This window comes from Williamsia sp. D3, from assembly GCF_000506245.1.
Taxonomy (GTDB): Bacteria; Actinomycetota; Actinomycetes; order Mycobacteriales; family Mycobacteriaceae; genus Williamsia; species Williamsia muralis.
In genome coordinates, this window is record NZ_AYTE01000018.1 from 57,672 (window position 1) to 173,014 (window position 115,343).

Consider the following 115,343-nt stretch of genomic DNA (forward strand, 5'->3'; position numbering starts at 1 on the left):
GCATGAGTTTGTCGAGACGCAACAGCTTGGCGAGATCCTCACCGCGGCTGAGGAAGATCTGGGCCTCGTGCCCTCCGATGCTCACCACCGGGACGATGGGCACCCCGGCTTCGAGAGCGGTCCGCACGTACCCCGTACGGCCGTTGAAGTCGATGCGATTGGCTGAGGTCGACGGCCGGAACACGTCGTAGTCGCCACCGGGGAAGACGATGGTGACACCGCCGCTGCGGAGGAGCTGGTCGGCGTTGCGGCGATTGGCCGGAACGAAACCCGCGCGAGCGAACAGTTGTTTTCCCTGGCCGATGAACAGCATGTCGTGCGCCAGCACGTACAGGGGGCGCTCACTGCCGAAGTGATCGAAGAACTCCACCGCGATCACCGGCACGTCCATCGCGAGTAGGCCTCCGGAGTGATTGGACACCAGCAGCGCTCCACCATCGGGCACGTTCGCCATGCCCTTCACCTCGGACCGGAACCAGCCTTTGACCGCCAATCGCAGCATCGGTATCAACCGGGTCACCCAGGCCCCGTCACGCAATTCCCACAGTTCTTCGTCCGACTCTGCGCCTGGGGGCTCGTTGCCGGACTTGCCGGCCGTCTTGTCGGTGCTCATGCGGTCTTTTTCAACGTCGGGGCGCTCACCGATGGACCGAGGAGGGTATGACGAACACACCGCGCCCAGTCGAAAGGTTGTGGCGCAAGCGGGTTCTGGGCCAGTCGATCGGCGAGCACGCTCAGGGCCAGTGGATTGGAGACCAGCCCGATGTGGCTGCTGAGAACGGCGATGTTCTCGCAGTTGTCGTCCTCGTCGAGTGCACAACTGCGCCAGTTGAGTATCCCGTCGGTCTTGGAATAGATCGCCGTACACCGGACGGGCAGCGGTCCTCGGAGAGTGTCGACGATCTCCCGCGCGTTGTCGACCAGGCCGTACTTGCGCGCGGCGTGCTCGAACATCGTCGTCGTCCTGGTCACCTCACCCTCAGGCCGCCACGGGGACCCCAGGCAGATGACCTGCCGTACCGCGTCGGGACGTTCGTGGCCCAGCCACCGGGCCAGCAGGCCGCCGAAACTCCAGCCGACAACACTGACGGGCACGCCATAACGTTGGTGAAGTCGGTCCAGTCGGTCGGGTAGCCCCTCGACGATGTGGTCGGTCAATCCGAAGTTACGGCCGAGGTGCCATCCGTGGGCTCGGTAACCGAGACCGCGCAGATGGGAGCGCATCCTGTTGGTGAGGCCATCGGTTGCGTAGAAACCGGGGATCACCAGCACCGGACGTCCCTCGCCCACACCATGGCTCGGGAGGATGGCGTCCACCACCGCCGATGTGGGGTACTCGACCATCACGCGAGCCAGTTCGAGCGCGGTCAGCGCGAGGGGCGGTTTGGGAAACCGCTCTGATGACAGGGCGGAGCCATCGTCACGTCGTTCTTCGAAGTCGTACATGCACCATCCCCGAGCCGTGTGTGGATGGTCCCATACTAGAACGTGTTCTCATTATTCGTTGCCATATCGCCGGGCAGTGGTCGGACTACGCAGGTGGGGGCGCTTTCTTACCTCCGGCGTAATCGTTTTCGACCACCGATGCGGCGACCCTGAAGGCATGGATATCAATCGACAAGACGCAATCACAACCACTTTGCCCGGGGCGCCGCGCTGGCTACGGGCGGTCCTGATCATGGATCGGGCAGGCTCGTCCTGGTACATCGGACTCGGGTTCCTGTTCGCCCCGCTGTTGGTGGTGCTCGATCCGTGGCCACCACTGGTCACCGCGGCCTGGATTGCCATCGGGGTGTTCGGCCTGTGGCTGGGCATCCTCGGCATCTTCATGGCGACCGGCCTGGCGCTGATCCTCAAGTCCGGCCACACCGTTCCCGAGGAGTACTGGCGATCGGTCTTCGAGGACTTGCCGCCCGCGCGGTGACCGGCGACTAGTTCATCGGAAGAGGTTGCGCCCCACGGGGTTCGAGCATCTTCGCCATCGTGTCCGACTCCGATTGCTGGACATTGACCATCTGCTGGGCGAGCTGCCGGACGAAGTCTTCCTGGACGTGATCGCGCTCGGTGGCAAACTCCATCATCTCGGACCCGCCCTGATGATGGCGCAACATCAACTGCAGGAAGTAGGTGTCCAATTCGGCGCCCTGCAGCGTGCGCAGCTTTGTCATCTCCTCGGTGGTGGCCATGCCCGGCATCGGGGGTGAACCGGGCGCCCTCGGCCCCATCGACATGCTCGACTCGGTGCTGCCCCCGTGACCGTGCCCGTCACTGTGACCCTGCATCCAGGCCATCGCCTCGTCGGGATTGTCGAGCGGATAGTCCCAGCGGGTCAGCCACGACTGCATCTGGCCGATCTGGTTGGTCTGCGAGGTGAGGATGTCGTAGGCAAGCGACTGCACCTGGGGGTCGCTTCCGCCGTACAACTCGATGGTCGCCATCTCCACAGCCTGCTGGTGGTGACGGATCATGTCCTGCGCGAAGCCCACCGCAGCCGAGTCTTCGGCGGGCCTGTTGTTGTCGTCGCCTTCGAAGCTGATGCGAAGCAAAAGACCGACGACCACACCGAGCAGCAGCATTGCGACCGCGCCGAGCACCAGCATCGCCGGCAACTGCCGGCGTTGTGCGCCAGAAGCGGGGGTCCGCTCGGCCTCAGCCGGTCCGCTCCCGATATCCGAGCCGGGCTCGGCCTGTTGGGGCGTGTTCGAGTCGGTACTGGACTCCGAGTCGTCCATCAGCCCGCAGGTGTGGCCGGGACGGGCTGCGCCGGGGCGGGAGCAGTGGTCATCGGCTGTTCCGGTGCGACCAGCCCCTCCTCGGTGGCGGGGGTGGTGCCGGTGCCGTCCATGGGGATGGCGTCAGCGGGGATCGGGCCGACGTCCGCCGGCGGCGGGCTGTTCGGGTCGAACGCACCGGGCGTCGCCGCGCAGGAGGCCCCGATCTCGGGATACGCGGTGGCGTCGGGCTGGCCGGGGTACACGCCGCTGTTCGAGTTCTGCCGCAGTGCCTCGATGAACTGGTCGACGCGTTCGTCGCCTGCGGAGTCGAGCTTGAGCTGATGGCCCCACGACTGCAGCGAGATCGGCGTGTCCAGGCCCGGGTAGGGCGACATCAGCATGTACGGCTCGCCCTCGACCTTGTCCTGCAGGATGTCGAGGTCGCCGGGCGCGATGGTGTCCGGGTTGTAGGCGATCCAGACCGCACCGTGTTCGAGCGCGTGGACGGCGTTCTCGGTCCGCAACTGGTTCGGGTAGACGATGCCGGTACACGCGGCCCAGACCGCGTCGTGAGGTCCGCCGAACGGAGGTGACTGGTCGTAGGCCACGCGCTGCGTCGGCTGCACGTGCTGACCGGCCGGGTAATAGATCTTGGTGACGCCGTCGATCTTGTCCGAAGGGTCGGGATTGGACGCCGACGGTGTGAACTTCGCGACTTCGCGCTGATCGAGATACTTGGGTACCAGGTACGCGGCGAGTCCGCCGACGAGCGCGATGATCACCACCACCGCGCCGATGGTCATCCACGGGATCTGCCGTCCGACGCCCCCCGCCTTCACCACGGGGACCTGCCCGGCCTTCTTCTTGCCGGACTTACCTGCGGTGGACGGTTTCTTGGGAATCTTGTTGCCCTTTTTATCGGCGTCGGCCATGGATCTCTTTCGGTGCAAAAACTGGGGTGAGCGAACGAGTGCGTGCCGGCATGTGAACCGGCGACCGACAGTGTACTTGTGCGCGTCGACGGCAATCGCTGTGCAGGGAGACGGCGATTGTCAATGATGAGGTGCGGGCCAATAGGATGGTGCATCGTGACCCCCGCCGACCTCGCGGTGCTGCTGCATGCCGCCACCTCAACCGTCCTCACCGACCACGGACTCGACCCGTCCGCGCTGCCGGAGAGTGTTGTCGTGGAACGGCCGCGCAATCCCGAGCACGGCGACTACGCCACCAACATCGCGCTGCAACTCGGTAAGAAGGTCGGCGTCAACCCGCGTGAGCTGGCCGGATGGCTTGCTGCCGAGCTCTCCAGCCGTCAGGGCATCGCCACCGCCGAGATCGCCGGACCCGGGTTCGTGAACATCCGACTCGCCGCCGACGCGCAGAACGTGGTGGTCGCCGGAGTGATCGAAAGTGGTGCGGCCTACGGGACCGGAAAGACTCTCGACGGGCTCCGGGTGAACCTCGAGTTCGTCTCGGCCAACCCGACCGGTCCGATCCACCTCGGTGGCACGCGGTGGGCTGCCGTGGGCGACGCGCTGGGCCGGGTCCTCTCGGCCGAAGGTGCCGCGGTCACCCGCGAGTACTACTTCAACGACCACGGCGCACAGATCGACCGGTTCGCGCGGTCGCTGGTTGCCGCCGCACTCGGTGAACCCACTCCCGAGGACGGGTATGCCGGCGCCTACATCGGTGAGATCGCGGCACAGGTGCTCGACGCCGCGCCCGGCGCTCTGGACCTCCCGGAGGCAGAGCGGCTCGAGACATTCCGTGCCCGGGGCGTCGACCTCATGTTCGCGCAGATCAAGGCGAATCTGCACGAGTTCGGCACCGACTTCGACGTCTACACGCACGAGAACAAGATGTTCGAGAGCGGCCAGGTCGACAAGGCCATCGCCGAACTGAAGGCAAACGGCAACCTCTACGAGAACGACGGCGCCTGGTGGCTGCGGTCGACCGCGTTCGGTGACGACAAAGACCGCGTGGTCATCAAGAGTGACGGCGAGGCGGCGTACATCGCAGGCGACATCGCGTACTTCAAGGACAAGCGTGACCGCGGGTTCGATCTCTGTATCTACATGCTCGGCGCCGACCATCACGGTTACGTCGTCCGGCTCAAGGCTGCGGCCGCGGCGCTCGGCGACGACCCCGACCGTCTGGAGGTACTGATCGGGCAGATGGTCAATCTCGTCCGCGACGGGCAGCCGGTGCGGATGAGCAAGCGGGCGGGCACGGTCATCACCCTCGACGATCTGGTGGACGCGGTCGGTGTGGACGCCGCCCGCTACTCACTCATCCGGTCGTCGGTGGACGTGAACATCGACATCGACCTCGACCTCCTCGTCAGCCAGTCGAACGAAAACCCGGTCTACTACGTGCAATACGCGCACGCCCGCCTCGCGGCGATCGGCCGCAATGCCGAGGCCCTGGGTCTCACCGCCGCCACCGACCACCTCGAGCTGCTGGTGGATCGGGCCGAGGGTGACCTGATCCGTACGCTGGGAGACTTCCCCGCAGTGGTCGCTGCAGCCGCGCAATTGCGTGAGCCGCACCGTGTCTGCCGGTATCTCGAAGCGCTGGCGAGCACGTACCACAAGTTCTATGACCGGTGCCGGGTCCTGCCTCAGGGCGACGAGGAACCCACCGATCTCCACGCCGCACGGTTGGCTCTGTGCGGCGCCACCCAGCAGGTCATCGCCAACGGTTTGGCGATGGTCGGCGTGAGCGCACCGGAGCGAATGTGAACGCACACCCCGCCGGACCACGGCACGCGGAGGTCGTGGCGGCACCGCACCTGGCCGAAAGGCCCAACTCTCCAGAGGAACTCGCGCAGTTGCCGGAGGCGATCTACCCGCAGGGCACCGGTCGCGATGAGAACGGTGTGGCGCAGATCGGCGGCATCGCGGTCACCGAGCTGGCCGAGAAATACGGCACCCCACTGTTTGTCATCAACGAAGAGGACTTCCGGGCGCGATGCGCCGAGATGGCAAAGGCATTCGGATCGGCGCAGCACGTTCACTATGCGTCCAAGGCGTTCCTGTCCACCGAGGTCGCGCGCTGGGTGCACTCAGAGGGTCTGTCTCTCGATGTGTGTTCGGCCGGCGAGCTGACGGTGGCGTTGCATGCGGGTTTCCCGGCCGATCGGATCGCCCTGCACGGCAACAACAAATCGCCGTACGAGCTCGAACTCGCGGTCACCTCGGGCGTCGAGCACGTGGTGCTCGACTCCATGATCGAGATCGAACGTCTCGATGAGATCGCCGGCCGCCTCGGCGTGGTCCAGGACGTCCTCATCCGGATCACCGTGGGTGTGGAGGCGCACACCCACGAGTTCATCTCCACGGCACACGAAGACCAGAAGTTCGGCTTTTCGCTGGCCGGTGGTACGGCGATGGACGCGGTCCGACGCGTCTTCGCTACCGACAACCTGCGACTGGTGGGGCTGCACAGCCACATCGGTTCGCAGATCTTCGACGTGGGTGGTTTCGAGCTGGCCGCCCACCGTGTCCTGTCCTTGCTGCGGGACGTGGTCTCGGAGTTCGGCGTGGACAAGACCGCCCAACTCTCGATCCTGGATCTCGGTGGGGGACTGGGTATCTCATACCTGCCCTCCGACGACCCGCCTCCGGTGCAGGAAGTCGCCGACAAACTCGCCGCCATCGTCGAACGTGAATCGGCCGCACTGGGCCTACCCACCCCGACCATCGCGGTGGAACCGGGCCGTGCGATCGCCGGTCCGGCCGGTGTCACGTTGTACACCGTCGGCACGGTCAAAGACGTCCAGCTCGGTCCGGGCGGAGCTCATCGCCGCTACGTGTCCGTCGACGGCGGTATGAGCGACAACATCCGCACCTCGCTGTACCAGGCCGAGTACGACGTCCGGCTGGCGTCGCGGGTCTCCACTGCGAACGCGGTGGTCAGTCGGGTGGTCGGAAAGCACTGCGAGAGCGGCGACATCGTCATCCGCGACTGCTGGCTTCCCGACGATGTCGGCCCCGGCGACGTGCTGATGGTGGGCGCCACCGGCGCCTACTGTTACTCGATGTCGAGTCGCTACAACATGGTCACCCGACCCGCCGTGGTCGCCACGCGGGGAGGCGACGCGCGAGTGATCCTGCGTCGTGAAACTGTCGAAGATCTACTGAGCTTGGAGGTGAACGAGTGACGGACAGCCGAATCAACGACAACGGGGCCCGCGCCATCGGCGTTGCGGTACTCGGAATGGGAAATGTCGGTACCGAGGTGGTTCGCATCCTCACCGACAACGCCGCTGATCTGCAGGCACGGGTCGGCGCCCCACTGGAACTGCGCGGGGTCGCCGTCCGGAACCTGAATGTTCCTCGTGACGGGGTGGACCCGGCCCTGCTCACCGACAAACCCGAAGACCTCGTCGCCCGCGACGACGTGGACATCGTCGTCGAACTCATCGGCGGCATCGACCCGCCGCGGATGTTGATCCGCGAATCGCTGCAGAGCGGCAAGTCCGTGGTCACCGCCAACAAGGCGCTCCTCGCCGATTACACCGGCGAACTCGCGACTGCCGCAGCCGGGGCGAAGGTAGATCTGTATTTCGAGGCGGCCGTGGCCGGCGCCATCCCGGTGATCCGCCCGCTGATGCAGTCACTCGCCGGTGACACCGTCAACCGTGTTGCCGGAATCGTCAACGGCACAACCAACTTCATCCTGTCCGCGATGGACGCCGACGGCAGTGACTACGAGGAGACGCTCGCAGAGGCAGGCCGACTCGGCTACGCCGAGGCCGACCCGACGGCCGATGTCGAGGGCTATGACGCGGCGGCGAAAGCAGCCATCTTGGCCTCGATCTCCTTCCATTCGAGGGTCACCGCGCTCAACGTCTACCGCGAGGGCATCTCCAAGATCACCGCTGCCGACCTCGTCTCGGCACAAGCACTCGACTGCACGGTGAAGCTGCTGTCGATTTGCGAGCGGATTGTCGGTGAAGATGGGCAGCAACGCATTTCGGCCCGCGTCTATCCGGCGCTGGTACCCCTCGAACATCCTCTCGCGGCGGTCAACGGCGCTTTCAACGCGGTGGTCGTCGAAGCCGAGAACGCCGGTCGGCTGATGTTCTACGGACAAGGTGCCGGTGGCGCACCCACCGCATCGGCGGTGTTGGGAGACCTGGTGATGGCTGCGCGCAACAAAGTGCACGGTGGTCGTGGCCCACTGGAGTCCACGTACGCGTCGCTGCCGATCGCCCCCATGGGTGACGTGCGAACCCGGTACTACGTGTCGATGCGGGTGGCGGACCGCGCCGGGGTGCTCGCAACAGTCGCCGGAGAGTTCTCCTCACGAGGCATCAGCATCTCGACCGTTCGCCAGGAAGGCGCCGGCGACGACGCCCGGCTCGTGGTGGTCACCCATCGCGCACCTGATGCGGCATTGTCCGAAACCGTTGCGGCACTGGAGAAGCTGGAGGCCGTCCTGAGCGTGTCCAGCGTTCTCCGACTGGAGGGAACCAATGAGTGAGTCTGTCGCCGTGCACCGCGCATGGCCGGGATTGATCGAGGCGTACCGCGACCGATTGCCTGTCAAGGACGACTGGAAGGTCGTCACCCTGCTCGAGGGTGGCACACCGTTGATCGCCGCACCGCACCTGTCCGAGATCACCGGGTGCGAGGTGTACCTCAAGGTGGAGGGCCTCAACCCGACCGGCTCGTTCAAGGACCGCGGGATGACGATGGCCGTGAGCAACGCCGTCAACAACGGGAAGACCGCGGTGCTGTGCGCGTCCACCGGGAACACCTCGGCCTCGGCTGCCGCGTACGCGACCCGCGCCGGCATCACGTGCGCCGTCCTCATCCCTGAGGGCAAGATCGCAATGGGCAAACTCGCCCAGGCCGTGATGCACGGCGCGAAGATCATCCAGGTGCAGGGCAACTTCGACGACTGCCTCGAACTGGCTCGCAAGGCCACCGCCGAGTGGACCGAGATCGAGCTGGTCAACTCGGTGAACCCCGCCCGCATCGAAGGTCAGAAAACTGCCGCCTTCGAGATCATGGATGTGCTCGGCAGGGCTCCTGACGTGCATGCGTTGCCGGTGGGAAACGCGGGCAACATCACCGCGTACTGGAAGGGCTACACCGAGTACCACCGCGACGGTGTTGTCGGGTCGACCCCTCGCATGCTCGGCGTGCAGGCGGCGGGCGCGGCCCCTCTGGTCACCGGCAAACCGGTCAAGGATCCCGAGACGATCGCCACCGCCATCCGGATCGGCTCACCCGCCAGCTGGAACCAGGCAGTGGCCGCCAAGGACGAATCGGGTGGTCAATTCCGGGCTGCCACCGACGAGAAACTCCTCGAGGCCTACCGGCTGATCGCAGGCCACGAAGGTGTCTTCGTCGAGCCGGCGTCGGCCGCCAGTGTCGCCGGACTTCTTGCCGCCCGTGAAGAGGGCTGGGTGTCTGCGGGCGAGCTCGTCGTCTGCACCGTCACCGGCAACGGCCTCAAGGATCCCGACACCGCGTTGGCCGGCATCCCGCCGGTAGAGGCAATCCCGGTTGATCCGGTGGCTGTCGCACGCGCGCTGAATGTGGGCTGATGGGAACCGATCATGACGGTGTGGGCAACGCGGACTGATGAATCCTCTGGCGATGACTCGCACGTGGCTGGGCTCCGTCGCGAAGGTGTGGACGTGAATCCCGTTCTGCCTGCGGGGGTCCAGGCGCAAGCGCGCGTTCCCGCGTCGAGTGCCAATCTGGGCCCCGGGTTCGATTGTCTGGGTATCGCTCTGGGCATCTACGACGACATCTCCGTCACCGTCGGTGGCGATGCACTGCGCATCACCGTCAGCGGTGAAGGCGCCGAGGGAGTACCGCTCGACGAGCGACACCTGGTTGTTCGGGCGATCAATCGGGGGCTGGCGGCGGCCGGCGTCACGGCCCCGGGCCTGGACGTCAAGTGCCGCAACAGCATTCCCCATGCCCGTGGTCTGGGGTCCTCGGCGTCCGCAGTCGTCGGCGGGCTGGCGGTCGCCGCCGGCCTGGTCCGCGCAGCCGGCCTGGGAACACAACTGTCCACCGAGGCGTTGATCCAGCTGTCGTCGGAGTTCGAAGGCCACCCGGACAATGCCTCGGCGAGTGTCCTCGGTTCGGCCGTCGTCTCCTGGTCCGAACCCACCGCGGGCGTCCACACCTCCGACGTCGCGGGGGACTCGCCGGCACTCAATTACTTCGCGAGGTCGCTGGAGCTGCATCCAGGTATCCGCGCCTACGCCATGATTCCGCAGGTCGAGTCGTCGACCGCGGTCACCCGTGGGTTGTTGCCGGACGCGGTGTCCCGGGCGGATGCGGTCTTCAATGTCAGCCGCGCGGCCCTGGCCGTGGTGGCGTTGACGACCGAACCCCAGTTGCTGATGGCTGCGACCGAGGATCGACTGCACCAGGACTACCGGGCCCCGGTGATGCCGGCGACGGCCGCTCTGGTGCGATGGTTGCGTGAGCGGCAGGTACCGGCCACAGTGTCGGGCGCCGGGCCCACCGTGCTGGCGCTGACGGCGTCGGAACTACCACCTCAGACCCGCGACAAGGCAGCTGAGCTGGGATTTGCTCTGCAGGAAGTAGAGATTGCACCCGGAGTAGTCGTACACTGACCACGGCGGGTGCAACTTTGATTGATTCGCAGTTTGTGAACACGCCGCATTCTGTGGGTGTTGCCCGAACTACTGATCCTGGTTAGCATGTACCCGTCCAGCCGCGGATGTTTTCACCCGAGCGTGCTTCTCATCGGATGTCAAATTCGAATCACAGCCCGCGGGCGCCAGTCCGTGAAATATAAAGCGCGGCAAACGACACACGCCTCATAAGACCGCTGAAAAACTAGCGGCACCTCTCACCTGGGCTCCGGGTGCGAGAACTTTGGCCCTCGCGAATCTACCGGCGGGGGAAGGAAAGGATATCCGTTGACGGATACGGACCTGATCACTGCACCGGGCTCGGAGAACACGCTCGACCTCGGTGGAGTTGACACTCCGAAAGCCGAACGTCGTCGTGGGACCGGGCTCTCGGGAATGGTTCTGACTGAACTTCGTGGCCTGGCGGGAGAGCTGGGCATCAAGGGCACGTCGGGTATGCGCAAGAGCGACCTGATCGCGGCCATCAAGGAACGCCAGAGCGGCGGGGCGTCCAGCGCACCTGCCATCAAGGGCAAGGCCGCCTCCAGCAAGGCGCCCGCAGACAAGACCTCGGCAGGAACGGCGCCGTCGGAGGACGCGCCGACTGCCACTGCCGAGAAGCCGCAGGTCAGAAGCGCCTCCGCCCCTGCGGAACCCGCCGCCGAAGCAGCGACGAAGACCACCGAAACCACAAAGGTCGAACCCGAGCAGGCTGCCACTGCGGCGCCTGCCGAGGAGAAGGCTGCGCCGAAGACCGACGAGTCTTCCCAAGACGGTGACCAGGCAGACGGCAACGACCAGCGGCGGCAGCGTCGTCGTGGTCGCGACGGGCAGGCCGCAGGTCGGGACAACCAGGGCCGTGAAAGCCAGGGTCGCGAGGGTCAGGGCCGCGACAATCAGACCCGAGAGGGTCAGACTCGCGACAACCAGGGCCGCGACAACCAGGGCAGCAGCGGCTCCAGCCGCGAAGGCCAGGGCCGTGACAACCGCAACCGCGACGACCGCAACCGCGACGACCAGGGCAACCGTTCGGAGCAGGGAAACCGCTCCGAGCAGGGCAACAGGAACCGCAACCGCAACGATCAGGGAAGTGGCCAGAACAGCGGCCCCCGTGACAACCGCGACAACGGTCCCCGTGACGACGACGAGGACGGCGACGGCCGCGGCGGTCGGCGGGGACGCCGTTTCCGTGAGCGTCGACGGGGACGTGACCGCGGCGAAGGCGGCGGTGGCGGCAACGAGCGCGAGCCACAGATCTCCGACGACGACGTGTTGCAGCCGGTCGCGGGAATCCTCGATGTGCTGGACAACTACGCGTTCGTTCGTACTTCGGGCTACCTCGCCGGACCGAACGACGTCTACGTGTCGATGAACCTCATCCGCAAGAACGGGCTACGTCGCGGTGACGCGATCACCGGGGCGGTCAAGGTCCCGCGCGATGGTGAGCAGTCGAACCAGCGTCAGAAGTTCAATCCGCTGGTCCGGCTCGATTCGGTGAACGGCGCTGACGTCGAGACCGCCAAGCGCCGGCCGGAGTTCAACAAGCTGACGCCGCTGTATCCGAATCAGCGTCTTCGCTTGGAGACCACCAGCGAGCGCATCTCCACCCGCGTCATCGACCTGGTCATGCCGATCGGCAAGGGACAGCGTGCACTGATCGTGTCCCCGCCCAAGGCCGGTAAGACGACGATTCTGCAGAACATCGCCAATGCCATCTCGATCAACAACCCCGAGTGCTACCTCATGGTTGTGCTCGTGGACGAGCGGCCCGAAGAGGTCACCGACATGCAGCGGTCGGTGAAGGGTGAGGTCATCGCCTCCACCTTCGACCGCCCGCCGTCAGACCACACCTCGGTGGCCGAGCTGGCGATCGAGCGGGCCAAGCGTCTGGTCGAAGACGGCAAAGACGTTGTGGTGCTGCTCGATTCGATTACCCGGCTGGGTCGCGCGTACAACAATGCGTCGCCGGCTTCGGGCCGGATCCTGTCCGGTGGTGTCGACTCCACGGCGCTGTACCCACCCAAGCGTTTCCTCGGTGCTGCCCGCAACATCGAGAACGGCGGCTCGCTCACCATCATCGCCTCGGCTCTGGTCGAGACCGGTTCCACCGGCGACACGGTGATCTTCGAGGAGTTCAAGGGCACCGGCAACGCCGAGCTCAAACTTGACCGCAAGATCTCCGAGCGCAGGGTGTTCCCGGCCGTCGACGTCAACATGTCCAGCACGCGTAAGGACGAGTTGCTGCTCTCGCCCGAGGAGTTCTCGATCGTGCACAAGCTGCGGCGCGTGCTTGCCGGCCTCGACTCGCAGCAGGCGATCGATCTCCTGGTGAGTCAGCTGAAGAAGACCAAGAGCAACATCGAGTTCCTCATGCAGGTCCAGAAGACCGCGCCGGGAGCCATGGGCGACGACTAGTCGCCGGCTCGCAGCCACCGAACCCACCTGATCCCGTGGGCCCACCCGTCACAGGGCGGGCCGAACGGGATGGGTGGGTTCGTGCGTGGTGGCAGTGCTCAGTTCTCTGGCAGGGTGCCGGGGCGTGGATCGAACGGTGGGGGATCGAGCTGATCAAACGCGCCGGAGGCAGCGCACGTGGCCCCCGGTTCGGGGTAACCGGTCTCTTCGGGGGCTTCCGGGTAGACACCGCTCTGGGTGTTCTGTTTCGTCGCGGTGATGAATTGATCGATACGTGGGTCGTCGGCATCGTCGACCTTGAGCTGATGCCCCCACGATTGCACCGACACCGGCCGGTCGAGACCGGGGTAGGGCGACAGCATCGTGTAGTCGACTCCGTCGACGCGCTCGGCCAGCGATTCCACGGCCTCGGCGTCGAGATCTTCCGGGTTGTAGGTGAGCCAGACCGCTCCGTGTTCGAGCGAGTGCACGGCGTTTTCCGAACGGATGCCCGCGTTGTAGACCACCCCGGTGCAGGCGGCCCAAACAGCATCGTGTCGGCCACCGATGGGCGGGCTGAACGAGTAACGGACGCGATCGGTGGGAACCACATGAAGAGCAGCGGGGAAGTACTGCCTCTCGACGCCTTCGATGTCGTCGGTCGGATCCGGATTGTCGGCAGACGGGCGGAAGCTCGCGGACGCCTCGGAGTCCGCTGACGCGGCGACCGGATCGCCGGACCGCTCGAATGTGCAGGCTGCCAGGCCGAAGACCAGCACAGTTGCTGCAGTCGCGAGGTGTGTTGCCCGTGTCATGGATCTGCCTGCCGTAGAGGATGTCGCGGAATGAAAACGATTGTCAGGTCGTTCCACTGATCGTGCCGAGGATGTATGCCCGCCCTCGATCGCTTGAATATTAGCGATTCGCTGACGTGGTGGAGGCTCTGGCATACTGAACGGTCGAGTCCGGTTCCGGTTCACACCTTCGATCCGCGAAGGTGACCCGGCGACCATTGAAAGGGACACCAGAATGAAGCAAGGAATCCACCCCGAGTACGTCGAGACCACTGTGGTCTGCGGCTGCGGGAACACCTTCCAGACCCGTTCCACCAAGGACAACGGTCGGATCAACGTCGAGGTCTGCTCGCAGTGCCACCCGTTCTACACGGGCAAGCAGAAGATTCTCGACACCGGTGGCCGCGTCGCACGCTTCGAGAAGCGCTACGGCAAGCGTCCGGCGAAGAAAGACGCTGCAGCCGAGAAGTAGCTTTATCGTCCGGCGTCTGGTCTGCCTTCACGGCAGGTCAGACGCCGTTTTCGTCGAATCACCCGGTTGAGGTCACACCCGCCGGTCACAACTTCTCGAGTAGGAACAGGTCATGAGCAGCCCCGAGCCGTCCGCGATCGACGACATTCTCGCCGAGCATGCGGGCTTGCAGTCGCAGCTCTCCGACCCTTCGCTGCACGACGACCCCGCTGCAGCGCGCCGCGTGGGCAAGCGCTTCTCCGAACTCGCGCCGATCATGGCCACGTACACCAAACTTCAAGTAGCACAGGACGATCTGCAGGCCGCACGGGAACTCGCCGCGGACGACCCGGCATTCGCCGCCGAGATACCCGAGCTGGAGAAGACCGCCGCCGATCTCGACGCCACCCTCACCGACCTGTTGTCGCCACGCGATCCCCACGACGGAGACGACGTTGTGCTGGAGATCAAATCGGGCGCAGGCGGCGAGGAGTCGGCCCTGTTCGCCTCGGATCTGGCCCGTATGTACCTCAAATACTGCGAACGGCACGGCTGGAAGGCCCAGACCCTCGGGCTCACCGAGTCCGATCTCGGCGGGTACAAGGACGTCACCATCTCGATCAAGTCGAAAGGCGACGGTCCGGACGGTGTGTGGGCGCGACTGAAATTCGAGGGTGGCGTACACCGTGTCCAGCGTGTGCCGGTCACGGAGTCGCAGGGGCGTATCCACACCTCGGCTGCCGGCGTGCTGATCTATCCCGAACCCGATGAGGTCGAGCAGGTGCAGATCGACGATTCGGATCTCCGCATCGACGTGTACCGCAGTTCGGGCAAGGGCGGACAGGGCGTGAACACCACCGACTCCGCGGTCCGGATCACCCACTTGCCCACCGGGATCGTCGTGACCTGTCAGAACGAACGATCGCAGTTGCAGAACAAGGCCCGCGCGATGCAGGTTCTCGCTGCACGCCTGCAGGCGGCGGCCGAGGAGGCAGCCAACTCGGAGGCGTCGGAAGGACGGGCGGCGCAGGTGCGGACAGTTGATCGTTCTGAGCGGATCCGCACCTACAACTTTCCGGAGAATCGCATCACCGACCACCGGATCGGTTACAAGGCCAGCAACCTCGACGCCGTTCTCGCAGGCGACATGGACGCACTCCTCGACGCCCTCCGAGCCGCCGATCGCCAGGCCCGCCTCGAGGCGGAGTGAACGCGCGCGAACATCGCAGGGCCGCGACGGCCGAACTGGCCGCCGCAGGCGTCCCCAGCCCAGACGTGGACGCAGCGCTTCTGCTGGCGCACGTGGCGGGCACATCCGTGGGCGGCATCGTCACGGTCGACGAGCTGACGCAGGAGCAGGCCGACACCTACCGCGCGATGATCGACCGGCGGCGCGCGCGTGAGCCGTTGCAGCACATCATCGGTCACGTCCAGTTCGGCATGGTCGATCTGGAGGTCGGCCCCGGTGTGTTCGTACCCCGGATGGAAACCGAGGCGCTGCTGTCGTGGGCACTGGAGGCAATTGCCGACGTTGCCGAACCGGTGGTGGTCGATTTGTGCAGCGGAAGCGGTGCACTCGCGTTGTCCATCGCGGATGCTCGGCGCAACGCCGTGGTGCACGCCGTAGAGATCGCCGACGAGCCACTCCGATGGCTTCACCGGAACCTCTCGCGGATGTCCGATCAGGTTGCGGATCGAGTCGAGGTGCATCAGGGCGACGTTCGGGACCCGGCCGTTCTGACCGGGATCAGAGCTGATGTCGTGGTCGCCAACCCGCCCTACATACCCGAGACAGCCGAATTGCCGGTCGAGGTGATCGACCACGATCCGCCCCTCGCACTGTTCGGGGGAGCGGACGGGATGTCGGTCATCGGTCCGATGATCGCCACCGTCGCCCAGCTCCTCGAGGCGGGTGGCGAAGTGGCCATCGAGCACGACGACAGCACGGGGCAGGCGGTGATCGAGGTGCTGGCCGCCGATGGCCGGTTCGATTCGATCGTCCAGAACCACGATTTGGCTGGACGGCCGCGTTTTGTCACCGCCACCAGAACGACGACGTCCCGCCGCATCTGACCGGCGGGTACGTCGCGGATGTGGGCCGGGGGGACCATGCAAGGATGGGACCCGTGAGCACCACGTTCGACTGCAACGATCCCCATTCTCGAACGGCCGGTATCCGGGCCGCCGTCGGCGCCGCCAAAGGTGGCCGCCTGATCGTCCTGCCCACCGACACGTTGTACGGGTTGGGTTGCGACGCTTTCGATTCCGAATCGGTCAACAACCTCCTGGCCGCCAAAGGGCGAGGCAGGGACATGCCCGTGCCCGTGCTGGTCGGTTCGTGGAGCACCATCGACGGCCTGGTGTTGTCCGTGTCGTCGACGGCGAGGGAACTGACCCGGGCGTTCTGGCCCGGCGGCCTGAGTCTGGTGGTCCACCAGGCTCCCTCGCTGGCCTGGGATCTGGGTGACACGCGGGGCACGGTGATGCTGCGGATGCCGCTGCACCCGGTGGCCATCGAGATCCTTCGGGAGGTCGGGCCCATGGCCGTCTCCAGCGCGAACATCTCCGGCCGACCGCCGGCGACCACCGCCGCCGAGGCCCGGGAGCAACTGGGGGAGTCGGTTGCCGTCTACCTCGATGGTGGGCCGGCCGAGAAGGCGATGCCGTCGACCATCGTCGACCTCACGGACGTCAGCCCCAAGATTCTGCGCGAGGGTGCGATCAGTGCCGAGCAGATCGCCGAGGTGCTGGGCACCGGAGTCGAGAGCCTGCGGAGCTGAGTCAGCTCGATCCCGCTGGCGGGTCAGGTCGACCGCTTGCGTGCTTTTCGAGCGCGCGCTAGTAGCGTTGACCCGTGTTCGCGGCCTATTCGAGTTCTCTTGAGAGCAGTGGTGTGCTGATCGCAGCGCAGTCCGGCCTCACGAGCAGTGGTGCAGGCGTCCCGCTGCGGGAGCTGATGCTCGTCGGGCTCGCCGCCGCCGTCATCACTTATCTCGCCACCGGTGTCGTGCGGGTCATCGCCACGCGTACCGGCGCGGTGGCCGTTCCGCGGACCCGGGATGTCCACGCGATTCCCACGCCGCGTCTGGGCGGTGTCGGCATGTACATCGGCGTGCTCGCCGGGATGGCTCTGGCCGGCGAGTTACCGGCTCTGACAAGGGGTTTCGCATACACCGACGACATGAACGCCGTTGTCGTCGCCGGTGGGGTCATCGTGCTTGTCGGAATCATCGACGACCGCTGGGGGATCGACGCCTTGACCAAGTTCGTCGGCCAGCTGACCGCTGCCGGTGTCCTGGTGATCATGGGTGTGAGCTGGTATCTGCTGTACGTCCCGTTCGGCGACATCGGCACCGTGGTGCTGGACCCACTACAGGCGGGATTGCTCACGATCGCGGTCACCGTCGCGACGGTCAACGCGATGAACTTCGTCGACGGCCTCGACGGACTCGCCGCCGGCCTGGCGCTCATTGCGTCGTTGGCGATCTGCGTCTTCTCGCTGGGTCTGCTCCGAGACCAGGGCGGCGACGTCAGTTACTACCCACCGGCCCTCATTTCGGCCATTCTCGCCGGCGCATGCCTCGGTTTCCTGCCGCACAACTTCCAGCCCGCCCGCATCTTCATGGGCGATTCCGGCTCGATGCTCATCGGGCTGATGCTGGCCACGGCCTCGACCAGCGCATCGGGCAGGGTGGCCACCAATGCCTACGGCCCCGCCGACGTGTTCACGTTGTTGTCGCCGATCATTCTGGTGGCGGCCGTCATGTTCATCCCGATGCTCGACATGCTGATGGCGGTTGTACGGAGGACCAGGGCGGGCGTCGGCTTCTACACACCGGACAAGATGCACCTGCACCATCGACTGCTGGAGATCGGTCACTCGCACAGGCGCGTGGTGCTGCTCATCTACCTCTGGGTCGGACTCCTGGCCTTCGGGGCGGCTGCGAGCACGTTCTTCTCGGTGTCGGTGGTGGTACCGGTCCTGGCAGCCGGACTGGTCCTCGCGATGGTCGCCACCATAGTCCCGCGCCTTCGTCGACGACACCGCCAGGGCGCATCTGCCTGACCGGGTGGCGGCCGGTGGAACCGTGTCCAGTAATCTGTGACGAAGTGCAACCTAACCCGGACATTTCGGGTATGCGATGCGACGTAGTACTATCGTCTGTAGTAGCCGAATCACCAAGGTGAGAGCCGCAATCGCGGTCAATGCACCCCCTGGTGGCAGGCCACGACAGTGTTGATATGGTCACAGGGATCGATGAGCTGTCGCCCCGATCATGTTCCAGATCGACGGGCACGGCTCTACCAGGCTGCCCCCAGAGCTAGCGAACCCGCTGGACCCTTGAGGAGAGGTGCATGACGACGTCAAGCTCCGACTCGGCGCCGGTATTCCCGGATGTCCCGCTGAGTTTGGTGCGCCCCGCAATCCTGAGTGGATTGCTGGTCGTCGTCGCAGTGGCCGCAAGCGCCTACTTGGGCCACGTCATGTTCGGTATCTGGATGTTCGTCGGATTGGCCCTGAGTCTGGCCAATGCCAAGCTCGTGCAGTTGTATGTGCAAGGAATCACCGCTGAAGAGAATCCGCGCAAGCGGCCGATCGCGATCAACTCCGCCCTGCGTCTGGCGCTCCTGACGATCGTCGCCCTCGTGGTGGCGTTCCTCGCCAGGCCGGACGGTCTGGGCGTGATGTTCGGACTCGCGCTATGTCAGGTGATCCTGGTTCTCAACACGGTTATTCCAGTGATGAAAGGACTTCGTACCCAGTCATGACAGATACGTCGTATCTCGCCGAGGCAGAGATCGAGGTCGGGCACCACACCCACGTCGATCTGTTCGGGATGACCTTCAACCTGGACACCATCATCGGGACCGCTTTTGCGGCCCTGGTCGTGCTCGGCTTGGCCTTCTACGTGCGGGCCAAGATGACGTCGGGTGTTCCCAACCCGGTACAGCTGTTCTTCGAAACCCTCACCTCCCAGATGCGCGGCCAGGTCGAGAGCTCGATCGGCATGCGCGTCGCGCCGTTCCTGCTGCCACTGGCCGTGACGCTGTTCATCTTCATCCTGGTCGCCAACTGGATCTCGGTGCTGCCGGTCCAGTACGGCAAGGAAGGTGGAGGCACCGGGGAGTGGCTCAAACCGCCGGCCTCCGATGCGAACTTCGTCTACGCGCTCGCTTTGTTCGTCTTCGTCGCGTACCACGCGGCCGGCGTCAAGCGTCGCGGCTTCCTCGGCCATCCCAAGGCCCTGATCAAGGGTCACGCCATCGGCCTGGCCCCGATCAACATCATCGAAGAGATCGCGAAGCCCGTCTCACTCTCACTCCGTCTTTTCGGCAACATGTTCGCCGGCGGCGTGATGGTTTCACTGATCGCGATCTTCCCCGCCTACATCATGTGGGCGCCCAACTCGATCTGGAAGATGTTCGACCTCTTCGTCGGCCTCATTCAGGCGTTCATCTTCACCCTGCTGACCATCTTGTACTTCAGCCAGTCAATGGAGCTGGAGGACGAGCACCACTAGCACGACCCCTTGCCGGTGCGATGCCGGCGGGGCCATAAGACCTGGCAATCCGATTGTCAGTACCACCGAAAGGGAAAAGTAAATGGATCCAATGATTGGCATGGGCGCACTGATCGGCGGCGGTCTGATCATGGCCGGCGGCGCTATTGGCGCCGGTATCGGTGACGGTCTGGCCGGTGCGCAGCTGATCGCAGGCATCGCGCGTCAGCCAGAAGCGCAGAGCCGCCTGTTCACTCCGTTCTTCATCACCGTCGGTCTGGTCGAGGCTGCGTACTTCATCAACCTGGCCTTCATGGCGTTGTTCGTCTTCGCCACCCCGATCAGCGCCGAATAATTTCGGGAAACAGGTAAAACGACACCATGGATCTCGCCGCAGAGAATTTCCTCATACCCAACGGCACGTTCTTCGTTGTCCTCTTGATCTTCATCATCGTGCTGGTGGTGCTCGGCAAGTTCATCGTTCCGCCGATCCGCCAGGTCCTCGAAGAACGTGAGGCTCTGGTCTCGAAGACCAACGAGGACAACAAGGCCGCGGCCAAGAGTTTCGAGGATGCCGAATCGGAATACCGATCCGCCATGAAGGGCGCCCGCGTCGAGGCGACCGGCATCCGCGACGAGGCTCGTGCCAAGGGCAACGAGAACCTCGAGGAGATGAGGCGGCGGGCAACCGAGGAGTCGGACGCGGTTCAGCGCGACACCTCCGAACAGTTGGCCGCCGAAGGGCAGCGGGCTGCGGCGGAGGCCCGCGCGGAACTGGGCAGGCTGTCCTCCGGGCTGGCCAGCCGAGTACTCGGATTCGACGTCTCGTCGGACCCGAAGTTGTCGGCATCCCTCGATCGTGTCTCCGCGACCGAGGGCGAAAAGACCGGGACGGTGAACTGACCAGTGGATATTTTCATCGGACAACTCGTCGGCTTTGCCGTCGTTGTCTTCGTTTTCATCCGATACGTTCTTCCGCCGCTGCGTAAATCCGTTGCGGCGCAGAAGGAAACGATCGCCACGCAGGTCGCCGAGAGCGAGCAGGCCAAGGCCCGGCTCGCCGAGGCGAAAGATGCTCACGCCACAGCACTCGAGCAGGCCAGGGCAGAGGCGAGCCAGATCCGTGAAGAGGCACGCGGTGACGCTCAGGCGATCGCGGAACAGATGCGTAATCAAGCCGACTCCGAGGTCAAGCGCATCACCGAGCACGGCAAGGCGCAGGTCGCCCTCAACCGCCAGGCACTGATCCGTCAGCTGCGTGGCGAACTGGGGCTGGCCTCACTCGACGTCGCCGGAAACCTGGTGCGTGAGCACCTCGAGGACCCGAAGGCCAAGCAGGATTCCTTTGACAGGGTTCTGGCAGAGCTGGAGCAGATGGCCGCCGAAGGCGGTGTCGCTCCGGAGTCCACATCCACCGGTGAGGCAATCGGCACCCACTCGATGCGGGCGGCGAGCCGTGACTCGGTACGCACCCTGGCACGCACGTTCGACGAGAAGACCGGCTCGGCGGATGTCGAGCAGCTACGAACGATCGGTGACGAACTCGGTTCGGTCGCAATCCTTCTCGCGGCCAACCCGGTTCTGCGCAAGCACCTGGCTGAGTCCACCGACGAGGCGCAGCACAAGGCTTCGCTGGTCGATTCGATCCTGTCGGGGAAGGTGTCCGACACCACCCTCGACATCGTCAAGTCCGCTGTCGATGCGAAATGGTCGGCCACCGCTGACTTCCTCACCGCACTCGAGCGGCTCGCCCGGCTCGCGCTGCTGACGGTCGCCGACCGCAGCGGCAAGATCGGCGAGGTCGAGGACGAACTGTTCCGGCTGGGTCGGTTGCTGCTGGCAGAACCTGATCTGTCGCGACTGCTGTCCGACTCGAATGCACCTGCCGAGGGCCGGTTGCAGTTGCTCGACAGGGTCATCGGCGGAAAGGTCACGGACGAGACCGGAGCGTTGGTCCGACAGGCTGTGCAGTTGCAGCGCGGACATCAGCCGATCGACGTCACCGTGTCAGGCATCGCCGAACTGGCTGCTGCTCGACGCGGAGAGTCGGTTGCACACGTCATCGCGGCGGCACTGCCGACCGATGCGCAGATCGAGCGGCTCAGCACAGTGCTGGGGCGGATCTACGGACGCGACATGTCGGTGCAGATCGAGATCGACGAGCAGTTGCTCGGCGGTTTCAAGGTCATCGTTGCCGACGAAGTCATCGAGGGTGACGTGGCCAGCCGACTGGCCAAGGCGAGCGAGACCTTGCCGAGTTAGCCCGACGGGCGCGACACCCGACCGGACACACTCCGGCGCGGGCACACTTAGACCACAAGCGAAAACGAAAGCAAGGAACGAGTACTCATGGCGGAGTTGACGATCTCATCCGACGAGATCAAGGGAGCGATCGAGCAGTACGTCTCGTCATTCCAGGCCGAGGCATCGCGCGAAGAAGTCGGCGTAGTCGCCGACACCTCGGACGGTATCGCCCACGTGAGCGGCCTGCCGGGCGCGATGGCGAACGAACTGCTCGAGTTCTCGGGCGGGGTTCTGGGCGTGGCCCTCAACCTCGACGAGGACGAGGTCGGTGCTGTCATCCTCGGTGCATACGACGAGATCGAAGAAGGCCAGCAGGTCAGCCGCACCGGCGACGTGCTGTCTGTCCCGGTCGGCGACAACTTCCTCGGCCGTGTGGTGAACCCGCTGGGTCAGCCCATCGACGGCCAGGGCGAGATCGAATCGGACGAGAAGCGCGTGCTGGAGCTCCAGGCGGCATCGGTCCTCGAGCGTCAGCCCGTCGAGGAGTCGCTCGCGACCGGCATCAAGGCCATCGACGCGATGACCGCCATCGGCCGCGGCCAGCGTCAGCTGATCATCGGCGACCGCAAGACCGGCAAAACCGCTGTTTGCATCGACGCGATCCTGAACCAGAAGGCGAACTGGGAGACCGGTGACCCGACCAAGCAGGTGCGTTGCATCTACGTGGCGATCGGCCAGAAGGGTTCGACCATCGCGGGCGTCAAGTCCGCGCTCGACGAGGCCGGCGCGATGGAGTACACCACCATCGTCGCGGCTCCCGCATCTGACTCGGCCGGATTCAAGTGGCTGGCCCCGTACACCGGTTCGGCCATCGGCCAGCACTGGATGTACCAGGGCAAGCACGTCCTCATCGTGTTCGATGATCTCTCCAAGCAGGCCGAGGCCTACCGCGCCATCTCGCTGCTGCTGCGTCGCCCGCCGGGCCGCGAGGCATACCCGGGTGACGTCTTCTACTTGCACTCCCGTCTGCTCGAACGTTGCGCAAAGCTGTCCGACGAGCTCGGTGGCGGATCGATGACCGGTCTCCCGATCATCGAGACCAAGGCCAACGACGTCTCGGCGTTCATCCCGACCAACGTCATCTCGATCACCGACGGTCAGGTCTTCCTCGAGTCGGACCTCTTCAACAAGGGCGTCCGCCCCGCGATCAACGTGGGAACCTCGGTGTCTCGTGTCGGTGGTGCAGCGCAGACGAAGGGCCTGAAGAAGGTCTCGGGTTCGCTCCGTCTGGAGCTTGCGCAGTTCCGTGAGCTGGAGGCCTTCTCGGCTTTCGCCTCGGACCTCGACGACGCATCCAAGGCCCAGCTGGCCCGCGGTGCTCGTTGGGTGGAGCTGCTCAAGCAGGACCAGTACTCCCCGGTGTCCGTCGAGGACCAGATCGTCTCGATCTACCTCGCGGGTGAGGGCCACTACGACTCGGTTGCCGTCGACGACGTGCGCCGGTACGAGGGCGAGCTCCTCAATCACCTGCACCACGGTGCCAAGGGCGTCTACGACTCGATCGCGGGCGGTAAGGCTCTGTCCGACGATCAGGCAGAGGCACTCAAGGCCGCGGCCGACAAGTACAAGAAGTCGTTCCTCGCCAGCGACGGCCCCGGATCGGTCAATGAGGAAGATCCGGGCGCTCTCGCGGCCGACGAAGTCAACAACGAAGAAATCAAGGTCCGGAAGTCCTAGGGCAGATGATTCGACAATCCATGACCAAACCGAAAGGAGTGTGAGACACGCCCATGGCAAGTATTCGTGATCTGCGCTCACGCATCCGGTCAGTCCAGTCGACGAAGAAGATCACCAAAGCCCAGGAACTCATCGCGACCTCGCGCATCGTCAAGGCGCAGTCGCGGGTGGCGGCCGCCAAGCCGTACTCGCAGGAGATGACCGCGGTGCTCTCGGAGCTCGCTTCCGGAGCCGGCACGCTCGACCATCCGTTGCTCGTCGCCCGGGAGAACCCGAAACGCGCAGCGGTGTTGGTGGTGACCAGTGACCGCGGTATGTGCGGTGCGTACAACTCCAACGTCTTGCGTGAAACCCGGCAACTGCTGGAGTTGCTCGAGGACGAGGGCAAAGAGACGGTTTTGTTCATCACCGGACAGAAGGGCCTCGGCTACTTCTCCTTCCGCGGGGTCAACGTCGCCGGCTCGTGGACGGGGTTCTCGCAGCAGCCTGAGTATCACAACGCGGCGGAAGCCACCGACCATTTGGTGGACCTGTTCGCTGCCGGCTCGGGCACGGAGATAGACGGGCTCGACGGCGGCAAGATCGAAGGCGTCGACGAACTGCACCTGGTGTACACCAAGTTCGTGAGCATGCTCAACCAGTCGCCCGAGGTCCGCAGGATCGCACCGCTTGTGGTGTCGGAGAGCGACGACGACGAGTCGTCCACGCCGGCGCGCAACTACACGTTCGAGCCCGGTGCGGACACGTTGCTCTCGGCACTGCTGCCGAAGTATGTGGCAACGCGCGTGTACGCGGCCCTGCTCGATTCGTCGGCATCGGAGTCGGCCGCCCGTCGTACCGCGATGAAGGCCGCCACCGACAACGCCGAAGAGTTGGTGACCAACCTGTCGCGCGAGGCAAACCAGCTGCGGCAGGCACAGATCACCCAGGAGATCAGCGAGATCGTCGGCGGCGCAAACGCGCTCGCGAACTAGCAGCAACAAGCCAAAGGCGGTCGCGGATCACCACCCGCGCACCGACAAAGAGGAAGAGACAACATGACCACAGCTGTAACCGAATCCGTCTCGGGTTCGACCGCAGACTCGGTGACCGGCCGGGTCGTACGAGTCATCGGACCTGTCGTCGACGTGGAGTTCCCGCGTGGCGCAGTGCCCGAGCTTTTCAATGCTCTACATGCCGAGATCACGCTGCCCTCGGTGGCCAAGAAGTTGACGCTCGAGGTCGCTCAGCACCTCGGTGACAATCTTGTCCGCACCATCTCGATGCAGCCGACCGACGGCTTGACCCGGGGTACCGAGGTCTCCGACACCACCAAGCCGATCTCGGTGCCTGTTGGTGACGTGGTCAAGGGACACGTCTTCAACGCTCTCGGCGACTGCCTCGACACACCGGGGCTCGGTCGCGACGGCGAGCAGTGGGGCATTCACCGTAAGCCACCAGCCTTCGATCAGCTCGAGGGCAAGACCGAGATCCTGGAAACGGGCATCAAGGTCATCGACCTTCTCACCCCGTACGTCAAGGGCGGAAAGATCGGTCTGTTCGGTGGTGCCGGTGTCGGCAAGACCGTCCTCATCCAGGAGATGATCACCCGTATCGCTCGCGAGTTCTCCGGCACCTCGGTGTTCGCCGGCGTCGGTGAGCGCACCCGTGAGGGCACCGACCTCCACCTCGAGATGGAGGAGATGGGCGTTCTCCAGGACACCGCCTTGGTGTTCGGCCAGATGGACGAGCCGCCGGGCACGCGTATGCGCGTGGCCCTGTCCGCGCTGACGATGGCGGAGTACTTCCGCGACGTCAAGAACCAGGACGTGTTGCTCTTCATCGACAACATCTTCCGGTTCACGCAGGCCGGTTCCGAGGTCTCCACGCTGCTCGGCCGCATGCCGTCTGCCGTTGGTTACCAGCCGACCCTGGCCGACGAGATGGGTGAGCTCCAGGAGCGCATCACATCGACGCGTGGTAACTCGATCACCTCGCTGCAGGCGATCTACGTGCCCGCCGACGACTACACCGACCCGGCGCCGGCCACCACCTTCGCGCACCTCGACGCCACCACCGAGTTGTCCCGTCCGATCTCGCAGCTGGGTATCTACCCGGCGGTGGATCCGCTGACGTCGACCTCGCGGATCCTGGAGGCCTCGATCGTCGGAGACGAGCACTTCCGCGTCGCCAACGAGGTCAAACGGATCCTCCAGAAGTACAAGGAACTGCAGGACATTATCGCCATCCTCGGTATGGACGAGCTGTCCGAAGAGGACAAGGTCACCGTCCAGCGCGCGCGTCGTATCCAGAAGTTCCTCGGACAGAACTTCCTGGTCGCCGAGAAGTTCACCGGTCAGAAGGGTTCGGTTGTCTCACTTGCCGACACGATCGAGGCATTCGACCGGGTTGCCAAGGGTGAGTTCGATCACCTGCCCGAGCAGGCGTTCAACAGCTGTGGTGGTCTCGATGACGTCGAGGCTGCTGCCGCACGAATCTCCGGGAAGTGACCGAAATCCATGGCTGACACCGCATTTCACATCGAGGTCGTCTCGGCGGACACGCGGCTGTACTCGGGTGAGGCGACCTTCGTGATCGCTCAGACCACCGAAGGTGAGCTGGGTGTCCTCGCCAATCACGAGCCGTTGCTGGGACAATTGGTCGAAGGCGGTTTCGTGTTGATCGAGGAAGAGGGCGGTCAACGCAAAGTCGCGGCCGTGCAGGGTGGTTTTCTGTCGGTCACCGGTGAGACCGTCACCGTCCTCGCCGAGTCTGCCGAGTGGGCAGACGAGGTCGACGCCGACGCAGAACGTTCCGTTCTGGAGTCGGAAGAAGAGGGCAGCGAGCGTTACATCCGTGCGCAGTCTCGGCTGCGTGCGGTCGAAGAGCTGGGCCACGTGAAGTAGATCGTCGATCGGATGGCATCCTGGTGACCAGGGGACCATCTGGACGGCTAGCCGTTTCCCCGGTCCCCGCGAACTTCGAGGAGTTTGCGGGGACCGGTGGTGTTTTCTAGCGGGGGCAGAAGGAGGTGTCGGTTGTGCACTGGAATCTGATTGCCCTTGCGGTGTTGGTACTGGTCACCTTGGCGATGTTCTACGTTTTTTATCGCATCAATCAGCTGCGCGGCGCGGGTACTTCTGCACTGTTGCGCGAACTACCCGCTGATGACGGTCGAGCGTGGCGGCATGGCGTGGTGCGTTATGACGACAACGCGATGGAGTACTTCCGGCTCCGCAGCATGCGTCCCGGCCCCAACCGCCTGGTTCTCCGTCAGGTTGTCGTGTCCAAAGGGCGCCGCGGGCCCACGCCGTCCGAGGCCGATGTGATGGACGACGACATGGTGATCCTCGAACTGGCCGACCGGGACGGTGCGTTCGAGCTTGCGCTCGACGGCGGCGCCGTCACAGCCTTTCAATCCTGGCTCGAATCCCGCCCGTCTCAGCGTGCCGAACGCACGGGTCGCGAGCGCCGCCGCTGATCTGCGACCTACTGGTCGTTTCCCGTTCCAGATTTGGCGCGGGTTCGCTGCTCGCCCGGCTGCCAGAGCACGTCTCCGCCCGGGTTGGCGACTCTCGACAAGATGAAGAGCAAGTCGGACAACCTGTTCAGGTACTTGGCCGGCAACGCGCTCGTGTCGTCGGGATGAGCGTCGATGGCAGCCCACGCAGACCTCTCCGCCCGTCGTGTGACGGTCCGGGCCACATGCAACAGCGCGCTCAGCGGACTGCCCCCCGGCAAAATGAACGAATTGAGGGGTTCCAGCTTGTCGGTGTAGTGGTCGCACCACACCTCGAGATCGTCGATGTAGCTCTGTAGCAGCCGCAGCGGGGGGTACTTCGGATCCGGGACGACCGGTGTCGAGAGGTCGGCGCCGGCATCGAACAGATCGTTCTGCACGCGCGTGAGGATCTCGGCGATCTCCGGGGTCGGGTTGCCGAGAGCCAGAGCCGCCCCGATCGCGGCATTTGCCTCGTCACAGTCTGCGTAGGCGATCACCCTCGGGTCGTTCTTCGACACTCGGGAGAAGTCGCTCAACCCGGTTTCGCCGTTGTCTCCGGTTCGGGTGTAGATGCGGGTCAGGTGTACAGCCATGGATGAAATCTACCCGTCGGCGCGGTCGATGACGGTATGGGCAACGGACACGGTGACCTTTGTCCTGATGTATCTGCTGGTGCAGAGGGAGCGATCGTTCGGTGTTCCGAGTGGGGAAAACTGCGACCGCGCAACGAAATTCGCGATTTCGGTCTCGACGGAGATACTTCCGGGTGTCTATTTCGGGGAGGGCTTGGACAAGTGGCGGGCCGTCGGGGTCGCGCTGCGACCGGTCGCTTAGGCTACGTGTCGTGGATGATCGTTTTCTGGTGACGGGGGGCGCGCGGCTGACCGGTGAGGTCGAGGTCGTGGGCGCCAAGAACAGCGTGCTGAAGCTGATGGCAGCTGCCCTGTTGGCGGAAGGCACCACAACCATCACCAACTGCCCGCAGATCCTCGATGTCCCTCTGATGGCCGAGGTCCTGCGCGGACTCGGAGCGTCGGTGAGCCATTCGGGCGACACCGTGGTCATCGACACCCCGGCCGAGCCCAAGTTCCACGCGGACTTCGACGCGGTGAAGCAGTTCCGGGCCTCGGTGTGTGTTCTCGGGCCCCTGATCGCAAGATGCCGTCGAGCTGTGGTCGCGTTGCCGGGCGGCGACGCGATCGGTTCCCGGCCGCTCGACATGCACCAGAACGGGCTACGCCTTCTCGGTGCGCGCAGTGTCATCGAGCACGGTTGTGTGGTCGCCGAGGCCGACACGTTGATCGGCGCGCCGATCGCACTCGAGTTCCCCTCTGTCGGAGCCACGGAGAACATCCTCATGGCAGCGGTGCTGGCCGAGGGCGTGACGACGATCGACAACGCCGCGCGTGAACCCGAGATCGTCGATCTGTGCGTCATGCTGCAGCAGATGGGTGCCAAGATCTCCGGGGCGGGCACGTCAACCCTGACCGTAGAGGGGGTGGACCGTCTCCAACCGGTCACCCACCGGGTCATCGGAGACCGCATCGTGGCCGCCACGTGGGCGATCGCGGCCGTGATGACCCGCGGCGACATCGCGGTCAGGGGTGTCGACCCTCAACATCTCCAGCTCGTTCTCACAAAGCTGTCCGGGGCAGGCGCGACGGTCACCCAATACGAGAATGGCTTCAGGGTCGCCCAGTCCGGCCGGCCCGTTGCCGTGAACTACTCGACTCTGCCGTTCCCCGGATTTCCGACCGACCTGCAGCCGATGGCCATCGCCCTCGCGTCGATCAGCGACGGGATGTCGGTGATCACCGAGAACGTCTTCGAGGCTCGCTTTCGTTTCGTCGAGGAAATGGTCCGGCTGGGGGCAGACGCCCGGACCGATGGCCATCACGCGGTGATCCGCGGTATCGAACGACTGTCGAGCGCGCCGGTCTGGAGTTCGGACATCCGTGCCGGAGCCGGCCTGGTCCTGGCCGGCCTGGTGGCCGATGGCGTCACGGAGGTTCACGATGTCTCCCACATCGACCGCGGCTATCCGGACTTCGTCGAGATCATGCGGAGCCTCGGCGCGCAGATCGAACGGGTCGAGCCGCTTCCGCAGTAGTGACCGAAGCGGTGGACCTGTCCTGATGGCCAGGTGGCCGTGCTGACGTGATGGACATGAAGGCCCACTGCGCGGGTCAGGTGACCTTGTTTCCGGTGTGAGCTGGGCAACATCCTTGTGAGGCAACAGTTTCCGCCCAGCACAAGGAGATATACGCCATGGCCATCGAGCTCAACCAGATCTGGGAATTCCCGATCAAGGAGTTTCACCCGTTCCCCAAGGCGAAACTGGGGGTCGGCGCTCACGACATGATCGGTGTCGAGGCCAAGGAACTGGGTATGTCGCGGGTCCTGCTGATGACAACCGGGCTCCGCGGCTCGGGCATCATCGAAGAACTCACCGGCAAGATCGAGTACCAGGGCGTGGACGTGGTGCTGTTCGATCAGGTGGAGTCCAATCCCAAGGACTACAACTGCATGGATGCGGCCGCCCTCTATCAGTCGGAGAAATGCGACGGGATCATCTCCGTGGGTGGCGGTTCGAGCCACGACGCCGCAAAGGGTGCCCGGATGGTCATCGCCCATGACGGGCGCAACATCAACGAGTTCGAGGGATTCTCCAAGGCGACCAACAAGGAGAACCCCAAACACATCGCGGTGTCCACCACGGCGGGTACCGGCTCGGAGACCTCGTGGGCTTACGTCATCACCGACACCTCCGACATGGCGAATCCACACAAATGGGTGGCCTTCGACGACACCTGCCTCGTCGACCTCGCGATGGATGATCCGCTGTTGTACTACACATGCCCGCAGCACTTCACCGCATTCTGCGGGTTCGATGTCTTGGCCCACGCCAGCGAGCCCTACGTGTCGCGGCTCGACTTCGCCCCGTCGCTGGGCAACGCCAAGTACTCGATCGAGCTCATTCGCGACCATCTACGGACCGCGGTCTACGATCCGAAGAATCTGGAAGCGCGGACCGGCATGATGCATGCGCAGTACATTGCGGCACAGGCCTTCAACTCCGGCGGACTGGGCCTGGTGCATTCGCTGTCGCACGCGGTCAGCGCCTTCTACGACAGTCATCACGGCTTGAACAACGCCATCGCATTGCCCCGGGTGTGGGAATACAACCTGCCCTCCCGTTTCGAGCGCTATGCCGAGATCGCCAAGTTGATGGGCGTCGACACGTCCAAGATGACCACGGTTCAGGCAGCGGATGCCGCGGTCGAAGAGGCCATCCGATTGTCGAAGGATCTGGGCATCCCTGACAACTTCGGTCAGCTGCGGATCGACAGCTACGACAAGAACCGGATGAACACGGGCAAGTACGAAGGTCGTGGCGACAAGATGGACACCTCGGACAAGCAGGTCCAGGCGATCGCCGAACATATGATGGGGGACTGGTGCACGCCGGGCAACCCGCGCGAGTCGACTGTCGAATCCCTGATCCCGATGGTGTCGCACGCTTTCAGCGGTTCGTACTGACACCGGATTCGGGCAAGAGAGGACACCATGACGGAGTTGGCGTACGAATCCCGGATCGACTCGGACGCAGCATCATTCGGCAGCCCGGAAGCTCTGGCAGAGGCGTTGCGCGGCAACGGTTATGTCATCGACCACGACCTCTCGGTGGTGGTTCATCTCGCTACCGTGCTCGGCAGACCGCTGTTGCTGGAAGGTCCGGCCGGCGTCGGCAAGACCGAACTCGCCAAATCGCTGGCCGCAGCGTCGGGACGCCGACTGGTCCGCCTGCAGTGTTACGAGGGTCTCGACGATTCCCGGGCGCTGTACGAATGGGACTACGCACGTCAACTCCTTCATGTACAGATGCTCCGGGACCGCATCACGACCGAGTTGGCAGGGTATGCCGACCTGGCCGCGGCGTCGGCAGCGCTTGCCCGCGAAGATGTCGGGGTGTTCACCGAGGATTTCTTGGTGGCCCGGCCCTTGCTGGAGGCGATCCTGTCGCCTGAGCCCGTTGTGTTGCTGATCGACGAGGTCGACCGCACGGACGAGGCCATGGAGGCGGTGATGCTGGAGGTCCTGGCCGAACAGCAGGTGACCGTGCCGGAATTGGGGAGCTTCACCGCCCGCTCGCAGCCGTGGATCGTTCTGACCTCGAACGATACCCGCGAGCTGTCGGCGGCACTCAAGCGTCGGTGCGTTCACTTCTCGGTCGACTACCCGGATGCCGCACGGGAGCGTGAGATCGTGGCGTCGCGTGCGCCCGAGGTCGAGGAGTCTGCGGTCGCGGACGCGTGGCGCTCGCCGGGCGGCTCCGGGCGATGCCGTTACGCAAGAGTCCATCGATCGCTGAGGTGGTGGATGCGGCGCGGGCGGCTTCGGTGCTCGGCGGGGTGTCGGGTGAGAACACCCGGGCGCTGCTGTCCTTGCTCGTCAAGTTCGGCGCAGACGTCGAGACCGTCCAGGCGCAGTTGTCGGGTGACGATGCCCGAGACGGCGCCAGTACTGGTGGGGCTCCCGCCGCCGCGGGCGGCGGAACGCGGGGGTCGGTCACGGCAGCGGCCTTCGGAGCCGGCCGGGCACGGGCGTCGGGCCGACGATGATCACGGGTCGCGATCCCGTACTCGACGTGCTTGCGGGCGTGCTCGGACGGATGTTGCGGCACCGAGGGGTGCGGGTGTCGCCGGCCGAGACGATCGAGGCCCGCCGTGTCCTGGCCCTCTACGGATCAGAGCTGTCGGTGTTGCGCCCTGCGCTGCAGGCGGTCACCGTCAAGTACGACTACGAGCGACCGGCCTTCGACGCGGTGTTCGACGCACTGTTCGTGACCGGGCCCGCATCGGTCGATGACCCTGGAGCCCTGCCGACCGTGCGGGGGACCCCCGGCGGATTGCCAGATGAGTTCGAATGGGATGACGAACTGCAGGGCGCCGCCCGGATGGTCGGGGCCGACGAACACACCGAAGAGGTCGGCGATCTTTTCGGCTCGGATCCCGAACGAAGTGAACGCCATGGTGAGTCGGCGCACCGCGAGGAGAACGATTTCACGGTCTCGGCGGGCGCGGAAGCTCTTGCGGTTAACCCGGATTCGGGTTCGACACAGGGTGGTATCACGTACACGATCGAGGTGGACAACGCCGGCTCGGCCACAGCCGGTGACCTCTCGTCGGCGCCGATGCGAGTGCGATCGGGCATCCTCTCGCTCGTGGACGCGCAAGCCGTGTTGGACCGGCTCGATGACTACGACGCACGGCGCGTCTACGGGACCGCCGGCGCCGACGACCTCGATCCGGCTCAGCTCGAACACCTGATGGCCGCGATCGAGTCTTTCGTCGAGGCGCACACCCGGGACGCGCCGGCCGCCGACGACGAACCCCGTCCCGGGGACGCAACGACGCCGACGATCAGCCGAGCAGACATCGATCAGGCGTGCCACCGGATCGTCCGACGCATGCGAGGTGCCCCGCGTACTCGCGCACGGACTCAGGGCCGTGGCCGGCTGGCGATCCGGCACACCCTCCGGGCGGCGCTGCGTACCGATGGAGACCCTGTCGACCTCTATCGGCGCACGCGGGCGGCGGGGCGGGTTCGGTTGGTCATCGTCGTGGACGTGTCCTTGTCGGTACGCCCGGTCACCGGCTTCATCCTGCGGCTCGCACAGTCCCTGCATCACATCGCCGACCGGTGCACGGTCCTGGCCTTCGTCGACAATCCGATCGATGTCACGACTCCACTGCTCGTCGGCACCGGGGATGATGCGCTGGCGCGGATCTTGTCTGCTCCTGGCCTCGATCTTGCGGCCACGAGCGACTATGGCAGCGTCCTGGACGGATTGCTGACAACACACGGTGGTGTGCTCGACGCTCGTACGAGTGTTTTGTTTGTCGGCGATGCCCGCGGTAACGGGTTGCTGCGCGGGCCGACCTACTCGGCGAAGTGCGCCGCCGCACGCACCGACTCGCCTGGGTCACTCCTGAGCCACGCCGATACTGGAGCCAGACCGGTTGCGGGATGGGCGAGTACGCCGAGTATTGCGACGCCGTGGTGGTGGCGCGCGATGCAGAGGAACTTCTCGACCGGGCCGACGAGATCGGTACGGCATTGTCGTGACGGAGAGCGGGACCAGGAAAGCGACCTTGAGGTGACGACACGACACCAGTTGACAGAAACCGTGTTGAGCGGGCCACGTGGTCACTAGGGTCGAGAGTGGGTGCGGCGCGCGCGACCGAGACACCGGCTGCCACCCACGGACAGGAATCGGATCATGATGCGCAGCATGCCGTCCCCACGGATCGTGAAGTTCCATGCTCCCGAGATGATCATCGGCGACGGTGCACTGGCCGAGGCCGCTCTTGCTGCTTCCCGACTGGGGATGCGCCGGCCGCTGGTGGTCTCCGATCGAAAGATCCGTGCGACGCCGTGGTTCGACGAGTTGTCCGGCAGGATCGTGTCGGTCGGATTGCATTCGGATTGTTTCACCGGTATCTCGCCCAATCCTCGTGCCCAGGAGGTCGCAGCGGCGTTCGAGCAGTACAAACGACACGGGGGCGACGGGATCATCGCGCTCGGAGGCGGGTCGGTGATCGACGCGGCCAAGGGCGTGGCAATCTTGGCGTCGAACGGCGGCCACATCCTCGAATACGAAGGCATCGACCGGGCAACGCGTCCGTTGCCTCCGGTGGTGGCCATTCCGACCACCGCCGGCAGTGGCTCGGATGTGTCCCAGTTCTGCATCGTCAACGACCCAGCACGACATACCAAGATCACGATCATCGGTCGGGGCCTGGTCCCCGACGTCACCGTCGTGGACCCACGGGTGCTGGCCACGGTTCCACCCGAGGTCACTGCCCAATGCGGAATGGATGTGCTGACCCATTGCATCGAGGCCTACGTTTCCATCGCCCATAGCCGGATGACGGATACATTTGCGCTGCAGGCTCTTTCGACCACCTGGCGTCATCTCGAACGACTGGTCGACAACCCTGCCGATCCCGAGGCGTCGGTGGCCATGGCCCACGCTTCACTCGAAGCGGGCATGGCGTTCACCAATGCGATCCTCGGGGCGGCGCACGCCATGAGCCACCCAGTCGGCGGGCATTGCGATGCTGCACACGGCGCCATCAACTCGGTGCTGCTGCCGCACGTCATCCGCTACAACGCCCACGTGTGTGCCGACGGTTTCGTCGATCTGGCGGAGGCAGTGGGGCTGTCCACTCACGGAACACCGATGAGTGTGGCCGATCGGCTCGCCGATCAGGTCTCGAGGTTCGCCCTTCGGATCGGCATGCCGGCAAGTCTGTCGCCACTCGGGGTGAACAGCACGGACATCGAGATGCTCTCCGCGCACGCGCTGGCCGACTCGTGCATGACCACCAATCCGCGCCAGCCGGACGCGGCCACCGTCGCCGATCTGTACCGGGAGGCGCTGTGACGGGCCGGCCGTCGGGTCCTGGGCCCAGCGACCTGGAGTCACTGGTCGGCCTACGTTCGGTCAAAGGCAGTCACTATGCGCAGTTCAGGGGTGTCGAGCAACGCCTGACGCGCGTGGTGGGCGCGCTGGAACGGATCTCCCGAGCGCTCGTGCGCACGGCGGAGGGACCCGAGACCCTGGTGTTGTCGGTGCTCGACGCAGCGCGCGAGCATCTCGGGGCCCAATGGGTCCTTTTTGCGTTGAGCGATGGTCGACTCGAACGTACGGGGCCGCGCCACCTCATGATGGATGCGGACGGTGATGTGTACGCCTTCGAAGGCGCGGGTTCGGCGGGCAAACCGGTGGGCTTACCCGACGAAGTGCTCAACCGGCTCAACGACGTCCTCCGTGGGCAGATGACGAGATTGGGCCGGCCGGTCATCGAAGCCCACCACATCCACGTACCGGTCGAGTTGAACGGAGAGGTCGTCGGAGGACTGTCCGCGTGGATCTCGCAGACGCACACCGTCGATCCGACCGACGTGGTGGTTCTTCGGATTCTCGCAGGTCAGGCCACAGTGGCGCTTCTGAACGCGGCCCTGTTCGAGGAGAGCCGGCACCTGCTGGTGCGCGCCGAGCAGGCGTACGAGGAGAGCCGTCGTCACGCCGCACACCTCGCCGAGCGCAACGCCGAACTCGAACGCACTCAGCGCGAACTCTCGGCGGCCATGCGCCAAGAGGTCCTCAACACCGAGCGCGCACGTATCGCGCGGGAGCTCCACGACTCGGTTGCACAGTCGGTGTTGTCGGCCGGCGTCCAGATCGAGGTGTGCCGCATCGATGCCGACCCGGCGATCGCGGATCGGCTCGCCGTGGCGGGGAAGTTGACCAAAGATGCCGTCGAGCAGGTGCGATCGGTCATCTACACGCTCAATCACGCTCCCTCCGATCGTGCCGGTGACCTGGCCGCCATCCTGGACGAACTCTGTTCGATGCACATGCCGGATGATCTCCGGACCGACGTCAGGGTGATCGGCCGTCAGCGAGACCTGGCCCACGACATCCAGCACGCGATCTTGCGGATAGCAGGAGAGGCGTTGTTCAACACCGCGGTGCACGCCCAGGCAACCAATGCTCGAGTTGTGCTCCTCTACTCCGAGAGCGACGTCCGTCTGACCGTCGACGACGACGGCTCCGGTGACCCCGACTACATGCGCCGGGTGATGCGCGCCGCGACCGTGGGTGACCTGGCCGGACGGCATCACGGGCTCGCGAACATGCGATCCCGGGCCGCAGAGCTCAGTGGCGATCTGAGGATTCGCCGCTCCCGGCTCGGCGGCGTACGCATCGTGGTGGAGATCCCGACAACTGACAGGGTGGACAGATGATGGACGTGACCGACCGCGCACCTGCCGGGGGCAAACGACCGATCCGGACCATGCTGGTGGACGACCATGCGCTGCTGCGCGAGGGGATGCGCTCTCTCCTGGAACGCGAGAGCTCCATTTCGGTTGTGGGAGAGGCCGATACCGTCGGCGAGGCGCTCGAAGGCGCAGCCAGGTTCGCGCCCGACGTGATGGTTGTCGACCTCAAGCTCACAGCCGGTACCGACTATGAGGGCCTGCGTCTGATCAGCGAGTTGACACGGCGGCATCCAGCGGTCGCGGCACTGGTTCTCACCACGTTCCTCGACGACGACCTGGTGGTCCGTGCCGTTCGCAGCGGCGCGAAGGGCTACGTGGTGAAAGACATCGACACCACCGAGTTGGTGCGGGCGATCAAGTCCGTGTCGAGGGGAGAAAGCGCCTTCGACTCGCGCAGCGCAGCTGTGGTGCTACGCGCGGTCACCGGGCAAGGACACTCCGAGACACTGACCGAACGGGAGCGCCAGGTCTTGCGGTTGCTCGCCGACGGCAGCTCCAACAAGAGCATCGGCGAGACGCTGTTCATCTCCGCGTCAACCGTTAAGTTCCACATTCGCAACATCATTCGGAAACTGGGCGTCTCCAAGCGCACGGAGGCGGTGTACGCGGCCAGTAAGCGTGGCCTGATCTAGCGACCGTTGTGATCAGCCGCCAGGACGAGCCAGCCACCGTGGTCGGAGAACGTCAGGGCGTCCGGCTGTCCGGCGGTCTCGGCCCACCGGGCCAACGTCTGCGGGGTGAGTGTGTGGTGATGGCCGAAGTGTGCGCTCGCGACCTGCTCATAAGGAACGGCGATCACAACCCGCCGGCGAGCCACGCGTAGTGCCTCGGCGATGGCGATGTCCGCACCACCGGGCAAATGCTCGAGCAGGTGGATCAGGGTGACCGTGTCGACGAAGTCATCCGGGTAGGGGAGCGCGAGGGCGTCACCGCACGCGACCTGCACATCCGATGTGCGCTGCCGCGCGGCCTCGTCGAGCAGTCGCACCGCCCCGGCTGAGATGTCGCACGCGTACACGTCGGCGCAGTGGCCCGCCGCGGCTTGCAACGCGAGGAATCCGAAACAGCAACCGACCTCCAAGAGGCTCGATCCGCTGATGAGGGAGAGCGCTCGCCTGTGGATGGGTGCAAATGGCGATCGGCCAGCCGACAACTCACGCAGAGAATTGGCGTAGAAAGCGCGCCAACAGTCGCCTGCGTCATCGGCGCAGGTGAGAATCACGCCGGTCGCCGCGTCTTCGAACTGCTGCCGGCCCTCGAGGACACCACGCTGCACCAGCCCTTCGAGCTCAGCGACCATGCGAGCGTCGGACACAGTGGCGAGGTCGAGGTCATGACCGATTTCGAGGCGACCCGTGCGGCCGTGCCTCCATTGCAGGGCCCCCACCCGTCGCGCACCCGAGCCCGGTGAGCCTTGTTGCACCACAACGCAATCGGTGACATAGCGAGTGTGGGACAGGAGCGCGGTGGTCATTCTCCGACGCTATGGGGGAGGGGAACGGAGGGTAACTGTCCAAATGGTGGGGACCGCTCGACAAATGGGCAGTATTGCGGACCGTCCGGGATGGCCCGGTGTCAATACGACACGCTCACTCACCGCGCGTGTTGGTGATCACAGCAGGTCGAATTGGCGAAAGTGCTCCCCAGGCCTGGAATGCGGAGCCATAAGCGCAGCGCTGACCTGCACCGATGCACGCGTAAGCAGCTGTTGTCCAGGCGATTTGACGTTGCATGTCCGACCCGCGTAACTTTCTTCAAGTCAGCGAGTGAGGCGCCGGAGAGCGAGAGTCCGGAGCGGCCAAGAACACCGACGGGATGTTTTCCTGAAGGAACAACGCTGACCGCCCAAGTTCGAAACGAGTCCACTGAAAAGTGGAGCGTATCGACGCGGGTGGCCCAAGGTCCTGTGACCTTCGGGAGCCACGAACGGCCTCAAAACCGGGAGTTGCGCCGAGATTGCAGAGCTGGTAGGCTGGTAGAGTTGCCTCGGAGACGGAGACGGAGACGGGGACAACAACAGCTAGACAACAATATCCTTACCGGGATGGCACCACATATAACGGTGTCGAAGTCGGTACGGGGTGTGTTCTTTGAGAACTCGATAGTGTGTCGATGGATTGTTAGTGCCAATTTAGGTGCTGCATTTCTGTCATTGATGAGGCCCTTTGGGGGTTTGGTTGGTGATGGTGTGTGGTGCCGGCATTAGTTAGATATTATTTTGATCCCATCGCAGGTTTTGAGTCCTGTGGTGGTGTCAGTTTTTGTTTGGTTGGGATTGTGAAATCTCTTCAGGACATATTTTTTTGAAGATCACCTTTATTGGTGTTCTTTTGGAAGGTTTTCATGGAGAGTTTGATCCTGGCTCAGGACGAACGCTGGCGGCGTGCTTAACACATGCAAGTCGAACGATGAAGCCAGCTTGCTGGTGGATTAGTGGCGAACGGGTGAGTAACACGTGGGTGATCTGCCCCAAACTTTGGGATAAGCCTGGGAAACTGGGTCTAATACCGAATATGACCGATACTCGCATGGGTGTTGGTGGAAAGCTCCGGCGGTTTGGGATGGGCCCGCGGCCTATCAGCTTGTTGGTGGGGTAATGGCCTACCAAGGCGACGACGGGTAGCCGGCCTGAGAGGGCGACCGGCCACACTGGGACTGAGACACGGCCCAGACTCCTACGGGAGGCAGCAGTGGGGAATATTGCACAATGGGCGCAAGCCTGATGCAGCGACGCCGCGTGAGGGATGACGGCCTTCGGGTTGTAAACCTCTTTCACCAGGGACGAAGCGAAAGTGACGGTACCTGGAGAAGAAGCACCGGCCAACTACGTGCCAGCAGCCGCGGTAATACGTAGGGTGCGAGCGTTGTCCGGAATTACTGGGCGTAAAGAGCTCGTAGGCGGTTTGTCGCGTCGTTCGTGAAAACTTGGGGCTTAACTCCAAGCGTGCGGGCGATACGGGCAGACTTGAGTACTACAGGGGAGACTGGAATTCCTGGTGTAGCGGTGAAATGCGCAGATATCAGGAGGAACACCGGTGGCGAAGGCGGGTCTCTGGGTAGTAACTGACGCTGAGGAGCGAAAGCGTGGGTAGCGAACAGGATTAGATACCCTGGTAGTCCACGCCGTAAACGGTGGGTACTAGGTGTGGGTTCCTTTTCACGGGATCCGTGCCGTAGCTAACGCATTAAGTACCCCGCCTGGGGAGTACGGCCGCAAGGCTAAAACTCAAAGGAATTGACGGGGGCCCGCACAAGCGGCGGAGCATGTGGATTAATTCGATGCAACGCGAAGAACCTTACCTGGGTTTGACATACACCAGAAAGCCATAGAGATATGGCCCCCCCTTGTGGTTGGTGTACAGGTGGTGCATGGCTGTCGTCAGCTCGTGTCGTGAGATGTTGGGTTAAGTCCCGCAACGAGCGCAACCCTTGTCCTGTGTTGCCAGCACGTAATGGTGGGGACTCGCAGGAGACTGCCGGGGTCAACTCGGAGGAAGGTGGGGATGACGTCAAGTCATCATGCCCCTTATGTCCAGGGCTTCACACATGCTACAATGGCCGGTACAGAGGGCTGCGATACCGTGAGGTGGAGCGAATCCCTTAAAGCCGGTCTCAGTTCGGATCGGGGTCTGCAACTCGACCCCGTGAAGTCGGAGTCGCTAGTAATCGCAGATCAGCAACGCTGCGGTGAATACGTTCCCGGGCCTTGTACACACCGCCCGTCACGTCATGAAAGTTGGTAACACCCGAAGCCGGTGGCCCAACCCCTTGTGGGAGGGAGCCGTCGAAGGTGGGATTGGCGATTGGGACGAAGTCGTAACAAGGTAGCCGTACCGGAAGGTGCGGCTGGATCACCTCCTTTCTAAGGAGCAACATAAACTGCGGTCGATGGGTTGCTTTGTACCAGCCCCGCTTGCTGCTTCGGCAGTGGGTGTGATCGTGGTGGCCCCGCTGCACAGGCGAATGTTCTGTGGTGGGAGCTCATGGGTGAAACGCTAACAATGTCGGGGTCTTCGCTTTGGCGAGGTTCTGATGCTCATGTCTGCGAGGACGTGGGGCATTGACACACTATTGGGTCCTGAGGGAACACACTGTGAGGTGGGTTTGCTCTGGATTTAACGATGATGCCGGCTGATGCGGGTGCCTGTTATCGCGGAGGGGTGAAGATTCTTCTGCGGGGTGCCGGTTGGTGGGTGTGTGTTGTTTGAGAATTGCACAGTGGATGCGAGCATCTTTATTTTGTTTTGATAATGTTTGTAAGTGTGTAAGAGCGTACGGTGGATGCCTTGGCACCAGGAGCCGATGAAGGACGTAGGAGGCTGCGATAAGCCTCGGGGAGCTGTCAACCGAGCTGTGATCCGAGGGTGTCCGAATGGGGAAACCCAGCACGAGTGATGTCGTGTTACCCGCATCTGAATATATAGGGTGTGTGGAGGGAACGTAGGGAAGTGAAACATCTCAGTACCTACAGGAAGAGAAAACAACATGTGATTCCGTGAGTAGTGGCGAGCGAAAGCGGATGAGGCTAAACCATGGATGTGTGATAGCCGGCGGGCGTTGCATTCGTGGGGTTGTGGGATCCATTGTGTCAATTCTGCCGGGTTGGCCAACAGTGAGAAATCGTTGTGTTAGGCGAAGTGGTCTGGAACGGCCTGTCGTAGAGGGTGAGAATCCCGTAGCCGAAAATGTGACGACTGTTGATATGGACACCCAAGTAGCAGCGGGCCCGTGAAATCTGCTGTGAATCTGTCGGGACCACCCGATAAGCCTGAATACTCCCTGGTGACCGATAGCGGACTAGTACCGTGAGGGAAAGGTGAAAAGTACCCCGGGAGGGGAGTGAAATAGTACCTGAAACCGTGCGCTTACAATCCGTCAAAGCTGATGCAGTCTTTAGTGGCTGGTTGGTGATGGCGTGCCTTTTGAAGAATGAGCCTGCGAGTTAGTGCTCGGTGGCGAGGTTAACCCGTGTGGGGTAGCCGTAGCGAAAGCGAGTCCGAATAGGGCGTTAGAGTCGCCGGGTCTAGACCCGAAGCGGAGTGATCTACCCATGGCCAGGTTGAAGCGACGGTAAGACGTCGTGGAGGACCGAACCCACTTCAGTTGAAAATGGAGGGGATGAGCTGTGGGTAGGGGTGAAAGGCCAATCAAACTCCGTGATAGCTGGTTCTCCCCGAAATGCATTTAGGTGCAGCGTCGCATGTTTCTCGCTGGAGGTAGAGCTACTGGATGGCCGATGGGCCCTACAAGGTTACTGACGTCAGCCAAACTCCGAATGCCAGTGAGTGAGAGTGCGGCAGTGAGACTGCGGGCGATAAGGTTCGTAGTCGAGAGGGAAACAGCCCAGATCGCCGGCTAAGGCCCCTAAGCGTGTACTAAGTGGAAAAGGATGTGGGGTCGCGAAGACAACCAGGAGGTTGGCTTAGAAGCAGCCACCCTTGAAAGAGTGCGTAATAGCTCACTGGTCAAGTGATCCTGCGCCGACAATGTAGCGGGGCTCAAGTACACCGCCGAAGCCGCGGCACTCACACGTTAGCCCGTCTTTCTCCTGCGGGAGTTGGACTAGGTGTGTGGGTGGGTAGGGGAGCGTCCTGCATCCATGGAAGCATCGGAGTGATCCAGGTGTGGAGGGTGTGGGAGTGAGAATGCAGGCATGAGTAGCGAAAGCGAAGTGAGAAACTTCGCCGCCGAATGACCAAGGGTTCCTGGGCCAGGCTAATCCGCCCAGGGTGAGTCGGGACCTAAGGCGAGGCCGACAGGCGTAGTCGATGGACAACGGGTTGATATTCCCGTACCCGTGTAGTCGCGTCCGTGATGAATCAGCAGTACTAACCATCCTGAAGATCAAGGGTTACCTTCGGGTTTCGTTTGGTTGGATGCATGGGACCTTTGCTGGTAGTAGTCAAGCGATGGGGTGACGCAGGAAGGTAGTGGGGCCAGTCAGTGGTTGTACTGGTGTAAGCCTGTAGGGAGAGACATAGGCAAATCCGTGTCTCACATATCCTGAGAGGTGATGCGTAGCCGAATGAGGCGAATTCCATGATCCTATGCTGCCGAGAAAAGCCTCTAGCGAGTGGCGACACGGCCCGTACCCCAAACCAACACAGGTGGTCAGGTAGAGAATACTAAGGCGATCGAGAGAACTGTGGTTAAGGAACTCGGCAAAATGCCCCCGTAACTTCGGGAGAAGGGGGACCACGTCTGGTGATCAACTTTTCGTTGTGAGCTGGGTGTGGTCGCAGAGACCAGAGAGAAGCGACTGTTTACTAAAAACACAGGTCCGTGCGAAGTCGTAAGACGATGTATACGGACTGACGCCTGCCCGGTGCTGGAAGGTTAAGAGGACCGGTTAACACTTCGGTGTGAAGCTGAGAATTTAAGCCCCAGTAAACGGCGGTGGTAACTATAACCATCCTAAGGTAGCGAAATTCCTTGTCGGGTAAGTTCCGACCTGCACGAATGGCGTAACGACTTCTCTGCTGTCTCAACCACAGACTCGGCGAAATTGCATTACGAGTAAAGATGCTCGTTACGCGCGGCAGGACGAAAAAGACCCCGGGACCTTCACTATAGCTTGGTATTGGTGTTCGGTTCGGTTTGTGTAGGATAGGTGGGAGACTGTGAAGCATGCACGCCAGTGTGTGTGGAGTCGTTGTTGAAATACCACTCTGATCGTATTGGATATCTAACCTCGGACCATGATCTGGTTCAGGGACAGTGCCTGGTGGGTAGTTTAACTGGGGCGGTTGCCTCCTAAAATGTAACGGAGGCGCCCAAAGGTTCCCTCAGCCTGGTTGGCAATCAGGTGTTGAGTGTAAGTGCACAAGGGAGCTTGACTGTGAGACGTACATGTCGAGCAGGGACGAAAGTCGGGACTAGTGATCCGGCACCGGCAAGTGGAAGCGGTGTCGCTCAACGGATAAAAGGTACCCCGGGGATAACAGGCTGATCTTCCCCAAGAGTCCATATCGACGGGATGGTTTGGCACCTCGATGTCGGCTCGTCGCATCCTGGGGCTGGAGTAGGTCCCAAGGGTTGGGCTGTTCGCCCATTAAAGCGGCACGCGAGCTGGGTTTAGAACGTCGTGAGACAGTTCGGTCTCTATCCGCCGCGCGCGTAAGAAACTTGAGGAAACCTGTCCCTAGTACGAGAGGACCGGGACGGACGAACCTCTGGTGTGCCAGTTGTCCTACCAAGGGCACCGCTGGTTAGCTACGTTCGGAAGGGATAACCGCTGAAAGCATCTAAGCGGGAAGCCTGTTCCAAGATGAGGTTTCTCACCCTCTTAGCAGGGGTAAGGCCCCCCACAGACCATGGGGTAGATAGGCCAGAACTGGAAGCCCGGTAACGGGTGCAGGTGACTGGTACTAATCGGCCGAGGACTTACAACCAAAACAAATAACACTTGTTTCGCATCCACTGTGCAATATCTGAAACAACACACACATCTCAAAAAATAGGCCAGAAGATGTGTGTACTGGTTTCATAAAGTTACGGCGGCTATAGCGGAGGGGAAACGCCCGGCCCCATTCCGAACCCGGAAGCTAAGCCCTCCAGCGCCAATGGTACTGCACCCTAATCAGTGTGGGAGAGTAGGACACCGCCGAACACAACTCGCGAACGCCTCGTGCCTGACATCGAAAGATGTTGGACACGGGGCGTTTTTGCTATGTCCGAACACATCCGCGATGGGTGAGATGACGCCTTAAGTCGGACTTGCGCCTGGCTGCCTACATCAAAACTGGGTCAAACGACCCACTGCCGGATTCGGCGTCCTACACTTCTGGCCATGTCCTACACCGAAGATTTGCGCCCTGACCTGAGTGTTGCAGGGATGACCCGCAGACAGTTGTTGGGCGCGGCGGTGGCAGGGGCGATCTGTGTCTCCGTCGGAGCCACTGTTCTCGGAGCCGGGACATCCAACGCGGGAATGAACCCCGATGAGCTTCTCGACGTTGTCATCGTCGGGGGCGGTCTGTCGGGTCTTGCTGCTGCGAGATCTGTTGCAAGAGCCGGAAAGTCGGTGCGGGTTCTCGAGGCCCGCGAACGCGCCGGCGGACGTGTCCACAACATCACGACACCGAATCTAGGTGTCACTCTCGATGCCGGAGCGGAGTTCGTGGGTCCGACACAGACCCATATTGCCGCGTTGGCACGTGAGTACGGTGTTCTTTCAGTGCCCACCTACAACGAGGGCGTCAGCGTCTTCTGGAACAGCGGCCGGCGTTCCACCATGCCGAGTGCGCTGGGAGTGCCGATCGACCCGGCCAGCCCTGAGGCGGCGTTCGCACTCGCTCAGCTCGAGGTGCAAGGTCTGCTTCGATTCCCTGTGGGTGAACCATGGAAGCACCCTGACGCGTCCTACCTGGACTCGATCACCTGGAAGCAATGGCTGGAAGCCCGGTCGATGTCTCCGACCGCGAGGATGTTGCTCTCCCTTGCCTGTTCTGCAACCTTGTCGGTCGAACCAGACGAGGTGTCGGCGCTGTACTTCTTCAATTATGTTGCCGCGGCAGGAGACGAGGCCAACCCCGGTAGCCTCATCCGACTACTGAGTACCTCCGGTGGCGCCCAGGAGCGGCTCTTTGTAGGCGGTGCTGCGCTGATTCCGCTTCGAATGGCTGCAGCTCTGGGTGATCGCATGCTGTACAACGCCGCAGTCCGTCACATCTCGTGGGGCGGTGGGTTCGCGACCGTACAGAGTGATGCGGGGGCGTTGCGGGCTAGGAAGGTCATCGTTGCCATGTCGCCCGCGATCACCGGTCGAATCCAGTTCAGCCCTGGGCTGCCGGCAGGGCGCACCGGCTTACAGGACGGCTACCGGATGGGTGCCATCAGCAAGTTCGCAGCCGTGTACGCCGAGCCGTTCTGGCGTGCGAAGGGATTGTCGGGTCAGGTCATCGGAAACGGCGACCCGATCGACGTTTGCTTCGAGAACTATGCCGAAGGCAATCACGTCCTGATGGGGTTCATCTCGGCCGACGCGATGCGGCGGTTGGACAACGCGCCGCAGGAACAGCTGGTCGACGAGTGCATCAAGAACTTCGTCGACTATTTCGGTCCGGAGGCCCGCAACCACTTAGATCACGGCGTTTTTTCAAGTGGGATCTCGAACCGTGGTCGCAAGGTGGCCCGGTGGCCGTCAGCAGACCCGGAACGCTGACACGGTATGGCAGTTCCTTGCGAGCGCCCGTGGGCCCGGTCCACTGGGCTGGTACGGAGACTTCCGACTACTGGACCGGGTACATGGACGGCGCAGTGAGGTCCGGGGAACGTGCCGCTCGTGAGGTCATCGCTGCTTTGTAGAGGGCGCGTCACCGGCAATTCGTCGTGGAGGGCCCCCAGCGACTACCCTGGCGTGCGGCCAATCGGCCATCAACAGGCAACTACATAGCGTGAATCCATCGATTCGGCGGCCCGTCCGCTGCGGTGAGATCGTGACGAAGAGGCAGACGTGAACGACAGAATGAACCGTGGCAGTGGCGGAAATACCGGCGGCAGTGGACGTGGCAATCAACCCGGTGGCCGGTCATCCGACCGTCAGGGGGGATCGAACCGCTCGGGCGCAGACCGCGGACGCAACTTCCGCAACGACTCGGATGCACGCCGCGGAACCGGCTCGGCCAATCGGCCGCCCGAACCGCTCATCCCCGAAGACGTTGTGCCGCAGGATCTCGATACCGCTGTCCGCCGTGACCTCTTGAGTCTCGACCGCACCAACGCCGACACCGTGTCGCGGCACCTCATCATGACTTTCCGGCTGCTCGACGAGGATCCTCAGCTCGCCCTGGAACACGCACGCGCTGCGCGTCGTCGCGCCGGCCGGATCGCGATGGTCAGGGAGGCCGCCGGGCTCGCGGCCTACAACGCCCAGGAGTGGGCGGAGGCGCTGTCCGAACTGCGCGCAGCCCGCCGGATGTCAGGTGGGAACGCCCTACTGCCCATGATCGCCGACTGTGAGCGTGGACTGGGCCGGCCCGAGCGCGCAATCGATGTCGCCCGAAGCGAAGAAGCCCGGGCACTCACGGGCGAAGAGGCTGCCGAGATGCGCATCGTGGAGTCGGGCGCACGCCTCGATCTCGGCGACTTCGACAAGGCCATCGTCACCCTGCAGACCAAAGACCTCGACCCATCTCGGGTCGGTACCGAGGCCGCGCGCTACTTCTACGCCTATGCTGCGGCATTGCTGGCCGCCGGCCGTCGTGACGAGGCGATCACCTGGTTCATGAACGCCGCTGCCGCCGACGACGACGATGCGACCGACGCCGAGGAACGGCTCATGGAGCTGAGCAACCCCGAGGGCGTCGACACCGAGCTCGAAGAAAGTGGCTTGGCCGGCGAGGACGAGACCTCCACACCGACAACACTTGCCCAGTCCGCTCCGACAACCCGGTCGGTTCCTGTGGTTGCCGAGCCTGTTCAGGTGCCCGCTCCCGTTGTCCCGAAACTCATCCCGGCTGAGCCCGCCGAGCCGGGTGCGCGCCTGCGCGATGGCTACGACGTCCTGCTCCTGGATCTCGACGGCACCGTCTACGCCGGAAAAGACGAGATCCCCGGCGCAAGAGAAGCATTGGACGCCGGCGACCAGCGCAACTTCTACGTCACGAACAACGCCAGCCGTTCTCCCGACGATGTCGCCGCGCACCTGCGCGATCTCGGTTTCGCCGCCGAACCCGATGAGGTCGTCACCAGCGCTCAGACTGCCGCTCGGCTGGTCGCCGAACAGTTGCCGATGGGTTCGCGGGTCCTGGTCGTGGGAACCGACGCACTCGTCCACGAGGTCCGATCTGCAGGCCTCGGGGTGACACGAAGCGCCGACGATCGTCCGGCCGCTGTTGTGCAAGGACATTCGCCGGACACCGACTGGTCCAATCTCTCCGAGGCTGCCCTGGCGATCCGGGCCGCGCCCGCTGGGTTGCCTGCAACGTCGACGCCACGCTTCCGACCGACCGCGGACTCCTCGTCGGCAACGGTTCGATGGTGGCCGCCGTGGCAAACGCAACCGGGCAGCAACCGCAGGTCGCCGGAAAGCCTGCGGCACCGCTGATGATCGACGCGGTCAACCGCAGCGGTTCCAAGACGCCGCTGGTGGTCGGCGACCGACTCGACACCGATATCGAAGGCGCCAACGCCATCGAGGCGGACAGCTTGCTTGTCCTCACCGGGGTCAGCACCGCCGTTGATGCGCTGAATGCTCCGGAGGCGCAGCGCCCTACGTTCGTGTCGGCGGATCTCAGCGGACTCAACGCCGCGGCGGACGATGTTGTCGTCGGCCCGCGCCCCGGATGGCACGTCAGTGTCCTGGACGGCACGTTGACCGTGGTCGCTCAAGACGGTGCGGACGCGAGCGCGGTTCTCTACGCGGTGCTCCATGCCGCGTGGTCACAGGAGTCGCGTGCTCGCTGGACCGTCGAGGCCGCCGAAGAAGAAGCGCAAGCCGCTCTGATGGGTGCCGGTCTCCTGAGCTGAGTGCGGACCGGTCAGCTCCGAGAGAACTCGGATGCGGCCGCGATCTGTTCGTCGGTCGGGCGCACACCGGTGTACAGCACGAATTGCTCGGCCGCCTGCAGGGCGATCACCTGTGCGCCGGTGATGGTGGGTCGGTTCTCGAACGCCGCGATGAGTGGGGTGCGCGACGGCATCGCGACCACATCGAACGCGGCCTGTGCTGCCTCGACAACCTCGGTGGGGAAGGGCAGGCCGTGAGCGTCGGGGCCGCCTGCCATGCCGATCGGGGTCGCATTGACCAGTAGGTGTGGGCGGTCCGCGCCGAGGTCGGGTTGCCAGGTGAAGCCATATTGTTCTGCCAGCGCGGAACCGGCGTCACGGTTGCGGGCCACCACGACGGTGTTCTGGTATCCCTCATCGCGGAGAGCGGCGACCACCGCTTTGGCCATCCCTCCGCTACCGGCGATCGCTACTGAATAGTCTTTCGGTATCGCGCTGTCGCGCAACAGATTTGCTGCTGCCTGATAGTCGGTGTTGTAGGCATGGAGGACACCGTCCTCGTTGACGATCGTGTTCACCGAAGCGATTGCGGCGGCCGAATCATGCATCACGTCGACCAACTCGATGACTTCCTCCTTGAAGGGCATCGAGATTCCGGCACCGCGGATGCCGAGGGCTCGTAGACCTCCGATGGCAGTGGGCAGATCTGTTGTCGTGAACGCCTTGTAGACGTAGTCGAGCCCGATTTCGTTGTACAGATAGTTGTGAAACTTGGTGCCGATGTTGCTCGGCCGCCCCGACAGGGAGATACACAATTGCGTCTCACGGCGGAGGACACGGGCATCAGGTGCGTGGGACGGCGATCCGTCAGTGGTGGACGTCATCACTCGACGCTAACAATCGACTAGCCTTGGCAGGCGATGAACCATCCCCGCCCCGGCCCCATCCCAGGTCCCAGGCCCGGCCCCAGACCCGGGCCGGCTCCTGTCGAACCTGCATCCAACGTCGACCTCGGTGAGATCCGGGAGCGGGTGGCAGACCTGCTCGAGCAGGCCGATCAAGTCGCGGCCAGTGACGACGCCGAAGGCATGGGTCTGAACCAGCTCGCCCGGCAGGCCGAGCTGCTGGACAGAGCGCACACGGTACTCACCGAGGCCCTCGAAAAGGTCGATCGTGTCTGAGTGCCGTTCTCATGGCGCGTAGAGCCCGGCTGGACGCCGAGCTGGTCAGGCGAGGTGAAGCGCGGTCTCGTGACCACGCCCGAGCACTCATCGAAGCCGGCCGCGTCAAGGTCAACGGAACGGTCGCCTCCAAGCCGGCCACCAATGTCGACCTCGGTGCCCCGATCGTCGTAGCCGACTCCGACGACGAAGGCTGGGCCTCACGGGGCGCCCACAAGCTCCTTGGTGCACTTGACGCCTTCGAACCGCTCGGACTATCGGTAGCGGGCAAACGTTGCCTGGATGCCGGTGCGTCCACCGGCGGCTTCACCGACGTGTTGCTGCGCCGTGGAGTTACCGAAGTGGTCGCGGTCGACGTCGGGTACGGCCAGCTCATCTGGCGGATACAGAACGATCCGCGCGTCGACGTCCGTGACCGCACCAACGTTCGGAGCCTGTCTGCCGAGCAGATCGGCGGTCCGGTGGAGGTTGTCGTCGCCGACTTGTCGTTCATCTCCCTTAACCTGGTGCTCGCAGCGTTCGCCGACTGCGCTCAGGAGGGAGCGGACCTGCTTCCGATGGTCAAACCGCAGTTCGAGGTCGGCAAAGACCGGGTGGGATCAGGGGGAGTCGTGCGAGATCGGGCTCTACGTACAGAAGCGGTGACTGCCGTGGCCCAGACAGCAGCGGGGCATGGGCTTCGCACGCTCGGTGCGGTTGCCAGCCCGCTGCCAGGACCGTCGGGCAATGTTGAATACTTCCTGTGGCTGCGAAAAGAGTCGACTGCAGCGAGCGAGTCGGAACCGGTGACGGTGGACGACGAGGTACGCGCGGCGATAGCCCAGGCAATCGAGGAAGGGCCCCAGTGACAGACCACAACGACGCCGCACCGGCGGCATCGGGACGTGAGTTCTTGGTGGTCGCCCACACCGGACGCGACAACGTCCACGAGACCATGGCCGTGATCGCCAAACGATGCGCCGAGGCGGGCGTCGGACTGCGGGTGATCGACCACGACACCATGCCCAGCCATCCTGGCCCCCAATATCTCGGCACGGTCTATCCACTCGATCCCGCCGAGCTCCGCGAGATCGGCGCCGACGTCGCGGTGACCGCGGGCAACGAGCAGTCCGCGGCGGGTTGCGAGGTGGTCATCGTGCTCGGCGGCGACGGCACGTTCCTGCGAGCTGCCGAACTCGCCCACCCCGTCGGGGCGCCGGTACTCGGAATCAATCTCGGGCACATCGGTTTCCTGGCCGAGGCGGAGGCCAACCGGGTCGATGAAGTGATCGGCAAACTGATTCGCCGCGACTATGAGATCGAAGACCGGATGACGTTGGACGTCTGCGTCCACGTCGACGGTGAAGTGATCGCGAAGAGCTGGGCACTGAACGAGGCGAGCATCCAGAACCTCTCGCGGCAAGGGGTTTTGGAATTGATCACCGAGGTCGACGGACGACCGGTCTCGGCGTTCGGGGCGGACGGCATCTTGGTGTCCACGCCGACCGGATCGACCGCCTACGCGTTCTCGGCGGGCGGACCCGTGATGTGGCCGGACCTCGAGGCGATCCTGCTGGTGCCGTCCAATGCGCACGCACTCTTCGCCCGGCCGATGATCACCAGCCCTCAGTCGCGGGTCGCGGTGGAGGTACTGGCCCGTGGGCAGGATGCGCTCTTGTCGTGCGACGGTCGCCGCAACATCGACGTGCCGGCTGGAGGTCGGATCGAGGTCGTTCGTGGTGAGCGACCGGTGCATTGGGTGCGCATCGATTCGGACCCGTTCGCCGATCGTCTGGTCCGTAAGTTCCAGCTACCGGTCACCGGGTGGCGGGGGAGGCAGCTGTAGTGCTCGAAGAGATCTCGATCAGTGGCCTCGGTGTCATCGACAAGGCCGGTGCCGAGTTCCACGAGGGTTTGACGGTGCTGACCGGTGAGACGGGTGCAGGCAAGACGATGGTTGTCACCAGCCTGCATCTGTTGTCGGGTGCCAGGGCCGATGCGGGGCGCGTGCGATCGGGGCAAGCACGTGCGGTTGTCGAAGGCCGGTTCCGGGCGACGGGCCCGGACGCAGCGGAGGTGCTCGACTCGTCAGGGGCAGAACTCGACGAGGATGGCACCGTCATCGCCGTCCGTACCGTCAACGCCGACGGCCGCTCGCGGGCACATCTGGGTGGACGGTCGGTCCCGGTCGGGCTGCTGGGGCAGTTCACCAGCGGACAGCTTGCCATTCACGGGCAGAACGACCAGTTGCGGCTCCTGCGGGCCGAGCACCAGCGCGACGCACTCGATCGGTTCGCGGCCGAGGCGGTCACCAAACCGCTCAAGGCCTATCGCGAGGCGCGCGAACGGTGGATCACCCTCGCCGACCAGCTACGCGATCGACAGGCCAATTCGCGAGAGATTGCCCAGGAAGCAGACCGATTGCGGTTCGGACTCGACGAGATCGACAAGGTCGCTCCGCAACCGCGGGAAGACGAAGAGATCGCCACGACCGTCCGTCAGCTCAGTGATCTGGAGACCATCCGCAACGCTGCGGTGACGGCGCTGGACGTGGTGACGGGCGCAGGTTCGGAGATCGACGCGGGGACCGGATCGTCGGTACTCGACGGGTTGGGTGCAGTCCGGACGACGCTGGCAGCGATCAACGACGACACACTGCGGACCCTGCTGCCGCGCGTCGAAGAAGCGTTGACCGTGGTCGGTGACATCGGGGAAGAGCTCAGTTCGTTCGTCTCCGGTCTGCCCACAGACGCTGCCGAACTCGAGCAGTTGCTCCAACGGCAGGCCGAACTCAAGTCGCTGGTCCGCAAGTACGCACCGGATATCGACGGCGTCATCGGATGGGCCGAGGCCGCCCGGTCGCGGCTGGCCGAGATCGGCGACTCCTCGGAGTCGCTCGACGAGCTCGCCGCCCGGGTGTCCGCCGCGAGAGACGACGTCGCCGCTGCGGCGGTCAAGTTGACCAAGGTGAGGGTGAAGGCGGCCAAATCGCTTGCCAGCAAGGTCAGTTCAGAGCTGTCCGGGTTGGCGATGGGGGATGCGCAACTAGAGGTCTCGGTGGGATCCGACGTGGCCACCGACGGCGATCGCCGGTCCATCGAGGTCTCCGGACAGCAGGTGCATGCCGGATCACATGGTGTGGACAGAGTGGAGTTCGGCCTGAGTGCACACGCGGGCGCGCCTGCTCGTCCCATCGCGAAGTCGGCATCTGGCGGTGAACTGTCGCGGGTGATGCTGGCACTCGAAGTGGTGCTGGCAGGTCAGGGCAGAGGATCGACGATGGTGTTCGACGAGGTCGATGCCGGCGTCGGTGGGCGGGCAGCGGTGGAGATCGGCCGCAGGCTGGCGCGACTTGCCCGAGCCCATCAAGTCATCGTCGTCACGCATCTCCCGCAGGTCGCGGCTTTCGCCGACAACCATCTGCTGATCGGCAAGCAGACCAGTGCGCAATCGCGCGGCGGAAAGGCCGGCCGGGTCACCAGCTCGGTCGAGGTGCTGGACCGCGACGAACGCATCGCCGAACTGGCTCGCATGCTTGCCGGCCTGGGTGACTCGGACACCGGCCGTGCTCATGCCGAGGAGCTTCTCGGGACCGCCGAGCAGGAGAAGACCGCATTCGCGGAATGACACCGTTGTTACTCGTGTGACAAAAGTGGCGTGTGTTACGGCGCGCCTCCGCCAAAACTGTCGAGTAGTGGTTCAGTGTTTCTCGCATGAAGATGCCTGCCCTGCTGTCACGCACAACCGAAACTCTGCCTGGGATCAGCGGTATCGCCAGGATCGACAAGAACACCAAACGACTGCTCTCGAGAGTCGGCCCCGGGGACATCGTGATCCTCGACGAGGTCGACCTCGATCGCGTCACCGCGGACGCGCTGGTGGCCGCCGACGTGGTGGCGGTGGTCAATGCCTCGCCGTCCATCTCCGGTCGGTTCCCCAACCTCGGTCCCGAGCTGCTGGCGGCTTCCGGCATCACCCTGATCGACGACGTGGGTGTCGAGGTGTTCAAACGCATCAAGGATGGCGCGAAGATCCGGATCGACGAAGGCGGGCTCTACAGCGGTGAGCGTCGGCTCGCCAAGGGCACCGAACTGGGCGAGCGCGAGATCGCGGATCTGATGATCGATGCCAAGACAGGCCTGGTCGATCATCTGGAGGCGTTCTCCGGCAACACGATCGAGTTCATCCGCAGCGAGTCACCGTTGATCATCGACGGAGTGGGCGTGCCGGATGTCGACATCCGCATCGAGGGCCGCCACGTAGTGGTGGTCGCGGACGGGCCCGACCACGTCGCGGACCTCAAGCGCCTCAAGCCGTTCATCAAGGAATACCAGCCGCTCATGGTTGGTGTCGAAGGTGGCGCCGACACGTTGATGGAGATGGGTTACCGTCCTGATCTGGTGGTCGGCGACCCCGAAGGTATGAAGTCCGCAACGCTCAAATCGGGCGCGCAGGTGGTGCTTCCGGCCGACCCCGACGGACATGCCCCCGGGCTTGAGCGCATTCAGGACCTCGGTATCGGGGCCATGACCTTCCCTGCGGCGGGCTCGGCCGCTGACTTGGCGCTTCTGCTTGTCAACCATCACGAAGCGGCTCTCATCGTCACCGTCGGCCACGCGGCATCCATCGACGAGTTCTTCGACCGCAGCCTGCGGGAATCGAACCCGTCCACGTTCCTGACGCGGCTCAAGGTCGGTCCCAAGTTGGTCGACTCGAAAGCTGTTGCCACCCTGTACCGCTCACGGGTTTCGGGTGCGGCGGTGGCCCTGCTGATCCTGGCCGCACTGACCGCGTTGATCGTTGCGGTTCTGATGTCGAGCGCCGGCACCGAGGTGATCGACTGGGCAGCAGATCAGTGGGACCGGCTGGCCGATTGGGTCACCCGGGTCTGGAATGAGTGACACCTCACCTCGGTCCAGTGCCTGCAAGGCCACGTCGAACCCGCTGCCGGCGATGATTGACACGATGTGTCCGCGGTACCGCCCCGTACTCGGGTGCGGCACCTCGGGGAGAAAGAGGGATCTGTGATTTCGCTTCGCCAGCATGCCATTTCGCTGGTCGCGGTGTTCCTGGCGCTGGCTGTGGGTGTGGTGTTGGGCTCCGGTTTCGTCGCCGACACCTTCGGGTCGTCCAGCGATGCGCAGGATGAACGTGAGCAGCAACTGCGAGACGAGAATCAGCAACTCAGCAGTAATCTCAACGCGGCGAACAATTTCGACGCCGCCATCGCGGGCCGGTTGCTCGGCGGGAGCCTCAAGGACCGCCCTGTGCTCATCATCACCACTCCGAACGCCGATGAGGGTGACATCGCGGCCGTCAAAGACAACCTGAACAAGTCCGGTGCGATCTTCAACGGCCAGCTGGCTCTGACAGAGGCGTTCATCAGTGACCAGAATGCCGAGAAGATGCGGTCGATCATCGACCAGTCCATTCCGCCCGGCAGTGAACTCCGGACCGAACTGACAGACTCCGGCGGGCGCGCAGGTGATCTACTCGGGCTGCTGCTGAACCTGTCGCCGGAGGACGCCGAACCGCAGGTCTCGTCGAGCGACACCACCGCCGGTCTGGCAGCGCTCAAGCAGGGAGGTTTCGTCGACTACGCCAACGGCGCGGTGAAGCCCGCCCAGTTGTCGATTGTTGTGACAGGCAACAAGTTCGCGGACGACTCCGGAGCGCGCGGACAAGTGATCGGGCGCTTCGCCGTGGCGTTCGCCCAGCGGGGATCGGGCACCGTCCTGGTCGGACGAACGGGGTCGGCGGAAGGCTCCTCGCCCATCGCTGTGGTCCGGGCCGATCCATCGCTCAACTCGAAGATCTCGACCGTCGACAACGTCGATCAGGCCACTGGACGCATCACCACGGTGCTGGCCCTCACCGACGAGCTCGGCAACAAGCAGGGAGCATTCGGCACCGGCCCAGGGGCCACCGCCATCGCCCCGGAATGACAGACGCTCTACGGGCGCTCGCCACCACGGTCGGGATACCGATGGTGGCGAGCGTGCGGTCCGTGTCGCGGCGGTGAAGAAAAGTGCGCATTGGTGTTACCGTGGAGTCCCGTAGGTAGGCAAGGTTTTCTTGCCGCCTAGCCGATGGTCAAGCCCCGCCCTCGGCTTCGTCTCCAGCCGAACGGAAGAAGCGTTGCGACCACTACGCCATGCGCGCTCAGGCACAAAGCACATCTTTGTCACCGGGGGCGTCGCGTCGTCACTCGGCAAGGGCCTGACGGCTTCGAGCCTCGGCCAGTTGCTCACAGCTCGCGGCCTTCGCGTCACGATGCAGAAGCTCGATCCTTACCTGAACGTGGATCCGGGCACGATGAATCCTTTTCAGCACGGTGAGGTGTTCGTCACAGAAGACGGCGCCGAGACCGACCTCGACGTCGGTCACTACGAACGATTCCTCGACCGCGATCTCTCGGGTTTCGCGAATGTGACCACCGGACAGGTTTATTCGACTGTCATCGCGAAAGAACGTCGCGGTGAATACCTCGGCGACACGGTTCAGGTGATCCCGCACATCACCGACGAGATCAAGAACCGCGTCCGGGCGATGAGCCAGGCCGACGCCGACGGTGAGATCCCCGATGTCGTCATCACCGAGATCGGGGGCACCGTCGGTGACATCGAGTCGCAGCCTTTCATCGAGGCCGCTCGCCAGATCCGCCACGATGTCGGCCGCGACAACGTGTTCTTCCTGCACGTGTCCCTGGTGCCGTACCTGGCGCCGTCGGGTGAGCTCAAGACCAAACCCACCCAGCACTCGGTGGCCGCCCTGCGCAACATCGGTATCCAGCCCGACGCGTTGATCCTGCGCTGCGACCGCGACGTGCCCGAGCCCCTCAAGAACAAGATCGCCCTCATGTGCGACGTGGAGGTCGAAGGCGTCATCTCGACACCGGACGCCCCGTCCATCTACGACATCCCCAAGGTGCTCCACTCCGAGCAGCTCGATGCGTACGTGGTGCGCAAGCTCGGTCTGCCGTTCCGCGACGTCGACTGGACCGTGTGGGGTGAACTCCTCAAGCGGGTTCACGAGCCGCGCGAGGAGGTGACGATCGCGCTGGTGGGTAAGTATGTCGAGCTGCCCGACGCCTACCTGTCGGTGACCGAGGCCATCCGGGCCGGCGGATTCGCCCACCGTGCGAAGGTCAACCTCGTCTGGGTGCAATCGGACGAATGTGCCGAGGATGACGGCGCGAAGACGGCGCTGGCCCGCGCGGACGGCATCCTCATCCCCGGAGGGTTCGGGATCCGGGGCATCGAGGGCAAGGTGGGCGCTGTGCGGTTCGCGCGCACCCACGGCGTCCCGTTGCTGGGTCTGTGCCTCGGTCTGCAGTGCATCGTGATCGAGGCCGCACGAGCCGCCGGGCTCGATGAGGCCAGTTCCACCGAGTTCGACCCCGAGACTCCGTTCCCCGTGATCTCGACGATGGCTGACCAGGAGCAGGCTGTCGCCGGCGAAGCCGACCTCGGCGGAACCATGCGGCTGGGCGCTATCCCGCCAAGCTGGATCGCGGTTCCGTGGTGGCCACCGCCTACAACGCAGTCGAGGTCTCCGAACGCCATCGCCACCGGTTCGAGGTGAACAATTCCTACCGGGACAAGATCGCAGAGAGTGGCCTCGTGTTCTCGGGTACCTCACCGGACGGGCACCTGGTGGAGTTCGTCGAGTACCCGCGCGAGGTGCACCCGTTCATGGTGGGCACGCAGGCGCACCCGGAGCTCAAGAGCCGCCCCACTCGCCCCCATCCATTGTTCAGTGCATTCGTGCGGGCATCGCTGCGGTACAAGGCAGCCGAACGACTGCCGGTGAACATCCATCCCGATGACGACGTGGATCCCGCCGATCTCGATGACGTCACCGCTGCCGAGGCCGGTGTGCTGGAGGCCGGGGCTTGAGCCAGTCGCCACATGAGTTCGGCACCGTTGGAAGCGAATTGCAGTACAGCGGCGCCATCGTGGCCCTTCGGCTCGACGTGGTCCAGATGCCGGGAGGCCGCACAGCGAAGCGGGAGGTGGTCGAACACCACGGTGCGGTCGCCATCGCCGCGGTGAACGACAAAGACGAGATCGCATTGGTCTTGCAGTACCGGCATCCACTCGGTCGTCGGCTGCTCGAACTGCCCGCAGGTCTGCTCGACGCCGGGCCGAACGAGTCACCGTTGGAAGCGGCCAAGCGGGAACTGGTCGAAGAGACCGGCTTGGCTGCCGACAACTGGAACGTGTTGGTCGATGTGGCGGTCTCACCGGGATTCACCGATGAGGCGTTGCGCGTATATCTTGCGACGGGGATCCGGGAGGTCCCGCGGCCAGACCCCGAAGACGAAGAAGCCGACATGAAGATGCAGTGGGTCGGCCTCGACGATGCAGTGGACAAAGTGCTCTCGGGCGAAATAGTCAACTCGACGGCGGTGAGCGGCATCCTGTCACTGGTTGCGGCCCGGGCGCGGTCTGTTTCGCTGCGCGGCACCGACGCGCCCTGGGCTGACCGGCCTGTCGCGTTCGCTCAACGCAAGGCTGCACAAGCATGACCGCCGGTCGGGCCTTCGACGTTCTCGAGACTCATGAGCCCGGCCGCGCCATGACCCTCGCCGACCAGGTGCAGATGTATCTGGATCACCTGGAGGTCGAGCGCGGCTCGGCCGCCAACACCTTGCAGTCGTATGCCAGAGATCTGCGGCGTTACCAGGAGTATCTGGCCGAGCGGGGGATCGATTCGCTCGCCGAGGTCACCGAATCCGACATCCGGGAGTTCCTGGTTGCGTTGCGTCGTGGCGATCCGGACAAGGAACGACCGCCACTCGCGGACAGCTCGATCGCTCGAACCCTGGTGGCCACCAGAGGATTTCACAAGTTCGCCGCCGGCGAAGGGCTTGTGCAGGCCAACGTCGCGCATGCCGTCGCGCCACCCAAGGCGCCGCGCCGACTGCCCAAAAGCCTGCCGGTGGACGAAGTGCTGGCGATCCTCGCCGCCAGCGGGGGAGACGACGTCTCCGACGGGCCGCGACCGCTGCGTGACCGGGCACTGCTGGAGCTCTTGTACAGCTGCGGGGCCCGGATCTCCGAGGCCGTCACTCTGGATGTGGACGACATCGATACCGAGTCCCGGTCCGTTCTGCTCCGCGGCAAAGGTGGCAAGGAGCGGGTGGTACCGGTCGGGAGGCCGGCCATCGCCGCACTCGACGCTTACTTGGTGCGGGGGCGACCCGCGCTGGTCTCGCGGTTCAACCCGGCGTTGTTCCTCAACACACGCGGGGGTCGGTTGAGTCGGCAGAGTGCGTGGCAGGTGCTCGTCGACGCGGCGGCGCGTGCAGGATTGGACAAATCGGTCTCACCACACACGTTGCGACACAGTTTCGCGACCCACCTGCTGGACGGCGGCGCCGACGTACGCGTCGTGCAGGAACTCTTGGGTCACGCATCGGTGACCACCACGCAGGTGTACACGCTGGTCACGGTCGGAACCATGCGTGAGGTGTATGCCTTGGCTCATCCGCGGGCCCGGTGAGGACGTCCCGCTGTGCCCGCGACGGTGAGCCTCCACAGCCGTGTCGCGCCGACCCACTAGGCTCGTGATGTGACAACGCCACAGCCACCAGATCGAGGCCACGGGCGTGACGCGCATCAATTGATGATCTCCACGCCTTCGCGCGGCGACAACGACGACGAGACGACGCCGAGCGGCTGGGATCACGATCGCGAGAAGCCCAGCCCAACGAGTGAATTGGGTCCGACCGGACGCCCCGTGCGTGAGGTGCCCGAACCGGCGCCGCTCGACCATCACGGCCCGGCGACGGTGGTTGCCGTCTGCAACCAGAAGGGTGGGGTCGGCAAGACCACCTCCACCATCAACCTGGGCGCCGCTCTCGCCGAGTGCGGGCGTCGCGTGTTGCTCGTGGACCTGGACCCTCAGGGCGCGTTGTCGGCGGGGCTCGGCGTACCCCATCACGAACTCGACCTGACCGTCCACAACATGCTGGTCCCGCCGCAGGTGTCGGCGGACGAGGTGCTCATGCGCACGCGGGTCGAGAACCTCGACCTGCTCCCGTCGAACATCGATCTGTCCGCGGCCGAGATCCAGTTGGTCACCGAAGTCGGCCGTGAACACACGCTGGGCCGCGCTTTGCACCCCCTGCTCGACCGCTACGACTACGTGCTCATCGACTGCCAGCCGTCACTCGGTTTGCTCACCGTCAATGCGCTCTCGTGCGCCGATACCGTGATCATCCCGATGGAATGCGAGTACTTCAGTCTTCGTGGGCTGGCGCTGCTCAACGACACCATCGAGAAAGTGCGTGATCGGCTCAACCCGCGCCTCAAGCTCGGCGGCATCCTGGTGACCATGTTCGATGCGCGCACCCTGCATTCCCGTGAGGTGATGGCCCGCGTTGTCGAGGTGTTCGGGGACAAGGTGTACGACACCGTGATCGCGCGCACCGTGCGCTTCCCCGAGACCAGCGTTGCGGGCGAACCCATCACGTCATGGGCACCGAAGTCCGCGGGTGCGCGCGCATACCGAGCGCTGGCCCGCGAAGTCATCGCCCGCACCCGCTAGTCGTGATGACAGAAGCACCACCGGAGAAAACGGGTTTCCAGGTCAAACTGACCAACTTCGAGGGCCCATTCGACCTGCTCCTCAACCTCATCGGCCAGCACCGGATGGATGTCACCGAGGTGGCGCTCCACGAGGTCACAGACGACTTCATCGCCTACACCAAGCAGCTCGGTACCGAGATGGGCTTGGATCAGACCACCCAGTTCCTCGTGGTGGCTGCCACCTTGCTCGATCTCAAGGCGGCACGACTGCTGCCGTCTGGTGAGGTGGAGAACGACGAAGACCTCGCACTGCTCGAAGCCCGTGATCTACTTTTCGCGCGCTTGCTGCAGTATCGGGCTTACAAACAAGTGGCTGCACTTTTTGCCGAGCTGGAAGCTGCTGCGCTGCAACGTTATCCGCGCGCGGTATCGCTGGAGCCGCAGTTCGAGTCGTTGCTGCCCGAGGTGGCGATCGGCGTCAGCCCGGCGGTGTTCGCCGAGGTGGCCGTTGCGGCCATGACCCCCAAACCGGTGCCCCAGGTCGGTCTCGGGCATCTACACGTCTCACAGATCTCGGTTCCCGAACAGGCCGCCCGAGTCGGTGAGATCTTGCGCAATGCCGGCGCGGGGGCGTGGGTGAGTTTCACCGATCTGGTGGCCGAGTGTGACTCAGGGCTCGGAGTTGTGGCCCGTTTCCTGGCCCTGCTCGAATTGTTCCGGGAACGTGCAGTCGCATTCGAACAACCTGAGGCGCTCGGTACTTTGCGGGTCAGTTGGACCGGGGAGATCTCAGATCCTGCGGCGATCGTGGTGAAGGCGGAAGACTATGGATGAGCCAGACGGCGGCGTTTCGGCCGTGGAATCGGACGCACTCTTTGAGGCGGAGACCCTCGACGAACCCGAGATGCGGGCGGCGCTCGAAGCCATGTTGCTTGTGGTCGACACACCCGCCACGAGTGAGCAGCTGGCATCGGCGCTAGATGAGACCAGCGCTCGGGTGGATGCCCTTCTTCGTCAGATGAGCCGAGAGCTGACCGAGCGACGCAGTGGCATGGACCTGCGGTTTGCCGGGGACGGCTGGCGGTACTACACCCGCAACGACTTCGCGCCGTACGTTGAACGGCTCCTCCTCGATGGCGCACGTTCAAAACTGACCCGGGCGGCGTTGGAGACGCTTGCCGTCATCGCCTATCGACAGCCGGTCACACGATCTCGTGTCAGTGCTGTTCGTGGTGTCAACGTCGACGGGGTCATCCGTACCTTGATCGCTCGTGGTCTGATCTGTGAGGCGGGGACCGACGTCGATTCGGGCGCGGTGATGTATCGCACCACGGAGCTGTTCCTGGAGCGTCTGGGTCTCGCTTCGCTCGGTGAGCTGCCGGATCTGGCGCCGCTGCTGCCCGATGTGGACGTGATCGACGCCCTCGGTGACGAGATCAACAGCGACCCGAGATTCGCCAAATTGGCAGGTGGCAGGGCAGACTTGAAGGACAAGACCAACAACATCACCGTTGACGACGACTGACGACAACGGGAATTAGGGACAAAAGCATGGCACCCGCTAGCCGAGACGGCAGACCGGACAGAAACAAAGACAAGGGCAAGAGGCGCGCTTCGAGGTTCGAGGACTCGGTCGAGCCCGACCGCGGAGGACGCTCGTCATCCGAGCGTGGCGGTAAACCCGCAGCCGAGCGCGGCGCGCGCCCATCGAGAGATCGTCGAGAGCGCCCCGCAGGTGAACGAGGCGGCAGGCCGACGGCCGATCGTGGCGGCAGGCCGGCCGGAGAGCGTGGCGGCAGGCCGTCCGGAGAACGTGGCGAGCGAGGCGGACGCCCCGGTGCCGACCGTGCCGGCAGGCAGTCAGACGAACGCGGTGGACGGCCCACGGGAGAACGTGGCCGTTCCACCGGCGAGCGCGCGGGTAGGCCCGGCGCTGAGCGCAGTGGGAAGCCCGCGGGGGAGCGCGGCGGTAAGCCCGCACATCGCGGACAGGGTGCGGCCGTCGAACGATTCCGGAAGAGCCATCGCAAAGGTGCTGGGCCCGAGGGCAAACCGCGGTCGGCACCCGATGTGAAGAGCGGCCAGGTGCGGCTCAACAACGCAAAGCCGGCGCGCGAGCAGAACCCGTTGGATGTCGGCGGCGATGGTGCGACGTACGTCGAAGGCGGCATGCGGCTGCAAAAGGTCCTCGCGCAGTCCGGGGTCGCCTCGCGACGCGGTGCCGAAGAGCTGATTGCCGCCGGTCGGGTCGAGGTCGACGGTGAAATCGTCCTGGAGCAGGGCCTTCGCATCGATCCCAAGACAGCCGTCGTGCGAGTGGATGGCGCGCGCGTGGTCGTCAACGAAGAACACCAGTACCTGGCGCTGAACAAGCCCAAGGGCTGGCAGTCGACGATGGCAGATGACTTCGGTCGTCCCTGCATCGGTGATCTGGTTGCCGAGCGAGTCATGGCCGGGCAGAGGCTTTTTCACGTGGGCCGTCTGGACGCGGACACCGAGGGTCTCATCTTGCTGACCAACGACGGTGAACTCGCCCATCGGTTGATGCACCCGTCCTTCGAGGTGCCGAAGACGTACATGGCCACCGTTCGCGGTGAGGCGCACCGCACGCTGGGCAGGATCCTCCGCGACGGTATCGAGCTCGATGACGGCCCGGCCAAGGTCGACAAGTTCTCGCTGCTCGACGTGAACGAGGGAATCTCCTTGCTGCAGCTGACCCTGCACGAAGGGCGCAAGCGGATTGTGCGCCGCCTCCTCGATGAAGCCGGTTACCCGGTGATCCGCTTGGTACGCACCGACATCGGCGCAGTCAACGTCGGAGAGCAGCGTCCGGGAACGTTGCGGGTGCTGGGCAACAACGAGATCGGTGCCCTGTACAAGGCGGTGGGGATGTGACCGGAACCGAACGAGCCGTGATAGCGATCGACGGTCCCGCCGGAACCGGCAAGTCGAGCGTCTCCCGTCGAGTGGCAACAGCGCTGGGCGGCAACTACATCGACACTGGGGCCATGTACCGGGTGGCAACGCTCAAGGCCCTTCGCGCCGGCGCGTCGCTGGATGACCCGGAATCGATCGACAAGGCCACCGACGACCTCGCCATCTCCGTCACCAACGATCCGCAAGCGCAGATCGTCATGATGGACGGCGAGGATGTGACCGACGAGATCCGGAGCGACGCGGTGACGCGTGCAGTGTCTGCGGTGTCGGCGGTACCCGCAGTACGCACGCGGCTGGTCCAGGCACAACGCGACCTCGCGCAGAGTGGGCTCAGCGTTCTGGAAGGCCGCGACATCGGCACCGTGGTGTTTCCGGACGCCACGTTGAAGATCTTTCTCACGGCGTCGCCGGAGGCGCGGGCGCAGCGCCGACATGATCAGAACACCGCCGCGGGAATGAAAAGCGACTACCAAACGGTTCTTGACGACGTGATCCGTCGGGATCATCTGGATTCCACACGAGCGACGTCGCCGTTGCGGCCCGCGGACGATGCGGTCCAGGTCGACACCACCGATCTGGGCATCGAAGAGGTTATCGCCAAGCTGGTCGAGTTGGCGCGTAACCGGATTGAGGTAAAAGCATGAGTGACACTTTTGATGGGGCCGCGCCGTCGTCTGACGGCATATGGACAGATGAAGCCGAATGGGACCTGAGTGAGTTCGCCGATGTGGACGACGACGGCGCCCCACTTGCCGTTCCGACGGTCGCCATCGTCGGACGCCCGAACGTGGGTAAGTCTTCGCTCGTCAACCGCATCCTCGGTCGCCGCGAGGCGGTTGTGGAGGATGTGCCCGGGGTGACACGCGACCGCGTGTCGTACGACGCCTCCTGGGCCGGTCGCCGGTTCCTGGTGCAGGACACCGGCGGTTGGGAACCGGACGCCAAAGGGATGGCGCAGTCGGTGGCCCGCCAGGCCGAGGTCGCGATGAAGACGGCCGACGCGATCGTTCTCGTCGTGGATGCCACGGTCGGTGCCACCACCACCGACGAAGCGGTTGCCAAGGTGCTGCGGCGGTCGAAGACCCCAGTGCTGCTGGCAGCCAACAAGGTTGATGACGAACGCCTCGTATCGGAAGCCGCGTCGTTGTGGTCGCTGGGTCTGGGGGAGCCGTTCACGGTGTCCGCAGCTCACGGTCGTGGCACCGGCGATCTGCTCGACCGGATCCTGGAGGCGCTGCCCGAGACCCCCCGAGAATCCGTTCTCACCGGTGGTCCGCGCCGAGTTGCGTTGGTGGGCAAGCCCAACGTGGGCAAGAGCTCTCTCATGAACAAACTGACCGGGGAAGATCGGGCGGTTGTCGACAACGTTGCCGGAACCACCGTCGACCCGGTCGACGAGTTGGTCGAGCTGGGCGGCAAGATCTGGAACTTCGTCGACACTGCCGGCCTGCGCAAAAAGGTGCAGCAGTCGAGCGGACACGAGTTCTACGCCTCGCTGCGTACCCGTTCGGCCATCGAGGCAGCAGAAGTCGCCGTGCTGCTCATCGACGCGTCCGAACCGATCACCGAGCAAGACCAGCGTGTCCTCACGATGATCATCGAGGCCGGCCGTGCTCTGGTGATCGCCTTCAACAAGTGGGACCTGGTCGACGAGGATCGCCGGACGCAGTTGGAGAAGGAGATCGACCGCGACCTGTCGCGCGTGCCCTGGGCGCGGACGGTCAACATCTCCGCGCACACGGGACGCGCCGTCCAAAAGCTTGTGCCGGCGCTGGAGACCGCGCTGGAGTCATGGGACAAGCGAGTATCCACCGGGCAGCTCAACACGTGGCTCAAGGCCGTGATCGCCGAGACACCGCCGCCCATGCGCGGAGGCCGGCTACCCAGGGTCATGTTCGCCACCCAGGCGGCCACCAGGCCGCCGACGTTTGTGTTCTTCACCACGGGGTTCCTGGAGGCCGGTTATCGCCGGTTCCTGGAGCGCAAGCTGCGGGAAGCCTTCAACTTCGACGGCTCACCTGTCCGGGTGAACGTGCGCGTTCGCGAGAAGCGAGAGCGCAAGAAGTAGCTGATGGGCGGCACTCCGGGAACCGATTGGCATCGGAGGCCGCCCGTCAGATAGTCTTCTGACGCTGCTCCTCACGGATCAGCAACGGGCTGTGGCGCAGTTTGGTAGCGCACTTGACTGGGGGTCAAGTGGTCGCAGGTTCAAATCCTGTCAGCCCGACAGTGATGCAAGGGTCAAGGCGGTTCCGGAGAAATCCGGAGCCGCCTTTTCAGTGCCCGGGCTCGGCCCAGATCTTCTCGAACGGGACAGCACGACCCAGGATCTGCTCCGCCGCACGATGGCCTGACTTCAATGCACCGGTCACCGTCGATGGATCGTCGGTCCAGGTTGCCTCGCCCGCCAGATGCAGCACATCGTCGATCGGGATGGCCAGATGGTCGTGATCGAGGCGGTCCGAGCCCACTGCCATGTAGGAGTACGAACCCCGCGAGTACGGGTCGTCCTGCCACCGCGTGACGTGTACCCGCTCGGGTTCGATGACGCGGTCGCCGTACAGCTTTCGGAGAGCCTCGAGGACGGAGTCGGCGATCTGCGCGTCCGACCATTTGCGAGTCTCTCGCGCACACGGGCCGGCGGCGAAGGTCAGGAGGGTCGGAGAACCCGCCGTCGAGCTCACGTCGTACCAAGAATGCCACCAGCGGCCGGCTTCCCCTTGTTGGCGTATCGCGTAGACGTCTTCATCCCAGAACCTGTGCGGGAACTGCAAGAACACTTTCTCGAAGGCGTTCATGCCGAGCCTGGCCAGAGCCTTTGCATGCGCCTCGGGTAGCGGGGGATCAAAGACGAACTCCGGCGACTTCAGCACACCGAGCGGCACCGTGACCACCACCCGGTCGGCAGATAATCGACCGCGGCCGGTGTCGACGGAGGCACCGGCCTGCCCCCACTGCACTCGCGTGACCTCGTGCTCGAGTCGAACGTCGAGGCCCTCGGCAAGGCGGGTGGCGAGTACGTCATATCCGTCGGGAAAGACGACTTCCGCTCCCTCGATCGCATCGTCGTCGAGCCCATGTGCGTCGAGGTCGTCGAGCCACACACCGAGTTGTTCCTCGGTCCGATGCCGCATGAACTCGCGGACGCGCATCGAGCGTTCGTTGCTCCAATCAAGTTGCGCCAGAGCGACTTCAACTGCCGCGCCATACGACGTACCCGGCTCCGAAGCGGCGACGGTGAGTCTGAACTGTTCGTCGAACCGATGGATGTCGGACACAAAACGCGCCGTGCCCTCGGCATTCATCCGGGTGCCGGCGGGGGAGTAGTAGGCGATTGGCCGCCCGCCCGGTTGAAAGCTGCCCACGGTGAACTCCACGGTGCGCATGCCGAAAGCGTCGACTGCGTCGGCAACCGGGTTGTTGTCGACCCCGTGTATCCACGATGCGCCGTAGTCGATGACGTCGCCGTCGGCACGCGACGTCCAGACCCGTCCGCCGACCCGATCGCGAGCTTCCAAGATCACCACGCGCCTACCCTCTCCCGAGAGGATTCGTGCGGCGGTCAGTCCGGCTATCCCGGCACCGACGACCAGCGTGTCGAAGTCTGTCACTGCATATTCCGATCTATCGCCATGCGGATCCGGAGGTCACGACTGTTCCTTCGAACACCACCACGTCGTGCGTCCGCCCACCGTGCCCCGCGCCATCGGTGCACCGCATCGAGGGCACACGGCGTCGGATTTGCGATAAGGGATGATCTCGCCGGTGTGGACACCGCCCTGGTTGATCGCAGATCGGATGGCGCGGCGCAGGACGACACGCAGCTCGTCGAGTTCGTCGGTTGTCAGGGTTTTGCAGCGCCGCGCCGGTGACTGCGCACTCTGCCACAGGACTTCATCGGCCAGGAGATTGCCGACGCCGGCGATCGCGGCCTGATCGAGCAGCCTTGCCTTGAGAGGTGCTCCGCTGGAACCGATTCGACGACGGAAATCCTCCCGCGAGATCTCAGCCGCATCGGGTCCGAGCGCGTCGATGTCCGGCTCGAGGCGTACCCTGCCGAGGCGGCGTTTGTCGAAGAGCCTGAGTTGACCTCCGTCTTCGAACGTCATGGCGAAGCGCGTCCATTCAGGCTTGTCGGTGTCGCGTTCACCGACGTGCGGGTCCCCGCCGCCGTACCGTGAGGTCTGGTCGCCGTCGGGTGCGGTGACGATGATTCGCCCGCCCATGCCGAGGTGAATACCAAGCGTCGGACCAGCGGAGCCGTCGGCGATCGCCGTCTCGCACCACATGGCCTTGCCCCGGCGACGGGCATCGGTCAGCTTGCCGCCCTTCAGTGCCCCCGCGATCTCGCCCGGCCGATGCGGACGGCACTCGAACGTGTCGGTGTCGTCGATGTCGACAATGACGCGATTCAGCGCCTTCTCGACGACCTGTCTCGCGTTTTCGACCTCTGGCAGTTCCGGCACCTGTTCGGTCTACCCTTCCGGCACGATCTCCTCAAGTGCTCAAGCCCTGTCATGGTCTCATCGGGCTGCGCCGGTGGTAGCTGCGTGGCGGCCCCCGGGTCGGGCTATGCGTCCTGGTCCGGCAGCGGTCCGGCGTTGGCGATTTTCTTGGCATCCTCGACTGTCACAGTGAATGCGCTGTCAGGGTCATCCCAGAGGCGTTGGGTCGCCCTGGCGTGAGCGCGTACCGCGGGATTGCTGCTCTCGCTTGCGGTCTCGAGGATGCCGGGAACTGTGTCGCCGAGTTCGATCAGCGCCCGGCTGAGACTCCGTTGAGTTTCACGGTCGCCGCGACCGAGTTCCGCGGCGAGCTCAAGCGCCACGGTGTGTTCGTGCCCGTCGGGAACCAGGACAACAACGGCACGCCACGCCGCTCGGGCCACCTCGTCGTCGGCATCGTGCACGAGGTCGAGGGGTATGTCAGCCCATGTCGCGCGATCGCCGATCTTCGACAAGGTGTGCAAGGCCTGACTGCGGGCCTGCGCCGTCGTGGAATGCAGCTCGGCCAGCAGGAGCGGGACGACGATCTCAGCAGGATGGCGGGTCAGTGCCCACGTCAGCATGTCCCGGACGTAGAAGTCCGACTCGAACGCGCAGCACTCCACCAGAACGCTGACAAACTCAGCGTGCGGCTCGGTGCCCGCTGCGAGCGCCGTTCGCAAGCGAGTCGACGAGTCAGCGTCATGCAACGCGTGCATCAGACGCCGGGTCTGATCATTCTGATGTGGCCGGTCGATGGGACTCACCTCCTGGAAGTGATTCACAGCCTCTCATCCGATGTGGGTCTGACGCCACGGGATAAGACGAGCCGTACGGGCACGCCGGTTCGGCGCCCTACGAGTGCTGGAGCGCGTTACTGTCCTTGCAAGTGCTGACTCGGTGAAGGAGCCGCGACATGGCGCGACACGGTCAGGACAAGGCGGACGTGGCAGCTGTCGTTGCAGACACCTCGCAGGGGCCGATCGAGTACACCGATACAGGCGCCGGCCCGCCAATGCTGTTTCTGCACGGCTCGCCTGGCGGCTGCGATCAAGGTGTCCTCATGAGCAGGTTCCTGGCAGGTCATCATCGAATCATCGCCATCTCGCGGCCCGGGTATCTGAACACTCCACTGGCAGAACGCAATCGGACTCCGTCAGCGCAAGCGGACCAGGTGGCCGAGCTCATGTCGACATTGGGTATCGACCGGTTCGGTGTCATGTGCTGGTCGGGCGGCGGGCCGGTCAGCTATGAGCTGGCGGCCGCCCATCCTGGCCGTGTGGCAGCCGTCGCGGTCATCGCCGGCGTCAGTACGACGTTCGATCCTGCTCGAACGTTACGTGGCCGGCTCGAGATGGGCGAGGAGAGAATGCTTTTCACCCGGCTCGGTACGTGGTTCGCGAACGCTCTCGTCGACAAGGCGGCCGCCACCGCGATCTCGACGCTGATTGCCGGCGAAGGTGACATGACTCGCTCGCAAGCGAAACAGCTGACTGCTCAGATCATGTCGGACCCCGGGCAGCGGCAATTTGCGACGCAACTGTTCAGCACGGTGACCGGGAACCGGAAAGCGGGATTCAACAACGACTTCGAGCAGTTTCGCACACTCGACCTACCCTTGGACGCCGTCACCGCACCTGTGCTACTGGTGCATGCCCGAACCGATGCGGATGTCCCGTTTGAACAATCCGTTCACGCAACCGATTCGCTGCCCAACAGTCGATTGATGACAATTGACGTGGGGAGCCACCTCTCCGCGTGGCTGGGCCCGGATGCAGGTGCGGTGCAAACCGCAGTTGTCCGTCACTTCCGTCTGCACCTTCCGTGGTGACTCGTGAATTCAGCGATTGCATATCCTCCGCTCTATCAGCGAACAAAAGACAGATAGTTAATTTTGTTGCAGCCCCTCAACAATGTCCCTTAAGATCACTTTTGCGCTCCCAGCCGGGAGGATTTTCTCGAACTCTGGGGTTCCGAGTTCGATCGCAAGGAATGCATGGCGTAGTTCAGCGGGCGTTTCCCGACAGGTTGACTGCATTGATGCGCGTGGGTGCCGATCATATGGTGCCGGGTTCTTGCCGACAGGGAATCGCAAGAATGCACGAACCGCGGGTGCGCAGGGACAGGTGATTTCTCAAACTGGCAGGGGGAGAAGTTGTCTGAGGCACGTGGGCTGAGGGACGAGGTGGAGAGAACATCCTCAGCGATCCGTCGAGGGGTCGGGTCATTGAGGCGAGCACGGAGGTGGCCGGTGGACAACAACGCCGGCAACCGTGATGGTCGCGGCGAACCCGTGATCGTGCATGCTCGGGTCGTCGACACGACCATGTCCTCCGCTCACTGGTTGAGCTTGCTGCGCAGTCGTCTGGCGCCTGTTCAGACAGGAGAAGTGGTCGCCGAGGTGCACACTGCACGAGCGGGCAATGCGTATCTGGTGTTCACCTCGGGCCCGAGTGGAACGAGATCGGCTGTCGAGGGGGCCGCCGCAGCCGTCACCTCCGACCCGCACCGATTCGACCTGCTCACCGCGACCCCCACCCGACGACTGCAAGACTCCCCGCTGTGGTCTGTGCGGTACTGAGTTCGACGGACATGTTCTCGACTGGGTGAGCCACCGAGGTGTCGCCACGCGACAGTGGCCATACGTCCCACCCCCAGCCCGACACACCGACCATCGAGATCGGACTCGGCTGATCGTTGGGTAGGGTTCTGCTAGTGAATTCGAGCCAACCCGTGAAGTCCGTGAACACCCGCATCGCCGAAGAACTGGCGGTCCGGGAAGCGCAGGTGGCGGCCGCTGTCCGGCTGCTCGACGAAGGCTCTACGGTGCCGTTCATCGCTCGCTATCGCAAAGAGGTGACCGGCAGCCTGGATGACGCTCAACTGCGTACGCTTGAGGAGCGCCTTCGCTACTTGCGCGAACTGGACGAGCGTCGGGCCGCGGTGTTGTCGTCCATCGCCGAGCAGGGCAAGCTCACCGATGAGTTGAAGGCTGCGCTCAATGGCGCCGAGACCAAGTCCCGTGTCGAAGACATCTACCTCCCGTACAAGCCCAAGCGCCGGACGAAGGCGCAGATAGCGCGGGAGAACGGGCTCGAACCACTCGCGGATCGACTGGTCTCCGACCCGAGTGTTGTGCCCGAGGACGTTGCCGCCGGGTATGTTTCAGAGGCTGTCGCCGACGTCGCGGCTGCTCTCGAGGGCGCCCGTCACATCCTCACCGAGCGCATCTCAGAGGATGCCGAACTCGTGGGCACGATTCGCGAGAAGTTCTGGGCCGAAGGATCGCTACGCACCACGGCGAGAACTGAGGAGGTGGCGAAAAGTGCTGCCGCGCAGAAGTTCCGGGACTATTTCGACTTCTCTGAGCCGTTGGACAAGGTGCCTTCCCACCGCGTGCTGGCCGTGATGCGCGGCGAGAAGGAAGAGGCGCTGTCACTCACCCTCGACGGTGGGGACGACGAGAGCTATCAGGCGCTCGCCGCGGCAGCCCTGGGCGTCGACACAGCCAACACCGGCCCGGCGACCCAGTGGCTGCTGAGCACCGCGCGGTTGTCGTGGCGCACCAAGTTGATGATCACCGCAATGGTCGACGCGCGTGTGCGTCTGCGTGCACGCGCCGAAGAAGACGCCGTCGCTGTGTTCGCCCGAAATCTCGGCGACCTGCTGCTCGCCGCACCGGCCGGGGCACGCACGACGTTGGGACTTGATCCGGGTTTTCGCACCGGCGTGAAGGTCGCGGTGGTCGACGGAACCGGCAAGGTTCTCGACACCTGCGCGATCTACCCACATCAACCCCAGAAGCAGTGGGACGTCGCCAAGGCGACACTCGCGGCATTGGTCGCACGACACAAAGTGGAACTGGTCGCAGTGGGCAACGGCACCGCCTCACGAGAAACAGATGCCCTCGCCGCCGAGTTGATCACCGATATCCGGGCTTCGGGAGTTGACGCCCCGGCCAAGGCGATGGTGAGCGAGGCGGGCGCCTCGGTGTATTCCGCCTCCGAATACGCCTCACATGAACTGCCGGACATGGATGTATCGCTGCGAGGTGCAGTGTCGATCGCGCGGCGACTGCAAGACCCACTGGCCGAACTGGTCAAGATCGAACCGAAGTCGATCGGCGTCGGCCAGTACCAGCACGACGTCACGCCGGGGACTCTCGCACGCAGCCTCAATGCGGTGGTGGAAGACGCCGTGAACGCAGTCGGCGTTGATCTGAACACCGCATCCGTGCCGTTGCTCTCCCGCGTTTCCGGGGTGACGACAACGCTGGCAGAGGCAATCGTCGCTCACCGCGACACCACTGGCCCGTTTCGCAGTCGTAAGTCATTGCTGAAGGTTCCTCGCTTGGGTCCCAAAGCCTTTGAGCAGTGTGCCGGTTTTCTTCGGATCCGCGACGGCGACGACCCTCTCGATGCGTCGGGTGTCCACCCCGAGGCCTACCCGGTGGTCCGCAGCATCCTGGACCGATCAGGCGTGACCTTGGCCGAACTCATCGGCAACGAGCGCACCCTCCGATCGATCCGTCCGGCCGACTTCGCCGACGAACGATTCGGGATACCCACGATCTCGGACATTCTCGCCGAACTCGAGAAGCCCGGCCGCGACCCGCGACCGGCATTCACCACTGCGACGTTTGCCGCGGGTGTCGAGAAGGTTGCCGACCTCAAACCGGGAATGGTCCTCGAAGGTGTGGTGACCAACGTCGCTGCGTTCGGGGCTTTCGTCGACGTCGGCGTGCACCAGGACGGATTGGTGCATGTGTCGGCGATGGCCAACCGGTTCGTCTCCGATCCGCACGAGGTCGTGAAGTCGGGACAGGTGGTGAGGGTGAAGGTGTTGGAGGTCGACGTCGAACGCCAGCGAATCGGACTGACCCTCCGACTCGACGACGACACGCCTCGTTCCGGCGGTACGTCCGACAATCGCCCGGGTGGGCAGGGGCAACGACGGCCCAAGAACGCCGGTCAGCCGAGAAAGCCGAAGCGCGACAACACAACCGGAAAGCCGGCGGCGGCGCCGTCGAACGGTTCACTGGCACAGGCTCTGCGAGACGCAGGTTTCGGACGGTAGGAAACCGCCGCTCGCGCGACGGCTCCTTCACCAGGCCACATACGGTTGGGGACGGAACACCGCGTGGACGATCTGAGTCAGGAGCCCGAATGAGCGAACGCACGCCAAGCCAGTGGGAGAAGATCGTAGAGGCCGACCCGGCACACTCCACACGTTATGTCGAGCGGTTTCGCACGATGGCGGCCCGCGGCCAGGACATCGTCGGAGAGGCGCGGCTGATCGATGCGATGCTGGCCCGCGGTAGTCGTGTTCTCGACGCCGGCTGCGGCCCGGGCCGGGTGGGCGGCCACCTCCACGACGCCGGTCATGAGGTCGTCGGCGTCGATGTGGACCCTGTCCTCATCGACGCTGCCGAGCAGGATCATCCGGGCCCGACCTGGCTCATCGGCGACCTCGCCGACCTTGATCTGCCGGCCCGAGGGGTGGCAGCTGGCTTCGACGTCATCGTTTGTGCGGGCAATGTGGTGACCTTTGTTGCGCCATCCACCCGCCGCGACGTCCTCGCCGGTTTCGCCCGGCACGTCGCACCGAACGGCCGGGTCGTCGTCGGGTTCGGTGCAGGCCGCGACTACCCGTTTGCTGATTTCCTTGATGACGCAACCAGCAGCGGACTCTCGGTTGACGTTCTCTTGTCCACCTGGGATCTGCGTCCGTTCACAGACGACTCCGACTTCTTGGTTGCCGTGTTCTCACTCGCGGGCTGACGGGCACGAACCTCGGGAGATACCGGTGACACTTGTAGTCGACACAGAGGTCCACGTGCTGCGAGATCATCCGCTCGCAGCGGGTGGCAGTCTGCCGCCACTGGATGCGCCGCCCTATGCACCCGGCGCGATCGACATGGCCGGACGACACGTTCGTTCTCGAGGGCCATCGGTTCTCGTCGGGGCTGCCGTCGGGTGTCTCGTCGGCGCGATGACCAGCCTCGGGGCAGGAGCAGGCACCTCGGCGGGCGCGGCGACAGGGTTACTGGTGAGCGAGATCAGAGTTCACGAGGTCGGCGACGCCCCCAGCGCCCGTGCGCGCGTCCAGGAGTCTGGCCCAACCGAACACGTACGTGTCATGGAATACAACGTGCATGGCGGCATGGGCGGGCCTGGTCAATTCCTCGCCACGCCTGGTCGTCTGGACCACCTCGCCGCGACCATCCGGCGCGAGCACCCGGATATCGTGCTCCTGCAGGAGTTGGACCATTTCGCGACCCGGTCGAACTACACGGACACGTTGAAGCAGCTGGCGCAGCGATTGACACCGACGGGCGCCGTGATGACTCCGGCGATCGAGAAGGTGAACGGCCGTCGTGAGGGGACCGGGATTCTCACCTTCAACGGTTTCGACATCACCGATGCTCGAGGACTTCGGGTCGGGGATGCGATGGGGGACAGCGCTCTCCGCCGTTTTCGGGCAGCGTCCGACGCGTACGCGTCAATGGTGAGTGGAAGAGTTCACCGGTCGTGGGTGCCGTTCGGAGGAGTGATCGAGTACCAGCCGCGGGTGGCCACGGACGCGTTGGTGCGAACCCCTTCGGGGCGCGAGATCCGCGTGCTCTCAGGACATTTCAGCCCGCCTCATCACGGTATCGACGAGCAGCGGCGTCAGGTCGACCCGATCGCCGCAGCGGCCGGCACCTGGTCGGGGCCCACCATCATGGGCGCCGACTTCAATGTGCGAGACGGATCGCCGGAGTTTCAGCGTGAGCACCAGGTCTTTGCGTCGGTCGGCCTGGTCGAGGCCACGGCAGGTGCACCCGAGAACAGCGACCGAATCTATGCCTCGGCGCATTTCGGCCGAACCGACGCTCGCAAGGTGCTGCCGTCGCCTGGCGAAGTGCAGGCCAGTGACCACGCGCCGGTAGTGGTCGATCTTTTGCTCGAAACCTATCATTCTGGGTCCGAACGCGGTGATGCCCCGCCCGGCGTACCGGACGGGGCATCGACGCCGCGGCCTAGCTGACCAACAGATCCAGTTGGTCGTCGGTGACCTGCACGGAGACCTTGCCACCGTCGAGGAGCACCTCGTCCAACAGCAGGTCTGCAATCCGGTCATCAACTGCACGCTGAATCGAACGACGCAGTGGTCGTGCGCCGAACTCGGGTTGGTGCCCGTGCTCTGCGATCCAGTCGACAGCAGCATCAGTGAACTCGATGTCGATTCCCTTGGCGCCCAACCGCTTGCGGCTGTCGGCCAGGAGCAGATCGGTGATCTTGTGCAGCTGTTCGTTGTCGAGCTTGCGGAAGACCACGATCTCGTCGATCCGGTTGAGGAACTCCGGTCGCATCGACTCCCGCAGTCGGGCCATCACACGCTCACGCACCGGCCGTTCCGCGGCTTCGGCGTCACCGGAACTGAACCCGAGTCCACCGGACTTGCTGGAGATGATGTCCGATCCCAGGTTGCTGGTCATGATCAGCACGGTGTTCTTGAAGTCGACCGTGCGACCCTGCCCGTCGGTGAGACGACCGTCGTCGAGCACCTGCAGCAGCGTGTTGAACACGTCCGGGTGCGCCTTCTCGATCTCGTCGAGAAGGACCACCGAATACGGGTTCCGGCGGACCTGTTCGGTGAGCTGCCCCGCCTCGCCGTACCCGACGTACCCGGGGGGAGCCCCGATCAGGCGGCTGACCGTGTGACGTTCTCCGAACTCACTCATGTCGAGTCGGAGCATCTTCTTCTCGTCGCCGAAGAGCGAGGCTGCCAGCGCCTTTGCCAATTCGGTCTTTCCGACGCCTGTCGGTCCGAGGAACAAGAAACTGCCCACGGGCCGATCCGGATCGCTCATCCCGGTACGGCTCCGGCGAACAGCACGCGCGATGGCCTTCACCGCATCCTCTTGGCCGACAACACGCTGATGTAGCTCATCCTCGAGGCGGCGTAGACGCTCCCGTTCCTGCTCGGTCATCTGGCTTGCCGGGATCCCGGTGGCGCGGGCGACCACTTCGGCGATGTGTTCGGCGGTCACCTCAGGTGTTTCGCCTGCCTCGGACGGCCCGCCCGTCAGACGTGCCTGGAGCCGGGCGGTCTCGTCACGCAATGCGGAGGCCTTTTCGTAGTCCTCCGCCGCGACCGCCTGCTCTTTGGCCGTCTCGAGTTGGGTCAGTTGCTTCTGGATCGCCTCCACGTCGGTGGTCGGTGAAGCCAGTTGCATCCGCGCACCGGCTTGGTCGATCAGATCGATCGCCTTGTCCGGCAGGAACCTGTCGCCGATGTAGCGGGCGGACAGCTCGACAGCTGCACGTATGGCCTCATCGGAGTATCGGATTCCGTGATGTTCCTCGTACCGCCCCCGTAGTCCATCGAGGATTGCCACCGCGTCCTCGACGCTGGGTTCGGGCACCGTCACCGGTTGGAATCGACGCTCGAGCGCGGGATCTTTTTCGATGTTCTTCCGGTACTCGTCGAGCGTCGTGGCACCGACGATGTGCAGTTCACCGCGAGCGAGTTTGGGCTTGAGGATGTTTCCGGCATCCATCGACCCCTCGGCTCCGGCACCGGCACCGGCGATGGTGTGCACTTCGTCGATGAAGACGATGAGTTCGTCCTTGTTCGCTGCGATCTCATCGATCACCTTTGTCAACCGCTCTTCGAAGTCGCCGCGGTACCGGGTCCCCGAGACCATGCTCGACAGGTCGAGCTGCACGATGCGCTTGCCTGCGAGACGATCAGGCACGTCACCGTCGACGATCCGTTGAGCGAGACCTTCGACGATGGCGGTCTTGCCGACACCGGCCTCGCCTACCAGCACCGGGTTGTTCTTCGTACGTCGAGACAGGATCTCGATGGTCTGTTCGATCTCGTCGGCACGGCCGATGACCGGGTCGACGCCCCCACCTCGCGCTTTCTCGGTCAGGTCGAATCCGAACTTGTCCAGCGTCGGGGTGGCTGTCGTGGACTCAGCAGCGACCGAGCCGCCCTGAAGTGCGGTCTGCAGGTGTTCGGGTGTGATGCCGGCAGCGGCGAGCAGACGACCCGCAGCCCTGTCATGGTCGGCAGCGAGGGCGAGGAACAGATGTTCTGGGTCGATGTACGTCGAGCCCAAGGTCTGGGCGAGTTGGTGAGCCTCGAACACAGCGGTTTTCAGTGCAGCGCTCAGTGAGGTGGTGGTGAAGCCATTGGTCGGCGTTCCCTGAGGAAGGCGCTGTTCGATGGTGTCCGCCACCGCCGTCGTGTCGGCCCCGGCGCGCTCCATCAGCGTTTTTGTGGGCTCCGTGGCGGTCATGACTCGCAGAACGTGTAGAGCGTCGAGTTCTGTGTCGCCCCGACCGGCGGCGAACCTGGCGGACTCGGCGATGAGGTCCTGGGTGGACCTGCTCATCAGCCGACTGATGTCGATGCGACGCGGGCCCTCGGGGCCGAAGAATGCGGGCATTCGCGGAGCCTCCTTGTTAAGAGTTGAGTGAATCTGACTCAATTAACATGAGTGAGGTTCTATCAATTCCCGACTGCTGCGGTCAATTCTGCAACTCGGGTCGCGCGGAGGCCGGATCGGGCGTGTGGTCGCCTCGGTGAGCCGTGACGCGATAGCGTGGGCAGAGAACTTCGAGCGCACATCATGAAGCGAGGACGACGTGGTAAATACGAGCTCCACTTTGGAAGAGCTGTCTCGCAAGCACCTGGACATCGCACGCGACGATTCGCATGGCCGCAGTGCCGACATCCTTGTCCATGACGGTCCGCTACGTCAGACGTTGATGGCGATGGTTGCCGGTACCGAACTCGGCGAACACAATTCGCCGCCGGCGGCGAGCATGCTTGTACTCAGCGGCAGGGTGAAGGTGACCGCGGATGAGGGTGAGGTCGTCCTCAACGTAGGTGAACTTCGCGGGCTCACGCATCATCGGCACAGCGTGACCGCGATCGAGGACTCGGTTTTCATCCTGACCACGGTCACCGGTTACGGCGAACCATCGCGGCGCTGACTCGATCATCTTGACCCTTCGCCTGCCCAGGGGTAGGCACACCGGGGTTGCGGCGCAACCCGGTGACACTTAGCCCTTGCGCTAAGTATCCAGCCGCTGATAGTTTGCCTTATGGCTCAGTATTCAGAGCGATTGAACGGGGTTTTCCAAGCCCTCGCTGATCCCACCCGCAGGGCGGTGATCGGGCGCCTGGGGGAGGGGCCGGCGAGTATCAGCGAGCTCGCCCAGCCATTCGACATGGCCTTGCCCTCCTTCATGAAACACATCCGGCAACTCGAGGACAGTGGCTGGATACGCACGATGAAGGTCGGCCGGGTTCGCACCTGCGTCATCGAGCAACGGCAGTTCGATGTCGCGCAGGATTGGCTGGAAAGCCAGCGTGCCCTGTGGCAACAACGCACCGATCGACTCGAGAGCTTTGTCGTCAATGAGATAGCGACGCAACAACATCAGGAGAAATGACATGACAACACAGCCCAACCCCGAGCTCGACCTCGTCATCTCCAGGGTCATCAAGGCTCCGGCTGCCGCGGTATGGGACGCCTGGACAAATCCTGCCAAGTTCGAGAAGTGGTGGGTTCCCCATCCGACGGTATGCAGGGTGCGTGAGATGGATGTGCGGCCCGGCGGTTCTTTTCGTACAGAGATCAGCGAAGACGGGGGTGAGTTCGAACCACACATCACCGGTTGTTTCCTGGCGGTCGACCCGTTCCGGCAGATTGTATTCATCGACAGCCTCACAGCCGGCTGGCGCCCATCGGCGGACGCGTTCATGACTGCAATCATCACTGTTGCCGACCACCCTGACGGCACTGAATATGAGGCCAGGGCCCTGCACCGTTCCGCTGCGGATCGAGACAGCCATGAGCGCATGGGCTTTCATGACGGTTGGGGAACTGTCACCCGGCAGCTCGCGGATCTGGTCGAAGGCGAGCTCAACTGATGAGCTGACGCTGATGCAGTTCGTGTCACTCGATGGGGTCTGCCAAGGCCCCGGATCTCCCGACGAAGACACAACTGACGGGACGGGATCCGGCTGGTGATCGCGCCGGTGGTGGTGGGTTCAGGACGACGGTTGTTCACTGCCGGGGGAACACCCGCGGGTCTTCAACTCATCCGCCACGAGAAGACACCGGGCGGTCTTGCCATTCATGAATACAAGACCGTCGGTGCACCGGTGACGGGCGTCTACGAACCGGTGTAGTCGGCGAGCGTCTGCCGAAAGGTGTTGTGACGGGCAAAGATTCGATTCCTCGCGCCTGATCTTCGCCCACCTTCACCACTTTGTGCGGTGGTGGCGCGCTGTTGAACCCCGAGAACTCAGAAGCGCTTCCATTACGATGGCGGTCATGCGATTTGGATTGTTTGTGCCGCAGGGATGGCGTCTGGACCTCGTCGGGATCGACCCCGCCGACCAATGGCCGGTGATGCGTGATTTTGCGGTGCGCGCCGACAACGGTCCGTGGGACTCGGTGTGGGTCTACGACCACTTCCACACGGTTCCAGCTCCCACCGACGAGGCCACCCACGAGGCGTGGACGTTGATGTCGGCGCTTGCAGCGTCCACGTCTCGTGTCCGACTGGGCCAGATGTGCACGGCGATGAGCTACCGAAATCCGGCATATCTCGCCAAGGTGGCCGCCACGACCGATCTCATCTCGGGCGGACGGGTCGAGATGGGGATCGGCGGCGGCTGGTACGAGCACGAGTGGCGGGCCTACGGCTATGGCTTCCCGTCGGCGGGGGAGCGACTGGGCCGGCTCGACGAGGGGGTGCAGATCATGCGGCAAGCGTGGAGCACAGGCTCGGCCTCGCTCGATGGGAAGCACTACCAGGTCGATGGTGCAATCGTCCGTCCACTTCCTCTGCAGGAGGGCGGCATTCCTCTGTGGATCGCGGGTGGGGGCGAAAAGGTCACCTTGAAGATTGCCGCGAAGTACGCGCAGTACACGAACTTCGACGGCACTCCCGAGGAATTTGCACGAAAGTCCGACATCTTGCGGACGCACTGCGAAGCCGTCGGTTCTGACTTCGACGCCATCGTCCGGTCTGCCAATTACAACGTCGCGATCGGTTCCACCGAGGCCGAGGTGGAACAACGGTTGAGCACGCTCAAGGATCGACTTACCCCGCACGTCGGCGCGGATGCGGCCGAGGGCGCCCTCGGAGCGTTTCGCGGACTACCAGGGGTGGGGACTCCCGAGCAGATCATCGAGAAGCTGACCGTACTCAAGAGCCATGGTCTCTCTTACGGCATCTTCTATTTTCCTGAAGCTGCATACGATCTTTCGGGAATCGAACTCTTCGAGAAGGAGGTCTTGCCCGCGCTCGCGTGAGAGAACGTCATCGAATCACGACTCGGGGACCTCTGTGCCCAGATAGAAGGCCGTGGTTCGCATCTCGGCTGAACGCGCGGCATCCTGCGATGCACCCGCAGCAATATGCGCGTCTGCCCAACGACGACTGCTCTCGGACATGAACTGCCGGGCGGCATCGGTCTGGGCCCACTCGCTGGTCTCGGCCGGCGCATCGGCCCCGGTCTCGAGGTGCAGCGCGAGACCGAGCAGACCGAGGTCCCAGCCGATCCCGACCGCGCCCGGCCCGTACTGCCTCCACCGATCGGGGTCGATGTCGCCGGAGTGCTCGATGACAAGTCGCGACTGCTCATCGGCGACTTCTTCGAGCCGGACGGTCAGGTAGGTGATCTCTTCGCCGAATTTCCAGGTGAGGGTGAAGCTCGTCGGCGGATCGCAGGTTTCGACGGTGCCACTGGCATTCCCTTCGATGTGGTATTCGCCTCCCAGTACCAGGTCGCCAGTGACATTGCCGAACCACCGGGCCAAGCGGTCTGCCGTGGTGCAGGCTTCCCAGAGGTCGGCCACAGAGGTGTTGTACACCTGAGTCAGGCGGGCTGATGTGCTGATCGTCGAGCCGTTGTCCTTCGCGCTAACCGTCCTGTCCACACTGCTGAGTTGCTTTGCCGTATCTGGGAATTGGCCGTCGGTCATGTCAGGTCCTCTCGGTGGGCTGTTCCTTTCGTGCGCGCTTGCCACGGGCGATCTCGGTGTCCAGCGCGGCCAGTCGCGGCGTCCAGAAGCCGCGGAATGCTGCAAGCCATTCATCGACAGCGCGCAACGGATCGGCATCGACCGCGTAGAGCCGACGTGCCCCGTCGGGACGTACGGTCGCGTAACCGTTGTCGCGCAGGACGCGGAGGTGCTGGGACACCGCCGGTTGGCTGATTCCGAACTCGCTGCCGATCGTTTGCGACAGCTCGCCCGCCGACCGTTCCCCGTCCGTGAGCAGCTCGAGCAGTCTTCTTCTGACCGGGTCGCCGAGGATGTCGAGTGCGTGCACCACAGCTATATTTCACTGAACACTTATATAAGTCAAGACGCAAATAGCCCCCAACGAAAACGACCCGCCGGGCGGCGGGTCGAGCGTTGAGGGATTGGTGGGGGACGGCCCGATTCTGCGGTTGTCGTTCCCGTCGACAAGGTCGGCGACAGGTCTGAACCTGCCGCATTCAGCTTTGGAGTTCGCGCAGGAAGCGGTGGCATTTTTCAGCGCGTTCGGAGTCCTGAGCCATCACCTGCTCGAAGAAGTCTGCGATGTCGTCGCGGCCGGCGTTGCGGGCATCACGCACGTACTGGCCGTAGTCGTGCCCGGCTTTCAGTGAGTGGTACTGCACCGAGATCAGATCGAACGAGACATCATCGAATCCGGTTTGTCCTGCAGGCCCTCGGTAGTGGGGTTTGAAACCTGCTCGGCAGGAATCACTCCGGAAATTCGGCGCCGACTCGGCGCGCAGCCCTTTTCGGCATGGGAGACGGCGCTTCATCAACACCGCCTGACCGCTGTCGAGATGTGGCATGGCATCTCGACGCGGCGCGACTGCAGACTCGCCAGGGGAGCGCTATCCCCAGTTCGGTGTACAGCGGCGGACAAAGGTATGTTCGGGCGAACACGAGACGTCACCACCCATCAGGCGCTGGACCGCCTCCCCGACGAAGAGGGCGCAGAACATGGCACGCAGAACCATCGAACAGATCACCGACGACCTCGACGGTTCCGATCTCGACCCTTCGGACGTGATCGTGGAAACGTTCACCGTCAACGGTGTCGAATACTCCCTCGATCTCGGCCCCAAGTCGGCCGAGAAGTTCGACAAAGACATGCAGAAGTGGATCGACAAGGCCACCAAGATCGGTGGCCGTCAGAGGAGGGCCACTGCCAAGCAGGCGCCGGCCGCCTCCGAAGTGCGCAGCGACAAGTCGCAATTGGCCGCCATCCGTGAATGGGCCCGCGAGAACGGTTACGAGGTCTCCGACCGCGGCCGTATTCCCAACGCCATCGTCGAGGCATTCAACGCGGCTCACAACTGACGCAGGGCAGGGAGTTCCTCCGCGCGGCTAAGATTCTCCGCGCGACCTAAACGGATGATGTTGTCCGCATTCGCGTAAGCGACCGTTTGCGTAGTGTGAGCGACATTGCCTTCCTCGGTAGGAGCTCAGACATGGCAGACGACGAGAACGTGGTGACAACCACCGGTGGGCCGGTTCGGGGCCTGGACGACGGGATCACCAAGTCGTGGCGGGGTATCCGCTACGCGGCGCCACCCACGGGCGAGCGGCGTTGGCGGGCGCCGGTGCCACCAGAACCTTGGGTCGACGTCGTCGACGCGACCACGTTCGGTCCGGTGGCGCCGCAACCGAACAATCCGGTGATCACCCTCGGACCCGGCGCCGTCAAGGACGAGGATTGCCTGAGCCTCAACGTCTGGTCGGCGTCAGTGGTCACTCCGGACGACCCACGGCCGGTCATGGTCTGGATCCACGGGGGCGCATACATCTTCGGCACGTCGAGTCAGCCGTTGTACGACGGGCGCGCACTTGTCTCCGACGGCGACGTCGTGCTGGTGACGGTGAATTACAGACTCGGCGCGCTGGGATTTCTGGATCTGTCGTCGTTCAGTACCGCTGAGCGGGTCTTCGACACCAACCTCGCGCTGCGAGACGTGATCCTCGCGTTGCAATGGGTTCAAGACAACATCGCCGGCTTCGGGGGAGACCCGGAACGGGTGACCCTTTTCGGGGAATCAGCGGGCGGGGGCATCGTCACGACGCTCCTGACCGTTCCGGCTGCGTCAGGACTGTTCTCCCGTGCGATCGCGCAGAGTTCGCCGGCGACCTCGGTGTACGACAGCGCAAGGGCGAAACGCGTCGCCGACATCTTTCTCCAGAAGGTCGGGGTCGAACCGGATTCGGTTGCGACACTGTACGACATGCCGGTCGACCGCCTCGTGTCGGCAGGACTTGAACTGTTCAGCGATGTGCCCGCCGCGACACCCGGCACACTGGCGTTCGCGCCGGTGGTCGACAAGGATCTGCTGCCCGACTACCCGCTGGCGGCGGCCCGTGCCGGCCGCTCGAATCCCGTTCCTCTGATCATCGGTACCAACAAAGACGAGGCGGCGCTGTTCAAGTGGATGAAGTCGCCGTTGATGCCGATCACCCCGGATGCGATTCGCGCCATGTTCGCCGAGATCGCGGCAGAGCAGCCGGAACTCAAACTGCCGAGTGAGGCCGAGATCGGTTCGGCCTACTCAGGTTTGAAGATGAAGGCAGCCGGGCTCGCTGTCGCCCGCGACGTCGGTTTTCGGATGCCGACCATCTGGCTCGCCGAAGCGCACAGCGCCGTCGCGCCGGTGTATCTCTACCGCTTCGACTGGGCCACACCGATGCTGCGGGCCTTGCGGGTCGGGGCCACCCATGCCACCGAATTGCCGTATGTCTGGGGCAACCTGGTGGCCGGCCGCAAGGACATCACGTTCAAACTCGGTGGCCTGAAAGTGGGGAAGGCGCTTTCTGCCCGTCTCCAGAATCGATGGGTGAACTTCGCCGTGGACGGTCATCCCGGCGGACTACCGGGCGACCCGGAATGGCCTCCCTACGTACCGGATCAGCGTGCGACCCTGGTAATCGACAGGCAAGACAAAGTGGTCGATGACCTCGACCGGGATCTGCGTGCGGCGTGGGGTACCGAGGTGCTCAACTTCCTCTAACCGGCGGCACCGACGAGGACTTCGAGATACCTGGCCACCCCGTCGTCGTCGTTGGTCGCCAGGATGTGATCGGCAGCTGCAAGGGCATCGGGTGAGCCGTTCGCCGGACACAGCGCCAGGCCCGCCCACTCGAGCATCGGCAGATCGTTGATCGCGTCTCCACAGGCCGCGACCTCGGTCGGATCGATGTCCCACGCGTCACACAGCCGGGCGAGTCCACTGGCCTTGGAGACGCCTTCGGCGGCCATCTCCACGTAGGGCGCGCCGGAATGGGTAGGGGTTACGCCGGGGATCCCGGCCTGTGCCACCCGCCGGAAGAGGTCGACGCTCGGGATGTGAGCATGGCGCGCAACGACTTTGACGATCGGTTCGTCGTCCAACGAGGCCGTGTCGCTCATCTCCATGGTCAGCGGATCTCGATGGTGGTCGGCGTAGACACAGAGCGCGGCGTAGGCCGGGTCGGCGATGAAACGAGTCGGGCCGACCACGGCGAACACGGTGCCGGGAAACAGGGTCCGCACCTGTTCGATTGCCGTACCGGCGACGTCCGGTGCCATCGCCTGCACGTCGAAGATGGTGGCCTCGCCATCGGTGAGGTCGATCAACACGGCGCCGTTCGCAGCCACGGCATAACCGCGAAAGCCACTGTCGACAGCCAGGTTGTGGACCGAATGTTGAGCTCTTGCAGTCGCCCATACCACTCGGATACCTGCCGTAGCAGCTGCGGCCATGGCCGCCGCCGACCGTTCACTGATCGTTCGTCGAGACGTCAACAAGGTGCCGTCGAGGTCGGTTGCCAGCAGCCGGATACTCACACGAGCATGATGCCAAGCGGTGGTGCGGCCCGGTGCACGAGATGGCGGTTCAGGCAGTTGGCCAGGTCATAGCCCGGTGCTGCGGCCGATTCGAATGGGCCATCTCCGACACAATTTCGCGGTGCGGGTCCTCTGCCCGCTGTAACGTCTGCGCTGGAGGCCCGCCATGATCCTGGAGTACATCCGGTACCGCATCGACGAACCATCAGCTGCCGAGTTCGAGGCTGCGTACGCCCGCGCCGCCGACGCCATGCACAAGTCCGAGCACTGCATCGACTTCGAGTTGTCGCGCGCAGTCGAAAAGCCCGACCACTACATCCTGCGCATCACGTGGGACTCCCTGGATGGACATCTGACAGGCTTTCGTGGCAGTGAACTGTTCCGGGCGTTCTTCGCCGAGATCAAGAACTACGTGGGCGCGATCGACGAGATGCAGCACTACGAAGCGACCAGCGTGACCGGTACCGGCTCGGGCGCCGACGTCCCGCCCACCCTGTTCGAATGGGCGGGCGGCGCAGAAGCGTTCGACAAGCTTTTCACGCGTTTCTACGAACTGGTCCCGCAAGACGAGTTGTTGGCGCCGATGTTCGCAGGGATGGATGCGCATCACGCGAAACATGTCGCCTCGTGGGTGGGCGAGGTATTCGGTGGCCCTGCCGAATACACCGCGCATGGCGGCGGCTACGAGAACATGCTCGCCCATCACGTCGGTAAGGCCATCACGCCCACGCAACGCCGGCGCTGGGTGGACCTACTGCTCGACGCAGCGGACGAAGTGGGTCTGCCCAGCGATCCGGAGTTCAGGTCGGCCTTTGTCGCCTACCTCGAGTGGGGCACCCGCATAGCGGTGGAGAACTCCCAACCGGGAGCCACGCCGATGCCCCATGCCCCGGTGCCGCTTTGGGGCTGGGGTATGGCCCCTCCCTGGCAAGGTTGAACGGTCCTGTCCGAAGCAATCGATACCGTTGACGGATGCACCTCGATGACGTCGTGACCACCAGCGCGGCGGTCGCCGCGACCCGTTCGCGGAAAGCGAAGACCACCGCCATCGCAGATCTGTTGCGCGGCGCCGCACCGCAGGACGTACGCGCTGTGGTCGCATGGCTGTCAGGCGAGACGCTGCAAGGCCGACTCGGCATCGGTTGGCGCACGCTCTCGGGGGCCCGGGCACACGCGGCCGCGGGCCCGACGTGGACGGTGGCAGAGGTCGACAACCTGCTCGACGAGCTGGCCGTGACCTCCGGTGCCGGCTCGGTCAAACTTCGAAAGGAGTTGCTGGGCAGCCTGTTCGAGAGGGCGACATCAGGTGAACAGGACTTCCTCATCCGGCTGCTCACCGGGGAGGTACGCCAGGGAGCGCTGGAAGGCGTGATGACCGAGGCGATCGCTACGGCGTCTGATCTGCCGGTTGACGTTGTGAGGCGGGCGTCATGCTGTCGGGCAGCCTTGCCGAGACCGCGGCCGCGGCAATGGGTGGCGGCGCAGCCGCCCTTCAGTCATTCGGTTTGGAAGTCGGCCGGCCGGTGCGGCCGATGCTTGCCTCGCCCGCGAAGTCGCTCCGCGAGGCGCATTCGGCGCTAGGTGGGAACGTGAGCGTGGAGTACAAGCTCGATGGTGCTCGAATCCAGGTACATCGCAGCGGCGATGACGTGGCGATCTTCACGCGAACACTCAACGACATCACCGAGCGGGTACCCGAGCTCGTGCAGTTGGTGCGTGACCTGCCGTGTGAGTCGGTGGTTCTGGACGGGGAGACACTGGCGCTCGCCGACTCGGGCCGACCCCGGCCGTTCCAGGAGACGATGAGCAGGTTCGGCGCCAGTTCGCAGCGCGATTTGTTGCTGCAGCCGTATTTCTTCGACTGTCTGCATCTCGACGGTGAAGACCTGCTCGACCGGCCGCTGTCCGACCGGATAGGTGTACTCGATCGCCTTGCGCCCCAGCATCGGATTCCGGCGCTACGATCTCCGACTGTCGAAGAGACCGAGGCCCATCTCGATGCTGCGCTCGCCGCCGGTCATGAAGGAATCATGATCAAAGCCCTCGACTCGACGTACGCGGCGGGCCGGCGGGGCAAGTCGTGGCAGAAGGTCAAGCCGGAGCACACGCTCGATCTCATCGTGATGGGTGCCGAATGGGGCTACGGCCGTCGGACGGGCTACCTCTCCAATCTGCACCTCGGCGCTCGCGATCCGGATGGCGGCGATCCGATCATGGTCGGTAAGACGTTCAAAGGACTCACCGATGAGTTGTTGCGCTGGCAGACAGAAGAGTTCCCGAAGGTCGAGCGGAATCGAGACCAGCACACGGTGTATCTGCACCCGCAGATCGTGGTGGAGATCGAGTTGGATGGTGTGCAGGTGAGCACTCGATATCCCGGCGGTGTCGCGTTGCGTTTCGCACGCGTCTTGAGGTACCGGCCGGACAAGACCGCCGCGATGGCCGACACCATCGAGGCGGTCCGGGCGATGTTGCCTGGAGACGGGAATTAGCTCAACGGCTGCGCGGCGAGTTGAAGGATGCGCGCCTCGGAGGTGCGCCTGGCTTCGGCGGCCTGCGTCGATTTCGAATCCAGATCCGGGATGCGACCTACCAATGTGAGGTCGTCGGTGACAACCTCGACCCGCATCCCCAGTGCTTTTCCGAGAACCTGGGTCAGTGGCGGAATAGTGTGGTCCAGCGACTCCTCGGCCGTGCCGGGCGTGTACACAAGGCCTCGCGAGGAGATGACCACCACCGGCTTACCTGCGAACGGTTGGTCGGGAGTATCGAAAGGCGCTGTGGTGCCCAGTACGTGAATGTGGTCGATCCAGGCCTTCAGGGTGGAGGGCAGCGACCAGTTGTACATAGGTGCACCGACAACCACCACGTCGGCGGCAATTACTTCGTTGATCAGTTGCCACTGCAGGGCCTCCGACTCGGCACTGGGCTTTTCGGTGGCAGACCGCAGCCTGGTGGCGTAATGCAGTCCTGCGTCGGAAAGGTGTGGGATGGGGTCGCGATGGAGATCACGGTAGGTGACCGTTCTCGTCGAGTCGGCGGCAAGCCATGTCTGCGCGAACAGCTGGGTCAGCTCGCGAGAGCGGGATGTGTGGACGTCGGCGGACGAATCGAGGTGAAGTAGGTGAGCCATGGTCTTATTCTGCCCACGCTGGCAGACGGGTCCGATGAGTGTCTCCGCGTGCTACTGGACGCCTACCCGTTTTGGTGCCGTGGCCCACAGGAGCAGCACACCGACGGCAATTCCGATCCCGAGGTACAGCCAGCCCAAAGGCGCTTGCGAGTTCTCGGGCAGGACCCCCGCGGTGGTCATCGCGGCACTGACGATGAGGTAACACCCTGCACTCACCACCCCGCCGATCAGGCCGAGGTTGCGGTCGAACAGGCCCAGGGCAAGCCCGTACATCTGCGGGCACAGGACACCGCACCCGGCCAACGCGAGACAGGCGCCGATCGTGATGGCCGGTGCGTTCACGCCCATCAGCGCTGCTGAGGCGACGAGAACGATTGCCCCGCAGAAGAAGACGCCCAGTGCTCCGAAGGCCAGAGGCCGGGTGCGGATGCGGGTCGCAAGTGTCCCGCACGCCAGCTCGCCCAGTAGGTTCGCAGCGCCGACGATCAACGCCATCGCGCCGTACGCGGCCGGTGAGAAGTCCAGTTCTTCTTGATAGAGAAATGGGCCGACCACACCGAACACCAACTGCGCTGATGCCATCAGGCCGAATACGACGATCAGCACCACGAACACCCGGCGGCGTAATGCGGCGGCCAGGACACGTGCGGTGACCCGCAAGTCCACCCGATCACGGTCATCGGCTGCGAGTGTTTCCGGAAGCGCAACCATGACCAGGACAGCGACCGAGGCAGCGAGAAGCGCGATGAGAGCAAAGATCCACCGCCACGAGATGAACTGCACGAGCAGTCCGCCGACCGCCGGAGCCAGTACCGGAGCCACGCCCCACGCCGCGCCGAGTAGACCCGAGACAGCGATCAGTCGAGTACCGGCGAAGCAGTCGGCGGCGATGGCGTAGGCCAGGACCAGGCAAGCGCAGGCCCCGCAACCCTGGAGAAAACGTAGGACGAGCAGGGTGATCACGTCGTCTGAGACCGAACAACCCAGGCTCGTTGCGACGACGATCGAAAGACACACCAGCAACACCGGTTTGCGCCCGACCGCGTCCGAGATCACGCCCACCGGGATGAAGGCCAACGCCATACCCAACATGTAGGCGGTGACCGTGTTCTGCATGGTCGTGCTTGTCGACCCCAGCTCGGCCGCCATGTCGGGGAGCGCAGGGGTGTATGCATCCAGCGGAATCTGGCTCAGCGGAATGACCATCAACAGGATCGCGATGATCCCGCGCGAGGCCACGGGCACGGTCGGCCTCGTCACGAAGTCATTCCCGTCAAGGGCAGCATCCGGAGAACGCTACCGCCCCCCGGGCCAGAACACGCCGCGAGCGTCAGACGACGTTGTCGCCCTGCTCATTCCAGAACTGGATAACTGCCGTGGACAGAGCCGCGGGCTGTTCGATCGCCGGGATCACGCGGGCATCGGCGACGGTGACCTCGCGCGCATCGGTCATCGTCGCCGCGACCGCTCTGGCCTCCGCAGGCGTCCATTCGCCTCGGTCATCAGTGGTGACGAACAGAGTCGGACAGTCGATTCTCTCCACCGCCCACGTCAGGTCTGTTCGATTGAGAATCGCGGTGGAGACCGCATTCACCATCGCCGCGTTCGTCACTCGACGCATCGAAGACCTCAGCAAGGCGACCGCTTCTGTATCGGTCGCCCGTGTCCGGTCGGTGAACAGTGTCTCCTCGATCGCCTTGCGCGGTAACCCCCGAGGACCGAACACGCGGTACAGCGGGGCGAGGGCACGGACCTTCAGACGCAACGGCTTGCTGATCGGATTCGTCGGTGCACTGATCGCGGTGAGAGTGCGGACCAGATCCGGACGTGTTGCTGCCAAGTGCATTCCGACATGCCCTCCCCATGCGTTGCCGAGCCAGTCGACCGGTCCGCCGAGGTCTTCGGCCAGAGACGTCATCAGCTCAGCTGCTGCAGAGGCGCAGGCTGCGATGTCGGTGGGCCGAACCAGGGCGTCGCTCTTACCCGACGAGGGGGCGTCGACGAGGAAAAGACGCCGGTGTCCGGCGAGGATGGGCAGTACCCGGTCCCAGCTCGACGAGTCCACGAACATGCTGTGCCACAACACCGCGGGTGGACCATTGCCCACTGCGCGGACGTGCAGGCCACCCAGGCTGGTGGGGACAGTTGACGTGATTTCGGCAATCGCCATGGGAAGCTCCTCATCGATCGGTCCAATTGAGATTACAGCGCGTAAAGTCAAATGAATATAGGCTGATCGAATGGTCCGCACATACTCGTCGGAGGTACGCGCAGAACGAGCCCAGGAAACTCGACGCGCAGTCGTGGCAGCGGCGCACGCGATGTTCGTCGAGGAAGGGTGGGTGCCCACCACGATGGCGAAAGTCGCTGCCGCCGCGGGAGTCACGCGTCAGACGGTCTACTCCCAATTCGAATCGAAGTTGGCGCTGCTCGACGCGTGTATCGACGGTGCGCTCTCTGATGGTCGGGCCATCCCAGTTCGAGAGATGCCCGAGTATCGCGCGATGGGCGTCGGCGATCGGCGCTCGCGAATAGCGGCCGGGGCACGATGGCTCTGCGGTGCGCACGAACGGTCAGCGGTCATCCAGGCCGTGCTCGATCAGGCGGCAGTCACCGATACCGAGGCGGCTTCGCGGCTCGCCGAACGCGAACGCACCCGTCACAACGAAGTCCGATTTGCGCTGTCGCTGATCCTTGACGCCGAACCCGAGACGCTCATCGTGGATGCGGTGTGGACGATGGCGTCCCGGCGGGTGTGGCTGATGTTGGTCGACGAACAGCGATGGAGCGGTGATCTGTGGTGTCGCTGGTTTGCTGCTCAGGTGACACTGCTCGTCGATCCACACGGTCCGCTGTCCGGTTAGAGGTCAATCGGCAGACGGTGGGACGAACTCCGGCTGGTCGAGCAGCCTGAGCCAGCTGCCGTCGGGTTGACGCCGCACCACCTGTGCTCGTGCGCCTGACCCGTCTCGGGGTGGTGTTGACGTCAAGGCGATGTCTCCGCTGATGAGTGTCGGCAGGGGCGCCTCTGGTTCGAACTGTGGCCGCGACGTCAGCACCTTCTCCCACAACGCCTGAATGGCTGCGCGACCAACGGTCTGCTCGCCCGGGGGATAGGCCATGACAGCCTCGTCTTCGTAGAGCAATGCCACCCCCTCCGCGTCGCCTGCGTTGCAGCGTTCGACGAACAGTCGGGTCAGGTCCTCAGGGCGCAGCGCCCGTTCTCGATTCGGCACGATGTCTCCTCGTTGGTCGGTATGTGACTGAATTCAGCCTCACGTCCGCTGTTCAAGAAGTCCAACGGATTGTTCTTCTGCAAACTAGAATTACTGGATATGGAGCTACGTCAACTCGAGTACTTCGTCGCGGTGGCTGACGAATCGAACTTCACGCGTGCGGCAGAACGGGTTCACATCAGTCAATCCGGGGTGAGCGCACAGATCAGGCAGCTCGAGAAGGAGCTGAACTGCGAATTGTTCGACCGCTCCAGTCGGGTGGTGCGGCTGACGCCGGCTGGGCGTGCGGCACTCGAGCCGGCTCGGCATGCGCTGGCTGCGGCTGCGGGAGTGGAACAGGCTGTCGACGAGGTGGCGGGTTTGCTGCGCGGCCACCTCACCATCGGCATGGTGACCGGTTGCACCATCACGCCGTTGTTTGCCGCCTTGGAGAAGTTCCATCGATCGCATCCCGGGGTGGAGGTGGTGTTGCGCGAGAGCTCATCGGACCTGATGGTCGGTGAAGTACGCAGTGGAACGATCGATCTCGCTCTGATCGGTGCGGCCGGTCGTCTTCCGTCCGGGCTAAACTCGATGACGATCATGAGTGAAGGTTTGTGTGCGATGGTGCCTGTGGGCCACTCGTTGGACAGGCGGAAAAGCTTGAGCGTGAACGATATCGCCGACCAACGCATCATCGCCATGCCTGCGGGGACCGGTCTGAGAACAGCATTCGACCGAGCATGTCGTGCTCACGGTGTGGAACCGGTGATCGCGCTGGAGGCAAGTGCACCGGACGCCATCGTGGAACTGGCAGCCAGGGGACTCGGAATCGGCATACTGAGCGTGTCGATGGCGGACGATCATCGTGATCGACTCACCGTTGTTCCCCTCACCGGTCTACCTGATCCCGCACTGCTGGCTGTCGTCTGGCCCGAGTCCGCCGGCCCGGCCGTTCGTGCGCTGGTGCCCGAACTCGAGGAGGCATTCGCCCTGTGAATCCGCACGCTTTCGCCGACTCTGAACGAGCAGCCGTGTACCGGGCCATCGGCGAACGACGAGACATGCGGCGGTTCGTTCCCGATTCGGTGGTGCCCGAGGAAGTCCTGACGCGGCTCCTGCAGGCTGCCCATGCGGCCCCGAGTGTGGGGCTGATGCAGCCTGGCGATTCCTGCGCATCACCGACAACATGCTGCGCCGGAAGATCCGCGACATCGTCGACGAAGAACGGTGTCGGACTGCGGAGGCGTTGGGGGAGCGGTCGGACGAGTTCCTTCAGCTGAAGGTCGAAGGTGTTCTCGATTGTGCCGAACTGCTGGTCGTGGCACTCGGCGACGACCGCGACCGGCACATTTTCGGGCGTCGAACGATGCCGAGAATGGACCTCGCCTCGGTGTCCTGTGCCATCCAGAACATGTGGTTGGCCGCCCGGGCGGAAGGCCTCGGGATGGGCTGGGTGTCGCTGTTCGATCCTGACGTCCTCAGTGATCTGCTCGACCTGCCGCCCGGCGCCGAGCCGGTCGCAGTGCTCTGCCTCGGACCTGTTCCCGATTTTCCCGACCGGCCTGCCCTGGAGATCGATGATTGGGCACACGGTCGGCCGATCTCGGAGTTCGTCACCGAAAACCGCTGGAACTGAGAGCCTTTGAAAGACAGAATCGTCGCCCCGAATGGGGGCGACGATTCTGTTCGACAGCATGTTCCCGGTTACCGAGAGCTGGTTGATCTACAGGATGTAGAGCATCTCCTGGTAGGTCGGCAGCGGCCAGAGATCATCTGCGATCTGTGCTTCGATCTGGTCGGCGGCTTCGCGCACCGCATCCATCGCGGGTAGCAGTGCGTCCTTGGCGTGCACCGCTTCTTCGTAGCTTCCCTCGACGTGTGTCGCCAGAGCTTCCTTGAGGTGCGTCAAACCGCTCGTCAGTGCTGCAAGCGGTTCGGACAGTGCGTTGAGGAGTGTGAGATCTGCTTCCACGCCTGCCGCTTTCAACGCTCCGACGTTGGTCGCCAATTCTGTCTGGTACCTGACCGCCGCCGGTAGCACCAGGGTCGACCCGATCTCGAGGGTGAGCTTGGCCTCGACCCCGATCGTCAGGGTGTAATGCTCCAAACCGATCTCGTAGCGGCTGTGCATCTCGCGCTCGTTGAACACGCCGTACTTGGAGAAGAGTTCGATCGACTTGGCAGAGATCAGTTCTGGCAATGCGTCGACGGTGGTCTTCAGGTTCGGCAGGCCGCGCGACTCCGCTTCGATCGGCCACGTATCGGAGTAGCCGTCGCCGTTGAACACCACGGCGCCGTGTTCGGTGATGATGTCGGTGAGCAGCTTCTGAACGGCGGTGTCGAACTGGACACCTTCCTTGACCGCTTCCTCGAGAACGGTCGCGCAATGGTCCAGCGAGTCGGCCATGATGGTGTTCAGGACAACCATGGGTTCGCTGATCGTCTGCATCGAGCCCGGCGCCCTGAACTCGAATCGATTCCCGGTGAAGGCGAAGGAGCTGGTGCGGTTTCGATCGCCCGGATCGGTCGGCAGCACAGGGAGGGTGTCCACGCCGATGATCATGGTGCCCTTGCCCTTTGACGAGGTGGCCTCGCCCTTGGCGATCTGCTCGAACACGTCGGCCAGCTGCTCACCGAGGAAGATCGAGACGATGGCCGGAGGCGCCTCGTTGGCGCCGAGGCGATGGTCGTTGGTGGCCGAGGCGACCGAGACCCGAAGGAGCCCTGCGTGCAGGTGTACGGCGCGGATGACAGCCGCGCAGAAGACCAGGAATTGCGCGTTCTCATGAGGAGTGTCGCCTGGAACCAGGAGGCTGCCGAACTTGTCGTTGCCGAGCGAGAAGTTCACATGCTTGCCCGAACCGTTCACGCCTTCGAATGGCTTCTCGTGGAACAGGCACTCCATGCCGTGCTTCTTGGCAACGGTCTTGAAGGTTGTCATGAGGAGCTGCTGATGGTCGGCCGCGATGTTGCCCCGTTCGAACATCGGCGCGATCTCGAATTGCCCTGGCGCCACCTCGTTGTGCCGGGTCTTGGCAGGGATCCCGAGTTTGAACAGTTCACGTTCGGTGTCCATCATGAATCCGAGGACCCGCTCGGGGATGGCACCGAAATAGTGGTCGTCGAACTCCTGGCCCTTGGGCGGCTTGGTGCCGAACAAGGTGCGGCCGGCATTGATCAGGTCGGGACGCGCGAGAAAGAAGTGTCGATCCACCAGGAAGTACTCCTGCTCAGGCCCGCAGAAGGCCACGATGTGGCCGGGGTTCGAGTGGCCGAACAGCCGGAGTACACGCTCGGCGTGCTTGCCCATCGCCTGCTGTGAACGGAGGAGCGGGGTCTTGTGATCCAGGGCCTCGCCTGTCATCGAGACGAAAACCGTTGGGATGCAGAGAGTGTTGCCGTTCGGATTCTCCAACACATATGCCGGACTGGTCACATCCCAGCCGGTGTACCCGCGTGCCTCGAAGGTGTTGCGAAGTCCGCCGTTGGGGAAGCTCGACGCATCGGGCTCACCCTGGATGAGCGTTTTGCCCTGGAACTCTGCGAGTGTCGAACCGTCGCTCGCCGGCTCGAGGAAGCTGTCGTGCTTCTCCGCGGTCAGGCCAGTCAGGGGATAGAAGACGTGAGCGTAATGCGTCGCGCCCTTCTCCAGTGCCCAATCCTTCATCGCTGACGCGACGGCGTCGGCGATCGCGGGATCCAATGTGGTCCCTTTTTCGATCGTCGCCATGACGGACTTGTAGACATTCTTCGGTAGGCGTTTGAGCATGACCGATTTGTTGAACACGTTCTCGCCGAAGATGTCTCCGGGAGCCTCGGCCGTGTCGAAGCTGGGGGGAGGCGGCGTGTACGCCTCGACCGCAGTGATCGCGGCAAGCCGGATGTTGTTTCCACTCATGTGTTAGACCCTTCAGGCACGGACTCTCCACCTTGTTCTGGGAAAGCCCTGACCTGCGAACCCTACGAATGATCTATAACGGGCTCATTTCGTCGCTGTGACGATGAGAAGCGCCCGACTAGGGCCGGTCCGTTCGGAACACGTGGTGTCGACCGTCGTCGATGGGATTGTCCGGTGTGAGATACCCGGTCGCGATCTGGGTGAAGCCGGCAGCGAGCAGAGCTCGCCACGAAGCGGGGTTGGCCACCGCAACCGGAACGATGATCGTGTCGGACGAGGGATGATCGACCCATGACTTGTCGACCATCTCGCGGATCATGGCAGTGCCCAATCCCTGGCCGGTGAGATCAGGGACACCTATGAAGTAGTCGACAGACAAAGCGTTCGGAGGTACGGAGACCAGGGTTTGCATCTCGACGAGATCCTCGGGATAGGCGGAGAGCAGATACCGCTGGATCAGACCGATCGGCGCGCCATCGTGTATCGCGATGAAGACCTCACACGGTTCTGTTCCCGTGATGCTTCCACCAAAGTCCCGCTCTACGGCCGCGTCGGACGTGTCGTGGTTCCAGAATCTCGCCACATGCGGCTGGTCCAGCCATCGCTGGATCAGAGGTAGATCGTGACGCTCGATCGGGCGGAACCGCACTCGTCCAGCATGTGCGCAACACGAGGAACGGTCAAACGGATTAGCGGCCGCCGGAGAGCGGTCGAACGCGCGCTGGACAGGCCGGGTTGTGGCGCCTGCACAACATCTCAGCGAGCGTTCATCACCGGGAAGACGTGATCGCGCAACAGCGGTGCCAAATCTGCGCCGGTATCAGTGCGGTGCACCCACCGCAGTTCGGCGATTTCCGCCGAGGCGATGGGGATTGCGGGAAGTCGTGAGCTGAAGACCGTGGCGGAGATCATGGTGTCGGTCTCGTTGGCCGCGGGTGCCCGGAAGGTGCCCACGAGCATCAGGTCGTCAGCAGTGAGCCGGATCCCGATCTCCTCGTCCACCTCGCGAATCGCGGCAGCGGTCGCGTCCTCGCCGGCTTCGAGTTTGCCGCCCGGGAACATGAACATCCGTGTGTCCGACTTGCGCACGGTGAGAATCCTCTGGTGGTCGTCGGAAAAACACACGGCCGCCACGGTCAAGGTCTGTTGGTCCGATTCACCCACCGCGCTTTTCTACCACGACGCCGATCACCGGCGGTTTTGGTGAAGAACTTCCCCAAATCTGTAACACGTTCTAGTCTGACGACATGACAGTTTCTGCGGATACCCCCACCGATTTCGACCATCTGCGCGGCGGCACCCACCTGGGCCACCTCATGGTCGCGGCGCTGCGCCGCCATGCGAACGAGCCGGTTCTGTTCCTCGGCGACACCACCCTCACCGGGGGGCAGATGGCCGAGCAGATCAGCAAGTACACCCAGGCGTTCGAATCACTTGGTGCCGGATCGGGCAGTGCGGTCGGCCTGTTGGCTCTCAACCGGCCAGAGGTCCTGTTGGTCATCGGAGCGGGACAAACCCAGGGTTGGCGACGCAGTGCTCTGCATCCGCTCGGATCGCTCGACGACCATGCATATGTGCTGAGCGACGCACAGATCACCACCCTGGTCATCGACCCGGTGCCGATGTTCGTCGAGCGCGCGGCCGCACTCCTCGAGCGTGTCGACAGTCTCAAGCAGGTGCTCACGCTGGGCCCGGTTCCATCTGAACTCTCGGACGTCGCCCGCGATGTGATTGCGGAGTCGCAGCGGTTCGAGGCCAAGCCTCTCAAAGCGGCTGATCTTCCCCCCGATCACATCGTGTCGATCACGTACACCGGTGGTACAACCGGAAAGCCGAAGGGAGTCATCGGGACTGCTTCGGCAATGTCGACGATGACGCAGATTCAGCTCTCGGAATGGGAATGGCCGGAGCACCCGAAATTCCTGATGTGCACGCCGCTGTCGCATGCTGGGGCTGCGTTCTTCGTACCGACCCTGATGAAGGGCGGCTCGATGGTGGTGTTGCCGAAGTTCGATCCCGCCGAGGTGCTGCGCACCATCGAAGAACAGAAGATCACCGCCACCATGCTGGTGCCATCGATGCTGTACGCCTTGATGGACCATCCCGACTCGCACACGCGCGACCTGTCGTCGCTGGAGACCGTCTACTACGGAGCATCCGCGATCAACCCCGTTCGGCTGGCCGAGGCCATCAAACGCTTCGGTCCGATCTTCGCGCAGTACTACGGTCAGTCTGAAGCACCGATGGTGATCAGCTACCTTCCCAAGGATGCCCACGATGACAAGCGGCTGTCCAGTTGCGGTCGTCCGTCCGCGTTCTTGCGCACCGCCCTCCTGGGTGAAGACGACAAGCCGGTCGCGGTAGGGGAGCCCGGGGAGATCTGCGTCGCCGGTCCGCTGTTGGCGGGTGGCTATTGGGGGCTACCCGAAGCAACGGCAGAAGCATTTCGAGACGGCTGGCTTCGCACCGGGGATGTCGCCAGAGAAGACGAGGACGGCTTCTGGTTCATCGTCGACCGCACCAAGGACATGATCGTCACCGGCGGGTTCAATGTTTTCCCCCGCGAAGTCGAAGATGTTGTCGCCGAACATCCTTCGGTTGCGCAGGTCGGCGTGATCGGAGTTCCCGACGAGAAGTGGGGTGAAGCGGTGACCGCCATCGTGGTGCTGCGGTCCGACGCGCCCACGGACGAATCGTCGATCGCGCGGATGACCACCGAGATCCAGGACGCGGTCAAAGAGCGCAAGGGTGCGGTCCAGTCGCCGAAGCAGATCATCGTCGCCGACGCCCTGCCGTTGACCGCTTTGGGCAAACCGGACAAGAAGGCGCTGCGCAAGCAGTACTGGAGCGACAGCGACCGCTCTGTCGGGTAATCGAGGTGCGTGCAGCGGATATACCTGCACGTGTGCTGTGGGCGGCTGAACTCCTGGCGCCACGGCCCCGGGAGAGGCTGCTCGAAATCGGCTGTGGAAACGGAGTGGCGGCGCAGTTGTTGTGCGCCACATTGTCCGACGGCGACATGCTGGCAATCGACAGGTCGGCCACAGCGGTCAGTCGAACGACCAGACGCTGTGCCGGCTTTGTCGCCGATGGACGACTGCGAGTGGAACAGAGCGATCTCAGCGCACTACGAGTCGACACCGCTTCTTTCGACGCAGCGCTCGCGATCAACGTCAACGTCTTCTGGACGTCGTCCGCAGAGGATGAGCTGGCAGTGTTACGTGGCGCGCTCCGGCCCAAGGGTCGTTTGGTGCTGGTCTACGGCCAAGGTCCGGGCTCAGTAGACGATCGGCAGGCGAAGATCTCACAGCACCTCCGCGACGCCCATTTCACCGTGACGGCAACGTATCGGAGGACGCCGGCCATGCGGTGATCGCCGTGAGAGCCGGGTGATCAAGGGGCACCGCCCGTCTGGGCGGTTCTGTCTTTGGAGCACCACCTCCGGGGGATGGTCTGCGTCAGTTGGGCGTGCGATAGTGGCCATGTGGGCAGCCTTCCCCCGTCGCGGTATCTGCTCCGCGCCAGAGATCTGATCGACACGCAGTACGCCGGCGAACTGACCGTCGATCAGATGGCTGCGGCTGCAATGTTGTCGCGAGCGCATTTCAGCCGCGCTTTCACGCGTGCTTTCGGTGAAACGCCGCACACCTACCTGCAGACGCGTCGACTCGAACGTGCTGCGGCACTGTTGCGTAACACCGACTATTCGGTGGCAGATGTATGTGTGGCCGTCGGTTTGCGCAGTGTCGGGTCTTTCACCACGAGCTTCAAGCGAACCTACGGACTCACGCCGGCCCGTTATCGGGCCAGTCTGCCTGCCGCAGCCGACCGAGCGATGGTGCCCGCGTGCGTGGTTCGTACGTTCAGTCGTCCCGCGCCCGACAGTCGGCTGTAGCAACCGAATCCTGGAGATCGGGCGAGTCGACGAACAGCACACGGGGAGAAGACTCGACCGGCAGCGCGGCGTTAGCGTCGACTGTGTAAACACCACTCGAGCACAGGAGTTCATCATGAGAATCGCCGGAGCGCAGATCTGGGTTCACGATCAAGACATCGCGCTGAAGTTCTACACCGAGCAACTGGGCATGGAGGTGCGGTCCGACGCGACCGTGCCGGAGTTGGGTGGATTTCGTTGGCTGACCGTGGCGCCGCCCGGGCAAGACGATGTGACCGTCATCCTGATGGCCATCCCGGCACCACCGATGGTGAGCGAGTCCACGCACGACGAGATCCTCTCGCTCGTCACCAAGGGTTTCGCCGGCACGGTGTTTCTCACCACCGACGATTGTCAGTCGGAATACGAGAAGCTCACAGCCCGCGGGGTCGAGTTCACCGAGGTACCCGAGCAAAGGCCGTATGGGATCGACGCCGGGTTCAGAGACCCATCCGGGAACAGCATCCGGTTGACCCAGCCGACCGAGGCCTACGCGACATAGGCGGCCTCTGACGTATCAGGTCTCGACGTCGCCGACCAGTTCGGACACATGGTCGGGGACGTAGGTCGTCAGTTCGCGAGGAGGTCGTTGATAGGTTCCGGTGTCGATCGGCTTCTCGGGCAAGTCGACTTTCGGTTTCTTCACCTCGTGATAGTCGATCGTGGACAGCAGATGCGACATCATGTTCAGGCGAGCGTGCTTCTTGACGTCCGATTCGACCACATACCAGGGACTGTTCGGGGTGTCTGTGTGCACCATCATCTCGTCCTTCGCGCGAGAATAATCCTCCCAGCGATACACCGATTCGAGGTCCATTGGACTCAGTTTCCATTGCCGCACAGGATCATTGAGTCGTGACCGGAAACGTCGGAGTTGCTCGTCGTCGGACACCGAGAACCAGTACTTGCGAAGGATGATCCCGTCGTCGAGGAGCATCTGTTCGAAGATCGGGGTCTGACGCAGGAACAGGGAGTGCTCTGTGGGTGTGCAGAAGCCCATCACTTTTTCCACGCCCGCCCGGTTGTACCAGGATCGGTCGAAGATGGTGATCTCGCCGGGCGCCGGCAGGTGGGCGATGTATCGCTGGTAGTACCACTGGCCGCGCTCGCGGTCGGTGGGTGCGGGCAATGCGGTCACGCGGACAACTCGGGGCGACAGATATTCGGTGATGCGCTTGATCGTGCCGCCCTTGCCGGCTGCGTCACGGCCCTCGAAGATCACGACGACCCGGGTACCGGTGTCCTTCACCCACTCTTGCAACTTCACGAACTCGGATTGCAAGCGGAAGAGCTCGGCCTCGTAGACATCTTTGGGGATCTTCTGGGCCTTGCTCTTCTTGCCGCTGTCCTTCTTTCCCATGGAGGGAGCCTACTGGGTTGCAAGCGCGTCGTCAGCGATTGTGAACCACCGGGCTGGACGATCCGCCTCAGGCCTTGTTGCCGGACAACGCGAGCGTGCCGCCCAACCCGATCATCATCAATCCACCGGTCGCGCTCAACTGTGCCTGCCGCCGGGGTGAATCGGTGAACCATGAGCGGGTGACCGATGCGACCATCGCCCACGCGCTGTCGCAGATCAACCCGATCACGACAAAGACCGCCCCTAGGACAAACATCTGAAATCCGGGGGTGCCTGAGGCGGGTTCGACGAATTGGGGGAGGACGGCTGCCAGGAACACCAGTGCCTTGGGGTTCGTGAAGCCAACAGTGAAGCCCTGTGTCACAACGCGCCTCGTCGTCACTTCAGGGCCGGGACCGGCGCCCGCGTGGATGCGGTGGCGATGACGGATCGCTTGGACCCCTAGATAGACCAGGTACACCGCACCGGCTGCTTTGATGACCGTGAACATGGTTGCCGACGCGGACACCACGGCGCCGACGCCCAGGGCGACAGCGACGATCTGAGGGATCAGGCCCATGGTGTTGCCGAGCACGCTCAGGAGCCCGACTCGCCTGCCGTATGTGATCGAACGTCCGACCACAAACAGCACACTGGGCCCCGGAACGGCTATCAGCACAACTGCGGCGACGATGAACGCGAGCAGATTGGGTAGAGGAACCATCGTTTCACTGAACCACCGATGTCAACCCGTTGGCGGGCGCGTTCAGACGAGCCCGCCGGCGTCCAGACGGCCGCGGGAATCTTCGGAGCCTTGATGTGGTTGCCCACGTGACCGCGAAGGAAGAAGGACACCTCGATGCCCATATCAAAATCGTCGGCCGTGGAACTCGGCCTGGACACATTCGGCGATCGCACTGCCGGTACGGATGGTGAGCCACTCTCGTATGACCAGGTCATCCGTGATGTCGTTGCAGAAGGGGTTCTCGCCGACAGTGTGGGCTTGGACTTCTTCGGTGTCGGTGAGCATCACCGCGAGGATTTTGCCGTCTCAGCGCCTGAGGTGGTCCTGGCCGCGATTGCGGCTCAGACAGAGTCCATCCGTCTGGGAACAGCTGTGACCATACTGAGCTCAGATGACCCGATCCGCGTGTACCAGCGCTTCGCTACCCTCGACGCGATCTCTGATGGCCGGGCGGAGGTCATCCTGGGGCGCGGCTCGTTCACCGAATCGTTCCCGTTGTTCGGCTACGACCTCGGGCAGTACGAGGAGTTGTTCTCCGAGAAGCTGGACCTGTTCGCCGAGCTGCGATCCGAGGGCCCGATCACCTGGACTGGTGGTCACCGGGCGCCCTTGACCGGCCAGGAGGTGTTCCCGAAAACCGCGAAGGGAGGGTTGACCACCTGGATCGGTGTCGGTGGCTCGCCGGAGTCGGTGGTACGCGCGGCGCGATACGGAATACCGTTGGTGCTGGCCATCATCGGCGGTGAACCGGCCCGGTTCGAACCGTTCGTCGACCTCTACCATCGCGCGCTGACCGAGTTCGGGCATGCCGAGCTGCCGGTGGCAATGCACTCGCCGGGTCATGTCTCCGACAGTGACGAACAGGCCCGTGAAGAACTGTGGCCCCATTACCGCGATCAGATGAACCGGATCGGCCGGGAACGAGGATGGCCGGCGACGACACGCGGTCAGTTCGAACAGGCGGCAGGCCCGGACGGTTCGTTGTATGTGGGTTCTCCGGACACCGTTGCTGCGAAGATCATTCAGAATGTGCGGGCACTGAAGGTCACCCGTTTCGACATGAAGTACGGCAACGGCACCCTGTCCCATGAAGCCAAGATGCGAAGCATCGAACTGTACGGCGAGAAGGTCGCCCCGATTGTTCGCGAGGCGCTGTCCGATCAGAGGTAAAGTCCCGCGGTGTAAGCGTCGCGAGCAGTGCGGCGCACCGTAGGAGGCGAGACGTGGCGAGCAGTTCCGGCCCCGCATCGGTCACGTGCCGAACCGAGTACCGCAGTACGACTCACGAACGGCTCGCAACAGCTGCGAGCGCGCTCGTGATCGCCTCGCTGCTGGAGTTGGTCGCTCTGACGATCGTCGATGCCCCGCCCATGACAACCGGTCTCATCGTCATCGTGACATTGGGGCTGGGCTTGCTGCTGGCGGCGTTGGGCCGCATCCGTGACCTGCCGGCCGTGACGATCACCGTGGACGATGAGATGGTCCACTTCGGCACTGCCGACTCCGCACTGCACTCCTTTCCGCTCGACTCGCTGCTGTCGGTCAAACAGAGTTCGGAGCTGGCAACCGACACTTCCGTCAGCCGGTCGTCGCGCGCTGATCAGTTCCACGTCCGAGGCTCCCGGTACCTGCGTCTGCGGTTCGAGAGCAACCCGGATCAGGAGTGGCAGATCGCGGCGATCGAGTCGGACCCGGCCGCGGCGGAGGTGATCGCCCGCCTCCGCGCCCATCAGCCCGCCAAGCGCATGGTCAGGGTGGGTAAGGCCACAGGTGACCTCGCCAAACCCGCAGCGGCAGAGCCGGGTTATCAACCTGCACAGCCCCCGCCCGGCCGGTTGATCCCTCGCATCGCGAACGCCGACAGCGAGGAAGCCGCACAACGGTTGTGGCAGGCGGCAATCAAACAACACGATGATGTGCTGGCGGACTACGCACAGTACGAACTCGAGCCCGAACTGCTCATCCGGTTCCCGGCCGTCACCGACGTGTCGGTCGACACCGTGGAGATCTTCCACACGACGTTGAACCGCGCCCAAGAGCTGCGCACCGATACGTTCCCGGTCAACATCGACCGTGCCGACGAGTATCAGCAGGCAGTCGTCGACCTGCGCAAGGCGTGGGTTGATTGTGAGAAATATGGGCGCGCGGTGGGTACCGGGTTACTCGAGGCGAACGACCAGAAAGAACTCACCGTCGCGTTGTCGCTGCTGGAGAATGCGCGAAACGTCCAGGGCGAGCAGCAGGCCGAGTACCTGAACCAGATCAAGCAGATCGTCACCGACCTGACCGACCGCGGCAGCCTTCATCCACAGCCGCAGGCGATGGAGGAAATCGATGCTGGACGGCGAAGGGCGTTGGAGGCGGACTGATCGACAGAGCGCTCACTGGGTTTCTAGGAAGACACCCTGAGCCGAGTAGTAGTCAGTGATGGCTTGCGGGCGCATCGCGATCATGATGACGGTCTGGTAGTCGTCCTGGGCGTACTCGTACGAGGTCTGTATATCGACTGCATCGCGATCAAAGATGTCAACGCCGTGTCGGCGCATGTAGTCCTCGCGCACGGTCTTGAAGGTTGCACTCGATATGTCGCGGAAAGCCACTGAGCCTGCGGGCAATCGCCCATTCGTGTTTTTGCCGGTGACCAGGAGTTGTGGGAACGATCCGGGTGCCTGGACCACGCGTGCGTCGACATTCCTATCGGTGAAGTCGATGAGGAGGCCACCTGAATTCTGGATATCTCCCGCTCGGACAGTCGGGGTGCTCGGTAGATTCCCTCGGATCTCGAAGCGGTTGACGATTGGCTGGCCGATTGGGATACCGAACAGGTTCATGGCTTCTCGCGCGAGCGTGAACGAGGTCTCGAAGTCGCCGGGCTGGTACCAGGTAGCAACGGCGCCATCGGTGTTTGCCTGGATTGAGGCCGTCTGGTTTGGGGCGTCTTCATCCACTTCGTGGAACGTCCCTGTGGCCAAGACCGGCTGGTCGTCCTCCGATCGTGCGATGGTCATCGATTCGAAAGCTCTTACGTTCTCGGGGAGTGCAGCTTTCATTTGGTCCACGATCGTGGTGAAACTCATCCGCGAGATGTCGTCGGTGCGAAAGGTACGTCCACTCCTGAGAGGAGTCGTCGACCGGGAGGCTCTTCCCCAGTCGCCGCTGGATTCGGAGTAGTTCAGATTTATGCTCTCACCCGTTTGGCTGTCGAGGAGGGAGATGTTGTCGCTGCCATAACTTCCCAAGCTCAGACTCAAGATGTTGGTTGCGGCCGATGGCTCCAAGGTGCCAATTTTGGCCAGCATCCCGTCCACGCGTTCTTGCGCACTTCGTTTCGATCCATCGCTGTCACCGTCCGCTGTTGTACCGAACCCGGGATCCGGCAGCGACACCGAGATGTGCCATGCGTCGCCGACACCGACGAACAGTGCAACCGCCACGAGGATTGTGATCAGAGGTTGCAGCAGCGTGGAGTTCGGCGGGTGATTACCGAACTCTGTGGCCTTACCCGGCGCGAGACCCGCGTCGTAGGACAGCGAGGTGTCGGGCCGAGGCGGGATCAGGGCAGAGGGAAGTGTGGTGTCGGCGTCCTGCAGGACGGTTGCGGCGACAGGCTTGGGCATCGCCGTCAGCCAACGCGCGCGATAGTCGGTGTCATTGGGCGGTGAGATCGTTGCCGTCACAAGTGTGGGCTGCACATCCGACGCGTCGAGGCTTGATCTGGTCAGTGCCTCGATCGTCACCGGGATCTGTTTGCGGGACTGCCCTGCCTTCAGCATTCCGTCGATCCGGCGGGGACGCGGCGAGATGACGAGTGCAGTGATCACCAGGGGGACGCCCACCAAGAGGGAGACGAGCCAGTTGTTGTATGCGCCGAGACCGACTGCGCATCCCAGCACCGCGCCGGCGACCGCTGCGCGAACCGCGAACCTGAATGCCGGCGGTCTGGACCGATCGGAACCGCGATCCGAGCTCATTGGCCACCTCCGGGACGGAATCATATTGCTCCCGTGACCAGCGCGAAAGTGGCAGAGTCTGATTGCTCGGGAAGCCTGCCGCGTACGGTATCCCGCGGACGCACTCCGCGTACGGTGGAGCACGGCACTTTTGCAGATGGACGGGAGTACGGCTCGGTGGGAAAGCTCACGAACAACATGTGGCGACTGCTGGGAGCGCAGTCTTCGCGCAACCAGTCGAAGTCTCTGACCTTGATCAAGAAGTCCGGCGACCATGACTCATGGGCGGCGGAGCTGAGCGACGAGAACTTCGCCACCGAGGCGGAGAAGCTCGACATCACCGACCCCGAAGGAGAGGACCGGGCCCGTTTCCTGGCGCTGGTCCGTGAAGCCGGAGATCGGGCGCTGGACATGCGGCCGTTCGACGTACAGCTGCAGGGTGCGCTTCGGCTGCTCGAGGGCGACATCATCGAGATGGCCACCGGTGAAGGCAAGACGTTGGCCGGTGCAATCGCCGCGATCGGCTATGTGCTGCAGGGGCATCGGGTGCACGTGGTCTCGGTGAACGACTACCTCGCCACTCGTGACGCGGAGTGGATGAAGCCTCTGTTCGACCAGTTCGCCATCTCGTCGTCGGCGGTGTCGGAGAACTCCACGCGCGAGGAGCGCAAGGCTGCCTACGACACCGACATCACCTACGGTTCGGTCAACGAGGTGGGTTTCGACGTCCTGCGTGACCAGCTCGCCACCCGAGCAGAAGACCTCGTGTCACCCAAACCGGACGTGGCGATCATCGACGAGGCCGACTCGGTGCTCGTCGACGAAGCGCTGGTGCCGCTGATCCTCGCCGGTGCGACGACCGGTGAAGTGCCTGACAAACCCATCCACGATGCCGTCGGCAAGTTGAAGAAGACGCACTACGAGATCGACGCCGAGGGCAGGAACGTCTACCTGACCGACGAGGGTGCTGCGTTCATCGAGCAAGAACTCGGTGGCATCAACCTGTACGACGAAGAGCATGTGGGTACCACGCTCGTGCACGTCAACGTGGCGATGCACGCACACATCCTGCTCGAACGCGACGTGCACTACATCGTGCGCGACGGGGGAGTCCACCTCATCAACGCCTCGCGTGGGCGGGTCGCCCAGCTGCAGCGATGGCCTGATGGCCTGCAGGCAGCCGTCGAGCTGAAAGAAGGCCTGGCGCAAACCGATTCGGGCGAGGTGATCGACACCATCACCGTTCAGGCGCTGATCGGGCGTTACCCGAAGGTGTGCGGGATGACCGGTACGGCGCTGGCGGCCGGTGAGCAATTCCGGCAGTTCTATCACCTGGCCGTGTCGCAGATCCCGCCCAACACGAAGAACATCCGTGTCGACGAGGTCGACCGGGTCTACGACACAAAAGCCAACAAGGCCGAAGCCGTCGTCGAGTTCGTCAAGGAGATCCACGAAACCGGGCAGCCGATCCTGATCGGTACGCACGACGTCGCGGAGTCCGAAGAGCTCGCCCACCTCCTCGGCCGGGCCGGTGTGCAGAGTGTGGTCCTCAACGCCAAGAACGATGCCGAAGAAGCCAAGATCATCGCTGAGGCCGGTGCCAAGAATGCCGTCACCGTGTCGACTCAGATGGCCGGGCGAGGCACCGACATCAAGCTCGGCGGCTCCGCAGGCCAGAAGGACGGCGAATCGACGTCCGAGCGGGACGAAGTGGTCGAACTCGGCGGACTCTGCGTGGTCGGTACCGGTCGCCACGACACCGAACGACTCGACAACCAGTTGCGCGGCCGGGCTGGGCGACAAGGGGATCCGGGCCGCTCGGTGTTCTTCTCGAGCGTGGAGGATCCGGTTGTCACGCGCAACCTCACGCTCAAACGCGACCCGGTCAGTTCGTCCGAGGACGGGTCGCTGGGCTCCAAGGGTGTCGACCTGATCGAGCAAGCCCAGCGGGTGGCCGAGGGCGTCATGCTCGAGCTGCATGCGAACACCTGGCGTTACAACCAACTGGTGAACCAGCAACGCGACATCGTGATCGCTCGGCGCATGAAGCTGCTAACAACCGACACCGCTCTCACAGAGCTGAAGGACCTGGAAAACGATCGGTACCGCGAACTGACCGGAGACCTCCCCGAGCCGGCCGAAACAGCCGATTCGGACAACGCTCCCGATACGAAGTCGGTGGACGACGAACCTGCTGAGACCGCTGTCGAGTCCAACTCGTCGGTACCGGTCGAGAAAGCCGAGCCCGTCCCCGTGGCCGTCCTCGAGCAGGCCGCACGCGAGATCATGCTGTTCCATCTCGATCGCGCATGGGCCGACCATCTCGCATTCGTCTCAGACGTCCGGGCCAGCATCCACCTGCGTTCACTCGGTCGTGAGTCCCCCCTCGACGAGTTCCACAAGCTGATCCTCGATGAGTTCGGCAGATTGCCCGGGGAAGCAGTCGACAACGCTCGCAAGACATTCCGTGAAGCCGTCATCACTGCGGACGGTGTCGACCTGGAGCAGGCCGACCTCCGCCGCTCGACCACCACATGGACGTACATGGTGCACGACAGCCCGTTCAGCTCCGGTGGCGCAAAGGCGCTCCAGGGCATCATCGGCATCTTCCGCTAGCGGTCGGGGCGGGCCTGCGCAAGGTGGCCCGCGGGTTCGGTGTCTGGAATGTGTCGGGCCGTTCTTGCCGATGCGGCAAGTTTTCGTGACAGACGGAGCCGTCTGGGCGACGCTGGCCAGGCAGGCTGTCCGACGTCGCGGATGGCGGACAAACGGAGGAACCGGCCATGGGGACCACGAGCTCGTCCGGTCGCGTCAGGCGTCGTCGAGACACGCCGCCGCCCCGGACCGGTAGCAGCGAAGTAGAGGTACTCAGAGGATTTCTCGACTACTTGAGGACGTCGATCGTCGCGAAGGTGGAAGGCGCTCCCGAACCGCAGGTGCGGACGGCCGCCGTACCTTCCGGAACGAACTTGCTCGGCCTGCTCAACCATCTCGTACATGTGGAACGGGCGACATTCCTCGGCGAGACGGTCACCAGGTGGCAGTCGACCTTCACCGCCGAGGCATCGGACAGCGTCGATGACGTGATCGCCAGGTACCGGCAGGCCGTCGAGTCGGCAAACGATGTCCTCGACGGTTATGCCGATCTTGCCGCGCGTCTGCCACGTTCCGGGCCGGGACGTCCTGCGCCAAGCGTTCGTTGGGCTCTGACCCACATGATCGAGGAGACGGGACGCCACGCGGGTCACGCCGACATCTTGCGCGAGCTGATCGACGGTCAGACCGGGCGCTGACGACAACGAGCGCCGGCACCGAGGCGCCGGACAACCGCGAAACGCCGAATGCGGCGGATGTGACAGGGTAGTTCGCATGGAGGAGATCGGCCCGGAACCGGTTGTGGAAACGAATCGGATATTCACCGTTCCGAACTTGCTCAGCGCCGTTCGGCTCGTGATGGTGCCGGTGTTCCTCTGGGTTCTGCTGGCGAAGGAAGCCGACGGCTGGGCGTTCGCGATCTTGTTCTTCGCGGGGCTGTCCGACTGGGCGGACGGCAAGATAGCCCGACTGATGAACCAATCGTCCAGGTTGGGCGCCCTCCTCGATCCCGCAGCCGATCGGCTCTACATGCTGGTCATACCGATCGGCCTGGCGATCCGCGGGATCATGCCGTGGTGGCTGATCGGTGTACTCATCGGCCGCGACGTCCTCTTGCTGGCGAGCGCGCCCCTGCTACGCAGCCGCGGCCTCACGGCCCTGCCCGTGATCTACATCGGCAAGGCGGCGACGTTCGCGCTGATGTACGGGTTCCCGATGATCCTTGCCGGGCAACTCGATTCGGTCATAGGCGACATCTTCTATCCCTGTGGATGGGCCTTCATGATCTGGGGCACGGGCATGTACCTGTGGTCGTTTGTCCTCTACTGGATACAGGTGGTTCAGGTGATGCGCACGATGCCGCCCGTGCATCACGCGAAAAGCTCACCAGACAACTCGCCCCGGTGAGATGAACACCGATTGTGCGCTAAATTCTCCCTTCAACCCCCGAAGCGAATGCTTAACCGGAAGGCGTCACACGTGACCGACAAGCAGACTCCCGACGATCTGCGTTACACCACCGAGCACGAGTGGGTGAAAAAGGTGTCCGACACGACCGTTCGGGTCGGGATCACCGATTACGCGCAGGACCAGCTCGGCGACGTCGTCTTCGTTCAGTTGCCCGCGGTGGATGACGAGGTGGTCGTGGGGGAGTCGTTCGCCGAGGTCGAGTCGACGAAGAGCGTGTCGGACATCTTCGGTCCACTCGCCGGAGTCGTGACCAATGTGAACGACCGGCTCGAAGAAAGTCCTGACCTGGTCAACTCCGAGCCCTACGGCATGGGCTGGTTGGTGGAGATCAACGTCGGTGACGACGCAGATCTCGACGCCGTGTTGGGTGAGATGCTCGATGCGTCCGGATATCGCGAAGTCACTGCCGGATAGGGCAACCCGTGACGGGTCGGTTTGGGAACTGTATGCAGCAGCTTTATGCATCTGCGGCCGATGGCAGGGTACGGTCTAGGTCACGGGTAATTCCCCAAACCACTTGATGAGGACGAATCCGGCGTGTGAGCGATCGACCGCCGAAATGCCGTGGAACGACTTGGCCCCCTTCCGGGCCCCGGGGACAATTACGAAGAAGGAGAATTGGTGAGCGACAACGAGAAGGACATCGAGGCTCCGGTAGAGACCACTTCGGTCTTCCGGGCCGATTTCATCAAAGAGATGGAGTCGACCGGAGGATCCGCCACCGTATCGGCCGACAGCGGCGTCGAGCGGCTCTCCGCAGGCACCGCGCTGCTCGTCGTCAAACGCGGCCCCAACGCCGGTTCTCGTTTTCTGCTCGACCAGGCCACCACATCGGCCGGTCGGCACCCCGACAGCGACATCTTCCTCGACGACGTGACAGTCAGTCGCCGTCACGCTGAGTTCCGCTTGGGCGACAACGACTTCCAGGTGGTGGATGTGGGCAGCCTCAACGGCACCTACGTCAACCGCGAGCCGGTCGATTCCGCCGTTCTCGCCAACGGCGACGAGGTGCAGATCGGCAAGTTCCGCCTCGTCTTCCTGACCGGCCCCAGTGGTGACGAAGGTTCCTCGAACGCGTGACCTCTCCGTCGGCGGGGCAGCAATCTGAAGGATCGATGTCAATCGGCTCGGTCCTCGATCAGCTGCGCGGCGAATTCCCGGATGTCACCATCTCGAAGATCCGGTTTCTCGAGTCGGAAGGTCTGATCACACCCGAGCGGTCGCCATCGGGTTACCGGCGATTCAGCCGGGCGGACTGCGAGCGGTTGCGGTTCGTGCTGACTGCTCAGCGCGATCGTTACCTCCCGCTCAAGGTGATCAAAGAACAACTCGACGAGATCGATCGTGGCGCTCAGTCCGATACACAAGCCGGGCCCCGACTGCTGTCTTCCGCGAAGAACTGGGTGGCGCCGGCGACGGACTTCTCGGAGGGCGGGGGTGGCCGACTCAGCCGTGACACTCTCCTCGAGCGCACCGGGGTCGACTCGGCTTTTGTCACCGAACTGTGCGACAACGGTCTGCTCGTGCCGGGTCCTCGCGGTTTCTTCGATGAGGATGCGGTGAGGCTGGTCGCTGCAGCTGCAGCCCTCGCGAACTTCGGTCTCCAGGCGCGGCATCTGCGGGCATTCAAGGTCTCGGCGGAACGCGAAGCGGGTCTGGTCGCGCAGATCGCCGGGCCCATCGCCAAAGGCAAGGGCACCGGGGCCCGCGACCGGGCCGAGGAGATGGTGCGAGAGATCGCCGCCCTGTCGGTGACACTGCACACCCAGTTGGTCAAGCAGGCCGTCCGCGAAGTGCTCGACTGAGCCTCTTGGCTTTTCTCGGTCGTCGCACGGCCTCACTTGCCATAGGATTGATGGCGGTGCAGCATTCGCCCACACAAGCGTTGGGAGGGCCGATCGCATGAGTGAAATGCGCGTTGTAGGTATCCGGGTCGAACCGCCGCAGAGCCAGCCGGTCCTGCTCCTGCAGGAGACCAGTGGTGAGCGCTTCCTGCCCATCTGGATCGGGCAGAGCGAAGCAGCCTCGATTGCCTTGCGACAGAAGGGTATCGAGCCGCCCCGACCGCTGACGCACGACTTGATCGTCAACCTGATCAATGCGCTCGGTCATGAACTCGTCGAAGTCCGCATCGTCGACATGCAAGAGGGCACCTTCTACGCAGACCTGGTGTTCGCCGGGGATCTGCGCATCTCCGCCCGGCCCTCGGATTCCATTGCGATCGCGATGCGGGCAGAGGTGCCGATCTACGCCGAGGAGTCCGTACTCGCCGAAGCCGGGTTGCTGATGCCCGATGACGACAGCGACGACAGCGACGACGCCGACGACGAACCGGCAGGCGAGGTCAAAGAGGACGAGGTGGAGAAGTTCAAGGAGTTCCTCGACTCGGTGTCTCCGGACGACTTCAAGGCCACCGGAGGCGCATGAGCCTTCCGTTCTGGCGGTGATGCAACCGGCTTGGATCACAGAACGGAAACCGTGGGGTCACGAATCGTCTAAAGCTCGAGTTTAGGTTCAGGGTTAGGGCGAGTCGCGTTGATCGACGACCCTCCTGGACCTACGGTCATTCCCAGGCCGTGAAAATTGCGGTGATGTGATTTTGACCAGTCAGAGCGCGTAAACTTGGGCCCGTCGGCGCCAAGACGTCGCTCGGACGGTCACCGACAGAGCACGCGAGGAGATCCCAGTGGGCGATCAGCCACACGACGGTGAAACTGCCCATGTGGGGGAGACTGCCCAAGGGGAGAATGCCCACCGGATCGACCGACCGTCGCAGGGGTCGCTGGACGACATCATCCCGGGACTGTTCCCCAACGACACCGTGCCCGACGAACTCGTCGGCTACCGAGTGCCCAGCGCGTGCCAGATCGCGGGTATCACTTACCGCCAGCTCGACTACTGGGCCCGCACCTCTCTGGTCGTCCCGTCCATCCGCGGCGCCGCAGGCTCCGGTAGCCAGCGGCTCTATTCCTTCAAGGACATCCTGGTCCTGAAGATCGTCAAGCGTCTTCTGGACACGGGCATCTCGCTGCAGAACATCCGCGTGGCCGTCGATCACCTCCGCAAGCGCGGGGTCGAAGACCTGGCGCGCATCACCCTGTTCTCCGACGGGACGACGGTGTATGAGTGCACGTCCGCCGAGGAAGTCGTCGACCTCCTGCAGGGCGGTCAGGGTGTTTTCGGCATCGCGGTCAGCGGCGCCATGCGTGAACTGAGCGGAACCATCGCCGACTTCCCGGCCGAGCGTGCCGACGGCGGTGTCACCGAAGCCGCTCCCGAGGATGAGCTGGCCTCGCGCCGCAAGAGCCGGGCTCGCCGCACCGGCTAGAACATCGCCCCTCCGACAATGTCTCCCGGCGTCGGTCTAGACTGAACCCGCGTCGCAGCGACCCGGGAGAGCGTCACAGCAGTGTGACCGCCGAAGGAGCAACACCTCTCCGTCAAACTCTCAGGCACCCAGGACCGTGTCGTCGTCGGCGTCTCTGGAGAGTGGCGGCATCAGCCGTCCGCCCATGGTGAAAGGCCGCATTCCCTTGCGGCTGAATCTCTCAGGCGTCCACCGGTCCCTCGGGCAGTGTGGATAGGACAGAGGGGGAGGACCGGCGTCCGGCTTCGGTCGGCACAACCTGTGGTCGCCCCGTCGGTGACCGCTGCGGAGGTCCCACCATGACCGGCTCTTCTTTCACTCATCGCCACATCGGTCCTGACGACAGCGAACTCGGCCAAATCCTCTCGCTCATCGGCGCGGACTCGCTCGACGACCTGGCCCGGCAAGTGGTGCCTGCAGGCATTCTCGACGGCCCGCAGGACAACGGTCTCGAAGCACTGCCGCCGGCGGCATCCGAACACGAGGTGCTCGCCGAACTCGCCGCACTCGCAGCCGAGAACACCGTCGCGACGTCGATGATCGGCCTCGGCTACTACGACACCCTCACCCCGCCTGTCCTTGTCCGCAACATCCTCGAGAACCCGGCGTGGTACACCGCCTACACCCCTTACCAGCCTGAGATCAGTCAAGGCCGCCTCGAAGCCCTGCTCAACTTCCAGACGATGGTGTCGGATCTGACCGGCATGGAGGTGGCCAATGCGTCGATGCTCGACGAATCAACTGCGGCCGCCGAGGCCATGACCCTGCTGCGCCGGGCCGGCAAGAGCAAGTCCCCCCGGTTTGTCGTCGACAGCGACGTCTTCCCGCAGACGGCAGCGGTGATCGCCACCCGCGCCGAACCGCTGGGGATCGAGATAGTCACCACCGACCTCGCGCAAGGACTTCCCGACGGAGACTTCTTCGGCGTCCTCCTGCAGACCCCGGCAGCGTCAGGCCGCGTCATCGACTGCACGCCGCTCATCGAAGCGGCACACGAGCGCGGTGCGCTGGTCGCCGTCGGCGCCGACCTGCTGGCCCTCACGCTGATCGCTGCGCCCGGCGAGCTGGGCGCGACGTGTGTTTCGGGACCACCCAACGCTTCGGGGTGCCCATGGGCTTCGGTGGACCCCACGCCGGCTACCTGGCAGTCCACTCCAAGCAAGCCCGGCAATTGCCGGGTCGCCTCGTCGGTGTCTCGAAGGACGCAGACGGCAACCTCGCCTACCGGTTGTCGCTGCAGACCCGTGAGCAGCACATCCGGCGAGAGAAGGCGACCAGCAACATCTGCACCGCGCAGGTGCTTCTCGCGATCATCGCCGCGATGTACGCCAGCTACCACGGGGCCGACGGGCTCCGCGCCATCGCGAGCCGGGTGCACGGGCATGCCCGCACACTTGCGGCGGCGCTGCGGTCCGGTGGTGTCGAGGTGGTGCATGACAACTTCTTCGACACCGTGCTGACCTCCGTGCCCGGGCGGGCCGCAGGCGTCGTCGCCGCAGCCAAGGAACGTGGCATCAACCTCCGACTGGTGGACGACGACCATGTCGCGATCGCCTGCGATGAGGCCACCACCGCGGACCACGTGTCCGCGGTCCGCGACGCGTTTGGGGTCGACGCCTCGAACGCCGCCAAGGACTGGCCTGAGATCGACAGCCGCACAAGCGAATACCTGACCCATCCGGCGTCAACAGGTACCGCACCGAAACCGCGATGATGCGGTACCTGCGGAGTCTTGCCGACAAGGACATCGCACTGGATCGGAGCATGATCCCACTCGGCTCATGCACGATGAAGTTGAACGCCGCCGCCGAGATGGAAGCCATCACCTGGCCGACCATCTCCCGGCTGCATCCCTTTGCTCCGGCAGGTGACGTACCCGGCATGCGCAAGATCATCGCTTCGCTCGAGGACTGGCTCGTCGCGATCACCGGCTACGACCGGGTCAGCGTCCAGCCCAACGCGGGGTCGCAGGGCGAATATGCCGGGCTGTTGGCCATTCGCGAATACCACCGCAGCCGTGGTGACTCGAACCGCACGGTCTGCCTCATTCCGTCGAGTGCCCACGGGACCAACGCAGCATCCGCGGTCATGGCGGGCATGCGGGTGGTCGTGGTGTCCTGCCGTGACAACGGCGACGTGGACGTCGACGACCTACGCGCCAAGGTGGACGCCAACGCCGCCGATCTGGCAGCGATCATGCTCACCTATCCTTCGACCCACGGTGTCTTCGAGGACGAGGTCGGTGACATCTGCGCCGCGGTGCACGACGCAGGCGGCCAGGTCTACGTCGACGGTGCCAATCTCAACGCACTGGTGGGAGTGGCTCGCCCGGGGCGCTTCGGTGGAGACGTCAGCCACCTGAACCTGCACAAGACGTTCTGCATCCCGCACGGTGGCGGCGGTCCCGGCGTCGGCCCGATCGGAGTGCGAGAGCACCTCGCGCCGTTTCTGCCGGGACATCCACTGGCTGATGAGCTGCCTGGCGATCTCACCATCTCGGGTGCGCCCTACGGCTCGGCGTCGATCCTGCCGATCACCTACGCATACATCCGGATGATGGGAGCCGAGGGCTTGCGGGAGGCAACGCTGACGGCGATCGCCTCCGCCAACTACATCGCTGCTCGGCTGAACGACTCGTACCCCGTGCTGTACACCGGCGCGGGCAACCGGGTGGCGCACGAGTGCATCATCGATCTGCGACCGATCACCAAGAGCACCGGCGTGACAGTCGACGACGTCGCAAAACGTCTGGCCGATTACGGCTTCCACGCTCCGACGATGAGTTTCCCGGTCGCCGGAACGCTGATGATCGAGCCCACCGAGAGCGAGAACCTCGACGAGATCGAGGCATTCTGCGACGCGATGATCTCGATTCGCGCGGAGATCGACAAAGTGGCGGACGGTCAGTGGCCGGCCGACGACAACCCACTGCGAGGTGCTCCGCACACCGCCGAGTGTCTCGTCGGGGACTGGGAGCACAGCTATGACCGACTGGTCGCCGTGTACCCGAACGGATTGCCGTCCGCGGGTGCCCGAGCGAAGGTGTGGCCCGCGGTGCGGCGTATCGACGGCGCGTTCGGCGACCGCAATCTGGTCTGCAGTTGTCCGCCGATCGAGGCGTTCGCCTGAAACGGGCGGGGTTCAGCTGCGCCGGGTGAGCACCTCGGTGATCGCGTTCTGTGCCTCGGGCGACGGCATCGGCATGGGTGTCGGCGTCACGGGGAACGTCACGGTCGAGGTTGCCGGCGGCAGCTGACCTGCGCCGCGGAAGCCCAGTGAGGTGATGGTCGAGATCTGTTCGGGGTCGTGGACGTAGTCGATGAAGGCGCCGACGGCGTCTCGTTGTGCCGCGTCCACCTGATCACCGGTCATCTCGACCACCGGGAAGTCGGCCATGGGGGTCGGCCCGGACGGGAACAGTGCCACCACAGCAGAGTTGGCGTCGTCCTTGGTGATCGCATACAACTGCTGTTCGGTGATCGGTACGGCATGGATACTGCCTGTCGCGGGATCGGCTTGCTGCTGCAGTGCCCGCACCCCGCTCTCGGACGATCCCAGATCCGTCGCCGGCGCTGAGGCGAGCATCGCGCGGAGCGTTGACGAGACAAGCGGGGAGGCAGCGTCTTCCGGAGACAACGGTCCGCTGGGTGTGCGCGACACCTCGGTGGCGATGGCCTGGGCCGCCAGCATCGTCGCGTCCGATTGTGGGCCCACGGGCATCGCCATCTTGAGTTCGCCCCAGCCGCGAAGTCCGAGATCGTCCATCGCCTTGGCCGAGCGTTGTAGGGTCGGCAACTCGATCCAGCCGACATCGCCGTCCATGGCCTCGGCCGCTGCAGCCGGTATCGCCAGGACCACCGGACTGGTCACGAGTGACGACGGGGATCCGTCGACCACATCCGGCCGGGCCGCGATGAGTTGTGAACTCCACACGGACGACTGCGGAATCCATGCGGCCGGGAATTGTCCGCGCGACGCGGTGTCCCAATCCCCGGTGAGGCCGTCCAGTGTCACCTTGGCATCGCCTGGGCGAACCTCGATCGTGATGCAACGGTCGCGTTCGGTGGGACGCGTCTTGTTGTACTTGTCCGCGACGGCCTTGAGAGGTACCGCGAGACCGGGGTCGCTGACGATCGACACCGAGAGATCGCCCTCCACGCAGCGGGCGGCCGCATCCTTACCCTGTTCGTTGATCCGGTCGCCCAACAGAACCCATAGGAATCCGAGCGCGACGACGACGACCACTGCGATAGCCAGTACAAGAAGGCCACGGCTGACACCGCGTCTGCCACCGGCCCTGCGATGCTCGCCCACGCACACCTCAATCCACGAAGTTCATGTCCACCGCAACCTACGGCGTCGGCGACCGGTTGGTCACAGCTCCACCGGGTTGCCGACTGACTTGTGCTGCGCAGTCTATGCGGTCGTATCTCCTGGTGGTGGAGCCGCCCGCGCCGACG

The 115,343-nt window shown here is 63.9% G+C and carries 102 protein-coding genes, 1 tRNA gene, 3 rRNA genes, 6 pseudogenes and 1 riboswitch (1 of these 113 only partly in view); of the genes and pseudogenes, 85 read left to right on the plus strand and 27 right to left on the minus strand.

All coding sequences use genetic code 11. The annotated features are described in order from the left end of the window. Together W823_RS42065 and W823_RS42070 are read right to left on the minus strand one after the other, a co-directional pair. A protein-coding gene (locus W823_RS42065) for a lysophospholipid acyltransferase family protein (protein ID WP_023957852.1) crosses the window boundary here: on the minus strand, positions 1–613 show its 5' portion. Its footprint begins 233 nt before the window's first position; the window shows 613 of its 846 coding nt (coding positions 1–613); it begins with the start codon at positions 611–613; its stop codon lies beyond the left edge, outside the window. Beyond that, positions 610–1,446, minus strand: a complete 837-nt coding sequence (locus W823_RS42070) for a triacylglycerol lipase (RefSeq protein ID WP_023957854.1) — start codon at positions 1,444–1,446, stop codon at positions 610–612. The genes W823_RS42065 and W823_RS42070 overlap by 4 nt, the downstream gene beginning before the upstream one ends. A 157-nt stretch (positions 1,447–1,603) precedes the next feature. Here W823_RS42070 and W823_RS42075 point away from each other — a divergent pair, with 157 nt between their 5' ends. Then, on the plus strand, positions 1,604–1,924 hold the full coding sequence (locus W823_RS42075; RefSeq protein WP_023957856.1) for a hypothetical protein: 321 nt from the start codon (positions 1,604–1,606) through the stop codon (positions 1,922–1,924). 7 nt (positions 1,925–1,931) lie between these two features. Here the strand turns inward: W823_RS42075 and W823_RS42080 are convergent, their stop codons facing one another. After that, positions 1,932–2,732, minus strand: a complete 801-nt coding sequence (locus W823_RS42080; protein WP_023957858.1) for a DUF305 domain-containing protein — start codon at positions 2,730–2,732, stop codon at positions 1,932–1,934. Continuing rightward, complete coding sequence (locus tag W823_RS42085) at positions 2,732–3,646, minus strand: DUF3105 domain-containing protein (RefSeq protein ID WP_023957860.1); 915 nt, start codon at positions 3,644–3,646, stop codon at positions 2,732–2,734. Before W823_RS42085 ends, W823_RS42080 begins: the two co-directional genes overlap by 1 nt. A gap of 156 nt (positions 3,647–3,802) precedes the next feature. Between W823_RS42085 and argS the strand changes: the two genes are divergently transcribed. From argS to rho, 6 genes are all read left to right on the plus strand, one after another. Next, positions 3,803–5,455, plus strand: a complete 1,653-nt coding sequence (argS, locus tag W823_RS42090; protein ID WP_023957862.1) for an arginine--tRNA ligase — start codon at positions 3,803–3,805, stop codon at positions 5,453–5,455. Then, positions 5,452–6,876: a diaminopimelate decarboxylase gene (gene lysA / locus W823_RS42095; RefSeq protein ID WP_023957864.1), complete on the plus strand. Its 1,425-nt coding sequence runs from the start codon at positions 5,452–5,454 to the stop codon at positions 6,874–6,876. The genes argS and lysA overlap by 4 nt, the downstream gene beginning before the upstream one ends. Beyond that, positions 6,873–8,201: a homoserine dehydrogenase gene (locus W823_RS42100; protein WP_023957866.1), complete on the plus strand. Its 1,329-nt coding sequence runs from the start codon at positions 6,873–6,875 to the stop codon at positions 8,199–8,201. Before lysA ends, W823_RS42100 begins: the two co-directional genes overlap by 4 nt. After that, a complete protein-coding gene (gene thrC / locus W823_RS42105) occupies positions 8,194–9,273 on the plus strand; it encodes a threonine synthase (RefSeq protein ID WP_023957868.1) in 1,080 nt (359 codons plus the stop codon). The genes W823_RS42100 and thrC overlap by 8 nt, the downstream gene beginning before the upstream one ends. Before the next feature lie 93 nt (positions 9,274–9,366). Next, positions 9,367–10,323 (plus strand): homoserine kinase, encoded by a 957-nt coding sequence (thrB, locus tag W823_RS42110; RefSeq protein ID WP_031332212.1) that lies wholly within the window; start codon positions 9,367–9,369, stop codon positions 10,321–10,323. Positions 10,324–10,632: 309 nt separating this feature from the next. Next, complete coding sequence (rho, locus tag W823_RS42115) at positions 10,633–12,759, plus strand: transcription termination factor Rho (RefSeq protein WP_031332214.1); 2,127 nt, start codon at positions 10,633–10,635, stop codon at positions 12,757–12,759. Between the two features lie 98 nt (positions 12,760–12,857). Here rho and W823_RS42120 read toward each other — a convergent pair whose 3' ends face one another. Further along, a complete protein-coding gene (locus W823_RS42120) occupies positions 12,858–13,553 on the minus strand; it encodes a DUF3105 domain-containing protein (protein WP_031332215.1) in 696 nt (231 codons plus the stop codon). A gap of 214 nt (positions 13,554–13,767) precedes the next feature. Here W823_RS42120 and rpmE point away from each other — a divergent pair, with 214 nt between their 5' ends. From rpmE to W823_RS42195, 15 genes are all read left to right on the plus strand, one after another. After that, positions 13,768–14,004, plus strand: a complete 237-nt coding sequence (gene rpmE / locus W823_RS42125) for a 50S ribosomal protein L31 (protein WP_023957876.1) — start codon at positions 13,768–13,770, stop codon at positions 14,002–14,004. A 112-nt stretch (positions 14,005–14,116) separates the two neighbouring features. After that, complete coding sequence (gene prfA, locus W823_RS42130; RefSeq protein WP_023957878.1) at positions 14,117–15,193, plus strand: peptide chain release factor 1; 1,077 nt, start codon at positions 14,117–14,119, stop codon at positions 15,191–15,193. Next, on the plus strand, positions 15,190–16,056 hold the full coding sequence (prmC, locus tag W823_RS42135) for a peptide chain release factor N(5)-glutamine methyltransferase (RefSeq protein ID WP_023957880.1): 867 nt from the start codon (positions 15,190–15,192) through the stop codon (positions 16,054–16,056). Before prfA ends, prmC begins: the two co-directional genes overlap by 4 nt. A 53-nt stretch (positions 16,057–16,109) precedes the next feature. After that, a complete protein-coding gene (locus W823_RS42140) occupies positions 16,110–16,763 on the plus strand; it encodes an L-threonylcarbamoyladenylate synthase (protein WP_030174324.1) in 654 nt (217 codons plus the stop codon). A 113-nt stretch (positions 16,764–16,876) separates the two neighbouring features. Next, positions 16,877–18,049 carry a glycosyltransferase family 4 protein gene (locus tag W823_RS42145; RefSeq protein ID WP_232232976.1) on the plus strand — a complete coding sequence of 391 codons (1,173 nt, stop codon included), beginning with the start codon at positions 16,877–16,879 and terminating at the stop codon, positions 18,047–18,049. A gap of 290 nt (positions 18,050–18,339) precedes the next feature. Further along, positions 18,340–18,753 carry an ATP synthase subunit I gene (locus tag W823_RS42150; RefSeq protein WP_023957887.1) on the plus strand — a complete coding sequence of 138 codons (414 nt, stop codon included), beginning with the start codon at positions 18,340–18,342 and terminating at the stop codon, positions 18,751–18,753. After that, entirely contained in the window at positions 18,750–19,505 is a 756-nt protein-coding gene (atpB, locus tag W823_RS42155) for a F0F1 ATP synthase subunit A (protein ID WP_023957889.1), read from the plus strand. Before W823_RS42150 ends, atpB begins: the two co-directional genes overlap by 4 nt. A gap of 82 nt (positions 19,506–19,587) precedes the next feature. Next, a complete protein-coding gene (locus W823_RS42160) occupies positions 19,588–19,839 on the plus strand; it encodes a F0F1 ATP synthase subunit C (RefSeq protein ID WP_023957890.1) in 252 nt (83 codons plus the stop codon). 26 nt (positions 19,840–19,865) lie between these two features. Next, positions 19,866–20,387, plus strand: a complete 522-nt coding sequence (locus W823_RS42165) for a F0F1 ATP synthase subunit B (RefSeq protein ID WP_023957892.1) — start codon at positions 19,866–19,868, stop codon at positions 20,385–20,387. 3 nt (positions 20,388–20,390) lie between these two features. Further along, the gene (locus W823_RS42170; RefSeq protein ID WP_023957894.1) at positions 20,391–21,746 is read left to right on the plus strand and encodes a F0F1 ATP synthase subunit B/delta; all 1,356 of its coding nucleotides are present in this window, start codon (positions 20,391–20,393) and stop codon (positions 21,744–21,746) included. 87 nt (positions 21,747–21,833) lie between these two features. Then, on the plus strand, positions 21,834–23,465 hold the full coding sequence (atpA, locus tag W823_RS42175) for a F0F1 ATP synthase subunit alpha (RefSeq protein ID WP_023957897.1): 1,632 nt from the start codon (positions 21,834–21,836) through the stop codon (positions 23,463–23,465). Between the two features lie 53 nt (positions 23,466–23,518). Continuing rightward, positions 23,519–24,439, plus strand: a complete 921-nt coding sequence (locus tag W823_RS42180) for a F0F1 ATP synthase subunit gamma (protein ID WP_023957899.1) — start codon at positions 23,519–23,521, stop codon at positions 24,437–24,439. A gap of 63 nt (positions 24,440–24,502) precedes the next feature. Then, positions 24,503–25,954 (plus strand): F0F1 ATP synthase subunit beta, encoded by a 1,452-nt coding sequence (gene atpD / locus W823_RS42185; RefSeq protein WP_023957901.1) that lies wholly within the window; start codon positions 24,503–24,505, stop codon positions 25,952–25,954. Positions 25,955–25,963: 9 nt separating this feature from the next. Further along, positions 25,964–26,350, plus strand: coding sequence for a F0F1 ATP synthase subunit epsilon (locus W823_RS42190; protein WP_023957903.1), 387 nt, complete (start codon positions 25,964–25,966; stop codon positions 26,348–26,350). Positions 26,351–26,484: 134 nt separating this feature from the next. Then, complete coding sequence (locus W823_RS42195; protein ID WP_051406508.1) at positions 26,485–26,925, plus strand: DUF2550 domain-containing protein; 441 nt, start codon at positions 26,485–26,487, stop codon at positions 26,923–26,925. An 8-nt stretch (positions 26,926–26,933) separates the two neighbouring features. On the opposite strand, the gene W823_RS42200 is transcribed toward W823_RS42195, so the two are convergent. Continuing rightward, positions 26,934–27,539: a cob(I)yrinic acid a,c-diamide adenosyltransferase gene (locus W823_RS42200; protein ID WP_023957907.1), complete on the minus strand. Its 606-nt coding sequence runs from the start codon at positions 27,537–27,539 to the stop codon at positions 26,934–26,936. Here W823_RS42200 and W823_RS42205 point away from each other — a divergent pair. The 8 genes and pseudogenes from W823_RS42205 to W823_RS42240 all read left to right on the plus strand — a co-directional run bounded on the left by W823_RS42205 (position 27,538) and on the right by W823_RS42240 (position 36,431). Next, on the plus strand, positions 27,538–27,780 hold the full coding sequence (locus W823_RS42205) for a hypothetical protein (protein ID WP_023957909.1): 243 nt from the start codon (positions 27,538–27,540) through the stop codon (positions 27,778–27,780). The two genes, W823_RS42200 and W823_RS42205, sit on opposite strands and share 2 nt — an antisense overlap. 10 nt (positions 27,781–27,790) lie before the next feature. Beyond that, positions 27,791–29,056, plus strand: a complete 1,266-nt coding sequence (gene murA, locus W823_RS42210; protein ID WP_023957911.1) for a UDP-N-acetylglucosamine 1-carboxyvinyltransferase — start codon at positions 27,791–27,793, stop codon at positions 29,054–29,056. A 158-nt stretch (positions 29,057–29,214) separates the two neighbouring features. After that, a complete protein-coding gene (mdo, locus tag W823_RS42215; RefSeq protein ID WP_023957913.1) occupies positions 29,215–30,486 on the plus strand; it encodes an NDMA-dependent methanol dehydrogenase in 1,272 nt (423 codons plus the stop codon). 27 nt (positions 30,487–30,513) lie between these two features. Then, positions 30,514–31,568, plus strand: a pseudogene (locus tag W823_RS42220) (AAA family ATPase). Next, positions 31,565–33,163: a VWA domain-containing protein gene (locus W823_RS42225; RefSeq protein ID WP_369792609.1), complete on the plus strand. Its 1,599-nt coding sequence runs from the start codon at positions 31,565–31,567 to the stop codon at positions 33,161–33,163. The pseudogene W823_RS42220 and the gene W823_RS42225 overlap by 4 nt, the downstream one beginning before the upstream one ends. A gap of 69 nt (positions 33,164–33,232) precedes the next feature. Next, a complete protein-coding gene (locus tag W823_RS42230) occupies positions 33,233–34,396 on the plus strand; it encodes an iron-containing alcohol dehydrogenase (RefSeq protein ID WP_235189526.1) in 1,164 nt (387 codons plus the stop codon). Continuing rightward, positions 34,393–35,763 (plus strand): histidine kinase, encoded by a 1,371-nt coding sequence (locus W823_RS42235; RefSeq protein ID WP_023957921.1) that lies wholly within the window; start codon positions 34,393–34,395, stop codon positions 35,761–35,763. The genes W823_RS42230 and W823_RS42235 overlap by 4 nt, the downstream gene beginning before the upstream one ends. Continuing rightward, positions 35,763–36,431 (plus strand): response regulator transcription factor, encoded by a 669-nt coding sequence (locus tag W823_RS42240; protein ID WP_023957923.1) that lies wholly within the window; start codon positions 35,763–35,765, stop codon positions 36,429–36,431. The genes W823_RS42235 and W823_RS42240 overlap by 1 nt, the downstream gene beginning before the upstream one ends. Here the strand turns inward: W823_RS42240 and mftM are convergent. Then, on the minus strand, positions 36,428–37,273 hold the full coding sequence (gene mftM, locus W823_RS42245) for a mycofactocin oligosaccharide methyltransferase MftM (protein WP_023957925.1): 846 nt from the start codon (positions 37,271–37,273) through the stop codon (positions 36,428–36,430). The two genes, W823_RS42240 and mftM, sit on opposite strands and share 4 nt — an antisense overlap. A gap of 866 nt (positions 37,274–38,139) precedes the next feature. Here mftM and W823_RS42250 point away from each other — a divergent pair. From W823_RS42250 to W823_RS59595, 7 genes and pseudogenes are all read left to right on the plus strand, one after another. Next, positions 38,140–39,661 (plus strand): 16S ribosomal RNA (locus tag W823_RS42250). A gap of 392 nt (positions 39,662–40,053) precedes the next feature. After that, positions 40,054–43,190 (plus strand): 23S ribosomal RNA (locus tag W823_RS42255). 101 nt (positions 43,191–43,291) lie between these two features. Next, positions 43,292–43,408 (plus strand): 5S ribosomal RNA (gene rrf / locus W823_RS42260). Together the 16S, 23S and 5S rRNA genes form the textbook arrangement of a ribosomal RNA operon. A 321-nt stretch (positions 43,409–43,729) precedes the next feature. Next, positions 43,730–44,755 (plus strand): annotated as a pseudogene (locus tag W823_RS42265) (flavin monoamine oxidase family protein); the annotation flags it as partial. A 74-nt stretch (positions 44,756–44,829) separates the two neighbouring features. Further along, complete coding sequence (locus tag W823_RS59590) at positions 44,830–45,105, plus strand: FAD-dependent oxidoreductase (protein WP_369792610.1); 276 nt, start codon at positions 44,830–44,832, stop codon at positions 45,103–45,105. Positions 45,106–45,253: 148 nt separating this feature from the next. Then, positions 45,254–46,846 (plus strand): HAD-IIA family hydrolase, encoded by a 1,593-nt coding sequence (locus W823_RS57235; RefSeq protein WP_369792611.1) that lies wholly within the window; start codon positions 45,254–45,256, stop codon positions 46,844–46,846. Continuing rightward, positions 46,789–47,268: an HAD hydrolase-like protein gene (locus tag W823_RS59595; RefSeq protein WP_369792612.1), complete on the plus strand. Its 480-nt coding sequence runs from the start codon at positions 46,789–46,791 to the stop codon at positions 47,266–47,268. Before W823_RS57235 ends, W823_RS59595 begins: the two co-directional genes overlap by 58 nt. Before the next feature lie 11 nt (positions 47,269–47,279). Here the strand turns inward: W823_RS59595 and W823_RS42275 are convergent, their stop codons facing one another. Further along, positions 47,280–48,131, minus strand: a complete 852-nt coding sequence (locus tag W823_RS42275) for a shikimate 5-dehydrogenase (RefSeq protein WP_023957927.1) — start codon at positions 48,129–48,131, stop codon at positions 47,280–47,282. 36 nt (positions 48,132–48,167) lie between these two features. Here W823_RS42275 and W823_RS42280 point away from each other — a divergent pair, with 36 nt between their 5' ends. From W823_RS42280 to W823_RS42355, 16 genes and pseudogenes are all read left to right on the plus strand, one after another. Then, a complete protein-coding gene (locus W823_RS42280; protein ID WP_023957931.1) occupies positions 48,168–48,428 on the plus strand; it encodes a hypothetical protein in 261 nt (86 codons plus the stop codon). Positions 48,429–48,439: 11 nt separating this feature from the next. Beyond that, positions 48,440–49,276 (plus strand): TlyA family RNA methyltransferase, encoded by an 837-nt coding sequence (locus tag W823_RS42285; protein ID WP_023957933.1) that lies wholly within the window; start codon positions 48,440–48,442, stop codon positions 49,274–49,276. Beyond that, the gene (locus W823_RS42290; protein ID WP_023957935.1) at positions 49,273–50,253 is read left to right on the plus strand and encodes an NAD kinase; all 981 of its coding nucleotides are present in this window, start codon (positions 49,273–49,275) and stop codon (positions 50,251–50,253) included. Before W823_RS42285 ends, W823_RS42290 begins: the two co-directional genes overlap by 4 nt. Then, on the plus strand, positions 50,253–52,034 hold the full coding sequence (gene recN / locus W823_RS42295; RefSeq protein WP_023957937.1) for a DNA repair protein RecN: 1,782 nt from the start codon (positions 50,253–50,255) through the stop codon (positions 52,032–52,034). The genes W823_RS42290 and recN overlap by 1 nt, the downstream gene beginning before the upstream one ends. An 86-nt stretch (positions 52,035–52,120) precedes the next feature. Next, a complete protein-coding gene (steA, locus tag W823_RS42300; protein WP_023957939.1) occupies positions 52,121–53,308 on the plus strand; it encodes a putative cytokinetic ring protein SteA in 1,188 nt (395 codons plus the stop codon). A gap of 123 nt (positions 53,309–53,431) precedes the next feature. Further along, entirely contained in the window at positions 53,432–54,352 is a 921-nt protein-coding gene (locus W823_RS42305) for a copper transporter (RefSeq protein ID WP_030162450.1), read from the plus strand. Positions 54,353–54,545: 193 nt separating this feature from the next. Beyond that, positions 54,546–56,305 (plus strand): annotated as a pseudogene (locus W823_RS42310) (CTP synthase). After that, positions 56,302–56,937 (plus strand): NUDIX hydrolase, encoded by a 636-nt coding sequence (locus tag W823_RS42315; RefSeq protein WP_023957943.1) that lies wholly within the window; start codon positions 56,302–56,304, stop codon positions 56,935–56,937. The pseudogene W823_RS42310 and the gene W823_RS42315 overlap by 4 nt, the downstream one beginning before the upstream one ends. A gap of 50 nt (positions 56,938–56,987) precedes the next feature. Next, positions 56,988–57,914, plus strand: coding sequence for a site-specific tyrosine recombinase XerD (gene xerD, locus W823_RS42320; protein ID WP_031332223.1), 927 nt, complete (start codon positions 56,988–56,990; stop codon positions 57,912–57,914). 123 nt (positions 57,915–58,037) lie between these two features. Further along, positions 58,038–58,961, plus strand: a complete 924-nt coding sequence (locus tag W823_RS42325; protein WP_023957947.1) for a ParA family protein — start codon at positions 58,038–58,040, stop codon at positions 58,959–58,961. Positions 58,962–58,966: 5 nt separating this feature from the next. After that, positions 58,967–59,776, plus strand: coding sequence for a ScpA family protein (locus W823_RS42330; protein WP_023957950.1), 810 nt, complete (start codon positions 58,967–58,969; stop codon positions 59,774–59,776). Then, a complete protein-coding gene (gene scpB, locus W823_RS42335; protein ID WP_023957952.1) occupies positions 59,769–60,467 on the plus strand; it encodes an SMC-Scp complex subunit ScpB in 699 nt (232 codons plus the stop codon). Before W823_RS42330 ends, scpB begins: the two co-directional genes overlap by 8 nt. 26 nt (positions 60,468–60,493) lie before the next feature. Continuing rightward, the gene (locus tag W823_RS42340) at positions 60,494–61,837 is read left to right on the plus strand and encodes a pseudouridine synthase (protein WP_023957954.1); all 1,344 of its coding nucleotides are present in this window, start codon (positions 60,494–60,496) and stop codon (positions 61,835–61,837) included. 17 nt (positions 61,838–61,854) lie between these two features. Then, positions 61,855–62,523 carry a (d)CMP kinase gene (cmk, locus tag W823_RS42345; protein WP_031332226.1) on the plus strand — a complete coding sequence of 223 codons (669 nt, stop codon included), beginning with the start codon at positions 61,855–61,857 and terminating at the stop codon, positions 62,521–62,523. Further along, a complete protein-coding gene (gene der, locus W823_RS42350; protein WP_023957958.1) occupies positions 62,520–63,947 on the plus strand; it encodes a ribosome biogenesis GTPase Der in 1,428 nt (475 codons plus the stop codon). Before cmk ends, der begins: the two co-directional genes overlap by 4 nt. A gap of 85 nt (positions 63,948–64,032) precedes the next feature. Next, positions 64,033–64,106, plus strand: a tRNA-Pro gene (locus W823_RS42355). A gap of 49 nt (positions 64,107–64,155) precedes the next feature. Here the strand turns inward: W823_RS42355 and W823_RS42360 are convergent. The 3 genes from W823_RS42360 to W823_RS42370 all read right to left on the minus strand — a co-directional run bounded on the left by W823_RS42360 (position 64,156) and on the right by W823_RS42370 (position 67,082). After that, positions 64,156–65,490: an NAD(P)/FAD-dependent oxidoreductase gene (locus W823_RS42360; protein ID WP_023957960.1), complete on the minus strand. Its 1,335-nt coding sequence runs from the start codon at positions 65,488–65,490 to the stop codon at positions 64,156–64,158. 36 nt (positions 65,491–65,526) lie between these two features. Continuing rightward, positions 65,527–66,345 (minus strand): DNA-formamidopyrimidine glycosylase family protein, encoded by an 819-nt coding sequence (locus W823_RS42365; RefSeq protein WP_023957962.1) that lies wholly within the window; start codon positions 66,343–66,345, stop codon positions 65,527–65,529. 104 nt (positions 66,346–66,449) lie between these two features. Continuing rightward, entirely contained in the window at positions 66,450–67,082 is a 633-nt protein-coding gene (locus W823_RS42370) for a HEAT repeat domain-containing protein (RefSeq protein WP_051406509.1), read from the minus strand. A 197-nt stretch (positions 67,083–67,279) separates the two neighbouring features. Between W823_RS42370 and W823_RS42375 the strand changes: the two genes are divergently transcribed. From W823_RS42375 to W823_RS42395, 5 genes are all read left to right on the plus strand, one after another. Beyond that, the gene (locus W823_RS42375) at positions 67,280–68,194 is read left to right on the plus strand and encodes an alpha/beta fold hydrolase (protein WP_023957966.1); all 915 of its coding nucleotides are present in this window, start codon (positions 67,280–67,282) and stop codon (positions 68,192–68,194) included. Positions 68,195–68,614: 420 nt separating this feature from the next. After that, positions 68,615–68,944, plus strand: coding sequence for a hypothetical protein (locus tag W823_RS42380; protein WP_023957968.1), 330 nt, complete (start codon positions 68,615–68,617; stop codon positions 68,942–68,944). 152 nt (positions 68,945–69,096) lie between these two features. Then, on the plus strand, positions 69,097–71,439 hold the full coding sequence (locus W823_RS42385) for a Tex family protein (protein ID WP_031332230.1): 2,343 nt from the start codon (positions 69,097–69,099) through the stop codon (positions 71,437–71,439). Between the two features lie 89 nt (positions 71,440–71,528). Next, positions 71,529–72,143 (plus strand): bifunctional 2-polyprenyl-6-hydroxyphenol methylase/3-demethylubiquinol 3-O-methyltransferase UbiG, encoded by a 615-nt coding sequence (locus W823_RS42390; protein WP_023957971.1) that lies wholly within the window; start codon positions 71,529–71,531, stop codon positions 72,141–72,143. A 25-nt stretch (positions 72,144–72,168) separates the two neighbouring features. Then, positions 72,169–73,392 (plus strand): endonuclease/exonuclease/phosphatase family protein, encoded by a 1,224-nt coding sequence (locus W823_RS42395; RefSeq protein WP_161634003.1) that lies wholly within the window; start codon positions 72,169–72,171, stop codon positions 73,390–73,392. Here W823_RS42395 and W823_RS42400 read toward each other — a convergent pair. Next, the gene (locus W823_RS42400) at positions 73,385–75,805 is read right to left on the minus strand and encodes an ATP-dependent Clp protease ATP-binding subunit (RefSeq protein WP_023957976.1); all 2,421 of its coding nucleotides are present in this window, start codon (positions 75,803–75,805) and stop codon (positions 73,385–73,387) included. The two genes, W823_RS42395 and W823_RS42400, sit on opposite strands and share 8 nt — an antisense overlap. A 199-nt stretch (positions 75,806–76,004) precedes the next feature. On the opposite strand from W823_RS42400, the gene W823_RS42405 reads away from it, so the two are divergent. The 5 genes from W823_RS42405 (at position 76,005) to W823_RS42420 (ending at position 78,691) form a co-directional block, all read left to right on the plus strand. Then, positions 76,005–76,355, plus strand: coding sequence for a cupin (locus W823_RS42405; RefSeq protein WP_031332231.1), 351 nt, complete (start codon positions 76,005–76,007; stop codon positions 76,353–76,355). Between the two features lie 111 nt (positions 76,356–76,466). Beyond that, the gene (locus tag W823_RS42410; protein WP_023957980.1) at positions 76,467–76,817 is read left to right on the plus strand and encodes a helix-turn-helix transcriptional regulator; all 351 of its coding nucleotides are present in this window, start codon (positions 76,467–76,469) and stop codon (positions 76,815–76,817) included. Position 76,818: 1 nt separating this feature from the next. Then, on the plus strand, positions 76,819–77,298 hold the full coding sequence (locus tag W823_RS42415) for an SRPBCC family protein (RefSeq protein WP_023957982.1): 480 nt from the start codon (positions 76,819–76,821) through the stop codon (positions 77,296–77,298). Positions 77,299–77,394: 96 nt separating this feature from the next. Beyond that, positions 77,395–77,559 carry a hypothetical protein gene (locus W823_RS57750; protein ID WP_023957985.1) on the plus strand — a complete coding sequence of 55 codons (165 nt, stop codon included), beginning with the start codon at positions 77,395–77,397 and terminating at the stop codon, positions 77,557–77,559. A 145-nt stretch (positions 77,560–77,704) separates the two neighbouring features. Continuing rightward, positions 77,705–78,691: an LLM class F420-dependent oxidoreductase gene (locus W823_RS42420; protein ID WP_031332233.1), complete on the plus strand. Its 987-nt coding sequence runs from the start codon at positions 77,705–77,707 to the stop codon at positions 78,689–78,691. A 15-nt stretch (positions 78,692–78,706) separates the two neighbouring features. Here the strand turns inward: W823_RS42420 and W823_RS42425 are convergent, their stop codons facing one another. The 3 genes from W823_RS42425 to W823_RS0129060 form a co-directional block, all read right to left on the minus strand. Beyond that, entirely contained in the window at positions 78,707–79,363 is a 657-nt protein-coding gene (locus tag W823_RS42425) for an SRPBCC domain-containing protein (RefSeq protein WP_023957989.1), read from the minus strand. A gap of 1 nt (position 79,364) precedes the next feature. After that, positions 79,365–79,712, minus strand: coding sequence for a helix-turn-helix transcriptional regulator (locus W823_RS42430; protein ID WP_031332234.1), 348 nt, complete (start codon positions 79,710–79,712; stop codon positions 79,365–79,367). A gap of 169 nt (positions 79,713–79,881) precedes the next feature. Beyond that, positions 79,882–80,055 carry a hypothetical protein gene (locus tag W823_RS0129060; protein ID WP_051406510.1) on the minus strand — a complete coding sequence of 58 codons (174 nt, stop codon included), beginning with the start codon at positions 80,053–80,055 and terminating at the stop codon, positions 79,882–79,884. Positions 80,056–80,380: 325 nt separating this feature from the next. Here W823_RS0129060 and W823_RS42435 point away from each other — a divergent pair, with 325 nt between their 5' ends. Further along, positions 80,381–80,740: an Lsr2 family protein gene (locus W823_RS42435; RefSeq protein ID WP_023957995.1), complete on the plus strand. Its 360-nt coding sequence runs from the start codon at positions 80,381–80,383 to the stop codon at positions 80,738–80,740. 131 nt (positions 80,741–80,871) lie between these two features. Next, positions 80,872–82,419, plus strand: a complete 1,548-nt coding sequence (locus W823_RS42440) for a carboxylesterase/lipase family protein (protein WP_023957997.1) — start codon at positions 80,872–80,874, stop codon at positions 82,417–82,419. Here the strand turns inward: W823_RS42440 and W823_RS42445 are convergent. Continuing rightward, complete coding sequence (locus W823_RS42445; protein WP_023957999.1) at positions 82,416–83,234, minus strand: HAD family hydrolase; 819 nt, start codon at positions 83,232–83,234, stop codon at positions 82,416–82,418. The genes W823_RS42440 and W823_RS42445 overlap by 4 nt on opposite strands. A 166-nt stretch (positions 83,235–83,400) precedes the next feature. Between W823_RS42445 and W823_RS42450 the strand changes: the two genes are divergently transcribed. Both W823_RS42450 and W823_RS42455 read left to right on the plus strand, forming a co-directional pair. Beyond that, a complete protein-coding gene (locus W823_RS42450) occupies positions 83,401–84,171 on the plus strand; it encodes an antibiotic biosynthesis monooxygenase (protein WP_023958001.1) in 771 nt (256 codons plus the stop codon). A 35-nt stretch (positions 84,172–84,206) separates the two neighbouring features. Next, positions 84,207–85,726 (plus strand): annotated as a pseudogene (locus W823_RS42455) (ATP-dependent DNA ligase). Here the strand turns inward: W823_RS42455 and W823_RS42460 are convergent. The 3 genes from W823_RS42460 to W823_RS42470 all read right to left on the minus strand — a co-directional run bounded on the left by W823_RS42460 (position 85,723) and on the right by W823_RS42470 (position 88,537). Continuing rightward, entirely contained in the window at positions 85,723–86,367 is a 645-nt protein-coding gene (locus W823_RS42460; RefSeq protein ID WP_023958003.1) for an FMN-dependent NADH-azoreductase, read from the minus strand. The pseudogene W823_RS42455 and the gene W823_RS42460 sit on opposite strands and share 4 nt — an antisense overlap. A gap of 51 nt (positions 86,368–86,418) precedes the next feature. Then, a complete protein-coding gene (locus W823_RS42465) occupies positions 86,419–87,612 on the minus strand; it encodes a multidrug effflux MFS transporter (protein WP_023958005.1) in 1,194 nt (397 codons plus the stop codon). 85 nt (positions 87,613–87,697) lie between these two features. Continuing rightward, positions 87,698–88,537 carry an alpha/beta fold hydrolase gene (locus W823_RS42470; RefSeq protein WP_023958007.1) on the minus strand — a complete coding sequence of 280 codons (840 nt, stop codon included), beginning with the start codon at positions 88,535–88,537 and terminating at the stop codon, positions 87,698–87,700. 70 nt (positions 88,538–88,607) lie between these two features. On the opposite strand from W823_RS42470, the gene W823_RS42475 reads away from it, so the two are divergent. Continuing rightward, positions 88,608–89,231: a TetR/AcrR family transcriptional regulator gene (locus tag W823_RS42475; RefSeq protein WP_023958009.1), complete on the plus strand. Its 624-nt coding sequence runs from the start codon at positions 88,608–88,610 to the stop codon at positions 89,229–89,231. A 3-nt stretch (positions 89,232–89,234) separates the two neighbouring features. Here W823_RS42475 and W823_RS42480 read toward each other — a convergent pair whose 3' ends face one another. Further along, complete coding sequence (locus W823_RS42480) at positions 89,235–89,603, minus strand: nuclear transport factor 2 family protein (RefSeq protein WP_023958011.1); 369 nt, start codon at positions 89,601–89,603, stop codon at positions 89,235–89,237. A 99-nt stretch (positions 89,604–89,702) separates the two neighbouring features. Here W823_RS42480 and W823_RS42485 point away from each other — a divergent pair, with 99 nt between their 5' ends. Beyond that, the gene (locus W823_RS42485; RefSeq protein WP_023958013.1) at positions 89,703–90,581 is read left to right on the plus strand and encodes a LysR family transcriptional regulator; all 879 of its coding nucleotides are present in this window, start codon (positions 89,703–89,705) and stop codon (positions 90,579–90,581) included. Further along, positions 90,578–91,221, plus strand: a pseudogene (gene bluB / locus W823_RS42490) (5,6-dimethylbenzimidazole synthase). Before W823_RS42485 ends, bluB begins: the two are co-directional and overlap by 4 nt. 87 nt (positions 91,222–91,308) lie before the next feature. Here the strand turns inward: bluB and W823_RS42495 are convergent. The 3 genes from W823_RS42495 to W823_RS42505 form a co-directional block, all read right to left on the minus strand. Then, positions 91,309–93,483 carry a glutamine synthetase III gene (locus W823_RS42495; RefSeq protein ID WP_023958015.1) on the minus strand — a complete coding sequence of 725 codons (2,175 nt, stop codon included), beginning with the start codon at positions 93,481–93,483 and terminating at the stop codon, positions 91,309–91,311. Positions 93,484–93,601: 118 nt separating this feature from the next. Then, positions 93,602–94,132 (minus strand): GNAT family N-acetyltransferase, encoded by a 531-nt coding sequence (locus tag W823_RS42500; protein WP_023958017.1) that lies wholly within the window; start codon positions 94,130–94,132, stop codon positions 93,602–93,604. Positions 94,133–94,239: 107 nt separating this feature from the next. Further along, positions 94,240–94,647, minus strand: coding sequence for an NUDIX domain-containing protein (locus W823_RS42505; protein WP_023958019.1), 408 nt, complete (start codon positions 94,645–94,647; stop codon positions 94,240–94,242). An 83-nt stretch (positions 94,648–94,730) separates the two neighbouring features. Here W823_RS42505 and fadD8 point away from each other — a divergent pair, with 83 nt between their 5' ends. The 4 genes from fadD8 (at position 94,731) to W823_RS0129080 (ending at position 97,919) form a co-directional block, all read left to right on the plus strand. Further along, positions 94,731–96,356, plus strand: a complete 1,626-nt coding sequence (gene fadD8 / locus W823_RS42510) for a fatty-acid--CoA ligase FadD8 (protein ID WP_023958021.1) — start codon at positions 94,731–94,733, stop codon at positions 96,354–96,356. Positions 96,357–96,361: 5 nt separating this feature from the next. Next, positions 96,362–96,856, plus strand: coding sequence for a class I SAM-dependent methyltransferase (locus tag W823_RS42515; RefSeq protein WP_023958023.1), 495 nt, complete (start codon positions 96,362–96,364; stop codon positions 96,854–96,856). 111 nt (positions 96,857–96,967) lie between these two features. After that, positions 96,968–97,378 (plus strand): helix-turn-helix domain-containing protein, encoded by a 411-nt coding sequence (locus W823_RS42520; RefSeq protein ID WP_051406500.1) that lies wholly within the window; start codon positions 96,968–96,970, stop codon positions 97,376–97,378. Positions 97,379–97,490: 112 nt separating this feature from the next. Beyond that, complete coding sequence (locus tag W823_RS0129080; RefSeq protein ID WP_031332249.1) at positions 97,491–97,919, plus strand: VOC family protein; 429 nt, start codon at positions 97,491–97,493, stop codon at positions 97,917–97,919. A gap of 15 nt (positions 97,920–97,934) precedes the next feature. On the opposite strand, the gene ppk2 is transcribed toward W823_RS0129080, so the two are convergent. Together ppk2 and W823_RS42530 are read right to left on the minus strand one after the other, a co-directional pair. Further along, positions 97,935–98,777 (minus strand): polyphosphate kinase 2, encoded by an 843-nt coding sequence (ppk2, locus tag W823_RS42525; RefSeq protein ID WP_023958027.1) that lies wholly within the window; start codon positions 98,775–98,777, stop codon positions 97,935–97,937. 67 nt (positions 98,778–98,844) lie between these two features. Next, complete coding sequence (locus tag W823_RS42530) at positions 98,845–99,480, minus strand: LysE family translocator (protein ID WP_023958028.1); 636 nt, start codon at positions 99,478–99,480, stop codon at positions 98,845–98,847. A 135-nt stretch (positions 99,481–99,615) separates the two neighbouring features. Here W823_RS42530 and W823_RS42535 point away from each other — a divergent pair, with 135 nt between their 5' ends. Both W823_RS42535 and W823_RS42540 read left to right on the plus strand, forming a co-directional pair. After that, positions 99,616–100,671, plus strand: a complete 1,056-nt coding sequence (locus tag W823_RS42535; protein WP_031332250.1) for an LLM class flavin-dependent oxidoreductase — start codon at positions 99,616–99,618, stop codon at positions 100,669–100,671. 53 nt (positions 100,672–100,724) lie between these two features. After that, positions 100,725–101,870: a hypothetical protein gene (locus W823_RS42540; RefSeq protein ID WP_031332251.1), complete on the plus strand. Its 1,146-nt coding sequence runs from the start codon at positions 100,725–100,727 to the stop codon at positions 101,868–101,870. Between the two features lie 12 nt (positions 101,871–101,882). On the opposite strand, the gene W823_RS42545 is transcribed toward W823_RS42540, so the two are convergent. Beyond that, positions 101,883–103,472, minus strand: coding sequence for a hypothetical protein (locus tag W823_RS42545; protein ID WP_023958034.1), 1,590 nt, complete (start codon positions 103,470–103,472; stop codon positions 101,883–101,885). A gap of 156 nt (positions 103,473–103,628) precedes the next feature. Between W823_RS42545 and secA2 the strand changes: the two genes are divergently transcribed. The 9 genes and pseudogenes from secA2 (at position 103,629) to gcvP (ending at position 114,012) form a co-directional block, all read left to right on the plus strand. Further along, positions 103,629–106,067, plus strand: a complete 2,439-nt coding sequence (gene secA2 / locus W823_RS42550; protein ID WP_023958037.1) for an accessory Sec system translocase SecA2 — start codon at positions 103,629–103,631, stop codon at positions 106,065–106,067. A 167-nt stretch (positions 106,068–106,234) separates the two neighbouring features. Further along, entirely contained in the window at positions 106,235–106,744 is a 510-nt protein-coding gene (locus tag W823_RS42555) for a DinB family protein (protein ID WP_023958039.1), read from the plus strand. Positions 106,745–106,820: 76 nt separating this feature from the next. Then, on the plus strand, positions 106,821–107,453 hold the full coding sequence (locus W823_RS42560; RefSeq protein WP_023958041.1) for a CDP-alcohol phosphatidyltransferase family protein: 633 nt from the start codon (positions 106,821–106,823) through the stop codon (positions 107,451–107,453). Positions 107,454–107,525: 72 nt separating this feature from the next. Further along, complete coding sequence (gene gcvH / locus W823_RS42565) at positions 107,526–107,930, plus strand: glycine cleavage system protein GcvH (protein ID WP_023958043.1); 405 nt, start codon at positions 107,526–107,528, stop codon at positions 107,928–107,930. A gap of 207 nt (positions 107,931–108,137) precedes the next feature. Then, entirely contained in the window at positions 108,138–108,596 is a 459-nt protein-coding gene (gene garA, locus W823_RS42570; protein WP_030162599.1) for a glycogen accumulation regulator GarA, read from the plus strand. Between the two features lie 35 nt (positions 108,597–108,631). Then, the gene (locus W823_RS42575; RefSeq protein ID WP_031332255.1) at positions 108,632–109,321 is read left to right on the plus strand and encodes a MerR family transcriptional regulator; all 690 of its coding nucleotides are present in this window, start codon (positions 108,632–108,634) and stop codon (positions 109,319–109,321) included. A 97-nt stretch (positions 109,322–109,418) separates the two neighbouring features. Beyond that, positions 109,419–109,943 (plus strand): bifunctional nuclease family protein, encoded by a 525-nt coding sequence (locus W823_RS42580; protein ID WP_023958049.1) that lies wholly within the window; start codon positions 109,419–109,421, stop codon positions 109,941–109,943. Positions 109,944–110,202: 259 nt separating this feature from the next. After that, a complete protein-coding gene (locus W823_RS42585) occupies positions 110,203–110,844 on the plus strand; it encodes a MerR family transcriptional regulator (protein WP_023958051.1) in 642 nt (213 codons plus the stop codon). A 53-nt stretch (positions 110,845–110,897) separates the two neighbouring features. After that, a riboswitch (glycine riboswitch) is annotated at positions 110,898–110,991 on the plus strand. A gap of 191 nt (positions 110,992–111,182) precedes the next feature. Further along, positions 111,183–114,012: pseudogene (gene gcvP / locus W823_RS42590) on the plus strand (aminomethyl-transferring glycine dehydrogenase). 12 nt (positions 114,013–114,024) lie between these two features. On the opposite strand, the gene W823_RS42595 reads toward gcvP, so the two are convergent. Continuing rightward, positions 114,025–115,197, minus strand: coding sequence for a substrate-binding domain-containing protein (locus W823_RS42595; protein WP_023958053.1), 1,173 nt, complete (start codon positions 115,195–115,197; stop codon positions 114,025–114,027). Between the last annotated feature and the right edge of the window lie 146 nt (positions 115,198–115,343).

Coding starts and splice junctions, on each gene's coding strand:
- W823_RS42070 (WP_023957854.1), bottom strand. CDS start 1,446: ATGTACGACTTCGAAGAACGACGTGACGATGGCTCCGCCCTGTCATCA.
- W823_RS42075 (WP_023957856.1), top strand. CDS start 1,604: ATGGATATCAATCGACAAGACGCAATCACAACCACTTTGCCCGGGGCG.
- W823_RS42080 (WP_023957858.1), bottom strand. CDS start 2,732: ATGGACGACTCGGAGTCCAGTACCGACTCGAACACGCCCCAACAGGCC.
- W823_RS42085 (WP_023957860.1), bottom strand. CDS start 3,646: ATGGCCGACGCCGATAAAAAGGGCAACAAGATTCCCAAGAAACCGTCC.
- thrC (WP_023957868.1), top strand. CDS start 8,194: ATGAGTGAGTCTGTCGCCGTGCACCGCGCATGGCCGGGATTGATCGAG.
- W823_RS42120 (WP_031332215.1), bottom strand. CDS start 13,553: ATGACACGGGCAACACACCTCGCGACTGCAGCAACTGTGCTGGTCTTC.
- rpmE (WP_023957876.1), top strand. CDS start 13,768: ATGAAGCAAGGAATCCACCCCGAGTACGTCGAGACCACTGTGGTCTGC.
- prfA (WP_023957878.1), top strand. CDS start 14,117: ATGAGCAGCCCCGAGCCGTCCGCGATCGACGACATTCTCGCCGAGCAT.
- W823_RS42150 (WP_023957887.1), top strand. CDS start 18,340: ATGACGACGTCAAGCTCCGACTCGGCGCCGGTATTCCCGGATGTCCCG.
- atpB (WP_023957889.1), top strand. CDS start 18,750: ATGACAGATACGTCGTATCTCGCCGAGGCAGAGATCGAGGTCGGGCAC.
- W823_RS42160 (WP_023957890.1), top strand. CDS start 19,588: ATGGATCCAATGATTGGCATGGGCGCACTGATCGGCGGCGGTCTGATC.
- W823_RS42165 (WP_023957892.1), top strand. CDS start 19,866: ATGGATCTCGCCGCAGAGAATTTCCTCATACCCAACGGCACGTTCTTC.
- atpA (WP_023957897.1), top strand. CDS start 21,834: ATGGCGGAGTTGACGATCTCATCCGACGAGATCAAGGGAGCGATCGAG.
- W823_RS42180 (WP_023957899.1), top strand. CDS start 23,519: ATGGCAAGTATTCGTGATCTGCGCTCACGCATCCGGTCAGTCCAGTCG.
- atpD (WP_023957901.1), top strand. CDS start 24,503: ATGACCACAGCTGTAACCGAATCCGTCTCGGGTTCGACCGCAGACTCG.
- W823_RS42190 (WP_023957903.1), top strand. CDS start 25,964: ATGGCTGACACCGCATTTCACATCGAGGTCGTCTCGGCGGACACGCGG.
- W823_RS42205 (WP_023957909.1), top strand. CDS start 27,538: ATGGATGAAATCTACCCGTCGGCGCGGTCGATGACGGTATGGGCAACG.
- W823_RS42200 (WP_023957907.1), bottom strand. CDS start 27,539: ATGGCTGTACACCTGACCCGCATCTACACCCGAACCGGAGACAACGGC.
- mdo (WP_023957913.1), top strand. CDS start 29,215: ATGGCCATCGAGCTCAACCAGATCTGGGAATTCCCGATCAAGGAGTTT.
- W823_RS42225 (WP_369792609.1), top strand. CDS start 31,565: ATGATCACGGGTCGCGATCCCGTACTCGACGTGCTTGCGGGCGTGCTC.
- W823_RS42230 (WP_235189526.1), top strand. CDS start 33,233: ATGCGCAGCATGCCGTCCCCACGGATCGTGAAGTTCCATGCTCCCGAG.
- W823_RS42240 (WP_023957923.1), top strand. CDS start 35,763: ATGGACGTGACCGACCGCGCACCTGCCGGGGGCAAACGACCGATCCGG.
- mftM (WP_023957925.1), bottom strand. CDS start 37,273: ATGACCACCGCGCTCCTGTCCCACACTCGCTATGTCACCGATTGCGTT.
- W823_RS42275 (WP_023957927.1), bottom strand. CDS start 48,131: ATGACGTCCACCACTGACGGATCGCCGTCCCACGCACCTGATGCCCGT.
- W823_RS42280 (WP_023957931.1), top strand. CDS start 48,168: ATGAACCATCCCCGCCCCGGCCCCATCCCAGGTCCCAGGCCCGGCCCC.
- W823_RS42285 (WP_023957933.1), top strand. CDS start 48,440: ATGGCGCGTAGAGCCCGGCTGGACGCCGAGCTGGTCAGGCGAGGTGAA.
- steA (WP_023957939.1), top strand. CDS start 52,121: ATGAAGATGCCTGCCCTGCTGTCACGCACAACCGAAACTCTGCCTGGG.
- xerD (WP_031332223.1), top strand. CDS start 56,988: ATGACCCTCGCCGACCAGGTGCAGATGTATCTGGATCACCTGGAGGTC.
- W823_RS42325 (WP_023957947.1), top strand. CDS start 58,038: ATGATCTCCACGCCTTCGCGCGGCGACAACGACGACGAGACGACGCCG.
- W823_RS42330 (WP_023957950.1), top strand. CDS start 58,967: ATGACAGAAGCACCACCGGAGAAAACGGGTTTCCAGGTCAAACTGACC.
- scpB (WP_023957952.1), top strand. CDS start 59,769: ATGGATGAGCCAGACGGCGGCGTTTCGGCCGTGGAATCGGACGCACTC.
- W823_RS42340 (WP_023957954.1), top strand. CDS start 60,494: ATGGCACCCGCTAGCCGAGACGGCAGACCGGACAGAAACAAAGACAAG.
- der (WP_023957958.1), top strand. CDS start 62,520: ATGAGTGACACTTTTGATGGGGCCGCGCCGTCGTCTGACGGCATATGG.
- W823_RS42370 (WP_051406509.1), bottom strand. CDS start 67,082: ATGCACGCGTTGCATGACGCTGACTCGTCGACTCGCTTGCGAACGGCG.
- W823_RS42375 (WP_023957966.1), top strand. CDS start 67,280: ATGGCGCGACACGGTCAGGACAAGGCGGACGTGGCAGCTGTCGTTGCA.
- W823_RS42390 (WP_023957971.1), top strand. CDS start 71,529: ATGAGCGAACGCACGCCAAGCCAGTGGGAGAAGATCGTAGAGGCCGAC.
- W823_RS42400 (WP_023957976.1), bottom strand. CDS start 75,805: ATGCCCGCATTCTTCGGCCCCGAGGGCCCGCGTCGCATCGACATCAGT.
- W823_RS42410 (WP_023957980.1), top strand. CDS start 76,467: ATGGCTCAGTATTCAGAGCGATTGAACGGGGTTTTCCAAGCCCTCGCT.
- W823_RS42415 (WP_023957982.1), top strand. CDS start 76,819: ATGACAACACAGCCCAACCCCGAGCTCGACCTCGTCATCTCCAGGGTC.
- W823_RS42420 (WP_031332233.1), top strand. CDS start 77,705: ATGCGATTTGGATTGTTTGTGCCGCAGGGATGGCGTCTGGACCTCGTC.
- W823_RS42425 (WP_023957989.1), bottom strand. CDS start 79,363: ATGACCGACGGCCAATTCCCAGATACGGCAAAGCAACTCAGCAGTGTG.
- W823_RS42435 (WP_023957995.1), top strand. CDS start 80,381: ATGGCACGCAGAACCATCGAACAGATCACCGACGACCTCGACGGTTCC.
- W823_RS42440 (WP_023957997.1), top strand. CDS start 80,872: ATGGCAGACGACGAGAACGTGGTGACAACCACCGGTGGGCCGGTTCGG.
- W823_RS42450 (WP_023958001.1), top strand. CDS start 83,401: ATGATCCTGGAGTACATCCGGTACCGCATCGACGAACCATCAGCTGCC.
- W823_RS42460 (WP_023958003.1), bottom strand. CDS start 86,367: ATGGCTCACCTACTTCACCTCGATTCGTCCGCCGACGTCCACACATCC.
- W823_RS42470 (WP_023958007.1), bottom strand. CDS start 88,537: ATGGCGATTGCCGAAATCACGTCAACTGTCCCCACCAGCCTGGGTGGC.
- W823_RS42475 (WP_023958009.1), top strand. CDS start 88,608: ATGGTCCGCACATACTCGTCGGAGGTACGCGCAGAACGAGCCCAGGAA.
- W823_RS42485 (WP_023958013.1), top strand. CDS start 89,703: ATGGAGCTACGTCAACTCGAGTACTTCGTCGCGGTGGCTGACGAATCG.
- W823_RS42495 (WP_023958015.1), bottom strand. CDS start 93,483: ATGAGTGGAAACAACATCCGGCTTGCCGCGATCACTGCGGTCGAGGCG.
- fadD8 (WP_023958021.1), top strand. CDS start 94,731: ATGACAGTTTCTGCGGATACCCCCACCGATTTCGACCATCTGCGCGGC.
- ppk2 (WP_023958027.1), bottom strand. CDS start 98,777: ATGGGAAAGAAGGACAGCGGCAAGAAGAGCAAGGCCCAGAAGATCCCC.
- W823_RS42530 (WP_023958028.1), bottom strand. CDS start 99,480: ATGGTTCCTCTACCCAATCTGCTCGCGTTCATCGTCGCCGCAGTTGTG.
- W823_RS42535 (WP_031332250.1), top strand. CDS start 99,616: ATGCCCATATCAAAATCGTCGGCCGTGGAACTCGGCCTGGACACATTC.
- W823_RS42545 (WP_023958034.1), bottom strand. CDS start 103,472: ATGAGCTCGGATCGCGGTTCCGATCGGTCCAGACCGCCGGCATTCAGG.
- W823_RS42555 (WP_023958039.1), top strand. CDS start 106,235: ATGGGGACCACGAGCTCGTCCGGTCGCGTCAGGCGTCGTCGAGACACG.
- W823_RS42560 (WP_023958041.1), top strand. CDS start 106,821: ATGGAGGAGATCGGCCCGGAACCGGTTGTGGAAACGAATCGGATATTC.
- W823_RS42575 (WP_031332255.1), top strand. CDS start 108,632: ATGTCAATCGGCTCGGTCCTCGATCAGCTGCGCGGCGAATTCCCGGAT.
- W823_RS42580 (WP_023958049.1), top strand. CDS start 109,419: ATGAGTGAAATGCGCGTTGTAGGTATCCGGGTCGAACCGCCGCAGAGC.